General features: G+C 57.1%; 113 protein-coding genes and 1 pseudogene (1 of these 114 only partly in view). 62 read left to right on the top strand and 52 right to left on the bottom strand.

What is annotated here, in order from left to right; all coding sequences use genetic code 11:
• Together ACR0D6_RS15195 and lpxK are read left to right on the top strand one after the other, a co-directional pair.
• On the top strand, positions 1–480 hold the 3' portion of the coding sequence (locus ACR0D6_RS15195) for a 3-deoxy-D-manno-octulosonic acid transferase (RefSeq protein WP_480766096.1). 756 nt of this gene lie to the left of the window's left edge; 480 of the gene's 1,236 nt are visible here — the last part of the coding sequence; the start codon falls outside the window, past its left edge; the stop codon is at positions 478–480.
• The gene (lpxK, locus tag ACR0D6_RS15190) at positions 467–1,465 is read left to right on the top strand and encodes a tetraacyldisaccharide 4'-kinase (RefSeq protein ID WP_480766095.1); all 999 of its coding nucleotides are present in this window, start codon (positions 467–469) and stop codon (positions 1,463–1,465) included. The genes ACR0D6_RS15195 and lpxK overlap by 14 nt, the downstream gene beginning before the upstream one ends.
• Here the strand turns inward: lpxK and ACR0D6_RS15185 are convergent, their stop codons facing one another.
• Genes ACR0D6_RS15185 through ACR0D6_RS15175 form a run of 3 tightly spaced genes read right to left on the bottom strand, consistent with a single transcriptional unit; the run spans position 1,466 to position 3,763 of the window.
• Positions 1,466–2,578: a CaiB/BaiF CoA transferase family protein gene (locus tag ACR0D6_RS15185; RefSeq protein ID WP_480452303.1), complete on the bottom strand. Its 1,113-nt coding sequence runs from the start codon at positions 2,576–2,578 to the stop codon at positions 1,466–1,468.
• Positions 2,578–3,243, bottom strand: coding sequence for a DsbA family protein (locus ACR0D6_RS15180; protein WP_170656046.1), 666 nt, complete (start codon positions 3,241–3,243; stop codon positions 2,578–2,580). The genes ACR0D6_RS15185 and ACR0D6_RS15180 overlap by 1 nt, the downstream gene beginning before the upstream one ends.
• 13 nt (positions 3,244–3,256) lie before the next feature.
• Positions 3,257–3,763: a DUF721 domain-containing protein gene (locus ACR0D6_RS15175; RefSeq protein WP_480766094.1), complete on the bottom strand. Its 507-nt coding sequence runs from the start codon at positions 3,761–3,763 to the stop codon at positions 3,257–3,259.
• An 81-nt stretch (positions 3,764–3,844) separates the two neighbouring features.
• Between ACR0D6_RS15175 and mutY the strand changes: the two genes are divergently transcribed.
• Both mutY and ACR0D6_RS15165 read left to right on the top strand, forming a co-directional pair.
• On the top strand, positions 3,845–4,900 hold the full coding sequence (mutY, locus tag ACR0D6_RS15170; protein WP_480766093.1) for an A/G-specific adenine glycosylase: 1,056 nt from the start codon (positions 3,845–3,847) through the stop codon (positions 4,898–4,900).
• Between the two features lie 59 nt (positions 4,901–4,959).
• Complete coding sequence (locus ACR0D6_RS15165; protein WP_480766092.1) at positions 4,960–6,093, top strand: alkane 1-monooxygenase; 1,134 nt, start codon at positions 4,960–4,962, stop codon at positions 6,091–6,093.
• Between the two features lie 45 nt (positions 6,094–6,138).
• Here ACR0D6_RS15165 and ACR0D6_RS15160 read toward each other — a convergent pair whose 3' ends face one another.
• The 4 genes from ACR0D6_RS15160 to ACR0D6_RS15145 form a co-directional block, all read right to left on the bottom strand.
• Positions 6,139–7,521, bottom strand: coding sequence for an adenylate/guanylate cyclase domain-containing protein (locus ACR0D6_RS15160; RefSeq protein ID WP_480766091.1), 1,383 nt, complete (start codon positions 7,519–7,521; stop codon positions 6,139–6,141).
• Between the two features lie 147 nt (positions 7,522–7,668).
• The gene (locus tag ACR0D6_RS15155) at positions 7,669–8,772 is read right to left on the bottom strand and encodes a DNA methyltransferase (protein ID WP_480766090.1); all 1,104 of its coding nucleotides are present in this window, start codon (positions 8,770–8,772) and stop codon (positions 7,669–7,671) included.
• Between the two features lie 106 nt (positions 8,773–8,878).
• The gene (locus ACR0D6_RS15150) at positions 8,879–9,496 is read right to left on the bottom strand and encodes a ribonuclease HII (protein ID WP_480766089.1); all 618 of its coding nucleotides are present in this window, start codon (positions 9,494–9,496) and stop codon (positions 8,879–8,881) included.
• Between the two features lie 108 nt (positions 9,497–9,604).
• Positions 9,605–10,078: a hypothetical protein gene (locus ACR0D6_RS15145; protein WP_480766088.1), complete on the bottom strand. Its 474-nt coding sequence runs from the start codon at positions 10,076–10,078 to the stop codon at positions 9,605–9,607.
• Between the two features lie 176 nt (positions 10,079–10,254).
• Here ACR0D6_RS15145 and ACR0D6_RS15140 point away from each other — a divergent pair, with 176 nt between their 5' ends.
• The 3 genes from ACR0D6_RS15140 (at position 10,255) to ACR0D6_RS15130 (ending at position 13,175) form a co-directional block, all read left to right on the top strand.
• A complete protein-coding gene (locus tag ACR0D6_RS15140; protein WP_170656063.1) occupies positions 10,255–10,542 on the top strand; it encodes a hypothetical protein in 288 nt (95 codons plus the stop codon).
• Complete coding sequence (locus tag ACR0D6_RS15135; protein ID WP_170656065.1) at positions 10,514–11,215, top strand: helix-turn-helix domain-containing protein; 702 nt, start codon at positions 10,514–10,516, stop codon at positions 11,213–11,215. The genes ACR0D6_RS15140 and ACR0D6_RS15135 overlap by 29 nt, the downstream gene beginning before the upstream one ends.
• Before the next feature lie 385 nt (positions 11,216–11,600).
• Positions 11,601–13,175 (top strand): DUF427 domain-containing protein, encoded by a 1,575-nt coding sequence (locus tag ACR0D6_RS15130; RefSeq protein WP_480766087.1) that lies wholly within the window; start codon positions 11,601–11,603, stop codon positions 13,173–13,175.
• Positions 13,176–13,297: 122 nt separating this feature from the next.
• Here the strand turns inward: ACR0D6_RS15130 and ACR0D6_RS15125 are convergent, their stop codons facing one another.
• From ACR0D6_RS15125 to ACR0D6_RS15110, 4 genes are all read right to left on the bottom strand, one after another.
• Positions 13,298–14,095, bottom strand: coding sequence for a DUF1217 domain-containing protein (locus ACR0D6_RS15125; protein ID WP_480766086.1), 798 nt, complete (start codon positions 14,093–14,095; stop codon positions 13,298–13,300).
• On the bottom strand, positions 14,092–14,493 hold the full coding sequence (flbT, locus tag ACR0D6_RS15120; RefSeq protein ID WP_480452286.1) for a flagellar biosynthesis repressor FlbT: 402 nt from the start codon (positions 14,491–14,493) through the stop codon (positions 14,092–14,094). Before flbT ends, ACR0D6_RS15125 begins: the two co-directional genes overlap by 4 nt.
• A gap of 1 nt (position 14,494) precedes the next feature.
• A complete protein-coding gene (flaF, locus tag ACR0D6_RS15115) occupies positions 14,495–14,866 on the bottom strand; it encodes a flagellar biosynthesis regulator FlaF (RefSeq protein ID WP_480452284.1) in 372 nt (123 codons plus the stop codon).
• A gap of 69 nt (positions 14,867–14,935) precedes the next feature.
• Entirely contained in the window at positions 14,936–16,147 is a 1,212-nt protein-coding gene (locus ACR0D6_RS15110; protein ID WP_480766085.1) for a flagellin N-terminal helical domain-containing protein, read from the bottom strand.
• On the opposite strand from ACR0D6_RS15110, the gene ACR0D6_RS15105 reads away from it, so the two are divergent.
• Positions 16,146–16,316, top strand: coding sequence for a hypothetical protein (locus ACR0D6_RS15105; protein WP_480766084.1), 171 nt, complete (start codon positions 16,146–16,148; stop codon positions 16,314–16,316). The genes ACR0D6_RS15110 and ACR0D6_RS15105 overlap by 2 nt on opposite strands.
• Before the next feature lie 42 nt (positions 16,317–16,358).
• Here ACR0D6_RS15105 and ACR0D6_RS15100 read toward each other — a convergent pair whose 3' ends face one another.
• Positions 16,359–16,718: a flagellar biosynthesis protein FlgN gene (locus ACR0D6_RS15100; RefSeq protein ID WP_480766083.1), complete on the bottom strand. Its 360-nt coding sequence runs from the start codon at positions 16,716–16,718 to the stop codon at positions 16,359–16,361.
• The gene (locus ACR0D6_RS15095) at positions 16,708–16,983 is read right to left on the bottom strand and encodes a rod-binding protein (RefSeq protein WP_480766082.1); all 276 of its coding nucleotides are present in this window, start codon (positions 16,981–16,983) and stop codon (positions 16,708–16,710) included. The genes ACR0D6_RS15100 and ACR0D6_RS15095 overlap by 11 nt, the downstream gene beginning before the upstream one ends.
• 40 nt (positions 16,984–17,023) lie before the next feature.
• Here ACR0D6_RS15095 and ACR0D6_RS15090 point away from each other — a divergent pair, with 40 nt between their 5' ends.
• Genes ACR0D6_RS15090 through ACR0D6_RS15080 form a run of 3 tightly spaced genes read left to right on the top strand, consistent with a single transcriptional unit; the run spans position 17,024 to position 19,956 of the window.
• A complete protein-coding gene (locus ACR0D6_RS15090; RefSeq protein WP_480766081.1) occupies positions 17,024–18,358 on the top strand; it encodes a flagellar hook-length control protein FliK in 1,335 nt (444 codons plus the stop codon).
• A gap of 3 nt (positions 18,359–18,361) precedes the next feature.
• A complete protein-coding gene (locus tag ACR0D6_RS15085) occupies positions 18,362–19,030 on the top strand; it encodes a flagellar hook capping FlgD N-terminal domain-containing protein (RefSeq protein WP_480766080.1) in 669 nt (222 codons plus the stop codon).
• Positions 19,031–19,080: 50 nt separating this feature from the next.
• A complete protein-coding gene (locus ACR0D6_RS15080; RefSeq protein WP_480766079.1) occupies positions 19,081–19,956 on the top strand; it encodes a phosphotransferase family protein in 876 nt (291 codons plus the stop codon).
• Positions 19,957–19,961: 5 nt separating this feature from the next.
• Here the strand turns inward: ACR0D6_RS15080 and ACR0D6_RS15075 are convergent, their stop codons facing one another.
• Together ACR0D6_RS15075 and ACR0D6_RS15070 are read right to left on the bottom strand one after the other, a co-directional pair.
• Entirely contained in the window at positions 19,962–21,263 is a 1,302-nt protein-coding gene (locus ACR0D6_RS15075) for an NAD(P)/FAD-dependent oxidoreductase (protein WP_480766078.1), read from the bottom strand.
• Entirely contained in the window at positions 21,260–21,382 is a 123-nt protein-coding gene (locus ACR0D6_RS15070) for a hypothetical protein (RefSeq protein WP_480766077.1), read from the bottom strand. Before ACR0D6_RS15070 ends, ACR0D6_RS15075 begins: the two co-directional genes overlap by 4 nt.
• 139 nt (positions 21,383–21,521) lie before the next feature.
• On the opposite strand from ACR0D6_RS15070, the gene ACR0D6_RS15065 reads away from it, so the two are divergent.
• Both ACR0D6_RS15065 and ACR0D6_RS15060 read left to right on the top strand, forming a co-directional pair.
• A complete protein-coding gene (locus ACR0D6_RS15065) occupies positions 21,522–22,193 on the top strand; it encodes a GntR family transcriptional regulator (protein WP_480452454.1) in 672 nt (223 codons plus the stop codon).
• 68 nt (positions 22,194–22,261) lie between these two features.
• Positions 22,262–23,659: an aspartate aminotransferase family protein gene (locus ACR0D6_RS15060; RefSeq protein WP_480766076.1), complete on the top strand. Its 1,398-nt coding sequence runs from the start codon at positions 22,262–22,264 to the stop codon at positions 23,657–23,659.
• 65 nt (positions 23,660–23,724) lie between these two features.
• Here the strand turns inward: ACR0D6_RS15060 and ACR0D6_RS15055 are convergent, their stop codons facing one another.
• Together ACR0D6_RS15055 and ACR0D6_RS15050 are read right to left on the bottom strand one after the other, a co-directional pair.
• On the bottom strand, positions 23,725–25,020 hold the full coding sequence (locus tag ACR0D6_RS15055) for a lytic murein transglycosylase (protein ID WP_480766186.1): 1,296 nt from the start codon (positions 25,018–25,020) through the stop codon (positions 23,725–23,727).
• An 87-nt stretch (positions 25,021–25,107) separates the two neighbouring features.
• Positions 25,108–25,821 (bottom strand): helix-turn-helix transcriptional regulator, encoded by a 714-nt coding sequence (locus ACR0D6_RS15050; RefSeq protein ID WP_480766075.1) that lies wholly within the window; start codon positions 25,819–25,821, stop codon positions 25,108–25,110.
• Between the two features lie 82 nt (positions 25,822–25,903).
• Here ACR0D6_RS15050 and ACR0D6_RS15045 point away from each other — a divergent pair, with 82 nt between their 5' ends.
• Positions 25,904–26,602, top strand: coding sequence for a glutathione S-transferase family protein (locus ACR0D6_RS15045; RefSeq protein ID WP_170656096.1), 699 nt, complete (start codon positions 25,904–25,906; stop codon positions 26,600–26,602).
• Complete coding sequence (locus ACR0D6_RS15040) at positions 26,599–26,985, top strand: DUF1801 domain-containing protein (protein ID WP_480766074.1); 387 nt, start codon at positions 26,599–26,601, stop codon at positions 26,983–26,985. The genes ACR0D6_RS15045 and ACR0D6_RS15040 overlap by 4 nt, the downstream gene beginning before the upstream one ends.
• Here ACR0D6_RS15040 and rnr read toward each other — a convergent pair.
• From rnr to dapE, 3 genes are read right to left on the bottom strand one after another with little or no spacing between them, the layout of a single operon-like run.
• A complete protein-coding gene (gene rnr, locus ACR0D6_RS15035; protein WP_480766073.1) occupies positions 26,976–29,234 on the bottom strand; it encodes a ribonuclease R in 2,259 nt (752 codons plus the stop codon). The genes ACR0D6_RS15040 and rnr overlap by 10 nt on opposite strands.
• Before the next feature lie 56 nt (positions 29,235–29,290).
• A complete protein-coding gene (locus ACR0D6_RS15030) occupies positions 29,291–29,878 on the bottom strand; it encodes a TIGR04282 family arsenosugar biosynthesis glycosyltransferase (RefSeq protein ID WP_480766072.1) in 588 nt (195 codons plus the stop codon).
• A gap of 3 nt (positions 29,879–29,881) precedes the next feature.
• Positions 29,882–31,021 carry a succinyl-diaminopimelate desuccinylase gene (gene dapE / locus ACR0D6_RS15025; protein ID WP_480766071.1) on the bottom strand — a complete coding sequence of 380 codons (1,140 nt, stop codon included), beginning with the start codon at positions 31,019–31,021 and terminating at the stop codon, positions 29,882–29,884.
• A gap of 212 nt (positions 31,022–31,233) precedes the next feature.
• On the opposite strand from dapE, the gene ACR0D6_RS15020 reads away from it, so the two are divergent.
• Complete coding sequence (locus tag ACR0D6_RS15020) at positions 31,234–32,289, top strand: transporter substrate-binding domain-containing protein (protein WP_480766070.1); 1,056 nt, start codon at positions 31,234–31,236, stop codon at positions 32,287–32,289.
• A 3-nt stretch (positions 32,290–32,292) separates the two neighbouring features.
• On the opposite strand, the gene ACR0D6_RS15015 is transcribed toward ACR0D6_RS15020, so the two are convergent.
• Both ACR0D6_RS15015 and ACR0D6_RS15010 read right to left on the bottom strand, forming a co-directional pair.
• Entirely contained in the window at positions 32,293–32,634 is a 342-nt protein-coding gene (locus ACR0D6_RS15015) for a hypothetical protein (protein ID WP_480766185.1), read from the bottom strand.
• A gap of 116 nt (positions 32,635–32,750) precedes the next feature.
• Positions 32,751–32,891 carry a hypothetical protein gene (locus ACR0D6_RS15010; RefSeq protein WP_170656108.1) on the bottom strand — a complete coding sequence of 47 codons (141 nt, stop codon included), beginning with the start codon at positions 32,889–32,891 and terminating at the stop codon, positions 32,751–32,753.
• A gap of 94 nt (positions 32,892–32,985) precedes the next feature.
• Here ACR0D6_RS15010 and ACR0D6_RS15005 point away from each other — a divergent pair, with 94 nt between their 5' ends.
• Complete coding sequence (locus tag ACR0D6_RS15005; RefSeq protein ID WP_480766069.1) at positions 32,986–33,330, top strand: hypothetical protein; 345 nt, start codon at positions 32,986–32,988, stop codon at positions 33,328–33,330.
• 180 nt (positions 33,331–33,510) lie between these two features.
• Here the strand turns inward: ACR0D6_RS15005 and dapD are convergent, their stop codons facing one another.
• The 3 genes from dapD to ACR0D6_RS14990 all read right to left on the bottom strand — a co-directional run bounded on the left by dapD (position 33,511) and on the right by ACR0D6_RS14990 (position 36,019).
• The gene (gene dapD, locus ACR0D6_RS15000; RefSeq protein WP_170656796.1) at positions 33,511–34,338 is read right to left on the bottom strand and encodes a 2,3,4,5-tetrahydropyridine-2,6-dicarboxylate N-succinyltransferase; all 828 of its coding nucleotides are present in this window, start codon (positions 34,336–34,338) and stop codon (positions 33,511–33,513) included.
• A 118-nt stretch (positions 34,339–34,456) separates the two neighbouring features.
• Positions 34,457–35,056 carry a GntR family transcriptional regulator gene (locus ACR0D6_RS14995; protein WP_480766068.1) on the bottom strand — a complete coding sequence of 200 codons (600 nt, stop codon included), beginning with the start codon at positions 35,054–35,056 and terminating at the stop codon, positions 34,457–34,459.
• A 45-nt stretch (positions 35,057–35,101) separates the two neighbouring features.
• Positions 35,102–36,019: a threonine/serine dehydratase gene (locus ACR0D6_RS14990; protein ID WP_170656792.1), complete on the bottom strand. Its 918-nt coding sequence runs from the start codon at positions 36,017–36,019 to the stop codon at positions 35,102–35,104.
• Positions 36,020–36,098: 79 nt separating this feature from the next.
• Here ACR0D6_RS14990 and ACR0D6_RS14985 point away from each other — a divergent pair, with 79 nt between their 5' ends.
• From ACR0D6_RS14985 to ACR0D6_RS14975, 3 genes are all read left to right on the top strand, one after another.
• Positions 36,099–36,941: an LOG family protein gene (locus tag ACR0D6_RS14985; RefSeq protein ID WP_170656790.1), complete on the top strand. Its 843-nt coding sequence runs from the start codon at positions 36,099–36,101 to the stop codon at positions 36,939–36,941.
• Positions 36,942–36,988: 47 nt separating this feature from the next.
• Complete coding sequence (locus tag ACR0D6_RS14980) at positions 36,989–37,276, top strand: hypothetical protein (protein WP_170656788.1); 288 nt, start codon at positions 36,989–36,991, stop codon at positions 37,274–37,276.
• 84 nt (positions 37,277–37,360) lie between these two features.
• The gene (locus ACR0D6_RS14975) at positions 37,361–38,479 is read left to right on the top strand and encodes a cystathionine gamma-lyase (RefSeq protein WP_170656786.1); all 1,119 of its coding nucleotides are present in this window, start codon (positions 37,361–37,363) and stop codon (positions 38,477–38,479) included.
• Between the two features lie 3 nt (positions 38,480–38,482).
• Here the strand turns inward: ACR0D6_RS14975 and ACR0D6_RS14970 are convergent, their stop codons facing one another.
• The gene (locus ACR0D6_RS14970; RefSeq protein WP_170656784.1) at positions 38,483–38,866 is read right to left on the bottom strand and encodes a phage holin family protein; all 384 of its coding nucleotides are present in this window, start codon (positions 38,864–38,866) and stop codon (positions 38,483–38,485) included.
• 171 nt (positions 38,867–39,037) lie between these two features.
• Here ACR0D6_RS14970 and ACR0D6_RS14965 point away from each other — a divergent pair, with 171 nt between their 5' ends.
• On the top strand, positions 39,038–39,964 hold the full coding sequence (locus ACR0D6_RS14965; protein WP_480766067.1) for a DnaJ C-terminal domain-containing protein: 927 nt from the start codon (positions 39,038–39,040) through the stop codon (positions 39,962–39,964).
• Positions 39,961–40,302 carry a hypothetical protein gene (locus tag ACR0D6_RS14960; protein WP_170656780.1) on the top strand — a complete coding sequence of 114 codons (342 nt, stop codon included), beginning with the start codon at positions 39,961–39,963 and terminating at the stop codon, positions 40,300–40,302. The genes ACR0D6_RS14965 and ACR0D6_RS14960 overlap by 4 nt, the downstream gene beginning before the upstream one ends.
• Before the next feature lie 23 nt (positions 40,303–40,325).
• On the opposite strand, the gene ACR0D6_RS14955 is transcribed toward ACR0D6_RS14960, so the two are convergent.
• From ACR0D6_RS14955 to ACR0D6_RS14945, 3 genes are all read right to left on the bottom strand, one after another.
• On the bottom strand, positions 40,326–40,952 hold the full coding sequence (locus ACR0D6_RS14955) for a cytochrome P460 family protein (RefSeq protein WP_480766066.1): 627 nt from the start codon (positions 40,950–40,952) through the stop codon (positions 40,326–40,328).
• 331 nt (positions 40,953–41,283) lie between these two features.
• Positions 41,284–42,471 (bottom strand): dual-specificity RNA methyltransferase RlmN, encoded by a 1,188-nt coding sequence (gene rlmN / locus ACR0D6_RS14950; RefSeq protein ID WP_480766065.1) that lies wholly within the window; start codon positions 42,469–42,471, stop codon positions 41,284–41,286.
• Positions 42,472–42,545: 74 nt separating this feature from the next.
• Entirely contained in the window at positions 42,546–42,923 is a 378-nt protein-coding gene (locus tag ACR0D6_RS14945) for a lysozyme inhibitor LprI family protein (RefSeq protein WP_170656774.1), read from the bottom strand.
• A gap of 177 nt (positions 42,924–43,100) precedes the next feature.
• Here ACR0D6_RS14945 and ACR0D6_RS14940 point away from each other — a divergent pair, with 177 nt between their 5' ends.
• Complete coding sequence (locus ACR0D6_RS14940) at positions 43,101–43,895, top strand: alpha/beta fold hydrolase (protein WP_480766064.1); 795 nt, start codon at positions 43,101–43,103, stop codon at positions 43,893–43,895.
• 201 nt (positions 43,896–44,096) lie between these two features.
• Here ACR0D6_RS14940 and ACR0D6_RS14935 read toward each other — a convergent pair whose 3' ends face one another.
• Positions 44,097–44,630, bottom strand: coding sequence for an invasion associated locus B family protein (locus ACR0D6_RS14935; protein ID WP_170656768.1), 534 nt, complete (start codon positions 44,628–44,630; stop codon positions 44,097–44,099).
• A gap of 177 nt (positions 44,631–44,807) precedes the next feature.
• On the opposite strand from ACR0D6_RS14935, the gene ACR0D6_RS14930 reads away from it, so the two are divergent.
• Positions 44,808–45,803, top strand: coding sequence for an asparaginase (locus tag ACR0D6_RS14930; RefSeq protein WP_480452837.1), 996 nt, complete (start codon positions 44,808–44,810; stop codon positions 45,801–45,803).
• 15 nt (positions 45,804–45,818) lie between these two features.
• Here the strand turns inward: ACR0D6_RS14930 and ACR0D6_RS14925 are convergent, their stop codons facing one another.
• From ACR0D6_RS14925 to serB, 4 genes are all read right to left on the bottom strand, one after another.
• The gene (locus ACR0D6_RS14925) at positions 45,819–46,133 is read right to left on the bottom strand and encodes a YciI family protein (RefSeq protein ID WP_480452835.1); all 315 of its coding nucleotides are present in this window, start codon (positions 46,131–46,133) and stop codon (positions 45,819–45,821) included.
• A 24-nt stretch (positions 46,134–46,157) separates the two neighbouring features.
• On the bottom strand, positions 46,158–46,586 hold the full coding sequence (locus ACR0D6_RS14920; protein ID WP_480766063.1) for an SRPBCC family protein: 429 nt from the start codon (positions 46,584–46,586) through the stop codon (positions 46,158–46,160).
• The gene (locus ACR0D6_RS14915) at positions 46,574–46,903 is read right to left on the bottom strand and encodes a metalloregulator ArsR/SmtB family transcription factor (protein WP_170656760.1); all 330 of its coding nucleotides are present in this window, start codon (positions 46,901–46,903) and stop codon (positions 46,574–46,576) included. The genes ACR0D6_RS14920 and ACR0D6_RS14915 overlap by 13 nt, the downstream gene beginning before the upstream one ends.
• Positions 46,904–46,986: 83 nt before the next feature.
• On the bottom strand, positions 46,987–47,865 hold the full coding sequence (serB, locus tag ACR0D6_RS14910) for a phosphoserine phosphatase SerB (RefSeq protein ID WP_480766062.1): 879 nt from the start codon (positions 47,863–47,865) through the stop codon (positions 46,987–46,989).
• A 372-nt stretch (positions 47,866–48,237) separates the two neighbouring features.
• Between serB and ACR0D6_RS14905 the strand changes: the two genes are divergently transcribed.
• The 3 genes from ACR0D6_RS14905 to ACR0D6_RS14895 all read left to right on the top strand — a co-directional run bounded on the left by ACR0D6_RS14905 (position 48,238) and on the right by ACR0D6_RS14895 (position 51,918).
• Positions 48,238–49,392: a phosphoserine transaminase gene (locus ACR0D6_RS14905; protein ID WP_480766061.1), complete on the top strand. Its 1,155-nt coding sequence runs from the start codon at positions 48,238–48,240 to the stop codon at positions 49,390–49,392.
• Positions 49,393–49,464: 72 nt separating this feature from the next.
• Positions 49,465–51,060 carry a phosphoglycerate dehydrogenase gene (serA, locus tag ACR0D6_RS14900; protein WP_480766060.1) on the top strand — a complete coding sequence of 532 codons (1,596 nt, stop codon included), beginning with the start codon at positions 49,465–49,467 and terminating at the stop codon, positions 51,058–51,060.
• A 120-nt stretch (positions 51,061–51,180) separates the two neighbouring features.
• On the top strand, positions 51,181–51,918 hold the full coding sequence (locus ACR0D6_RS14895; RefSeq protein ID WP_480766059.1) for a metallophosphoesterase family protein: 738 nt from the start codon (positions 51,181–51,183) through the stop codon (positions 51,916–51,918).
• Here the strand turns inward: ACR0D6_RS14895 and ACR0D6_RS14890 are convergent.
• The 3 genes from ACR0D6_RS14890 to ACR0D6_RS14880 form a co-directional block, all read right to left on the bottom strand.
• Entirely contained in the window at positions 51,905–53,422 is a 1,518-nt protein-coding gene (locus ACR0D6_RS14890; RefSeq protein ID WP_480766058.1) for a malonate--CoA ligase, read from the bottom strand. The two genes, ACR0D6_RS14895 and ACR0D6_RS14890, sit on opposite strands and share 14 nt — an antisense overlap.
• 111 nt (positions 53,423–53,533) lie before the next feature.
• Positions 53,534–54,238 carry a UTRA domain-containing protein gene (locus ACR0D6_RS14885; protein ID WP_480766057.1) on the bottom strand — a complete coding sequence of 235 codons (705 nt, stop codon included), beginning with the start codon at positions 54,236–54,238 and terminating at the stop codon, positions 53,534–53,536.
• Between the two features lie 16 nt (positions 54,239–54,254).
• Entirely contained in the window at positions 54,255–55,616 is a 1,362-nt protein-coding gene (locus ACR0D6_RS14880; protein WP_480766056.1) for a formimidoylglutamate deiminase, read from the bottom strand.
• A gap of 81 nt (positions 55,617–55,697) precedes the next feature.
• Between ACR0D6_RS14880 and hutI the strand changes: the two genes are divergently transcribed.
• Genes hutI through hutU form a run of 4 tightly spaced genes read left to right on the top strand, consistent with a single transcriptional unit; the run spans position 55,698 to position 60,935 of the window.
• A complete protein-coding gene (gene hutI / locus ACR0D6_RS14875; protein ID WP_480766055.1) occupies positions 55,698–56,903 on the top strand; it encodes an imidazolonepropionase in 1,206 nt (401 codons plus the stop codon).
• A complete protein-coding gene (hutH, locus tag ACR0D6_RS14870; protein ID WP_480766054.1) occupies positions 56,903–58,438 on the top strand; it encodes a histidine ammonia-lyase in 1,536 nt (511 codons plus the stop codon). Before hutI ends, hutH begins: the two co-directional genes overlap by 1 nt.
• The gene (hutG, locus tag ACR0D6_RS14865; RefSeq protein ID WP_480766053.1) at positions 58,438–59,256 is read left to right on the top strand and encodes an N-formylglutamate deformylase; all 819 of its coding nucleotides are present in this window, start codon (positions 58,438–58,440) and stop codon (positions 59,254–59,256) included. The genes hutH and hutG overlap by 1 nt, the downstream gene beginning before the upstream one ends.
• A complete protein-coding gene (hutU, locus tag ACR0D6_RS14860) occupies positions 59,253–60,935 on the top strand; it encodes a urocanate hydratase (RefSeq protein WP_480452819.1) in 1,683 nt (560 codons plus the stop codon). The genes hutG and hutU overlap by 4 nt, the downstream gene beginning before the upstream one ends.
• A 75-nt stretch (positions 60,936–61,010) precedes the next feature.
• Here hutU and ACR0D6_RS14855 read toward each other — a convergent pair whose 3' ends face one another.
• The 4 genes from ACR0D6_RS14855 to ACR0D6_RS14840 form a co-directional block, all read right to left on the bottom strand.
• The gene (locus ACR0D6_RS14855; protein ID WP_170656737.1) at positions 61,011–61,547 is read right to left on the bottom strand and encodes a hypothetical protein; all 537 of its coding nucleotides are present in this window, start codon (positions 61,545–61,547) and stop codon (positions 61,011–61,013) included.
• 200 nt (positions 61,548–61,747) lie between these two features.
• Positions 61,748–62,776, bottom strand: coding sequence for an L-threonine 3-dehydrogenase (tdh, locus tag ACR0D6_RS14850; protein ID WP_480766184.1), 1,029 nt, complete (start codon positions 62,774–62,776; stop codon positions 61,748–61,750).
• Between the two features lie 14 nt (positions 62,777–62,790).
• Complete coding sequence (locus tag ACR0D6_RS14845) at positions 62,791–63,975, bottom strand: glycine C-acetyltransferase (protein ID WP_480766052.1); 1,185 nt, start codon at positions 63,973–63,975, stop codon at positions 62,791–62,793.
• A 226-nt stretch (positions 63,976–64,201) separates the two neighbouring features.
• Positions 64,202–64,768 (bottom strand): helix-turn-helix domain-containing protein, encoded by a 567-nt coding sequence (locus ACR0D6_RS14840; protein ID WP_480452813.1) that lies wholly within the window; start codon positions 64,766–64,768, stop codon positions 64,202–64,204.
• 116 nt (positions 64,769–64,884) lie between these two features.
• Here ACR0D6_RS14840 and ACR0D6_RS14835 point away from each other — a divergent pair, with 116 nt between their 5' ends.
• Positions 64,885–66,060 (top strand): acetyl-CoA C-acyltransferase family protein, encoded by a 1,176-nt coding sequence (locus ACR0D6_RS14835; protein WP_480766051.1) that lies wholly within the window; start codon positions 64,885–64,887, stop codon positions 66,058–66,060.
• A 92-nt stretch (positions 66,061–66,152) separates the two neighbouring features.
• On the opposite strand, the gene ubiB is transcribed toward ACR0D6_RS14835, so the two are convergent.
• Both ubiB and ubiE read right to left on the bottom strand, forming a co-directional pair.
• Positions 66,153–67,682, bottom strand: a complete 1,530-nt coding sequence (gene ubiB / locus ACR0D6_RS14830) for a 2-polyprenylphenol 6-hydroxylase (protein WP_480766050.1) — start codon at positions 67,680–67,682, stop codon at positions 66,153–66,155.
• Between the two features lie 3 nt (positions 67,683–67,685).
• A complete protein-coding gene (gene ubiE, locus ACR0D6_RS14825; RefSeq protein WP_170656727.1) occupies positions 67,686–68,438 on the bottom strand; it encodes a bifunctional demethylmenaquinone methyltransferase/2-methoxy-6-polyprenyl-1,4-benzoquinol methylase UbiE in 753 nt (250 codons plus the stop codon).
• A gap of 86 nt (positions 68,439–68,524) precedes the next feature.
• On the opposite strand from ubiE, the gene mutM reads away from it, so the two are divergent.
• The 12 genes from mutM (at position 68,525) to ACR0D6_RS14765 (ending at position 82,962) form a co-directional block, all read left to right on the top strand.
• Positions 68,525–69,376, top strand: coding sequence for a bifunctional DNA-formamidopyrimidine glycosylase/DNA-(apurinic or apyrimidinic site) lyase (gene mutM, locus ACR0D6_RS14820; RefSeq protein ID WP_480766049.1), 852 nt, complete (start codon positions 68,525–68,527; stop codon positions 69,374–69,376).
• Positions 69,377–69,442: 66 nt separating this feature from the next.
• Positions 69,443–70,219: an enoyl-CoA hydratase gene (locus ACR0D6_RS14815; protein WP_170656723.1), complete on the top strand. Its 777-nt coding sequence runs from the start codon at positions 69,443–69,445 to the stop codon at positions 70,217–70,219.
• Between the two features lie 237 nt (positions 70,220–70,456).
• A complete protein-coding gene (rpsT, locus tag ACR0D6_RS14810) occupies positions 70,457–70,720 on the top strand; it encodes a 30S ribosomal protein S20 (protein ID WP_170656721.1) in 264 nt (87 codons plus the stop codon).
• 546 nt (positions 70,721–71,266) lie between these two features.
• A complete protein-coding gene (gene dnaA / locus ACR0D6_RS14805; RefSeq protein ID WP_480766048.1) occupies positions 71,267–72,652 on the top strand; it encodes a chromosomal replication initiator protein DnaA in 1,386 nt (461 codons plus the stop codon).
• A gap of 224 nt (positions 72,653–72,876) precedes the next feature.
• Positions 72,877–73,998, top strand: coding sequence for a DNA polymerase III subunit beta (dnaN, locus tag ACR0D6_RS14800; protein ID WP_170656717.1), 1,122 nt, complete (start codon positions 72,877–72,879; stop codon positions 73,996–73,998).
• A 54-nt stretch (positions 73,999–74,052) separates the two neighbouring features.
• Positions 74,053–75,150: a DNA replication/repair protein RecF gene (gene recF, locus ACR0D6_RS14795; RefSeq protein ID WP_480766047.1), complete on the top strand. Its 1,098-nt coding sequence runs from the start codon at positions 74,053–74,055 to the stop codon at positions 75,148–75,150.
• Positions 75,151–75,256: 106 nt separating this feature from the next.
• Complete coding sequence (gyrB, locus tag ACR0D6_RS14790) at positions 75,257–77,674, top strand: DNA topoisomerase (ATP-hydrolyzing) subunit B (RefSeq protein ID WP_480766046.1); 2,418 nt, start codon at positions 75,257–75,259, stop codon at positions 77,672–77,674.
• A 374-nt stretch (positions 77,675–78,048) separates the two neighbouring features.
• Positions 78,049–79,203, top strand: a complete 1,155-nt coding sequence (locus ACR0D6_RS14785) for a flavin monoamine oxidase family protein (protein ID WP_480766045.1) — start codon at positions 78,049–78,051, stop codon at positions 79,201–79,203.
• Positions 79,204–79,460: 257 nt separating this feature from the next.
• Positions 79,461–81,086 (top strand): winged helix-turn-helix domain-containing tetratricopeptide repeat protein, encoded by a 1,626-nt coding sequence (locus tag ACR0D6_RS14780; protein WP_480766044.1) that lies wholly within the window; start codon positions 79,461–79,463, stop codon positions 81,084–81,086.
• A 201-nt stretch (positions 81,087–81,287) separates the two neighbouring features.
• Complete coding sequence (locus tag ACR0D6_RS14775) at positions 81,288–81,794, top strand: DUF6647 family protein (protein ID WP_480766043.1); 507 nt, start codon at positions 81,288–81,290, stop codon at positions 81,792–81,794.
• The gene (locus ACR0D6_RS14770) at positions 81,737–82,441 is read left to right on the top strand and encodes an amino acid synthesis family protein (protein WP_480766042.1); all 705 of its coding nucleotides are present in this window, start codon (positions 81,737–81,739) and stop codon (positions 82,439–82,441) included. The genes ACR0D6_RS14775 and ACR0D6_RS14770 overlap by 58 nt, the downstream gene beginning before the upstream one ends.
• 77 nt (positions 82,442–82,518) lie before the next feature.
• Complete coding sequence (locus ACR0D6_RS14765; RefSeq protein WP_480766041.1) at positions 82,519–82,962, top strand: ester cyclase; 444 nt, start codon at positions 82,519–82,521, stop codon at positions 82,960–82,962.
• 436 nt (positions 82,963–83,398) lie between these two features.
• Here ACR0D6_RS14765 and ACR0D6_RS14760 read toward each other — a convergent pair whose 3' ends face one another.
• From ACR0D6_RS14760 to ACR0D6_RS14740, 5 genes are all read right to left on the bottom strand, one after another.
• Complete coding sequence (locus tag ACR0D6_RS14760) at positions 83,399–84,448, bottom strand: adenylate/guanylate cyclase domain-containing protein (protein WP_480766040.1); 1,050 nt, start codon at positions 84,446–84,448, stop codon at positions 83,399–83,401.
• A 221-nt stretch (positions 84,449–84,669) separates the two neighbouring features.
• The gene (locus ACR0D6_RS14755; RefSeq protein ID WP_480766039.1) at positions 84,670–85,485 is read right to left on the bottom strand and encodes an SDR family oxidoreductase; all 816 of its coding nucleotides are present in this window, start codon (positions 85,483–85,485) and stop codon (positions 84,670–84,672) included.
• A gap of 16 nt (positions 85,486–85,501) precedes the next feature.
• Positions 85,502–85,693, bottom strand: coding sequence for a hypothetical protein (locus ACR0D6_RS14750; RefSeq protein ID WP_480766038.1), 192 nt, complete (start codon positions 85,691–85,693; stop codon positions 85,502–85,504).
• Positions 85,694–85,791: 98 nt separating this feature from the next.
• The gene (locus tag ACR0D6_RS14745) at positions 85,792–87,978 is read right to left on the bottom strand and encodes a xanthine dehydrogenase family protein molybdopterin-binding subunit (protein WP_480766037.1); all 2,187 of its coding nucleotides are present in this window, start codon (positions 87,976–87,978) and stop codon (positions 85,792–85,794) included.
• 3 nt (positions 87,979–87,981) lie between these two features.
• Positions 87,982–88,446, bottom strand: a complete 465-nt coding sequence (locus ACR0D6_RS14740) for a (2Fe-2S)-binding protein (protein WP_480452789.1) — start codon at positions 88,444–88,446, stop codon at positions 87,982–87,984.
• A 127-nt stretch (positions 88,447–88,573) separates the two neighbouring features.
• On the opposite strand from ACR0D6_RS14740, the gene ACR0D6_RS14735 reads away from it, so the two are divergent.
• The 3 genes from ACR0D6_RS14735 to ACR0D6_RS14725 all read left to right on the top strand — a co-directional run bounded on the left by ACR0D6_RS14735 (position 88,574) and on the right by ACR0D6_RS14725 (position 91,416).
• Positions 88,574–89,146, top strand: a complete 573-nt coding sequence (locus ACR0D6_RS14735; RefSeq protein WP_480452788.1) for a TetR/AcrR family transcriptional regulator — start codon at positions 88,574–88,576, stop codon at positions 89,144–89,146.
• Positions 89,147–89,591: 445 nt separating this feature from the next.
• Complete coding sequence (locus ACR0D6_RS14730) at positions 89,592–90,188, top strand: TetR/AcrR family transcriptional regulator (protein ID WP_480766036.1); 597 nt, start codon at positions 89,592–89,594, stop codon at positions 90,186–90,188.
• 121 nt (positions 90,189–90,309) lie between these two features.
• Positions 90,310–91,416 (top strand): alkene reductase, encoded by a 1,107-nt coding sequence (locus ACR0D6_RS14725; protein WP_480766035.1) that lies wholly within the window; start codon positions 90,310–90,312, stop codon positions 91,414–91,416.
• Between the two features lie 180 nt (positions 91,417–91,596).
• On the opposite strand, the gene ACR0D6_RS14720 is transcribed toward ACR0D6_RS14725, so the two are convergent.
• Positions 91,597–92,691: a BMP family ABC transporter substrate-binding protein gene (locus ACR0D6_RS14720; protein ID WP_480766034.1), complete on the bottom strand. Its 1,095-nt coding sequence runs from the start codon at positions 92,689–92,691 to the stop codon at positions 91,597–91,599.
• Between the two features lie 341 nt (positions 92,692–93,032).
• Positions 93,033–93,953, bottom strand: a complete 921-nt coding sequence (locus ACR0D6_RS14715; protein ID WP_480766033.1) for a LysR family transcriptional regulator — start codon at positions 93,951–93,953, stop codon at positions 93,033–93,035.
• A gap of 103 nt (positions 93,954–94,056) precedes the next feature.
• On the opposite strand from ACR0D6_RS14715, the gene ACR0D6_RS14710 reads away from it, so the two are divergent.
• The 3 genes from ACR0D6_RS14710 (at position 94,057) to ACR0D6_RS14700 (ending at position 96,540) form a co-directional block, all read left to right on the top strand.
• Positions 94,057–95,427 (top strand): amidohydrolase family protein, encoded by a 1,371-nt coding sequence (locus ACR0D6_RS14710; RefSeq protein ID WP_480766032.1) that lies wholly within the window; start codon positions 94,057–94,059, stop codon positions 95,425–95,427.
• 83 nt (positions 95,428–95,510) lie between these two features.
• Complete coding sequence (locus ACR0D6_RS14705; RefSeq protein ID WP_480766031.1) at positions 95,511–95,981, top strand: nucleoside deaminase; 471 nt, start codon at positions 95,511–95,513, stop codon at positions 95,979–95,981.
• 412 nt (positions 95,982–96,393) lie between these two features.
• On the top strand, positions 96,394–96,540 hold the full coding sequence (locus ACR0D6_RS14700; RefSeq protein WP_480766030.1) for a TauD/TfdA family dioxygenase: 147 nt from the start codon (positions 96,394–96,396) through the stop codon (positions 96,538–96,540).
• 361 nt (positions 96,541–96,901) lie between these two features.
• Here the strand turns inward: ACR0D6_RS14700 and ACR0D6_RS14695 are convergent, their stop codons facing one another.
• Positions 96,902–97,777, bottom strand: coding sequence for a LysR family transcriptional regulator (locus tag ACR0D6_RS14695; RefSeq protein ID WP_480766029.1), 876 nt, complete (start codon positions 97,775–97,777; stop codon positions 96,902–96,904).
• Positions 97,778–97,937: 160 nt separating this feature from the next.
• On the opposite strand from ACR0D6_RS14695, the gene ACR0D6_RS14690 reads away from it, so the two are divergent.
• From ACR0D6_RS14690 to ACR0D6_RS14680, 3 genes are read left to right on the top strand one after another with little or no spacing between them, the layout of a single operon-like run.
• On the top strand, positions 97,938–99,050 hold the full coding sequence (locus tag ACR0D6_RS14690; RefSeq protein ID WP_480766028.1) for a zinc-binding dehydrogenase: 1,113 nt from the start codon (positions 97,938–97,940) through the stop codon (positions 99,048–99,050).
• Complete coding sequence (locus ACR0D6_RS14685; protein WP_480766027.1) at positions 99,047–100,396, top strand: MmgE/PrpD family protein; 1,350 nt, start codon at positions 99,047–99,049, stop codon at positions 100,394–100,396. The genes ACR0D6_RS14690 and ACR0D6_RS14685 overlap by 4 nt, the downstream gene beginning before the upstream one ends.
• A complete protein-coding gene (locus ACR0D6_RS14680; RefSeq protein WP_480766026.1) occupies positions 100,396–101,931 on the top strand; it encodes a trimethylamine methyltransferase family protein in 1,536 nt (511 codons plus the stop codon). The genes ACR0D6_RS14685 and ACR0D6_RS14680 overlap by 1 nt, the downstream gene beginning before the upstream one ends.
• A 174-nt stretch (positions 101,932–102,105) precedes the next feature.
• On the opposite strand, the gene ACR0D6_RS14675 is transcribed toward ACR0D6_RS14680, so the two are convergent.
• A complete protein-coding gene (locus ACR0D6_RS14675) occupies positions 102,106–103,092 on the bottom strand; it encodes a DMT family transporter (RefSeq protein ID WP_480766025.1) in 987 nt (328 codons plus the stop codon).
• A 377-nt stretch (positions 103,093–103,469) separates the two neighbouring features.
• Between ACR0D6_RS14675 and ACR0D6_RS14670 the strand changes: the two genes are divergently transcribed.
• The 9 genes and pseudogenes from ACR0D6_RS14670 to ACR0D6_RS14630 all read left to right on the top strand — a co-directional run.
• The gene (locus tag ACR0D6_RS14670; RefSeq protein ID WP_480766024.1) at positions 103,470–104,780 is read left to right on the top strand and encodes a replication-associated recombination protein A; all 1,311 of its coding nucleotides are present in this window, start codon (positions 103,470–103,472) and stop codon (positions 104,778–104,780) included.
• 229 nt (positions 104,781–105,009) lie between these two features.
• A complete protein-coding gene (locus ACR0D6_RS14665; protein ID WP_480766023.1) occupies positions 105,010–105,816 on the top strand; it encodes a crotonase/enoyl-CoA hydratase family protein in 807 nt (268 codons plus the stop codon).
• A 145-nt stretch (positions 105,817–105,961) separates the two neighbouring features.
• The gene (locus ACR0D6_RS14660; protein WP_480766022.1) at positions 105,962–107,005 is read left to right on the top strand and encodes an RluA family pseudouridine synthase; all 1,044 of its coding nucleotides are present in this window, start codon (positions 105,962–105,964) and stop codon (positions 107,003–107,005) included.
• The gene (locus ACR0D6_RS14655) at positions 107,002–107,673 is read left to right on the top strand and encodes an HAD-IA family hydrolase (protein ID WP_480766021.1); all 672 of its coding nucleotides are present in this window, start codon (positions 107,002–107,004) and stop codon (positions 107,671–107,673) included. The genes ACR0D6_RS14660 and ACR0D6_RS14655 overlap by 4 nt, the downstream gene beginning before the upstream one ends.
• A gap of 4 nt (positions 107,674–107,677) precedes the next feature.
• Positions 107,678–108,385, top strand: coding sequence for an ATP12 family chaperone protein (locus ACR0D6_RS14650; RefSeq protein WP_480766020.1), 708 nt, complete (start codon positions 107,678–107,680; stop codon positions 108,383–108,385).
• A gap of 208 nt (positions 108,386–108,593) precedes the next feature.
• Positions 108,594–109,610 (top strand): amino acid ABC transporter substrate-binding protein, encoded by a 1,017-nt coding sequence (locus ACR0D6_RS14645; protein ID WP_170656656.1) that lies wholly within the window; start codon positions 108,594–108,596, stop codon positions 109,608–109,610.
• A gap of 128 nt (positions 109,611–109,738) precedes the next feature.
• Positions 109,739–111,007, top strand: coding sequence for an ABC transporter permease subunit (locus ACR0D6_RS14640; RefSeq protein ID WP_170656655.1), 1,269 nt, complete (start codon positions 109,739–109,741; stop codon positions 111,005–111,007).
• Position 111,008: 1 nt separating this feature from the next.
• Complete coding sequence (locus ACR0D6_RS14635) at positions 111,009–112,364, top strand: amino acid ABC transporter permease (RefSeq protein WP_480766019.1); 1,356 nt, start codon at positions 111,009–111,011, stop codon at positions 112,362–112,364.
• A 12-nt stretch (positions 112,365–112,376) separates the two neighbouring features.
• Positions 112,377–112,485, top strand: a pseudogene (locus tag ACR0D6_RS14630) (amino acid ABC transporter ATP-binding protein); the annotation flags it as partial.

The raw sequence follows: 112,485 nt of genomic DNA, 5'->3' as shown, positions 1-112,485 counted from the left end.
GCCGAGGCCGAACCGCTGCAAAAAAGGCTGGAATCGATGGATCTGCGGTGTGCCAATTGGGACGATGGAGACCCGATCGAGGACACGACTCAGGTCATCCTGTCGGCTGATCCCGAAGACCTAGGCCTGTGGTATCGTGTGTCGCCGGTTACGTTCATGGGCAGTTCACTGGAAGGCGGAGCAGGCGGTCGCGATCCGCTGGTCGCCACTTCATTGGGGTCAGCTGTCATTCATGGCCCCTTTGTTCAAAGACATGCAGAACTTTATAAGCGCCTGAAAGAAGCCGGTGCCGCCATCAATGTGAAATCAGCGGAAGAACTGGGCGACAGTATCGTCGAATTGCTGGCACCAGACCGGGCTGCGGGGATGGCCCTCGCGGGATGGCAGATTGTTACCGAAGGGGCGTCCCTGACGGACGACCTAATCGAACTGGTGCAGGAGGTTCTGGATCAGAGGAGGGTGAAGGGTGCGGGCGCCTGAGTTCTGGAATACCCCGCCTGACCGGCGTGACTTGCGCGCAAGGCTGCTGGCGCCGCTGGGCAGTATCTATGCCATGGCCACGGCGCGCCGTGTTGCGTCCGAAACAGGGACAAACCCGGGCGTTCCCGTGATCTGCATCGGCAATCTGAATGCGGGTGGAACCGGGAAAACCCCCACCGCCATCTGGGTTCTCGAACAGCTTCGGGATGCGTGGCACACCCCGCACATAGTAACCCGCGGGCATGGCGGATCGCTGGAAGGGCCCGTACAGGTCGATCCCGGCAAACACACCGCGGAACAGGTCGGGGACGAGCCGTTGTTGCTGGCGGCCTTTGCCGAAGTATGGGTCGCCAAGGATCGCGCGGCGGGTGCACAAGCCGCTGCGGCGGCAGGTGCAACGGTTATCGTTCTGGACGACGGGTTTCAAAATCCTTCGGTGGCCAAGGATTTCTCGATCATTGTGGTCGATGCGAAACGGGGATTTGGCAACGGGCTGTGCCTGCCAGCCGGACCGCTGCGTGAGCCTGTGGAGATCGGCCTGAAACGGGCCGATCTGGTTCTGTCGCTTGGAAAGCCAGAGGCGCAGGCGCAGTTTTCCGATCAGTGGGGCGCAAAAATCACCGTTCCTCACGCCACCGGAGAAGTGCAGCCGTTGCAAACCGGCATGGACTGGACCGGTAACCCGGTTCTGGCCTTTGCCGGTATCGGATACCCGGAAAAGTTCTTTCAGACGTTGCGGGCGCAGGGTGCACATCTTTTGCGGGCTGAGGCGCTGGACGACCACCAGCCCCTGACCCCAGCCCTGATGACGCGACTGGAAAATGAGGCGCGGCTGCTGGGCGCGCAGATGGTCACAACCGAAAAGGATGCGGTGCGGCTGCCTGCTGCGTTTCGCAGCAAGGTCATCACGTTGCCGGTACGATTGCAGGTGCCCGAAGGCCAACGCGTGAAAGAGATGCTGATGGCTGTTGCCCCCTCTCCCTGATCAGTCGTCCTCGCCCAGTTTGGGCGCGGGCCGCGTCAGGGAAAGATCGGCATCAGAAAAGACGAAAGGTGAGCGCACACCGGGCACCCCCTCCAGTTCGATCTGCATACCGCGTGCGATTACCTGCGGGTCTGCCATCACCTCATCCAGTGTATTGATCGGCCCGGCGGGAATGCCCTGCGCCTCGCAAGCTGTCAGCAGCTCGGCTTTGCCCCGTTGCGCAGTCGCCCCGTTCAGACGGGCGATCATCACCCGGCGATTGGCCAGCCGGTCCTTGTTGTGCAAAAACTCGGGCGCTTCGGCCATATCATCCAGACCAAGCACACGGCACAGCCGCTGGTATTGGCGATCATTGCCCGTGGCGATGATGATGTGCCCGTCAGCGCAGTCAAAAACCTGATAGGGTGCCAGATTGACATGGGCATTTCCCATCCGCTCGGGCGCATTGCCGGTTGTCAGATAGTTCAGCGCCTGATTGGCTGTCACAGCTACGGCAACATCCAGCAAGGCCATGTCCACATGCTGTCCGCGCCCAGTCTGTTCCCGCTGATACAAGGCGGCCAAAACGCCTGCAACAGCGTAGATGCCCGTGAAGACATCCGTAACCGCAACACCCGCCTTTTGCGGCTGGCCCTCGGGCTCACCAGTGACCGACATCAGCCCGGACATGCCCTGAATGATGAAATCATAGCCCGCGCGATGCGCGTAGGGCCCCGTTTGGCCAAATCCGGTGATCGAGCAGTAGACCAACTGGGGATTCAGTTCTTTCAGGCTGTCATAGTCCAGCCCGTATTTCTTCAGCCCGCCAACCTTGAAATTCTCGATCAGAACGTCTGCATCCGCGACAAGTTCGCGGACTTTTTCCTGACCCTCGGGCGTAGAAAAATCCGCTGTGACCGAGGCTTTGCCCCGGTTTGCGGAGTGGTAGTAAGCAGCAGAGACATCGTCGTCTCGGGTAACAAACGGCGGTCCCCAGGCACGCGTGTCATCGCCCGCAGGCGATTCCACCTTGATGACCTCTGCCCCCAGATCCGCAAATGTCTGGCCGGCCCATGGGCCAGCCAGAATGCGTGCCAGTTCGACAACTTTCAGACCGGCAAGCGGGGCAGTCATCAGCTGCCCAGCTCGTCTTCGATCAGTTTCTTGAAGTCGTCATAGGACTGGTTTTCCACCTTTTTGCCGTTCACGATGAAGGTCGGCGTCGCGTTGATCCCGTCCTTTTCGGCGTTTTCCTGATACCAGGCGACGAGTGTCTGGGCCTGGGTTCCGTCCTGAAGGCAGGCATCAAGCTGTTCGCTGTCGATCCCGGCCAGGCGGCCGATCTTGCTCAGCTCTCCGACAATCTCGGGCGGTCCGCCGGCTTTGGTCCATTCCGACTGGCCCGCAAAGATCAGATCGGTGATGCCAAAGAATTTTTCCGGCCCGGCGCAGCGCGCCACCATCGAGGCCCACAGGCCGTAGCGGTCAAAATAAACCTCGCGGTAGATGAATTTAACCTTGCCGGTGTCGATGAAGTCTTTCTTGAGCTGTTTGTACGGCCCCTCGTGGAACCGCGCGCAGTGCGGGCAGGTGTATGAGGCGTATTCGATAATTTCAACGGGCGCGTCTTCGGCACCCTGCACCATTTCGACCACGGTCGAGGTGTCAATATCGGCTTCCTGCGCCTCGGCGCTGCCGATCAGCGGATTAACCGGAGCATTCGATGGCGACGATGTTAGCCAATAGGCGCCAGCCGCCACGGCAACTGCCGCACAGATTACGGATGCAATACGGGTCATTCTCAGCCCTTTCTCAGCGTTTTTGTTTGGATAGAACGTTGCGGCCCAGACGTTCAAGGGCCGCACGCAGATCATTGTCGTGAACGTCGCGTGCAGTCCTGTCGGCCTCGGCGGTGATTTCGGGAGGGATGTTGGGTTTCACCTGCTTCGGGCGATGCTCGAAACTGGCCTGCCCCTCGGCAAATCCGGTAGGCGCGGTTTGAGTGATACGGATACGGCTGATGGCGTTATAGCCATAAACCGCGTTCACCTTACCCCTCAGTTGCTCTTTTTGCATTTCCAGCATCGGAGCCTGTGGCCCGGTTGTCAGAACGGTCAGCGTGGCGCCAAATCCGCCTTTGCCATATCCGACGTTTACGGGTCGGGCTATCGATGCGATGTCCTGACCAACGATATCGGCCCAATGGGTCAACAGACGTGATACAGCGAAACCACGGCTTTCGCCGGCGCGCCGGATCTGATCGTTCAGCAGGGTCGCGGTACGTTTGAACCCGCGAGTGGTGGTGCGTCTGGACGGCATCTGGTTTCCATTTACTGCGGCGCTATTGTAATGGGCAGGGCTACGGGCGCCAGCGAAACCCGACAGGGAGATCAATAAAACTTGCGTGACAACAGCGAATTCGACGTCAGCGCCTCCCTGCTGAACTGGTACGATCAAAACGCGCGCGAAATGCCGTGGCGGGTTGGGCCTGCGGAGCGCACAAATGGCATTTTGCCGGACCCGTACCAGGTCTGGCTTTCCGAGGTGATGTTACAGCAGACAACAGTGGCTGCCGTGCGCGACTATTTCCTGCGGTTCATCAGTCGATGGCCGAATGTAACGGCGCTGGCCAGTGCCGAAGATGATCACGTCATGGCGGAATGGGCCGGGCTTGGGTATTACGCACGCGCCAGAAATCTGCTGAAATGCGCGCGCGTCGTGGCCAATGACCGTGGTGGAAGGTTTCCCACCCACTATGACGACTTGCTGAAACTGCCCGGAATTGGCCCCTATACCGCAGCCGCCATTTCTGCGATTGCCTTTGACCGGCCCGAAACGGTTCTGGACGGCAATGTCGAACGCGTCATGGCGCGCATTTATGACATTCACGACCCACTGCCCGGCGCCAAGCCTGTGCTGAAAGGTAAGGCAACGGCTTTGACGCCGGAAACGCGTCCGGGGGATTATGCACAGGCAGTGATGGATCTGGGCGCGACGATCTGCACGCCGAAATCGCCGGCCTGCGGCATCTGCCCTCTGTTTGCCCCCTGTCAGGCTCGTCAGGCGGGAACTGCGGGCGAATTGCCGAAGAAATCCCCGAAAAAACCCAAGCCGACTCGACATGGGCATGTCTTTATCGCGCAGGGCTCAGATGGTTCGATGTTGCTGGAACGGCGACCGGACAAAGGCCTGTTGGGCGGCATGATGGGTTGGCCCGGCTCGGACTGGTCCGAAGCCCCGGATCACACGCCCCCGTTCGAAGCAAACTGGAAAATGCTGCCCGGCGAGGTCCGTCACACGTTCACTCATTTCCATTTGATTCTGAACATCTGGACCGCCCCCTTGCCCAAGGCTGTTCAACCTGACGGACTGTTGATCGTGGCCCGGCACGACTTTCGCCCCTCGGCATTGCCGACTGTCATGCGCAAGGCCCATGACCTCTGGCGCGGCCAATAGACCCGTGTGCATCGCCCACAGACCGGGATAACTTGCGGCGACAACAGCGGAGCACCGCAATGACGGCATCAACAACACTCATGCGAGGGCAGACCGCATTGCCCTTCTGGATATCCTACCTGCTGGTTCCCATGATCTGGATCTCTGCAATTGCAGGCGGCTGGTGGCTGGCCCTGGTGCCGCTTGCAACCTGGTGGATGTTTGCGATTCTGGATCGCATTACCGGCCTCAATCTGGACAATGTCGACCCCGAAACCCCTGATGCAGATCTGGAATGGCACATTCTGCTGACCAAGACCTGGGCACCGGTTCAGTTTGTCACACTGTTTGGATTGATCTGGTTTGCCACCCACAGCAGCCACCTGGATACGATCGAAAAGATCGCCCTGTTCTTTGGCATGGGTGTGATCTCGGGTACGATTGGCATTAATTACAGCCATGAACTTATGCATCAGAAAGGCCGCTATGAAAGATGGCTTGGCGATATCCTTCTGGCGATGGTGCTTTATTCACACTTCCGATCAGAACACCTGCTGGTTCATCACCGTTACGTCGGAACGCCCCGCGATCCCGTGACCGCGCGATATAACGAGGGGTTTCACAGGTTCTACCCGCGTGTCCTGCGGCAAAGCCTGATATCCGCGTTTCGGTCGGAACGTGAAAAACTTGCGCGCAAGAACCTGCCGTGGACCGAGCCCTCCAACCCTTTCTGGCGGTATTGGGGCTTGCAGAGCGCGATGCTGCTTTTGGCATTGCTGATCGGCGGGTGGTCGGGGTTGGGCCTGTTTCTGGTGCAGGCGGGGACCGCCATATGGCAGCTGGAGCTTGTCAACTATGTCGAACATTATGGCCTGACACGCAAATATCTGGGTGACGGTAAATATGAACACGTCCGGCCCAGACATTCGTGGAACGCCTCGCAAAGGGCATCGAACTGGCTGCTCATCAACCTGCAGCGTCACTCCGATCACCACTACAAACCCGACCGTCGGTTTCCGCTTTTGCAGCATCATTCCGCAGATGCCGCCCCTCAATTGCCCTATGGTTATCCGGTCATGACCGTTGCGGCGATGATCCCGCCGCTTTGGCGACGTGTGATGAACCCGCGCGTCCGGGCATGGCGGCGGCAGTATTATCCGGAAATTACGGACTGGAAGTCCTACAACAAGGGCCTCAATCCCCTGCCCCGTTGATTTTCGAACCCGCAGCGCGTGGGCTGGCCCATGCGCTGCCCGGCGCTACAGAACCCAGACGTCCATGCGCCCCTCGACGCCGCGGATATCCTGATCTTTGTGCAGCGTAAAACCCGACAGCAGATCATTGCCCGTCCTGACTTCGTTCAAGGCCTGAACTTTCAACTCGTCGCTAACGACGGCCCGCGCGCCAAATTCGCGGGTCAGCGCCTCAAGCTTGGCCGCCACGTTGACCGCGTTTCCGATCACCGCAAATTCCAGGCGGTTCGCGCCGATGTCGCCCAGAACAACCGGCCCGTAGTGCACACCAATGCCAACGTGAATTTCAGGCTCTCCTGACCTGCGGCGTTCAAGGTTCCACCGATCGATCACATCGACCATCGTGCGCGCGCAGGCCAGCGCATTGCTGGCGTCAAATTCCGTTGGCACCGGCGTGCCGAAAGTCGCCATCAAACCGTCACCCAGATATTTGTCGAGCGTCCCGTGATGCCGAAATACCTCGGTTTCCATCCGTGCGTGAAAGCCGCGAAGCACTTCGATCACGTCATATGGATCGCGACCAGCGGCGAACTTGGTGAACCCAACGATGTCAATGAACAGAACGGCAATGTTCTCTTTACGCACCTGTTTCAGCGGCTCGTCGTTCTGGCTTAGTTCATCCACCACATTAGGTGAGAAATACCGCGAGAGATTCGCACGTTCTCGTTCCAGTCCTGCATTGGACATCAACAGACGGTTCAACCGCCGCATCGAAATCCCCAGCGTCACCGCCACAAGAACAAAGACGACAACCTCCTGAACGCGCATGTGAACCATGAAACTGTTCGGATCCATCAGCTCGGCCACGTCCGGATACCCTGCAAAGGCTTGTGCAGCGCGCTCCGACAATTCGGGGATCGGCGTCGAAAACCACCAGGCGGCAATCCAGCCGATAGTCCACATCGCGGCGGTCCAGGATCCGATTGCGAATAACGTTCGCCAGGAATATGCCAGCGTTCCAGCAGCCAATATCAGAAAGAAATACTGAAAGTTGTCAAAGCGATATTGCATTGCAACAGGGCGCACATCATCGCTGAATGGGTTTGGCACAACCATGCCAAATGTCATGATCAACAAATCGACAAAGATCAGCAACAATTCGGTTCTGGATTGCCCCACGCGCCCGGCACGGCGAATGAACCAGCCGTTCAGGCACACCAGCGCGATTATGAACTGATAATACACAACCTCCCAATGCGGGTTCACGTAGATCAGAAAAACCGCAATGAACGCCATCGAAATCCAGCGGGCGCGCACCGCCAGTTCCAGCCCTTCGTGCTTGTGCCGCTCCAGCGCGGCTTCGGTGTATTTGTTATCCAGATCGAAATTGTCCGGTTGCGTGATAAAAAACCGCCGAAAACGGGATTGGCCTGCACTGGTTTCGGTCATGCCGTGAGCTCCCTCGCTGCAAGACAGGAGATAGGGATCGGAAACCCATCCAAACACCCTGTGCGACAAAACAAAAGACCCCGCCGATCCCGGCGGGGCAAGGTTTAGTGCCATGTGTCAGGCCACAGGCACCGGCGGTGTTCAAATTCAGTTATGCATTTCGGCTCTGATCTGCTGGCGCAACACATCGATCGGAACGGTTTTTCCTTCGCGCTTGAAGCACCAATAGGTCCAGCCGTTGCAGGAAGGCGCGTTTTCCAGATGCGCGCCAACCTGATGAATCGATCCTTTGATATTGTCGCCAATCAGGGTGCCGTCCGCGCGCACCTTGGCTTTGTGGCGCTGGTTCATCGAGTACAGTTCCTCGCCCGGGCGCAGCATCCCGCGTTCGACCAGCTGGCCAAAGGGAACGCGTGGTTCGGCCCTTTTGCTTGCGCTGACTTCCAGCGCCTCGCGATCGAATTTGCGCACTTTTGAGATTCGCTTGGTGGCGACCTTCCGATAACTTTCTTCGCGCTCGATGCCGATGAACTCGCGCCCCAGCATCTTGGCAACAGCACCCGTTGTGCCCGTGCCAAAGAACGGATCCAGCACCACGTCACCAGGATTTGTCGAACCGACCAGAACGCGGTGCAACAGTGATTCCGGTTTCTGTGTCGGATGCGCCTTGTCGCCGTTTTCGTCCTTGAGCCGCTCATGCCCGGTACAGATCGGCAGAACCCAGTCACTGCGCATCTGTACACCTTCGTTCAGCGCCTTCAGCGCCTCATAGTTGAACGTGTACTTGGCCCCTTCGGCCTTCGATGCCCAGATCATTGTCTCATGCGCGTTGGTGAACCGTTTGCCACGGAAATTCGGCATCGGGTTCGATTTCCGCCAGACGACGTCATTCAGAATCCAGTATCCCGCATCCTGCAAGGCCGAACCCACACGGAAAATGTTGTGGTAAGAGCCAATCACCCAGATCGCACCATTGGGTTTCAGCAGGCGATGGGCCGCTTTCAACCACTCGCGTGTGAACTGGTCGTAGGCACCAAAGCTGGAAAATTGATCCCAATGATCATCCACCGCATCCACCTGAGAGTTGTCCGGGCGATGCAACTGGCCTTTCAGTTGCAGATTATAAGGCGGATCGGCGAAAATCAGGTCCACGGACGCCTCTGGCAGACTGTTCATCACGTCGATGCAGTCACCGGAAAGAATCGTGTTTAATGGGAGCGCGGTTGCGCCCTTTGTCTTGGTCGTTGTCATATCACTGCCTCAGGTTCCACGGCGCTTTTGCGCTCATTTGGTTGAGACAAGGATGAGTCAAAGACGATTCGCCGTCAATTTCTTTTTTGAATCAGCAGCTTACGATTTACTCTTGATACAAGATATTGTGGACGGGTTTGAACGAACGCCTATGATGTGGGGTCACACCAAGATTTCGCAGCGCATCTTTGTGTTGTTTTGACGGATATCCGGCGTTTGTCTCCCAGCCGTAGCCCGGATGCTGTTGCGCCAAATCCACCATCAGCCGATCGCGCCATGTTTTGGCAATGATCGACGCCGCAGCTATCGACACGGAACGCGCGTCCCCTTTGACAACGGCTTGGCTGGGCAGACCAAGGCCCCGGGGTATCATATTGCCATCAATCAGAAGGAAATCCGGTTGAGGATTCAGCGCGGCGACCGCGCGCTCCATCGCCAGATGCGACGCACGCAGGATGTTGAGGTCGTCAATCTCTTCGACGCTTGCCTCGGCAACGGAAACTTCTGCCGTTTCCCTGATATGGTCATTCAGGGCGTCGCGCCGTTTTGCGGTCAGTTTTTTCGAGTCGTTCAGACCTTCGGGTATCGCCCTCAGGTCTAGAACAACCGCTGCAGCCACAACCGGACCCGCCAGCGGGCCGCGCCCCACCTCATCAACACCTGCTATTCTGAGATAGCCCTGCGCCTTCAGCGCCTGTTCCAGTTCATCATTCGGAAATGTCATGGCATCTGGAAAACCGGGATATGCACCGCAACGCAAGAAAAAAGAGAGGGCAGTTTGCACTGCCCTCTCCGGTGGCGCTTCTACGTCGCCACTTCTGCTCGGTACTCGTTACCAGTACACAACTCGGTATCCCCTTTGACGCAGGCATGCGGGTTCATAGGCGCGCTTGACTTTCTTTCCGTTCCAGAACCCGACCTCACACGCGCGCGGCAGATGGCTGGCATGTTTGTAATGTTTCTTCAGACAACTTTTCCCCAGCAGCGGGCGCTTTTTGGAGTATCTGTTGAAAGTCTTGAGACAGTGTTGAGGCAAGTCATAACGCGCCACGCGATTAGGTATCGGACGCACATGGCGCGGTTTGACCCGGGGCACGCTTGGGGCCGGGTAAGGATGACGGGTTACGGGTTGCACGTAATCGTGGCGCGACTTCTTGGAGTAGTGATTGATAGCCGCACCGAGGATTGCGACGGCTGCCAGCCCCCCAAGTATGTCATGGGCATCCGCAGCCCGTGCTTTCGAGGCTGATATCCCTGTTATTGCCACGGCGGTTGCAATGATAACGGCGATGAATTTCCGGTGCATTGGGCATGTCCTTTCCGGTGTTCCTGCGACCCTTTTGGGGATCGCGAATTCGATGAACCAACCCTGGGTCTTTCCGGTTCGGACAAGCAATAACGCACCCTTGTTATCCGATATCATCCTTCTCAAAGCCCTATGGTTATTGAATATCCGACAAACCCGTGCGCAGGATGCAGCCCATGAAACAGATGCTCTCTTCACTGGTTTGTGCGGCCCTGATATCGCTTGGTTCCAACGCTGCGGCGGCGGATTGCTATGCGGATTACAAGGCCAAGCAGGATAAACCCTTGCGCCTGCACTATGGCGTCATGCAAGTCTCCAGCTGTTCGCCCGGTCAGGCCAGAAACGAGGTTGCCGGGCGCCTCAAATCTTCAGGGTGGACCCTGCTGAACGTGATATCGGTGTTCGGACCCGAAGGGCTGGATCAAAGGAAGGCAAATGCCGGAAAATTCTATCTCCGTTACTGATGCCCGGCGTTCCGGGGTGCGGCTGGCCGGCGCCGGGATCGCGGTGATCATCGCAATACTCGTGACAGCCGCTGCCTTTCTGTTCTGGACCCTGCCCGACGCCAACGCCTTTAATGCGCGTGTCGAGCGCCTGTTCGTCGAAAGCGACCTGACATCGCAGGCCGAAATCAAACTGCTGGAAATTCTGGCCCAGTCCGGCACCGCCTTTGCCGACACATTGTCCAGCTATCGCATGGTGATTTTTGTGTTGCTGGTTTTTGCAAGCGCCATGCTGATCGCCGCACTGGTATTTCTGATCATGATCGTGATGCTGAACAGGCGCATGGCCCAGATCGAGCGTACGGGTATTCAGGTCACCTCGCTGCTGATTAGCCGCGAAGAGAATACGGTTTATCTGAACAACATGGGTTTCAAATTGACGCCGGCCGCGATGGAGACGCTTTCGGTTCTGGCCGAATCCCGTCTGGATGACGAGGTGCTTTCCGGGGTCGAGATAGAATCGACAATTTCGGGCAAAAACGCCTCTGACTGCGATGAAGCCGCCGGTGCGACCCGGATCAAGCGTCTGCGCGATGCCCTTGGCAATCAGATGGTCAGCGAACTGCTGGTCAAGAATATTGCCAAGAAGGGGTACATGCTTGCCATCGAAAAAGACGTGATACAGATGATCTGATCGCTAGTGATTGGGCGACTGTCGTTCTCTGGCCGGTTGCTGAGCGCCAGTCGGGCCCTGTGGACAGGCACACCGCGCGAGATTGTCATAGATCAACTCATCCCTCAGGCGCGGGCAGCCGTTGACGGTTGTGACCGGAACGCGGTTGGGGTTCGCAAGGGTCGCACAAACCGCCAGACAGATGCACTGACTGCGGTTTAACTGCTTTGGTGCCGTTTCTGCATGAACGCCAGCCGCAAGGTTCAGCATTGCAGCACACATCGACAGAACCCGACACCGATTTCCGAAACTAGACACTCTCATTTAGTAAAAACCTCGAATTCCCCCTTGGAAACCGGACGAGTTGCACCCATCCTTAAACGGATCAAGGCACAGGAGGTTGCAGATGAACGTCCACGCCAAACCGCAATCCACAGGTTACGGCATTTCCATCGAGCCGCTCAAGGGGCGCGTCGCGATCTATCGCGATGACATGATGCTGGCCGAAAGCTCCAATGCGAAAGTCATGTACGAAACCCGGCTTGCGCCAACGATCTATTTTCCCCGCGAAGACGTGAAGGCCGATCTGAGCGACCCCAGTGAGTTGCAGACGTTTTGCCCGTTCAAGGGTACGGCCACCTATCGGGATATCAAAATCGCTGGCAAGCGGTTACCCAATTCAGTCTGGGCGTATGAGAACGCTTTGCCCGAAAGCGAGGGTATCGAAGGTCATATCGGCTTCATGACCGACGCGTATACCCATATAGACCTGGGCGAAAACACCCTGCGCAAACCAGCGGATGGCAATATCAGTGGCCCACTGATTGACTGGCTGATGCGGGGCGCATCGGCCAATCTGACACCCGAAGATTTCACCAAGGCGCTGGCCGAAATGATGCTTGAGCACGGGATTTCCATTCAGCGCCTGGGCGTTTTGGTGTGGTCGTTGCACCCGCTGATCGCCGGAAAGCACTATATCTGGGAAAAGGGCGAGGATGAGATTTCGACCTTTGCACCAACCTACGAAATCCACGACCACCCGGCCTATACCAACAGCCCGCTTCGGCACGTATCAAACGGTTTGGGCGGCGTGCGGCAACGACTGAACGACGATCATCCCGAAAATAGTTTTCCCATTCTGGAAGACCTGCGCGCCAAAGGCGCGACCGACTATGTTGCCATGCCCCTGCCATTTTCGGACGGTCGCACCAATGTTCTGACACTGACCTGCGACCATCCCAATGGCTTTACAACAGAAAACCTTGGTCTGGTTTTCGAGTGTTCAGCGGTTATCGCGCGCTATTACGAAGTGTTCACCCAGCGCGAAAACGCGCAGGCTTTGCTGGAAACCTATGTGGGCAAAAGAACCGGCGCGCGGGTACTGGGCGGTGAGATCCGACGCGGGGACGGGGACGAGATCGACGCCGCAATCATGTTCTGCGACCTGCGAAACTCGACCTTGTTGGAGGAGCGTCTGGGCCGCTCGGCATATATCGCAATGCTGAACGAATTTTTCGAAACAGTGTCCGGTATAATTCACGATCACGGCGGCGAAGTACTAAAATTCATTGGCGACGCTGTGCTGGCCGTCTTTCCAGCAGGCGAAGACCCGGCGGCTGCGCGTGGTCACGCACAACGATCAGCCATCGAAATCGTCGACAGGCTGGCCGAATTGCGGAAAACCGGGTCAGATGAACATTGCGACTGCTCTATTGGCCTGGCATTTGGCCGGGTGACCTATGGCAATGTCGGCTCGCGCGAGCGTTTGGACTTTACCGTAATTGGGCAGGCCGCAAACATTGCCGCACGACTGGGTGAATATGGAAAAATCGGCGGGCATCGAATTGTCGTTTCAGAAGATATCGAACCCGCCTGCTCGAATGCCATATCTCTCGGACAGGTCCAGCTGCACAATGTAACCCAGCCCGTACATTGTTTCGCGCTACAAACAAATGCCGACAATCTGGAACCAACGCCTTAGCCGGGAGTGTCCGGCGCCCACCATCGTGCGCCAAAGTACGAGGCAAATCCGGCCCTAAACCGATGGCGGGGAGTGCCGGAGTTATAGAAGCTTCACCTAAATTACTCCGAGCTGATTATTGCTCAGCCTGCCCCACCCAGAAGTATCAGAGCAGTTCTGGCCGGAGACAGAGCAGAATTGATTGACGATATCTGGTCGCGTGCCAGATAGGTATCGGTCAGCTTTTCAATGGCCGAGCTTTCGGTGAATTGCGACAAATCGGACGAATTGGTCAGGCCTGATAGCTTTGTCTTGAACACATCCAGTTGCCTGTCGATATCCAGCTGCGCAAAGGCCGGTGGCAGGCCAAGTGCGGTCTCCATCATTCGGCGCAGCGGAGGAAGACCCATCAACTCAAACCATTTCTGGTCTTCGCTGCCGCCTTTTCCAGCCAGATCAGCCAGTGCATGCTGAGTGTACAGAGCGATCCGCATTGTTTCATCTGTTTCCCCGACAGATGACTCGAACCGGGCGGTCAGGCTGTCCCGGGCGACAACTTCCATTTCGGTCACCAATCCCGTTCTCAGAACATCTCCCGGTCCCAACCCAAATGCGGCCGAAAACTCGCGATACCTGCGGTCCGACAGTTTATTGGCCAATGCGTCGTCCGCATTTGTCCCGTCCTCCAGCACCTTGCGGATAAAGAAAGTGTTGTCGATATCCCCCTCCAGGCCGAAAGCGCTCAGTGCGACACGCAACAACCTTCGATCCGATACCAGATCCTCTGCAGATGTTACCGTTTGGATATTGTTCAGAAAGTACTTTGTCTCTCGCTCAACCGAAGCAGATGCAGCAAAGGTCTCCAACTGGGCGTCGTGCGTACGCTGCAGGAAACGCCAGCCGACTAAGCCGCTTGCCGGTATGACGGGCTGATAGCTCATTGCCGGTATGCCATCAGGCGCTCTTCACGCGGCAACAAAGTTCGCAGAGCCTTCAGGCACTTGTAGTGGTGGTCCGCTATCAACGCCTCGGTCGCTTCGGTTAGCGCATGGCGACTGTCGCGATCTCCAAAGATCTGGCTAAGTTCTTCGATATGCCGCAGCAGGGACAATCGCGTCGCCTCTGCGTCGCTGTCCCCCGACAAGACCAGTTGTGTTGCGTAGCAGACCCGTCGCACCGGAGTCGTCGCTTCGTCAGGGTGGATCGCATCACGCAAGCGCAAAATGTTCGCATTCGGCGTCATCACCGCTAATCGCCCACGCCGGTCGCCGTTTTCGATGACTGCGCCGTTGATCAGGACACGTTCTTTCGGTGCCAGCTTGAGGACCAGTCCGCTCATCTCATGCACCTCCGCTGCGCAGGCCACGCATGATGGCTGCATTGATTTCCAGCAACGGCAGAACATTGGCCTCGCGCCGAAGAACTTTGCTTGTGTGTTCGTGGGTAAACTCTGACAGGAAAAAAAGCTGCGCACGCAAATGGTCGGTCAACCCGTTTTGCGCGTCCGCAACGTTTTTTGCAAAGACGGTCCACATGCGGGTGTTGTCATAAAGTGCTTCGACAAGTTCACCATAAGCAGGTTTGCCTTTTTTCATCGCAGCATGGATGCGGTGCGTGACACGCGAGATCGCTTCATACTCCATATTTCTCGGGGTTCGGATCGGGGTGGATGCGGCGGAATATGCCCGCCGTGCCTGGGATAGCGCGTTCACGTCGTGTCCTCATGATTGAAATTTCAGGAGAGGGAAAAGACCAGGGCGTTACCGCCCTGGTCATATCGCTTAACGGAACAGCGACAGGATCGACTGCGGCGCCTGGTTGGCGATGGAGAGCGATTGGGTCGCAAGCTGCTGCTGTACCTGCAGGGCCTGCAAACGGGCAGAGGTCTCCTCCATGTCGGCATCGACCAGCGAACCGATCCCCGATTTGAACGAATCCGACAGGTTCGAGATAAACTCTTTCTGCGTTTCGATACGCCCTTGTGCGGAACCAAAGGCCGCCGACGCATCGATCGACGTGTCGATCAGTGCCTCGACGGTGGCCAGCGCTGCGGTTGCGCCCGGCCCGGTTGACACGTCAATCCCCGCCATCGCACCAAGGCCGCCGGAACCCGCATTCACAAATTGCGCGGAAAACGAGATATCCGCACCTGTGTTATTGGAGATTGCCAGAGTGCCTGCAGTACCGGAATCGTATCCGACGGTCAGGCCGGTAATCCCCATTTCCTCGATCTTGGCTTTCAGGCCGACAGCAACGATATCCCCGGTGGTGGTCGCGGCAGCGTCCGCTGCGGTCACCGTGTAGGACACGGTCTGATCGTCGATTGCAACAACCACCTTGTCCCCGGCGGCAAACGCGCCGCTGGATTCATCCGTCACCAATGCGGTCGCCGAAGTTGCAGTGTCGGCAATAGTTGCCCCCACCCTGTCATTGCCGGTCGAAGACCCGGTCGATCCATCAAATACAGCCTTGGTGACATAGCCGCCGGTAGACAGGTTCTGGCCCGCGACATTGATCGACGACGCCGTCACTGCGCCTGTGCTGTCCCGGTCCAGCGAAGCCAGAATTGATGCCGAACCGGTAGATCCGTCCACGAGGTTCAGGCCGTTGAACTGAGCGGCACCCACAACTGATGCGATTTGATCCTTCAGCGCGCTCACATCCGTGTTGATTTTCGCGCGATCAACGTTGTCTTCCTGGGCCGCAACGATCTTGCCTTTCATTTGCGTCAGCAGATCGGTCACTGTTTCCGCAGCGTTGCGCGCAACCGCAACCGTCGATTCACCCAGACCCAGACTGTCCTTAATCGCCGTGAACCCTTTGACGTCCGACTCCATCACTTTGGAAATGGCCCAGACTGCAGAGTTATCCTTGGCAGTAGCCACATCCTTGCCGGTTGAAATGGCATTTTGAGTTGCCGTCAGGTTCTTGTTGACCGATTTCAGGGTCTGCAACGCCACCATCGCGCCATTGTTTGTCAGAATACTGGACATGATTTTCATCCTTTACGTTAGGGTGTTTCAGGCACCCGTGTTCTACCCGTCCGGATGGACTGGAATTCGTGTCGTTCTGACCTTTGCGATCTACCTTGTCGGTTTTCGCGCCACCTGCGATTCCAGATGCGGGTTCATGTTTGGGCGCGATCTCCTAATGGAATGCTAAAGCTGGCTGTTTGGAAAACTAGGATTTGAATCAAACCGACACTTATGCGCGTTTTTCCAGCTTTGATTCGTGCCGCACGGCGTAGTTGCTGCGCTGCCCGGCAGCGTCGTACGTGCTTAGTCCCAGGCGAACCTGGCGAAGCTCGGCCATCCGGTTTGCAACGGCTTTGATCCCTTCGGATGCACTTTTCAACAGGGCCTGATTCCGGTCGACTTTGTGTTGGAGCCGGATCAGATCTTCGGTTTCATGCACCTGAAGGTCCTTGACCGATGCGATCAGTTCTTCTTTCCGGGGCAGCATGTGATCCAGCTGATCCAGCTGGCCTTGGATGAGCGCGGCGCGTTCCATATCCAGCAAATCCTCAAGTGCCCGGATCAGTTCAACAGACTGTTCACGCGACATTGGCATCCTCCGTAAGCGCCCTGAAAAAAACTTCTGACAGGCCTACGCCCCCGGAAAAGGCCATTTGACGAGCCTGTTGCTGTACTAAAAGCGAAGAAAACTGCTCCTCTCCTACACCGCCACCGAATCCGGATGGTGCAGTACCAAGGCCCGCAGACTTCAGAATTTCAGACAAAAATGTCGCCTCCAACTCAACTGCAGCTTTTCTGAGATTGGAAAAATCAACGCCTGTGGCGACTGGCGCGGGGGATACTGAAATCTTCATGACGCTCCTCGGAAGTTGCATAGAACTGTCCCGATAAATGATGAAAGCAGTTAAAAAATACGTAACTTCTACTGTGCAGGGTGGTGGCCAGATTTCTGGGATGTCCGATATGCCTGCATCAGTGAACACATTGCCTTCAACGCCGCTTCGAAGCCCGCAATCCGGATCCGATCCGGATGTCGGGCAGAGGTCAAAGGCTGAAAATCCCTTTGAAAATTTCGTGCGTGGTGGTTCTGAACCTTCGGCCCATCCCGGGCACAATGGGCCGGCCCCCAAGGTACCGCATTCTGAAGAAGGCAGCCCGAACCGGGAAGTCGATTCGGAGACTCCGATCAGCAGTGAGGAGCTCCTGGATCAACTTGACCCGATCGACCATCCGTTGACGGACAAAAACGAAACGGTAAGTCTGCGGCGGAGCGACATCGAACCTTTCACTGCAAACAACAACCAATTGCCGCCCGGCGCACTTACCATCGACAAATCCCAAAGCGCAGATGATACTTTGGAAGCTGTCAGCCCCCCACCAAAAGCAGCCAGTGCGCCAACTCAATTCGAGTTGGTTAAATACGCATCAGATTCCCGTTTCAACGCCGAGCCTCAGCAGGCAACCCGCCCGCTGATTGTCTATGGTGTCGAGCAGATCAATCCCGCCCATCTGAAAAACGTCGAAACGGCAATAATTCAGCATCGGTCAACGGCTGAGGCACCTGAAATGGATGGTGCAATTACTGCGTCCGGGATCCAGAAGCCAGATGCTGACATTCGGCTTCATCCACCGGCCAACACGCCCCCGGCCACTTTCACTGGACCGCCAGCCGGAAGTCCAAGGTTCGATACCGCGATGTCAACCGAACAAGATCAGGCTTTGGCCAACCCTGATTTCGCGATGGAACAAGAGGCCCCGGAAAGCGACATTGCCCTGCCCACTCACACCCGGGAAACCGGACAAGCCCCCTCCGGCCAAGCTGGGCCTGTTCGCACTCCGGATGTGGCGCGCGCGATAGCCGGACAACTGTCGACGGCCATTTCCGTTCGATCGGGATCAGACACAATTGAAGTCGCGTTAAATCCACAGGAACTGGGGCGTGTTTCGATAGCTCTGAGCGGACGTGACGATGGGATCATCCTGAGCATTTCGGCCGAACGTCCGGAAACGCTGGATCTGATGCGGCGGCATGTTCTGGAACTGTCGTCCGAATTTCGCGAACTAGGATACAAAAACATATCTCTGGATTTCGGAATGCAGTCACAACAGCACCACGAGCGCCATCAAGACCCGGCAGGTACTCTGGATCTCTCGGATAATCCGGATAATCCACAAGCAACTGACCTTCCAACCAAAATCGTCTCTCAGGGCGTTGACTTGAGGTATTGAACAATGATCACCCAAACCAGCACAGCGTTTTCGGTCGCTTCGGGTACTGCCAGTGCCGCAAAATCCGGCACGCCTTCAAAATTGACCTCGGATTTCGAGACCTTTCTGAAGATGTTGACTGCACAAGCTAGGTATCAGGACCCTCTGGAGCCATTGGATTCAGCGCAATACGCGTCGCAACTGGCTCAGTTTTCCATGGTGGAACAGCAGGTTCAAACGAACGAGTTCCTTGCTGGTCTGGCCGGTGCATTGGGTGGTGCTAACCTTAACGACCTGGCCGACTGGATCGGAATGGACGTACGGACAAACGCGCCTGTTCAATTTAACGGCACGCCCGTTACCTTGTTTCCGCAAACCGATGGCAAAGCGGACAAAGCAAACCTTGTCATACGAGATTCTGACGGGACGGTGGTGGATCGCGTTACGATGCCGGTTTCCGCAACATCTTTTGTCTGGGACGGGGCAGATGGATCAGGGGGGATTGTTCCAACAGGGCTTTACTCCCTTTCGGTCGAAAGTTTCTATCAAGGAGAGCTTTTGTCAGAAACGGTAGCCGCCACCTATGGCCGCGTAACCGAGGCGCAAATACTCGAGGGCAAAGTCACCCTGACGCTGGATGGCGGTCAGGTTGTATCGACCGAGGAAGTATCAGGCATTCGCACCGGGAGTTGATCTGGCTGGCAGGACAGGTCAAACCTTGGCGTGTTACGCCATCCCAATGATTGGAACGAATCCTGACCTCCGAAACACTGCCGCCAACTCATTTGATCGCGGAACTCAACACCAAGGGGCTTGTCAGCCCAAGTGAACGATTTGAAACGCTTTACGGTGGGCGTACCAATCGCGTCTGGAAAGTGCACGGTTCCGGTGGAGACAGGGTGTTGAAGCTTTATCGGACCAATTTTCAGAATCCGCTTTTTCAAAACAACGCCGATCTGGAGGCAACCTGTCTGGAGGCATTCTCGACCGCTGGGTTCACGCCGCGTCTGCGCGCTTCGGGACGCACCAACAACGACCGATGGGTTCTGTACGACCATGCACCCGGTGCGCCTTGGCAGGAAAATCCCGAGCCCGTTGCGCGCCTTTTGCGAAGGCTTCATTCCAGCCCGGTTCATCTAAAGGCGCCGCTGGGTTGCAACGGCAGCAAGGATCTGGATGCACATGCACGGCAGATTCTGACCTTGTGCAAATCACGGCAACGCGCGGATTTGGAACGGCTGCGCCCTGACACCCATGTCGAGCCTCTGCCACAACGATGCATTATTCACGGGGATCCGGTGGCGGGCAACATTCTGGTCTCGGGCAGTCGCCTTACGCTCATCGATTGGCAGTGCCCGGCCCTGGCGGACCCGTGCGAGGATGTGGCACTGTTTCTGTCGCCCTCCATGCAATGGCTTTACCGCGGAACCATATTGTCGGCAGAAGAAGAGAACCGTTTTCTTTCAGCCTACGATGATCCGGAAATCACGCATCGTTATGGGAATCTGCGACGGTGGTACGCATGGCGCATGGCGGCCTATTGCCTTTGGCGCAGCGAAAATGGCGCCCCCGACTATGCCACAGGCTGTGCGCTGGAGACCGAAACGCTGCGCAATTAACAGGGCTACAGATCAGCCAGCGCCATCAAAGCATACGCTGGTGGCATCAGGATACGACGTGCGCGACCGAACGGAATTCGGGACGGCAGACGGGTCAAAGGAACAGGCAGGTCAGCATCCTGTCCAAGCACCAATTGGGCCAGAGCACGACCGCAATAGGTTCCCATGGCCACTCCGTTACCGTGATAGGCCAGCCCCGCATATATGCCGGGTTGTCCTGGAACAGCTCCGACAAACGGCACCAGGTTGCGAGACAGGCAAACCAGACCAGACCACATATTCGTAACATCCACCCCAGCCCAGGCCGGAAACACGTGTGCAAAATCCTTGCGCACCTTACGTCGGATCGAAGCTTCGGCCCCGGGTGACGAGAACAGCCCCCCGCGCATTCCAAAAAGGAACCTGCGATCGGGCATCAAACGAAAATAGTGAAGCAGATGCCGACTGTCATACGCCATCTGGTCCGATGTCCAACCCTGCGCCGTCAGTTCACCTTCGGTCAGGGGGCGCGTCACCATAACGGTGGATTGCGCAGGCATGTATCGGCCAGCCAACCACGGCGGCATATCCTCGCTTGAATATCCGTTTGTACAGATCAGAACCTGATCCGCCACCACATGGCCAGCGGGCGTCGTGACCTCATGCCGTGCTCCCTTACGTCCGATTGTAAGGGCCGCGCTTTTCTGAAACACCTTTGCGCCCGCGTCTATCGCAGCTGCGGCAACGCCGAACAGGTATTTTCGTGGGTTCAGGCCAAACCCGACAGGAAAGCTGTAGCCGCCAAAAAATGTACCGCCAAATCCCAGTTTTGGCAGGTCGTCCGGCTCATGCAGCACCCCGAATTCGTCCGCATTTCGCCGGAGATGGGCCATCGCGCGCGGCGAATGCGCCAGAACCGTCTCGCCATTTGAGTGCGTATCCGCATCGATACGGTTCTTCGTCAAAAGGTCTGCGACCAGAGCAACCGCATCAATTTCCGCCTGCTCATATGCCTGAGTGGCAGCGTCGCCATAACGGCGACGCATCGTGGAAGAGGCCAGTTTCGAGCCACCAAGACAACAAAACCCGCCATTCCGCCCCGAGGCACCCCATCCCGGGGTTTCTGCTTCCAGAACAGCCACCGAGGCCCCGGCCTGCGCAAGATGAAGGGCCGCCGACATACCGGTGAAACCACCGCCGACAACGGCAACATCAACCTTCAAGTTGCCTTGTTGAACAGGCCAGTCTGGCGCCTCGACGGTTTCGTCCCACCAGCACCCCTGACGCGGACCAGACCCATAGGCGTAATCCGGATATATACGCCTCATGGCACAAGCACGGCGGCTTGGGTCTCGCGCCGCTGCCGCACCATTGCTTCCGTCAAATTCTGCTGGTTCTGCAGAAGCACGGTGATGGGGATCAAAGGTAGCACTAATGAGACGATCATGACGGCAAATCTATACAGGTCTTAGATTTGATCAAGTTTTGCGTTTTCCGGTAACTCAGTTTATGATTTCACGAGGTGCAGAAGCTGGCAAGTCAAGCTCAAGCAGATCAGGGTAAACCTTTTGAATACGATCAAAGACATGGTGCCAAAAACAGAAACCAGAGAGAGCAAGCAACCGGCGCATGAACAGGTTTATCTGACCCTCAGATCACAAATTTTGTTCGGGGAAATGATCCCGGGGCAACCTGTCACTATTCAGGGGTTAGCAGATTCTCTTGGAGTGGGCATGACCCCTGTGCGCGAGGCGATCCGCCGCCTGATTTCGGACGGCGCGCTGGTATTTCAGGGAAACCGACGGGTGAGTGTACCGGTTCTGTCGAGCGCCGATGTTGAACAGCTAGTTTATGCAAGAAAGTCAATAGAATCAGAACTTTCAAGACGCGCTACGCTGAATATGACTTCTGCCGATATCGACAAGCTTGAAGGCATGGATCAACAATTGGACCAAGCGATTGCAGCAGGAGATGTGGAAGGATACCTGCGCTGGAATTATGCTTTTCATGCAGCGCTTTATGCCTATGCCGAGGCTCCTGTTCTCAGCGATCTGGCCGAGCGTTTGTGGCTCAGGTTTGGTCCTTCCCTTCGCGTCGTCTGCGGTCGGTTCGGGACACACAGCCTGCCCGATCTGCACAAAGACATCATATCGGCGCTGCGCAACCGAAACTCCGAGAAAGTGGCGCAGGCAATGGCGCAGGACGTCGAACAGGGGATGATGCTAATGGCTGATGCGCACGCAAAATCATCTGCCTGACGCGATTCGATTGACAGCTTTCAATTTGATCATATTGTAATTTCCAACCGCTTTCGCAGGAGATTCAGATGTCGACCATCACCAATCACATGCCGACCGCAGAATTGCAGGCCCTGGATGCCGCACATCACATCCACCCCTTTTCCGCCAATGAGGCACTAGGCAAGGAAGGCGTGCGAGTCATCACCAGCGCCAGGGGCGTGTACCTAACAGACAGCGAAGGCGAGGAAATTCTGGACGCCATGGCGGGCCTGTGGTGCGTGAACATTGGTTATGGCCGGGACGAACTTGCGGATGCAGCCGCCCGGCAAATGCGCGAGCTTCCGTATTACAACACATTCTTCAAGACGACCCACGTGCCTGCCATCGCATTGGCCGACAAGATCGCCAGCCTTGCGCCGGATGACCTGAACCATGTCTTCTTTGCCGCCGGAGGGTCCGAAGCCAACGACACGAATATTCGTCTTGTCCGCACTTACTGGTCCATGAAGGGTCATCCCGAAAAATCGGTCATCATCAGCCGCAAGAACGCTTATCACGGATCGACTGTCGGCGCGGCTTCGCTGGGCGGAATGGTGCATATGCACGAACAGGGTGGCATGCCGATCCCGGATATTCACCACATCAACCAACCCAACTGGTGGGCCGAAGGCGGCGACATGTCACCTGAAGAGTTCGGCCTGGCCCGTGCACGGGAACTGGAGGAGGCAATTCTGCAGCTGGGTGAAGACAGGGTTGCCGCCTTCATCGCCGAGCCGGTGCAGGGTGCGGGCGGCGTGATCGTCGCTCCGGACAGCTATTGGCCGGAAATTCAGCGGATCTGTGACAAGTACGATATCCTTCTGATTGCGGATGAAGTGATCTGCGGCTTTGGCCGGACGGGCAACTGGTTCGGCTCGCAGACCGTCGGGATCAAGCCACATATCATGACCATCGCCAAAGGCTTGAGCTCGGGCTATGCGCCGATCGGCGGGTCGGTCGTATGTGATGAAGTGGCAGAGGTGATCGGCAAGGGGGAATTCAACCACGGTTACACCTATTCGGGTCATCCGGTTGCGGCAGCCGTCGCGCTAGAAAACCTGCGCATCCTCGAAGAGGAAAACATCATCGGTCATGTGCGTGATGTGGCGGCCCCATACTTAAAAGAGAAGTGGGAAGCTCTGACCGACCACCCGCTGGTTGGCGAGGCAAAGATCGCTGGCATGATGGCGTCGATTGCGCTGACACCCGACAAGGAAACCCGCGCCAAGTTCGCGTCCGACCCCGGCACTATCGGCAATATCTGCCGGGATCGCTGTTTCGCCAACAATCTGGTTATGCGCCATGTAGGCGACCGCATGATCATCTCACCACCGTTGATCCTGATGACCGATGACATAGACGAGATGATCCAGCGCATTCGCAAATCACTGGATGAGGCGCATGCAGAGATCATCGAAAAAGGGTTGATGAAAGCAGCGTCCTAAGATCGGCGCAGTGCGCTTACCCGAACAATAGATTTCCACGGCGGGGCATGCCAGCATCCCCGCCGTCAACGCATCCGATCCAGCAATTTCAGAGAGGCATAACCGTCTGGCAGCAACCCCTGCGCCAACTGATAGGCGCGCACAGCATTCGTTGTCAGCGGGCCGATACGGCCATCAACGCTTTGGGTATCGTAACCGGCTTGTGTTAGACGCTTCTGCAGCTCTTTCTTTTCGGAAAAGCTTAGGGCGCGGTCACCCCGAGGCCATTCAGCCCTGAACGCGCCCTTGCCAGACAGCCGATCGGACAAATGACCGACCCCAATGACATAGGCATCCGCGCCGTTATAGTGCTCAAGCACCTTGAAATTGTCGAAAATCATCAGCGCAACGCCCTGACCACCCGCGGGCAGCAGGATCGATCCGCGGCCATGATCCGGAACAGACCCTCCATCCGGTTCACGTACCCCCAACGCGGCCCATTCAGACGGCATCAGGGTGTAATCCCGCCGTGCCATGGCATAGTCGAAATCATCCGGCAAAACGACCTCGACACCCCAAGGCTGCCCTTTTGTCCAGCCGAATTGGGCCAGATATGACGCCGTCGAGGCCAAAGCGTCCGTTGGATCATCCGACCACACATTGCGATGGCCGTCTTCATCAAAATCCACCGCGTATTCCAGATACGAAGTTGGCATGAACTGAGTATGCCCCATCGCACCCGCCCAACTGCCGATCATATTGTCAGGTTGGACATCTCCGGCAGCCAGAATCTGCAACGCCGCCAAAAGCTGGGTTTCAAAAAACTGGGCACGGCGCCCTTCAAACGCCAGGGTTGCCAAAGACCGAATGGTCTCATTCCCGCCGCGATAGGTTCCGAACGAGGTTTCCAGACCCCAAATCGCTGTCACAACTTCTTTCTCGACGCCGTATTTCGCCTCAATCCGCTGCAGCGCATCCTTATGCCGGTTGAGAGCATCTGATCCGTTGTCGACGCGGTGCTTTGAAACAGCCGTGTCCAGATACTCCCAAATAGGTTTGGAAAACTCGGCCTGGTTCCTGTCGAGATCGATGACCTTGGAGTCGTATGTCACGTTCGATAAGGCACGGTCCAACACAGCCGGTGACAATCCCTGTTCGAGCGCGCGCTTTCTGAAGGCGCGTGTCCAAGCCTGAAATCTGGCATTCGATCCGCTGGCCGTCATCTTATGTACCTTATCCGATGGGCGCGGCACGGGTCGGACAGATACGAATAGATCAGCCGACGCCGTTCTGAAACTATCTGACGCGTGTTTAGTTTGTGCCCCGGTCGAGGCTCCTGAAATGTCCGCGTGCACAGTGGATGCCCACAATGCAGCGGCCATAAGGCCACTTACGCATATACGCATTCCGGTTTTCCTGATTACTGCTCAACCACAAGGATATCGCAGTTTGCGGATTTTACAAAGCGCTCAGGTCCCGGCCTCGCGATCTTTTGCTTCCTGTTCAGCCCGGACACGGGCCAGCGCCTGTCGCAACAGGGGTACACGGTTGGGCCGAAAGCTCTCATCAGTGACGGACATGCCCTGCATCCGGTCCAGTCTGAACACACGGAAATCCTTGCGCAAATGGCACCAGCTCAACAATACGCTGGCGCGATCCATGTAGACGATGCTGAGTGGATTGACGCGGCGGACCGTACCCACGCCCTTTGCATCGGTATAGGCAAATTCCACCGCGCGTTCGTCCCATGTTGCCTGCCGCAAGGCGGCCACTTCGATTGACGGAGATATCGGGCGGTCAAATCGGGTCGCGGTAAGAACCGCATGGCTGAGGCGATGGGATTGGCGCTGAGGCAACCGCCCCTGCAGCTTACGCAAGACGGCGCTGGCTGCGTCGGACAGGGCGGGGTCACCAATCAACTGCACCTCTCGCAACCCAAGCACAAGGGCCTCCAACTCGTCGTCTGTAAAGCCAAGGGGTGGCAGAGTCGCATCCTCGATCAGAGTAAATCCGAACCCGGCCTCTCCATCAATCACGGCGCCCAAGCCGCGCAGGGCGTCGATATCCCTGTGGATCGTGCGCGGGGACACCCCCAGATCCTGCGCAAGCTCTGCCGACGTTCTGGGCGAAGGGCCAGAGCGCAGGGCTTGCATAAGTTGGAACAGGCGGGCGGTGCGGGACATGACGTAACCTAACCTAAACCTGATGACAGAAACTGTCATCAGGCGAGATTACATTGGATGCATCCCCACGATGGAGCCCAAAATGCTGACCCTACTGACCTACCCTTCCGCCTTTGGCCTGTTCAGCGCCAGCCCGTTCTGCGTCAAGGCTGCTTACATGTTGCAACTCTCGGGCCAAAGGTGGCAACGATCCGATCTGCTGGACCCGCGTAAGATGCCACACCGGAAACTACCGGTACTGCGCACGCCGGAACGGCTGGTTCCGGACAGCGACACCATCCGCAATTGGCTGGAAGCGCAGGGGACCGAGTTCGACAAGGGCCTGAGCGACATGCAAAAGGGTCAGTCCCGCGCCCTTATCCGCATGGCCGAAGAGCACCTGTATTTCCAGATCGTTCTGGATCGTTGGGGCAATGACGAAGTATGGCCGATATTGCGCGATACATTCTTTAATGAGGTGCCCGGGCTGATCCGCAGGCCGGTGACCAATGCAATCCGCAAATCCGTTCTGAAGGGGCTGGAGGCGCAGGGGGTGTCCCGTTTTGCTGAGGCCGAGCGTATGGACCGTATCGAACGCGACCTTGAGGCGATATCGGCGTTCCTGTGGCACGCGCCATTTCTGATGGGCGAGCGGCCGACCTCGGCTGACCTCAGTGTTGGCCCCATGCTGGCGGCCATGCGGTCTACCCCGGCAAAAACACCGCTGACCGAACGGATCAAAAGCGATAGGCTCCTTAGTGATTACATCGACCGGATGGACAATGCGATATCCTTGCCATGAGACCTTTTGACGATCCGGCAGTCGAGGCAGTGTTCGACGGGTTTTCCCCCGACACCCGCACAGGCGTCATGGCCTTGCGCGACCTGATCCTCGATACGGCTGACACATTGCCCAGCGCACAGCCATTGCAGGAGGCGTTACGCTGGGGACAGCCGGCCTATCTGGCCCCGCGCGGGTCCACCATTCGGCTGGGCACTCACAAATCCGCGGCCTTTGCCCTGTTCGTGCACTGTCAAAGCCGTCTGATGGGGGACTTCACATCGGCTTTTCCGAATGAAGACCAGATCGACGGCAGCCGCGCAATCCTGTTCGACAGTCCGGGACAGATAGATGAAACGCGCCACGGCTGGCTGATTGCCCGTGCGCTGACCTATCACCTCTGACGGCGCTTACGCTCGATCTTGCGTTTGATCTTGTCCTTCTTGCGTCGGGACGACATGGCCTTGCGCTTGGGAGCACGGCCTGCAGGGCCACGGCTGCGCGGCAAGGTCTGATCGTCTATGGACAGCAATTCCAGTTCCAGCCCACCTGTTACAGGCACCGCTTCGGTCAGGCGCACAGTCACGCGCTGACCAATGCCGATGACCATACCGGTATCCGAGCCCATCAGCGTTCCGGCCTCACGGTCAAAATGGAAATACTCACGCCCCAAAGACCGGACCGGGACCAGACCGTCCGCGCCGGTTTCGTCCATTTTCACAAACACGCCAAACCGGGCGATGCCGCTGATCCGGCCCGTAAACTCATTACCGACCCGCTCACTCAGATAAGCTGCCAGATAGCGATCGGTTGTGTCCCGCTCGGCCATCATCGAGCGGCGCTCGGTATCCGAAATGTGGTTCGCGGTTTCTTCCATCCGGTCGATTTCGCCCCCGGTCAACCCGTCATCGCCCCACCCATGGGCGGTGATCAGTGCGCGGTGCACGATCAGGTCGGAATAGCGGCGGATGGGAGAGGTGAAATGCGCATAATTGCGCAGCGCCAACCCGAAATGACCAAAATTCTCGGGGCTGTAATAGGCCTGCGCCATCGACCGCAATGTACTGAGGTTGATCAGTTCCGCATCCTCAGTTCCCGCCGCCGCATTCAGCAGCGCATTCAGGTGGCGCGTTTGCAGGACCTGCCCCTTGGCCAGATTCAACCCGGCCGCCTGTGCCGTTTCCCGCAGGCTTTCCAGCTTCTCCGGCGCAGGTTCTTCGTGCACGCGGAACAGCAGCGGGCGCCGCTTGGCAATGAGCGTCTCAGCCGCAGCGACATTGGCAAGGATCATGAACTCTTCAATCAGGCGATGGGCATCCAGTCGCTCGCGAAAGGCCACACTTTCGACATGTCCTTTTTCACTCAGGACAATTTTGCGCTCGGGCAGGTCCAGATCCAGCGGCTGCCGCGCCTCACGCGCCATTTTCAGCGCGTTATATGCCGCATAGAGCGGTTTCAGAACGGTGTCCAACAGCGGCCCGGTTCTGTCGTTGGGATTGCCGTCGATAGCGTCTTGCACTTCGGCATAGTGCAGGGACGCGGCAGAACGCATCAGACCACGCACGAACCGATGGCCAATCTTGTTGCCCTCAGCATCGATCTGCATCCGAACGGCAATACAGGCGCGCGGCACGCCTTCGTGCAACGAGCACAAATCGCCAGACAGCCGGTCCGGCAACATCGGCACGACCCGATCCGGGAAATAGCTGGAATTTCCACGCTTGCGCGCCTCGCGGTCCAATGCCGTGCCGGGGCGCACATAGGCGGCCACATCCGCAATGGCCACCCAGATCACATGCCCTCCGGGGTTTTTCGGATCATCGTCGGAATGGGCAAAACAGGCGTCGTCATGATCGCGCGCATCAGAGGGGTCGATGGTCAGCAACGGCATGTCGCGCAAGTCCTCGCGCCCGGACAGGCCGACAGGTTTGGCCTTGTCCGCCTCGTCAATCACCTTGTCCGGGAAATCGTCGGGAATGCCGTGCTGGTGAATGGCAATGAGTGAGACAGCTTTGGGTGCAGAGGGGTCGCCCAGCCGCTCGACGATACGGGCGCGCGGCAGGCCCATGCGGTTTTTCGGCCCCGCCTGTTCGGCCTCGACCAACTCACCATCCTTTGCCCCGTGCACCGCCCCGTCATGGACCAGCCACTCGGTCGAACCGGCTTTGTCGATGGGTACGATCCGTCCACCTTCGGCTCCTTTGCGAAAGACACCGACAATGCGGCGGGGGTTGGCCCCGATGCGGCGGATCAGCCGGGCCTCGTAGTTGTAATCCTCTTCATGTACCAGCGTCAGCCGCGCAAGGATGCGATCGCCCTCACCCAGCGCCGGATCGCTGGCGCGCGGAATGATCAGCACGACCGGCTCGATCCCTTCGCCGTGCCATTCCAGCGGGCGCGCAAACAGGTCGCCATCAGCGTTGGGTGCCTTGACCTGCAACACGCTGACTGGCGGCAGTCGATCCGGGTCGCGATAGCTGCGCTTGCGCTTCTCAAGATGCCCCTCGGCCTCAAGTTCCTTGAGGATGCGCTTGAGGTCGATCCGGTCCGCGCCCTTGATACCAAAGGCTTTGGCGATATCGCGCTTGGAGGTCAGGGTTGGGTTCGCCGAGATCCAGTCAAGGACCTCCTGCTTGGTGGGGATGCGTGTCATGCTTCCGCCCTAGCACGGCGACAGGACGGCGTCATGACCAAAAACGGCGGCGGCGATCAGCGCCGGGACGAGGATTGCAAATCCGCGACTGTATCCACGTCCCGCAAATGGTCAATGAAAGCCACCCGTCTGCCCGGAACCGAGGCCAGCGTATCCGTCAGCGCATATTCCGTAGACCAGCGCACGTCGTGAAACAGATCTGTGGGCAAAGCGCGATAGCGTTGCGCGCCCACCAGCCAGTAACCCCCATCAGGGGCGGGGCCAAACACCATCTGTGACCGGCCAAGTTCCCTGAACGCCTGCCAGACATGCCGTCGACCAATTCCGGGAATGTCGGCCCCGATCAGACAAACAGGCCCCTTCGGCATTTGCCGCAACATCCGCCCCATTCTTTGCCCAAGGTCGCCGTTGCCTTGCGCCGCGCGCGGCAGGTCAACAGGCCAAACCCGGCTGCACAGGCCCTGACGGTCCGGCGACACCGCAAGCACAATCTGCCAGCGCGGGTCGCGCAACCGGCGGATCAACGAACGTGTTTGATGCCGGAACCACCATGCCGCACCGACCATGCCAATATCACGCCCTAGCCGCGTCTTGACCCGTCCCGGACGCGGTTCCTTGACCATGATGACCAGAGTTCGCCGCATGGATCAGGCGAAATAGTCCCGGAGAATGCGGGAATAAACCGCTTTGAGCTGGTGAACATGATCAGTTTCGACGCATTCATCGACCTGATGCATGGTGCGCCCAACCAAGCCGAACTCAACCACCGGGCAATGATCCTTGATGAATCGCGCATCGGAGGTGCCGCCGGTTGTTGACAGCTCCGGCGTCACGCCGGTTTCCGCTTGGACTGCGCGAGCAACCAGATCCGAAAGGGCCCCGGGGGGCGTCAAAAAGCTTTCACCGGATATCTTGATCCGCGTTTCAACTTCGACACCGAATTCTGTGACGACCCTGTCAGCTTCGGCTTGCAGCCACCGGCTGAGGCTGGCGCCCGAATGCAGGTCATTGAAACGTATATTCACGGCGCCCCGGCACTGCGCAGGAATGACGTTTGTTGCAAGATTGCCGGTGTCGATATTGACGACAGCAAGAGTCGACGCGTCGAAATGATCGGTTCCCTGATCCAGCTCATGACTCGCCAGCCGATCCATCAGTCGGGCCATTGGCGGCAAGGGGTTTTTGGCACGGTGAGGATAGGCCGAATGGCCTTGCACACCCGTAACGGTAAACCATGCGGTCATCGAGCCCCTGCGGCCGATCTTTATCATCTCACCCATTCGCTCGGGGCAGGTCGGCTCACCCACAAGGCAAACCGACATTCGCTCATCCGCGCGTTCCATGTAATCGAGCAAAGCGGTTGTGCCATCCAGCGCATCACCTTCTTCATCGCCGGTGATCGCCAGAATGATTGCTCCGTCTGGCGGGGTATTCCGAACAAACTCCATCGCGGCGGCGGCAAATGCAGCCACCCCGGATTTCATGTCTGTCGCGCCGCGTCCGAACAGGACACCGTCCTTTATCTCAGCGCCGAAAGGATCGACGCTCCACGCCGCTTCATCGCCAACCGGCACCACATCGGTATGACCATTGAACCCAAAGCTCCGGTCATGACCCTTTTTTCCCCAACGGGCGAAAAGATTGCAGACCTTTCCCCGATCCGCGCGGGTGCATTCAAAACCGGCTTCCGACAGAACGCGCTCTAAAAGAACCAACGCCCCGCCCTCTTCAGGTGTGACCGATGGGCAACGGATCAGGTCGGCGGTCAATTGCACAGGATCGGTCATGGCGGATGTCGCTTTCTTTGCTTTGGCCCGGTTCGCGCACAGATTCAACGAATTGCATCGATTGCCAACCCCATTTGCGCAATTTCATACATGCGACTTTGGCGCCTGGCCCACCATACCGCCCTTCAAAACATTCCACTTTCCCCTGCGGCGAGCTTGCCGTTTCGTACGAATCTGCGTTAGAGGGCCGCGAAACAGGTAAATCGACCACGATGCGTGCATTCATTGCCTCTCTCTGCCTGACTTTCGCCGTTCTTGCACAGCAAAGCCAGGCCCAGTCTCTGACGGTTACGACCGTCACACGCCCTCCGTTTTCTTATGTTGAAGACGGGGCTCAGTCCGGCTTTTCCATGGACTTGCTGGAGGCGCTCTCGGACTCTCTGGGATGGGACTATTCGGTCCGCAGGGTCGAAGGTTTCGCGGACATGCTTGATATGGTGCAGGATGGCACTGCTGATTTGGCAATCGCCAATATCTCGATCACCGCCATGCGCGAAACCCAGATGGATTTCAGCCAGCCGATCTTTGAATCGGGCTTGCAGATCATGGTCCCGTCCGATGCCGCACGCAGCCCGTCCCTGCTGAACGCGTTGCTGTCACGTGAATTGTTCATCGCAATCGGACTGGCCTTTGGCATCTTGTTCAGTGGCGGGATGCTGATGTGGTATTTCGAACGCCGCGCACAGCCCTATTTCGACCGGACCCTGAACGAGGCTTGGTTTCCGTCTTTCTGGTGGGCACTGAACCTAGTCGTGAACGGCGGTTTCGAGGAACGGGTGCCCCGGACAGCCTTCGGCAGATTGTTCGGAGTCGTTCTGGTGATTTCGTCCCTGTTCATCGTCTCGGTCTTCACGGCCAATATCACGTCGGTCATGACGGTCGATGCGATCACCAGCAACGTCAACTCTGTCAACGATCTGTATGGCAAGCGGGTCGGAACGATTTCGGGTTCAACGGCGGCAAATTTTCTGGATCGCCGTGAAGTTCAGTATAGCGGCTTTACGGGGCTGGAAGAGATGTTGGTCGCGTTCAGGGCCGAAGAACTGGACGCCGTCGTTTTTGATGCGCCAATCCTGTCCTATTTTGCGTCCCATGAAGGACGTAACATCGCCACCATGACCGGAGGTGTTTTCCTGCGCGAAAACTACGGGATTGCCTTCCCGACGGGTTCGCCCCTAGTCGAGGATGTCAATCAGGCGCTATTGGCGCTGCGCGAAAACGGCACCTATGACGAGATTTACCGAAAGTGGTTCGGCGTGCGCAACTGACCGTCAGTTCGGATCGCCTTCGTCAAAGAATGGCGTCATCTGAGCGACGATAACCGCGTTTTCATCTAGCGCGCGTTGCATCAGGGCGCGTTCTTCCTCACCAATGTCATGCCCGGCATCCTCGCGTTCCTGCAAGGTGCCGTAACCTGTCACATCCAACGGCGCTGTATCGGCCTGCTTGAGGATGGCCACGGTTTCGCGCACGGCTTCGGCCTCGTCCACGCCACTGGCGTAACACATCAATACAGCACCCGTCGCATCGCCGGGCAAGCCGTCACCGTCTTTGCGGCCGATCTGAACCAACAGGGTAAAAACCTGTTGCCGTGAAGGTTTCTTTTTTTCCATGGCGCTGCCATACGCGCGGGACCTGAACCGGTCAACCAAATCCCGCAAAATTGCAATCGGTCCGGCATTCTCGTGTGAAACCGGTCCAATCGCCAGGCCAAACCGGACAGCCCGAATCACATCTGGCACTCTGGTCCGGCAAAATTAATTTGCCACTTCTTTTCAAAATTGATGCCATTCCGGGCGTTTAGCCCAAAAGTTGAAATCGGCAGATATTGGCGCATCGCCTTGTTTGTCGTGAGCCAACTTTGGCGCATGAAGATGCCCCCTCAACGTTTCGTTGCAGCTCGCGCGGCGCAGAATGGACACTGACCGGATTAGATAACCATCATTAAACATAAAGGAAAGAAAATGAGCACCCTGTCAAAATTTCTTACAATTTGTGCGAGTTTAATGGCGCTGGCGCTTGCCCCTGTGACAACTGTCCTGGCCGTACTTTATGCCGATGCTGCCTATGCTGAAGACGTCGGTGAAGGCGGCGAAGGTGAAGGCGAAGGCGAAGGCGAAGGCGAAGGCGAAGGCGAAGGCGAAGGCGAAGGCGAAGGCGAAGGCGAAGGCGAAGGCGAAGGCGAAGGCGGCGAAACTGAAGGCGACGACGACGGCGATGACGGCGACGGTGAAGGTGACGACGGTGACGGCGGCGACCCGGACGGTGACGACAACTCGGGTGAAAGTGAAGGCGCCTATAACAGGTGATGTAACCCGAATGGGATCAAGTAATCCGGGATTGGAACGAAATTACGCCCGATCAAAAAAGAGGCGGCATTCAAAGACCCGGATTACATTCCCGAACAAACTTCGCTCTTTGGAGCTATATAAACAAGGAAAGGCCGGGGTAGGTTCCCCGGCCTTTTCATTCGCCTCGGAAGGTAAGGGTCAATCCCGCAACAACTCGTTGATACCAGTCTTGGAGCGGGTTTTTTCATCCACACGCTTCACGATAACTGCGCAATACAGGTTGATCCCGTTCTTGGAGGGCATCGAACCGGATACAACCACCGAATAGGGCGGCACTTCACCATACATGACCTCACCGGTTTCCCTGTCGACGATCTTGGTCGATTTGCCGATATAGACACCCATTCCCAGAACCGATCCTTCGCGGACGATACATCCTTCGACCACTTCGGAACGGGCACCGATAAAGCAGTTGTCCTCGATGATGGTCGGACCGGCCTGCATCGGTTCCAGCACACCGCCGATGCCAACACCGCCCGACAGGTGTACGTTCTTGCCGATCTGGGCGCACGAGCCGACGGTGGCCCAGGTATCAACCATGGTACCCTCGTCAACATAAGCGCCAAGGTTCACAAAAGACGGCATCAGAACTACGCCGGGCGCGATATAGGCCGACTTGCGGACCACACAATTTGGAACGGCGCGGAACCCGGCGGCGCGCCACTGGCTTTCATCCCAGCCCGCGAACTTGCTGTCGACCTTGTCCCACCAGCCACCGGCCTGGGGACCACCAGACTGAATTTCCATATCTTTGATGCGGAAACCCAGCAGAACCGCTTTCTTGGCCCACTGGTTTACATGCCAGTCACCGCTTTCCAGCTTTTCCGCCACACGCAGCGAGCCGCCGTCCAGAGCATTCAGCGTATCTTCGATCGCTTCGCGTTGCTCGCCGGTGGTGGCGGGGGTTATCGTGTCACGCGCCTCCCAGGCGGCTTCGATGGCGGCTTCAAGTTGCGCGTTGGACATGGGGCTACTCCCTGCAGAATCTCGTCATGTTGATCTGGCCTATACGCAAGCGGCAGCCAAGGTGCAATGCGACGCAATTCGGACACTTTGCGGCTCAGTTAGGTCGCGATGCCTGTTATCAGCTTGCCCGGCGGATATGGCGGGACAGAATCGAACAGGCGGTGGCCGTATCCTTGCGTTTCATCGCCTGGATGATTGCGGCGTGATCGGCATCGGCGCGCTGCACCCAGCGTTGCTGCCAGTGCATGAACAGGTGTCGCGCGCTGGCGATATGCAGGTCGTCGATGGCATGCAAAAGCCGGGGCCGTCCGCAAGGAGTTAGGATGGTGCGGTGAAAGGCGCGGTTCCGGGCCTCCCACATGGGCATGTTCTGCGCTGCGTCGCAGGCAATTCGCGCGTCATCCGCCGCCCTAAGCGCCGTCGGGGTCAGGTTCTGTATCGAATATTGCAGCGCAAGGGATTCAAGCGCCACCCGCATATCGATCACTTCGCGCACCTCGGCCGGGTCCAGCGCCGTCACACGCATTCCGCGCCGGGGTTCACTTTTGGCAAGGCCGCGCGCCTCAAGTCGCAATAGCGCTTCGCGGACAGTTACCTGACTGGTCTCGAACGCGCGCGCGATATGGTCCTGCCGCAGTTTTTCACCCGCCGGTAGGTCGCCAGTGATAATCCGCTGACTCAGCTTGTCATAGATGGTATCGGCGATGGTCGCAGTCATGCGGTCATGGATAAAATCGAATTCCGCAACCCTCAAGGCGATAGTTCATTCCGGCAACGGATCGGGCGCGATATTCCCGCCACAGACCAATACGGCCACACGCTCATCCGGTTCCGGAGTATATGCGCCGGACATCAACGCCGCCAGCGCGGTTGCCCCTGCGGGTTCGACAAGGATGCGGTGCGATTGCCACAATGCCTGCTGAGCATCTGTAATCGCAGTATCCGGCACAAGCACCGATTCAATGCCCTGTGCCAAATCGAAACAGATGCCCCCGATGCGCCGCGCGCCCAGCGCGTTAGCAGCGACCCCGGATACAGGCACATCAATGGGCTCACCCGCTTTCAGAGCGGCGTTCAGGGCGCAGGATGTTTCGGGTTCGACCGCGACGACCTTGCGCGCACCCTGAAACCAGGCCAACGCGCCCGCGATCAGACCGCCACCACCGACGGCGATCAGCACAGTATCGGCCTGCAGACCCTGCGCATCCCACTCGGCGAAACAGGTCCCCTGACCTGCGACGGTTGCAGGGGCGTCATACGCATGAATCTGCATCGCACCCGTGGTGGTCTCATGCTCGTGCGCCATCGTCAGCGCATTGGCGTATTCGCCGGGCACAACACTCAGGTCCGCACCGATCCGCCGGATCAGGGAAATCTTGGAAGGCCCGGCCAGTTCCGGCACGAATATCTTGGCAGGATATCCCAACGACCTGGCTGCATAAGCAGCAGCCGCACCGTGGTTCCCCCCGGATGCCGCGACAATGCCTGCATCGGGCACATCGCCGCCCAGCAATGTGTTGAAAGCCCCCCGCGCCTTGAAACTGCCGGTATGCTGCATGTGCTCAAGCTTCATCTCGATCGGGTAATCCAGCCCGAAGCCGTTGACCCTGATGACCGGCGTGACTTGCGCATGGCCGTTGATGCGCTCGGCTGCGGCTGAAATTTCGGCTTTCCAGTTCATTCTTGTATTCCCGTGACTGGCACTCTGCCCGCGAACCCTATAGCTGTTTTAAAAACACGCAAGCAGGGATCACCCAGCAATGAAAGAAGACCGCCTCAGCCCGTTCCGCGATGCGCAAACCGATCGTTCAACCGCGAGCGAAGTACCGGACACGCCGCAGACCCGCTCGCCCGCGTATCGGTTGGCATTTGCTGACGACGATTTCCTGTGCCGAGATGAGTTGCGCCCGGTGCGGTTGCAACTGGAACTGCTGAAGCCCGAAATGATCATGACCGAGCGCGAGATCACCTCGACCATTGTCATGTTTGGTGGCGCGCGCATCCCCGAACCGGCGCAGAAACACACTGCACGCACCGAAACACTTGCCGGATTGTCCAGATATTACGACGAGGCGCGCGAATTCGCCCGGCTGATGACCGAAAGATCAAAAGACAGCGGATGCCGCGAAAACGTGATCGTCACCGGCGGCGGACCCGGTGTGATGGAGGCTGGCAATCGCGGCGCGCAGGACGCAGGTGGACATTCCATTGGTTTGAACATCGTTCTGCCACACGAGCAGGCGCCGAACCTTTATGTCACGCCCGAACTCAGCTTCAACTTTCATTACTTTGCCATTCGCAAGATGCATTTCCTGATGCGCGCCCGTGCGATCACGATCTTTCCGGGCGGGTTCGGTACGATGGACGAGTTGTTCGAGTCACTGACACTTATCCAGACCGGTCGCATGGAACGGGTTCCCTTCCTGCTGTTTGGCCGCGAATTCTGGGAAAAGGTCATCAACTGGGAAGCGCTGGCAGATGCCGGTACGATTTCTGACGAGGATCTGGATCTGTTCCGTTTTGTCGATACCGCGCAGGAAGCGGCAGAGATCATCGACAACTGGGAACCAGCGCCCCCGCGTGACCACATTCCGGGGCGCTGAGGCGATTCGTGCTACACTTGCTATCGATGAGATCTCAGGAGGCGTCGATGGCTTATGTAACGGTGTCCAGATGGACTTATGACGAATCTCTGGACGAGGCGGCGCTGATTGAAACAGCGCAGGAAAACCTTGCCCAGCTCAAGGCGATGGGGGCCAGCAGCGGCCACCTTGTACGCCTTGGCCCGACCGAAGGGATGGTCGTGCTCATCTATCCCGACGAAGGGGCGTGGAACAGGGTGCGCGAAACCGTCGAACATATGCGGCGCGACACGTCGGTCCGCAAAGGCGGCACCCTGACCGAGGCCGTCAGCGGTCCGGCTATCGTATCCACCTGACAGAGTGCTTTTCGCACGCCAGTTCCGATGCTAGACGGGCTAAAAGCGCGCCGCGACAGCGGCACCATCTGACCGGAGCTGCTGATGACCACACCACCGACCAAACTGCCGCAGACAGGCGAAATGCTTCACCTGCGTGGCAATTCGTTGGCCAAGGGCGAACCGGTCGCCTTGCCACTGACACAAAGCAGTATGTTCCATCTGCCCGGCGCTCCGGACGGCCATGCGAATTACGGGCGCGTCAACAATCCCACATGGGAACATCTGGAACATGTCCTGTCCCACCTCGAGGCTGCGCCCTGTTTGACCTTTCCATCCGGGATGGGCGCCATCGCCGCCGCACTTTTTGCCACGCTGAAATCGGGCTCGCGCATTCTGATCCCCTCGGACGGGTATTATGTCACCCGATTGCTAGCGGACCGTTTCCTTGCAGGTCTTGGTGTCGTCGTAGAAGAACGCCCGACAACCGGATTCAGCGACGGCGGATTTGACGGGTTTGACGTTGTTTTCGTCGAAAGCCCTTCGAACCCCGGCCTCGACATGATCGACCTTGCACAAGTTGCAAGGGACGTCCGCGCGGGCGGCGGTATAACAATCGCCGACAATACCACTCTGACACCATTGGGGCAGCGTCCGCTGGACTTGGGCATCGACGTTGTTGTCGCATCCGACACCAAGGCGATGGGCGGCCATTCCGATATGCTGATGGGCCACGTCGCCAGCCACCGTTCAGACATCATGGAACGGGTTGAGGAATGGCGGAAAGTGTCCGGCGCCATCCCCGGCCCACACGAAGCCTGGTTGCTGCATCGTGGCCTTGAAACACTGGATGTCCGGTTCGATCGAATGTGTACCTCGGCAGAAGCTCTGGCGACACGCCTTGCGGAACACCCTGCCGTAAGACAGGTTCGTTTCCCTGGTTTGCCAGGCGACCCGGCCCACAATCTGGCCCGGGCGCAAACCCTGCGCTTTGGGTTCCTTCTGTCCCTCACGCTGGAAAGCGAGGCGAAGGCCGAACAGTTCATAAACGACTGCCGGCTGATCCGGCCCGCCACATCCTTTGGCGGCGTTCATACGTCGGCCGAGCGGCGCGCCCGATGGGGGGATGCGGTCGACCCCGCGTTCATTCGCCTGTCTGTAGGCTGCGAACCTGTGGAAGAGCTGTGGCAGGCCATCGAGGCTGGCCTGAGCAAGCTTGGCTAGCGCTTACTTTTTGTTCTCGCGCAATTCCTTGAACACGTAGATCGGCAGAACAATCCCGGCAATCAGCGCCCCCAGCCAGACCAGCAGTGTCGCGGCCAGCAGGTTCGAGATGCCGCCAACCGTCAGCCCCGATGTGATAAGATCGGTGATCAGTAATCCCACAAATGTCACAACCAGCGCGACCCCACCCTTGAGGGCTGGAACGTTCTTTTCTCCAATCCGGGTGATCAGGGGTTCTGCGACAACCTGAACGAGCGTGAAAACCACGACGACAATAATCAGCGACAACGGCCTGATCGAGAACCCGCTGAGCAGCGCCGTCGCAAGCAGCAGGCCAACAGCATTTCCGGCCAGCAGCGCCAGAATGGACATAATTCTGCGGGACATTTCGAAAGAACTCCTTCAAACCTCAATTGCAATCATGCAGATATTACTCATTCTGCGGAAAATGGCGATAGACATTGCCGTCAAACTGCATTTTGACCCGTTGAAATCACGTGATAAAACAATCCCATAAGTTCCGACTGCTATTAGACCTCTGACAACAGCGAGGCTGGGATGAGCGACGACCCCTATTCGGTTCTGGGCGTTTCAAAGGATGCCACCGACGCCGAAATCAAGAAAGCCTATCGGCGCATTGCCAAGGAATGCCATCCGGATCTGAAGCCCGGTGACGCCGAGGCCGAAGCACGTTTCAAGGCTTCGGCAGCCGCTTATGATCTGCTGAAGGATGCCGAAACCCGCGCGCGATATGATCGGGGTGAGATTGACGCCTCGGGTCAGGAACGCCCGCAACAGCACTATTACCGCGACTATGCAGAAGCGGCGGGCAACCCCTATCGCTCTGGTCCCGGACCGGGTGATCAGGATGACATGTCCGACATTTTTGCCGAATTTATGCGTGGCCGGTCCGGACATGGGCAACGCGAAAGTTATGGATTTCATGCACCCGGCCACAACCGCCAGTATGCGCTGCAGATCAGTTTTCTGGATTCCGTCTTTGGCGCCAGCCAGAAGCTGACCCTGCCAGACGGAAACCGCATCGAGGTGAAAATTCCGGCGGGCATAACCGAGGGTCAGACCATCCGCCTGAAGGGCAAGGGCGATCCCGGATTCGGCGATGGTCCGCCGGGGGATGCTCTGGTCACGATCTCTGTCACCGACCACCCGGTTTTTCGCCGTGACGGAAATGACATTCACATCACTTTGCCGATAACAGTTGACGAGGCCATTCTGGGTGGAAAGGTTCCTGCGCCTACCATCGACGGAAAGGTCGGCGTGACCGTTCCTGCGGGAACCAGCAGCGGAAAGACGCTGCGCCTGCGCGGTAAAGGCGTGAAAAAGCGTGGCTCGTCCGAGCGTGGAGACCAGTTGATTGAACTGACTGTAACCATGCCTCCGGATATCGACACTGACCTGAAAGAATTCATGGAAACCTGGCGCGAAACGCACTCCTACGATCCCCGGAAAGGACTGTCGTCATGATCCGCTATTTCACCGAAGAGGAACTCGTCGCGACGGTTGTACGCCTGACCCCGGAACGTCTGACCGAATACCTTGCGGCGGAAATCGTGATACCCCAGCAATCAGAGCAGGGTATGGTCTATCAAAGTCTGGATGTAGCTCGGCTGGAGCTGGCCTGCGAGTTGCACGATCAGTACGAGATGGAGGCAGACGCGCTGTCGATGATGATCTCGCTGATCGACCAGATGCACTGCCTGCGCGCAGAGTTGCGAGAGGTCCTGAATGCTGTTGAGGCACAGCCAAACACGGTGCAGGAAAACCTAGCCAAGGCCATCGGGGCCGCGCGCTTCAGGCGATAGCGGCAATTACGAAAAGCAACTTCCTAGTTGCCAACCAGATATTCTTCGGGAACGAAGAAGGTATAATCCCGGTCGGCCACCGCCTCGTGACAATCGTGGCAGTAAGTTACTGCAGCGCTGCGGTTTCCGAGTGTATCGCCAAAAAGCGACCCGTCCGGCATAACCATGATGTAGCGCCAGTCAGCGGTATCCGGGCTTTCACCTTCGGGCAGTTTTTCCATGACAAACAACGCCCCGGGATGAACATGCCCTTCATCGGTAACAGTGATGCTGTCCTTGGCCAGAACTGTGCCCACCGGCAGCTTTTCACCCTCTTTCAGGGTTCCATAGTTGTGCGCGACCCGGTTTGCATAGCTGTTGACATAGCGTTGCCCGTGAGTGGCTGAGATGTAGGGTGCATCGTTGAACAGTGGCCAATTCTGATAGTTCGAAAGGATATCCAACCGGGCCGCCGCATACCCCCGGCCCATGCGCCCCATCAACTCATCATAGATTTTGAGGGCTTCGTCCTTTGACAACTCCGCCGGGTTCTCGATAGCGATATGGGCCTCGGGGACCTGTGATTGCGCGTTTGCGGTCGACCCAAGGGGTAACACAGCCAATAGAGTTGCAATGATCAGCCCGACAGAGTTCTTTCCGTTTACAATCATGTTTTGGCCCACCTGACCTTAGGTTCGCCCAATACTTTATGGCGCGCCATGACAGAACAATAGCGGCCACCACACACCTGACCATACGTCAGCCGAACGTCTCACCGCCTTGTGTGCACGAGTGATCCCCAGCGGCCGCAGGCCCTATACAAAATCAGATATACCAAAATGAGAGCTCAAAAGACACCTGTCTTCCCTCAGACAGAAAAATCTTAATGTTTTGCGCTCTCAAGCGTTTCGGATTTAACTTGAGACATGAATACCCTGCCACGCCTATGACGTTCTCGGGCCATTCGTGTCGCAGAATGATTCAGGTAAAACCCGAAACGCTCTAGTTGCTCAGCCCTGTCTCTGCCTCGATCTGCTTGCGGGACTTTCGCGCGCGCTCGGTGGCCGACTTCAACTGACCGCAGGCGGCCATGATATCCTCGCCCCGCGTTTTGCGGATGGGTGAGGCATAACCCGCCTGATAGATGATGTTCGCAAATGCCCGAATACGATTATTCGAGCTGCGCCTGTAAGGCGCGCCCGGCCACTCGTTGAACGGGATCAGGTTTATCTTGGCCGGGATGTTGTGCCGCTTGATATGTTCGATCAGGCGGTGGGCGTCCTCATCGCTGTCATTTACGCCATCCAGCATCACGTATTCAAAGGTGATCCTCTCGGAATTCGACGCGTTGGGATAGCTGGCCAGCGCCTGCAGCAGTTCTTCGATATTCCAGCGCTTGTTGATCGGTACCAGCACATCGCGAGTTTCATCCGTGGTCGCGTGAAACGAGATCGCCAGCAGGCAGCCGATCTCCTCAGCCGTGCGCGCAATCTCGGGCACGACGCCCGAGGTCGATAGTGTAATCCGACGGCGCGACAGGGAAATCCCCTCGGGGTCCATGGCGATCTTCATCGCGTCGCGCACATTTTCGAAATTGTACAGCGGCTCGCCCATGCCCATCAGGACGATGTTGGACAAAAGGCGGGTTTCGTTCTTGGGCGCGCCCGGTACGGGCCATTCCTCAAGATCGTCACGCGCCATCATGATCTGCCCCACAATTTCCGCAGATGTCAGGTTTCGTACAAGTTTCTGAGTGCCTGTATGACAGAACGAACAGGTCAGTGTGCACCCGACCTGCGACGAAATACATAGCGTACCGCGGCCGTCCTCGGGAATATAGACAACCTCGACCTCATGCCCGCCTGCGATGCGGACCAGATATTTGCGTGTACCGTCCTCAGAGACCTGACGGGTGATCACCTCGGGGATTTCGACCACAAACTGTTCGGCCAGCTGCGCGCGATACGCCTTGGCAAGGTTGGTCATTTCCGCAAAGTCGCGCACGCCCCATTGATAAATCCACTGCCAGATCTGACCCGTCCGCATTTTGGCCTGCTTCTCGGGCGTGCCATGTTCGATCAGCACCTCGCGCAGACGGTCCCGGGTCAGGCCGACGAGGTTGATTTTCCCCTCGGGCAATTTGCGGGGGATGGTCATGACATCTTGTGTGATCGGCGCTTTGGCAGACATGGCGAGACTCGAGGATTCTGGCTTGGGATGCGCCTCTATATAGGATCGCGCGCAAAGATCAAAAGAATTCGCACCTATTGCGCCAATTGCATCAGCTCTTTGACCCGCAACCGCCCCAGTTCGATCCTACAGGACGTTATGGCGATGCCCGTGCCCGACCCACCACCGTAAGATGCGCCCACGGCATCACATTGCGCATCTCGATACGCGGACCATGTGTTTTGGGCGGCATCCAGAGCAGGTAAGGCGGTTACACGTCCTGTCACCTCATCCAGTTCTTTCGCCGCAGCGACGGCGATTTCCAGCGCGATGCCCAAAGCGGCCTCCACACGTTCTTCTGCACGGCTCACACATTCACCAATCTCGACCTGAGAACCCGCATCGCTGCATTCAAGTGACGGATCGGCCTGCGCGGCCAATGGGAAAAAAACAAGCGGCAAAATGAAACGCATATCTGTAATCCTTTTGAATCTGAGGAGATCTAGTTCACGGCGACCAACAGCAAATATAACCTTTTTGGCACCAGGATGTATCTTATTAACCGGATCGAGACTTTGTTCACTGTGCGGTGTACGTAGGGTTTGAGCCCAAAGTGCTCCTTGATTAGACCACAGCGGGGGGACACCAATGTGCTGCATCATGTGATCATAGGAGACGGTAGGCCAGTTTTAATCCTGCACGGTTCCACTCTGGACCATCGCCACATGATGGAGAGCTTGGAGCCAGTCTTCGATGAACTCGACGGGTGGAAGCGAATATACGTGGACATGCCTGGTCATGGACTTAGCCCTCCCCAAGATAACATCGCCTCGCAGGACGATCTTCTCGATGCAATAATGGGCTTTGTGGAAGAAATCCTACCGGGAAAGAAATTTGCGATCGTAGGTGAGTCCCGCGGGAGCTACATCGCCCACGGAATGATCCACCTTAACCCCGCCCCGATATGCGGTGCAGCGCTGATTGCTCCGGGTGGAAGCCCAACGTCCGATATGGCCCGCTTGCCATCACATGAGATTTTGGTCGCAGACCCAGCCATTTACGATGACATGACCGAAGATGAAAAGACGCGTTTCGACAATTTTTATGTTGTGCAACGCCGCGACGCCTTGGAAAAAGCGCGCCGAAGCAAAAACCCGGCAAGAGAGCTTTGGGATGCAAAGCAGGCTTCCCGGGTCAACAGCGCGTTCGACTTCTCATTCCATACCAAGGGCGAGCTGAGGGACTTCGACGGCCCAAGCCTAATAGCGGCCGGTCGCCAAGACAGCATGTCTGGGTATCTGGATGCCGTTGATCTGCTTCCTCAATTTACCCGCGCCACTATCGCGGTACTGGACACGGCAGGGCACGGTTTGGCTTGGGAACGACCCGAAGTCTTTAACGCCCTTTTTCGGGACTGGTTAGATCGCGTCGCCAATCGATTTTGAAACCAAGGGATCGTCTAAAGTTATGTATTCAGCAGATAACTCGCCGTTATTCCACAAGCATCCCAGCGATCATTTCGCCAAAATTTCCAAGCCACGGACATAATCACCTTTTGACGAATTTGGTCACGCCACTCTTCGCACAACTCAACAAAATGCCCCGCCTCATTGGACGGGGCTTGCAACCTCAACCCGGTAAATACCTCAGTTGCTACAGCGCTTTTCGGCGTCCTCGATCGCGGCGGTGAAACCCAGCAGCGAGAAGGTGTCTTTGGTTTGCGTGCCACGCGCAGAGCGGGCGGTCAGGACGGCCTCGGTGCCGCGTTTCAGCGCTGTGACGATCTTGGCATCGTCGGCCGCCGTCGCAGGCCAGGCCCACTCGCCTTCGGTGAACAACTCGAATTCGCTGCCGTCAACGGCCAGATTGACGGTGGAACCCGGCGCAAAAGGGTAACCGCCGGTAAAGGTCACCTGCCCCTTCACTTCGGCCTTGGGCCGGTAAAAGACGAACAGCAGAATGTCACTGCGGCGCACCGAAACAACACGGCCGCCGCGCGTGTTCACGGTTTCCTTGGGGGCCGACACGCTCCAGCATTCGGTTGGGTCGTCTTCGACAAAGACGCTCCAGTCGGTTTTGGCCGCGACCCGATTGGTGCTTGTCGCCTGCTGTGCGATTGCAGTTGTGGCCATTCCGGCCATGCAAAGACCCGCGATCACACGGACTAGGTTCGATCCCATCTGTCCAGCCTCCTAGCTCGACCCATACCTCAAGATGCCAAGGTGCGCTTGCAGGCTCTGACTGACCCGTCTCATGTTGCGCATCCCATCGTTTGCCGACATACACACACTATCGCAGTTTTCGCCACCGGTGAAAGGGCGATTGGCAGAAATTCGCGCAACAAATGGGGGGACGACATGACGCAGCCGGTACCAATGACCGAGGTGTGGCGAGGACCACTGCTGGAGAGTCTGCATTTGGGTCATGCGGTGATATGCGATGACACCGGACAAGTCGTGCAAAGCTGGGGCGATCCGAACGCGACAATCTATCCCCGCTCGTCCGCCAAGATGATTCAGGCGCTGCCCCTGATCACCTCTGGTGCCGCCGCCAAATACGGATTGGGGACTGAGCATCTGGCGTTGGCCTGCGCCTCGCACAGCGGGGCTGCCATTCACACCGACCGTGTAACAGCCTGGCTGGATCATCTGGGTCTGCATGATGAAGATCTACGCTGCGGCCCGCAGGAGCCTTCGGACATGGCCGCGCGCGACGGGTTGATCCTGGCCGATGATACCCCCTGCCAGCTGCACAACAATTGCTCGGGCAAGCATTCGGGCTTTCTGACGGTGGCACAACATATGGGGGCTGGGCCGGAATATCTGGGGATCGATCATCCGGTCCAACAGGCCTGTCTGTCCGCTTTTGAAGAAACCACCGACGAGACCAGCCCCTGTTACGGGATCGACGGGTGTTCCGCGCCGAACTTTGCTACGTCTCTGACTGGGCTTGCGCGGTCGATGGCGTGGTTCGCCTCTGCCGCCAGTCGGTCGGATCGCCAGAGTGCCGCCGCAGAACAGCTGACAGCCGCGATGATGAAACACCCCGAACTGGTGGCTGGTGAAGGGCGCGCGTGCACAGAACTGATGCGCGCCATGAATGGCCGTGCGGCAATCAAAACCGGGGCCGAGGCGGTGTTCGTGGCCATCGTGCCTGAAAAACGGCTGGGCGTGGCGCTCAAAGTCACAGATGGAACAACCCGCGCCAGTGAGTGCGCGATAGCTGCGATACTTGTGAGTTTGGGTGTTCTGGACGCCGAACACCCCGCGACGCGGAAATTCATGAATGCACCGCTATACAGTCGGCGCGGCATTGAATGCGGGATGATCAAACCGGCTGCCGGGTTCTTGTAGCAGCCGGTCCAGGTCTTACATTTCCATGATTTCGGCCACTTCGACCGAACCGTTGCCCGACACGACCATCGGGCAACCTTTGGCCATTTCAGTCGCCGCTCCGATATCAGCGGCCTTGACCACCGAATAGCCCGAGATCGGATTGGCACCGCCATCATCGGCAACGCCGGTGGCACTGACAGTTTTTGACATGCCAACCGGGGCACCGGGGATCACCACCGCTTCGCCCATATTCTTGAACCATGCCTCCCAGGCGGCCATGACCTCTTTGCCCTCTTCCGGGCTCTCGGGCGCTTTGCCCCCGTGATATGCAAAAACGAATTCCGGCATTGTCTTACCTCCCTTGATGAAAATTTATGTGATTGCGGCCTCAAGTTTGCGCAGCGACGAGGTCCAGCCCATTTCATGATTTCTGCTGATCTCATCATCGCCCAGCTCGCGGTGATCCAGAACCAGTCGCGCGCCGTTGTCGGTTGCCTCAACTGTGAATGTCACGTGGCTTTCATCGCCGCGACTGTCGTTCTCGTCATGCCAGGCCCAGGTGAAACCGATCGATCTGGGCGCGTTCACATGCGTGACATGGCCAGACACCTTGAAACGCTGGCCTTCACCGTTTTCCATTACCGAATACCACGGCCCGGTACGCGAGAAATCCAGATCATGCTCGGGCACGTGCATCCCTTCGGGCCCCCACCATTGCAAAAGTTTCGGGCCATCGCTGACCCATGCAAACAGATGTTCGGGACTTACGGGAAACTCCCGCTCCATTCTCAGGTCGGCCACGTATTTTCCCCCTTAAGTATCGCACCCAAACGATCGAGGCTTGTTTCCCAAAACTCACGTTTGGAAATCGCCCAGTCAGCAATCGCGCGCAGCCCCTCGGGCTGGATTGAATACAGCCGCTGGGGCCCTTTGGCGCGCTGACGGACCAACCCCGCCTCACGCAGAACTTTCAGATGGCGCGAAACGGCAGCACCTGACATGCCTTTGCCTTCGATCAGATCACCCGCAGGCAGTTCACCATCAGCCATCAATTGTTCGACGATAGCCAGCCGCGTGGGGTCGGAGAGTGCCGAAAAGGCGGAAACAAGTTGAGTCATACCCATTATTTAACATCTACGTTAAATAATGGGAACCCTAAATTCCGCTATACCTACCGAAAAGAGCTTTTGCGGAAGAGGAGCTATCGCCCGACAAATTCGTCGCGAGTGTAGCCCTGCAAATACAAGAGAGCGGTCAGATCTCCATGATTGACCCGAACCTCACACTGCTCGGCAACCGAAGGCTTGGCATGCAGGGCGACCCCGGTACCTGCGCGGCCCAGCATGCCCAGATCGTTTGCCCCATCTCCGACTGCGATAACGTCTGATACCGAAATGCCGAGTCGGGCAGTAATCTGCTCCAACGCTTCGATCTTGGCTTGCCGCCCTAAAATCGGGCGCAGAACATCACCGTTCAGCTTTCCGTGTTCGACAAGCAGCGTGTTGGCCCTGTTTTCATCAAAACCCAAAGTACCCGCCACACTGGCCGTAAAGGCGGTGAACCCACCCGAAACCAAAGCCGCATACCCACCCTTGGTACGCATGGTCGCGACCAATTCTCGACCGCCGGGCATCAATGTGATTCTGTCGGAAATCACCCGGGCGATGACCGTCTCATCAAGCCCCTTGAGCAGACCAACCCGTTCGATCAAGGCACCTTCGAAATCCAGTTCTCCGTTCATCGCGCGCGCGGTGATGTCTTTCACATGATCGCCGACGCCCGCCTCGTCCGCCAGTTCGTCGATGCATTCCTGTTGAATCATGGTGCTGTCCATATCCGCCAGCAGCATTTGTTTGCGCCGGCCCCCTGCGGGCTGCACGATCAGATCAACCCCCAACTCCTGAAGGTCGGACCAAACATCCCATTGATTGGCTGGTGGGGCGTCCAGCGGGAATTCTGCCGCCTCATTGGCACTCAACCAAAGCACGTCACCACCACCCCATGCGTTACGGAGAGAGTCGACCAAAGCCGGGTCCAAAGAGGGTGCAGCGGGATCGGTCAGCAGGGTGGCGACATACATCGGGATTCTCCTGTTTCTTTGCCTGCGCATACCGCAGACGCAGAAAAACCGCCAGTATTTGAAATACAACCGCCTAGTAACTGAAAGACCGCCGGGAGTGGCCCAGCACCCCCTTTTCAGCAGAAGGGCAAATATTTGAACAAGAACGGTTTTATCCCGCGCAGAGGCTCAAAGAGCATCGAAACCGAAACCATTCACGGTCAGCCGGCACCCGGAACACAAGTTTCCGATGATAGTCACCCGCGTCGGATTTGAACGCCAAAGCGGCGAATTCTGTCCATTTCCGACTTGCGCGCCGCAACGCAGCGGCCTAGCTCTGGACGTGGGACACCCCTCCCCAACGAGGGGCGTGTATCTGGAAGGGTAATACAGATGACTATCGAACAACCGGCAACGCGGCCGGCCAATCCGCGTTTTTCTTCTGGCCCCTGTGCCAAACCCCCCACATTCGATTTGAGCAAACTGGCTGATGCCGCGCTGGGTCGTTCGCACCGCGCCGCTGTCGGCAAAGACAAGCTGAAGGCCGCCATCGAAGGCACGCGTGAGGTGCTGGGTATTCCGGCGGACTACAAGATCGGCATCGTTCCCGCCTCGGACACAGGAGCCGTCGAGATGGCGCTGTGGTCGATGCTGGGCGCGCGCAAGGTCGAGATGCTGGCCTGGGAAAGCTTTGGTGCGGGCTGGGTAACCGATGTGGTCAAGCAGTTGCAAATCGAAGCCGAGGTCAAAACCGCGGACTATGGGCAGATTATCGATCTTGCATCCGTCGATTTCACCAATGATGTGGTCTTTACCTGGAACGGCACCACGTCGGGCGTTCGCGTACCGAATGGCGACTGGATCGACGATGACCGTCAGGGGCTGACAATCTGCGATGCAACCAGCGCCGCATTTGCCATGGACCTGCCATGGGACAAACTGGATGTTACAACATTCAGCTGGCAAAAAGTACTGGGCGGAGAGGCCGCGCACGGCATGCTGATCCTCAGCCCGCGCGCAGTTGAACGACTGGAAAATTACACGCCCCCGTGGCCACTGCCCAAGATTTTCCGACTGACCAAAGGCGGCAAACTGATCGACGGTATCTTTACCGGCGCCACAATCAACACGCCTTCGATGCTGGCGGTCGAGGACTACCTGTTCGCATTGGATTGGGCGCGTTCAGTAGGCGGCCTGCAAGGATTGATCGCCCGCGCCGAAGCCAACGCAAATGCGATTCATTTGTTTTGTGAACGCCACGGCTGGATCGCCAATCTGGCCGAAGATGCCGCCACGCGCTCGAACACCTCCGTCTGTCTGAAATTCATCGATGATCGCATTCAGGACGGTGCCGCCTTTGCCAAGGCCGTCGCCAAACGGCTTGAGGCGGAAAATATCGCGCTTGATATCGGTGCCTATCGGGATGCACCTGCCGGATTGCGGGTCTGGTGTGGCGGTACGGTTGAGACCTCGGATATCGAGGCAATGCTGCCCTGGCTCGAATGGGCCTTCGAAGCCGAAATCGCAGCTCAGGCGGCGGCCGCCTGATCAAGAATTTTCGACGAAAATTCCGGGCCACATCAGGCCCGGATATCTCTCATTCATCAAGGACCAAATGAAATGGCCCCGAAAGTACTCGTATCCGACAAGCTCAGCGAAACCGCCGTTCAGATCTTTCGAGATCGCGGAATCGACGTGGATTTTCTGCCCGATGTCGGTAAGGACAAGGAAAAACTGGCCGAAATCATCGGCCAGTATGACGGCCTCGCCATCCGGTCGGCCACCAAGGTGACACCAACCATTCTGGACAAGGCGGACAACCTCAAGGTCATTGGCCGCGCGGGCATCGGCACAGACAATGTGGACAAGGACGCAGCCAGCAAGAAGGGCGTGATCGTCATGAACACGCCTTTCGGCAACATGATCACTACTGCCGAGCATGCCATTGCAATGATGTTCGCGGTTGCGCGGCAAATTCCCGAGGCCAGCACCTCGACCCAGGCGGGCAAGTGGGAAAAGTCCAAATTCATGGGGATCGAACTGACCAACAAGACCCTTGGCGTGATCGGCGCGGGCAATATCGGCGGTATCGTCTGTGAACGCGCGCAGGGGCTGAAGATGAAGGTCATCGCCTATGATCCCTATCTGGGCGAGGAGAAGGCGCAGCAGATGGGCGTCGAGAAAGTGGAACTGGATGAGTTGTTGGCACGCGCCGACTTCATCAGCCTGCACGTGCCACTGACCGACCAGACCCGCGACATTCTGAGCCGGGAAAATCTGGCAAAGACTAAAAAGGGCGTTCGGATCATAAATTGCGCCCGTGGCGGTCTGGTCGACGAAGCGGCACTGTCTGAGATGTTGAAATCGGGTCATGTGGCCGGTGCCGCCTTTGACGTCTTCAGCGAAGAACCGGCGCGGGAAAATCCGTTGTTCAATCTGCCGAATGTCGTCTGCACCCCACATCTGGGCGCCGCGACCACCGAGGCGCAGGAGAACGTTGCCCTGCAGGTAGCAGAGCAGATTTCCAACTATCTGCTCACCGGCGCGGTCGAAAATGCACTGAACATGCCGAGCGTCACCGCAGAAGAGGCCAAGATCATGGGGCCGTGGATCAAGCTGGCCGGCCACCTTGGCAGCTTTATCGGCCAAATGACCGATGAACCGATTCAGGCAATCAACATTCTGTACGATGGCGTTGCCGCCGAGATGAACCTTGCCGCGCTGAATTGCGCCGTGGTTGCCGGGATCATGAAAAAATCAAACCCCGAAGTGAACATGGTCTCGGCCCCGGTCGTGGCCAAGGAACGCGGGATAAAGATCTCGACGACCAATCAGGACAAATCCGGCGCGTTCGAAGGCTATGTCAAAGTCACCGTTGTGACCGACAAGCGCGAGAGGTCGATCGGTGGAACGGTGTTCAGCGACGGCAAGCCTCGCTTTATCCAGATCAAGGGTATCAATATCGATGCCGAGGTCGGAGCACACATGCTTTACACCACCAACGAGGATGTGCCCGGCATCATCGGTACGCTGGGTCAGACCATGGGCACACATGGAGTAAACATCGCGAACTTTACCCTTGGCCGCGCCGAAGCCGGTGGGGAGGCGATTGCGCTACTCTATGTGGACGAACCGGTTCCTGCGGAAGCTCGGGCAAAACTGGCCGAAACCGGCCTGTTCACACAAATCAAGCCGCTGGAGTTCGACGTGATTTGAACTGTGTGTTGAAAATCCGGAACACAACTTTGCCCGCGCTGCATTTGGTGCGGGCAAAGTCTTTTTTGGCCGGTGTTTTTCCGACACAAAGGCTGCATCCACAAAGGCCATGGTGACCTCATGACATCCCCCATCTACGCAGTCGGCGATATTCACGGACAAAAGGACATGCTGGAGGAGGCGTTGCGCCGGATCGAAGCCGATGGCGGCCCGGATGCACGGGTGGTTTTTCTGGGTGATTATACGGATCGGGGTCCGGACAGCCGCGGTGTTCTGGATTTACTGATCGAAGGCCAGCAGGCCAAAAGAAACTGGATCACCCTGTTGGGCAATCATGACCGGATGTTTTCCATGTTCATGCGCGACTATCCCGTCAACGACGCCTGCTTGCTGGTTGGATACCACTGGCTTCACGAACGTATCGGCGGGATCGAAACTCTGGCCTCATACGGCGTCCATGTGACAGATAAGGACCGCATATTTCAAATCCACCAACAGGCACGTGAGGCTGTGCCCGCGAACCATGTCGAATTCCTGAACGGGCTGCGGACCTTTCATCAGGAAGGTGATTTGCTGTTCGTACATGCAGGCATTCGCCCTGGAGTACCGTTGGAGGCGCAGACTGAAAACGATCTGGTCTGGATCAGACATGAATTTCTAGATCACATCCGTCCGCACCCCTGGCTGGTCGTTCACGGGCATACCCCTGCAAGGCATGCGGAACACTGCGGAAACCGCGTGAACCTGGATGCCGGTGCGGGCTATGGTCGACCCCTGGCGACAGCCGTGTTCGAGGGGCGGGATTGCTGGCTATTAACCCCAAAAGGGCGTGTACCCTTGGGGTTCAGCCGTTCCTGAACAGATCCTTGTAGGTTTCGCGCAGGACATTTTTCTGCACTTTTCCCATGGTGTTTCGGGGCAGTTCATCAAGCAGGATCAGCTTGCGCGGATGTTTGAACCGGGCAAGGCGTTGTTGAACGGCCGCCATGACAGTATCAACATCCGGCGACTGTCCTTTTGCAGGCACCAGAATACCCAGAACAGTCTCGCCAAAATCGGCATGCGGAACGCCGATCACGGCGCTTTCTAACACGCCGGGCTGTTCGTCCAGCAGCAACTCGATCTCTTTGGGATAGATGTTGTATCCGCCCGAAATGATCAGGTCTTTGCCGCGCCCGACAATGTGGACATAGCCGTCCTCGTCCACGCGGCCCAGATCGCCGGTGATAAAGAATCCGTCCTCGCGCAACTCATCCGCTGTCTTTTCCGGCATTTGCCAATAGCCTTTGAAAACGTTCGGGCCGCGCACCTCGATCATACCAATCTCGCCCGGCGGAAGAGTTTCGCCGGTCTCGGGATTGGTGACTTTCAGTTCGACGTCTGGCAGGGGGAAACCCACCGTCCCTGCCCTGCGCTCGCCCTCATACGGGTTTGACGTGTTCATGTTGGTTTCGGTCATGCCATATCGCTCAAGGATACGATGCCCGGTACGTTCTTCAAACTGGATGTGCGTCTCGGCCAAAAGTGGCGCGGAACCGGAAATGAACAAACGCATGTGTGCCGACAATTCCTTGTCGAAACGATCATCCCCCAACAGGCGGGTATAGAAAGTCGGCACGCCCATCATGGACGTAGCCTTTGGCAACAGGCGCAGAACATCCTCCTGATCGAATTTCGGCAGAAAGATCATCGAACCGCCCGAGGCCAGAACCACGTTGGTTGCAACGAACAAACCGTGGGTGTGAAAGATCGGCAAGGCGTGCAGCAGCACGTCGTCTTTGGTAAAGCGCCATTCTTTGACCAGAGTGTCCGCATTCGACAACAGGTTGGCCTGTGTCAGCATCGCCCCCTTGGACCGGCCCGTGGTTCCCGAGGTATAAAGGAAGGCGGCCAGATCATCCTCATCGCGTTTGACCGGGGCAAAAGCGGGCAACATGCCCAGCGCGCGACGCATCAGGCTGCCCGATCCATCGGCGTTCAGCGTGACAATCTGGGCTCCAAGCGTTTTGGCGACGGGTGACAGCCCTGCTTCTTGTGCCTCATCACAGACCACCAGAGATGCACCGCTGTTTTCTATGAAATAAGTCAGTTCATCGACGGTATAAGCTGTATTCAGCGGCAGAAAGATCAGGCCCGACAGGGCGCAGGCCGCATAGAGCGCCAGTGCTTCTGGTGATTTTTCGACCTGCACCGCAACCCTGTCCCCGGCATCCAGTTCCAAACCCGACAGGGCATTGGCAATGCGGGCCACAGTATCCAGAAACTGGGCATGAGTGATGACCTGACCATCGGGCAGATGCAGAAACGGTGTTTCCCTGCCGGAGTGAACTCCGAAGAGACGGTCGTAAAGCGGGTTGCTCATCCCGTTTTCCTTTCTCAAAGCCCGGCCGATTATACCGGTTCAATTTGCTTTGAAAGTGTCGCGGTTTTTCGGGGTGGTAAAGACCCTGCGCCAATAAAACCCGGGGCGAACTCAGATTTGAGTCGTCATCCGGTATCCGGCGGCAAAATAGAATTTGGCAAACGTGACCGGCTGGTCTTGCAGCCAGGTGATACGTTCGGCCGTAAAAACCGGCTCACCTTCGGGAACGTCAAGGAAACCGGCCAGATTGGCGTCAGCACGGCTGGCCAGAAAAGCCAGTTCGACATTGGTAAATGGCACTGTCTGCACCAGCCAGTCGTTGGGTCCTGTTTCGGTGAAATCCGCCGCGGCCACTTCGGGAACGCTGTCTACCACGATCCAGCGGTCTTCGTACTGGAATGGCGTGTTTCCCGAATAATGCATACAGCGCACGTGCATAACCTGCTGCCCTGCACTCAGCACTAGTCGTGCGCTCAGCCACTCGGGCGCATCCTGCGTTTCCGCCGCCACGAGGGCATATCGGTAGGTGCCGCCTGCGGCTTCGACCTCATCGCGGACCAATGGGATAGTGAACCGGGCCTGACGCTGCGGAGAGCTGAGAACGCGAGTCCCCGCTTTTCGGCGCCGCTCAAGATACCCTTCCTCAGCTAGTTCACGCAGGGCCCGATTGACCGTTGTGCGAGTGCAGGAGAACTCGACCGCAAGCTCCTGTTCGTTGGGCAGAAGGGAGTCCGGGCGCCATTCCCCCGAACGGATACGATCAAGAGCGATCCGCTTGATGTCGCGATAGCTTGTGGTTTCGTTCGCCTGTGTCATGGGGTCCGCCTTTGCCCTAGATGTCTCGCAGCAGGTCAGCAACTGCCGAGCGATAGGCAGGGATGATCGTATCCCGCGCGATATGCCGGCCTTCCCGCACCATGTGACGGCCTGCGGCCCAGACGTCGGTGACAACAGTATCAGGCGCGGCAAAGGAAATCCCATCCAGAATCTGGTGATCAGCCAAAGCGCAAAGCGATGGGTGATCCCGGTCTATGGCCACAAGATCAGCCAGATTGCCCACCGATATCTCGCCTGCCCGCCGCCCCAACGCCTGCGCCCCACCCTTTGCGGAACCAGTGTAAAGCGTGTGACCGACCGACCCTTCACCGGGCACCAGAACGTTGCGCGCCTTGTCCCGAAGACGTTGCGAGTATTCCAGTGTTCGCAGCTCTTCGGTCAGCGATATTCGCACATTCGAGTCTGAGCCGACACCAAACGCACCATTGCTTTCGACATATACCGAACCGTTGAAGATGCCGTCACCCAGATTGGCCTCGGTAATCGGACACAGGCCTGCAACGGCGCCCGAGCGGGCCATCGCAATTGTCTCATCATCGGTCATGTGGGTTGCATGAATCAGACACCATCTGGCGTTCACATCCGCATTGTCCAACAGCCACGCCACCGGGCGCTGCCCGAGCTTGGCTTTTACATCGGAAACTTCTTTTACCTGTTCCGAAATGTGGATGTGAACCGGCCCGTCTGGAACCTGTGCCAGTACCTGCCTCAGATCGTCCGGAGATGTGGCGCGCAGGGAATGGGGCGCAATGCCGACAGCCGTATCCGTGTTCGCAGTGGACAGCGCAGAGCGGCATTCATCAACCAGCCGCAGGAACCGATCCACATCGTTGCTGAACCGTAGTTGCCCACCTGCAAGCGGCTCCTGATTCACGCCACCATAGGTATAGAGCACCGGCAAATGGGTCAGGCCAATTCCGGTTGTTTCCGCCGCGCCAAAGATACGCTGGCTCAGTTCCGACAGATGCGTGTAAGGCGCGCCACCCGGTTGATGGTGGACATAGTGAAATTCACCAACCGAGGCATATCCGGCCTCAAGCATCTCCATATAGACCAGCGCAGCTATGGCCTGAATCTGGTCAGGGGTAAGGCGATCAAGAAACCGATACATCAACGTTCGCCAGGTCCAGAAGCTTTCCTTACCTGCTGCACGAACCTCGGTCATTCCGGCCATGGCGCGCTGAAAGGCGTGACTGTGCAGGTTCGCCAGCGCTGGCAACAACACGTCAACGCAGGTGTCATCGGGCTGGGCCGTCACTCCGGTTTCAAGATCAGCGATGTGCCCGTCCACAACACTGACGCACAGGTCCTTAACCCAAGCAGATCCTATCAGGCCGGTTTTTGCATAGATCGCCATCGCATTTCCATTTTGTGTAGACTTTAAATTTATACCCGTATACGAAAAAACCACACGCAGGGGGAGCCCAAAAGAATCGCCATGACAAAAAAATCTGTTCTTTGCGGTGCCCGCATCGCGACATTTGCCAGCACATCTCTGCCTTACGGGATGATCGAGGACGCAGCGATTGCGATAAACGACGGGCGAATCGTCTGGGTCGGTGCGCAGAGCGAACTGCCTGAAGAGTATGACCAGTGGGATCGCGAGGATGTGGGCGGGCGGCTGGTAACGCCGGCGCTTATTGATGCACATACGCATGTCGTTTTCGGCGGTAATCGCGCGGTAGAATTTGAAATGCGTCTGAACGGCGCATCTTACGAGGAAATCGCCCGGGCAGGCGGCGGCATCCTGTCCACCGTCAATGGCACCCGCGCCGCCAGCGAAGATGAGTTGCTTGAAGACGCCCTGAGAAGGGTCGACGCCCTGCTGGCCGAAGGGGTGAGCTGTATCGAGGTCAAGTCGGGCTACGGGCTGGATCAGGAAACCGAACTGCGCATGCTGCGTGCCGCCCGGCGCATTCCCGCGGTTCGGCCCGTGCGTGTAAAAACCAGCTTTTTGGGCGCCCACGCTGTACCACCGGAATACAAGGGGCAGGCGGACGCCTATATCGATGCGGTTTGTATCCCCACCCTGCGCGCCGCCCATGCCGAAGGGCTGGTCGATGCGGTGGACGGGTTCTGCGAAGGGATCGCTTTTGATCCGACACAGATTGCGCGCGTTTTTGACGTGGCGAAAGAGCTCGGCCTGCCCGTCAAGCTTCATGCCGAACAGCTTTCGAACCTCGGCGGAGCAAAACTGGCGGCATCGTATGGTGCATTGTCTGCCGATCACATCGAATATCTGGACGAGGACGGCGTGCGGGCGATGGCCGATGCGGGCACCGTTGCGGTAATCCTGCCGGGCGCGTTCTACACGTTGCGCGAAACGCAGGTGCCACCCGTTGATCTGCTGCGCCGCCACAAGGTAGCGATGGCGCTTGCAACCGATTGCAATCCGGGTTCGTCGCCTATGACCTCGCTTTTGCTGACGATGAACATGGCCTGCACCCTGTTCCGCATGACACCCGAAGAAGCGCTGGCCGGGGTAACCCGCGAAGCCGCCCAGGCGCTGGGCCTGACCGATACCGGGGTCATCGCCGCAGGCAAACGGGCCGATTTGGCGGTCTGGGATATCGAACACCCGGCCGAGCTGTCCTATCGCATCGGCTTTAACCCTCTGCACAAACGTATTTTTGGAGGCATGTAATGAGCCCTCTTTCGCTCACTCCGGGCAATGTCACTCTGCCTCAGCTTGCCGGGATTTATTGGGACGAAACGCCGATCATTCTGGACGGCAGCTGCAAACCGCGCGTTCAGGCAGCAGCGGACCGGATTGCCGAGGCCGCTGCAGGCGAAACAGCGGTTTATGGCGTGAACACCGGGTTCGGCAAACTTGCCAGCCACAAGATCGCGCCCGAAGATACCTCGACCCTGCAACGCAACCTGATCCTCAGCCATTGTTGTGGCGTGGGCGAAGCCGTGCCCCGGAGGCTGGCCCGGTTGATGATGTCGCTGAAACTGCTGTCGTTCGGACGGGGTGCATCCGGCGTGCGCTGGGAGCTGATCGAACTGCTTCAGGACATGCTGGCACGTGGCGTGACTCCGGTGATCCCGGCACAGGGCTCCGTGGGCGCATCGGGCGATCTTGCCCCGCTTGCCCATATGACCGCTGTGGTCATCGGCGCTGGAGAGGCTGAAGTTGACGGCAAAGTCCTGCCCGGGGCAGAGGCATTGAAATCAGTTGGGTTAGAGCCGATTCCGCTGGGTCCGAAAGAAGGCCTGGCCTTTATCAACGGCACCCAGTTTTCGACCGCGTTTGCACTGGCCGGGTTGTTCGAAGCATGGCGCGCCGCCCAGAACGCGCTGGTCATTTCTGCAACGTCGACCGATGCCATCATGGGATCGACCGCGCCCCTGCAGCCCGAAATTCACTCTCTGCGCGGCCATCGCGGGCAGATCGAAGCCGCCGGCACCATGCGGGCGACACTGGACGGCTCGGTGATCCGTGAAAGCCACCGTGATGGCGATACACGGGTACAGGACCCTTATTGCATTCGCTGCCAGCCGCAGGTCACTGGCGCGGCAATGGATGTCATACGGCAGGCCGCAGCCACTTTGACGGTCGAGGCCAATGCCGCCACCGACAACCCCTTGGTTCTGACCGATCCCGAAGCCATTGTTTCGGGAGGCAATTTCCACGCAGAACCCGTTGGTTTTGCCGCCGACATGATCGCCCTTGCGGTGTCCGAGATCGGCGCCATCGCCCAGCGCCGCATCGCCTTAATGGTGGACCCGGCGCTGAGCTTTGATCTGCCACCCTTCCTGACCCCCGATCCCGGATTGAATTCGGGGCTGATGATCGCTGAAGTGACCACTGCAGCCCTGATGAGCGAGAACAAGCATCTGGCCAATCCCTGTGTCACAGACAGCACGCCGACCTCAGCCAATCAGGAAGATCACGTTTCCATGGCCGCCCATGGTGCGCGCCGGTTGTCGAGGATGGTAAATAATCTGAACTACATTCTTGGCATCGAACTGATGTGCGCCGCGCAAGGCGTAGAATTCCGTGCGCCACTGACCACCAGCGCACCTCTGCAACGGGTCATCGCCCGGTTGAGGGCCGATATCCCGGCACTGGCCGAAGACCGCTATCTGGCCCCAGAACTGGAAACCGCACGGCGTCTGGTTGGTGAAGGCGCAATCCTGCAGGCCGCCGGAATTCCCATGCCGGAGCTCGCGTGATGCAGCTGTTCAATGTTCTTCGCGGTGATAGCCCCATCGTGCTGGGGCAACCGCATGGCGGCACCTATGTGCCCGATGCAATCGCCGCGCGCCTGAACGAAAACGGGCGCGGTCTGGCGGATACGGACTGGCACATAAACAGGCTCTATCAAGGGCTTTTACCTGATGTGACCGTAGTGCAGTCGCATATCCATCGCTACGTGATCGACGCCAACCGCGACCCGGCGGGCGTGTCGCTTTATCCCGGCCAAAATACCACGACACTGGTTCCGATCACCGATTTCGATGGAACGCCGATCTGGACCGAAGGTCAGGAGCCATCGGAAGATGAGATCGAGGAACGCCGCGCGGCTTATCACGCACCCTATCACACTGCGCTGGAACAGGAGCTGGAGCGGGTGCGATCAAGGCATGGAGTGGCGATCCTGTTCGATTGTCACTCGATCCGCTCGCTGATCCCTTTTCTCTTCGATGGCGAGTTGCCGGTCTTCAACACCGGTACCAACAATGGCACAACTTGCAACCCGGCCATCGAACAGGCTGTGCACGGCGTAGCCGGTAAAGCGGCAGACATGCCTTCAGTTCTCAATGGCCGTTTCAAGGGTGGCTGGACCACCCGTCACTATGGCCGCCCTGATCAAGGTGTACACGCGATCCAGATGGAGATCGCGCAACGCGCCTATATGGACGAAACCCCACCCTGGAATTGGCGGGAGGACTGCGCAACAGCCCTCCGCCCGCATTTGCAGACGATGCTTGAACGCCTTCGCGACCTGGCCCTGTCGGGCGCATTGACCGAAAAAGGAGCCCCGAAATGAGCGACCCGCGCAAAAACACCCGTGATGTCTTTCCGCCCACCGGCCCAGAGCTGAATGCCAAAAGCTGGGTGACCGAGGCGCCCTTGCGGATGATGATGAACAACCTGCACCCCGATGTGGCCGAGAACCCGCACGAGCTGGTGGTTTACGGCGGCATTGGCCGCGCAGCGCGCACGTGGAACGATTTTGACACCATCGTCGCCAGCCTGAAGGATCTGGAAGAAGACGAAACCCTGATCGTGCAGTCTGGTAAGCCAGTGGCGATCATTCGCACTCACAAAGATGCGCCGCGCGTGCTTATAGCCAATTCCAACATCGTGCCGCATTGGGCCAACTGGGATCACTTCAACGAGCTCGATAAAAAGGGTTTGATGATGTACGGCCAGATGACGGCCGGTTCTTGGATCTATATCGGGACGCAGGGCATCGTTCAGGGTACCTACGAGACCTTCGCCGAAGCCGGGCGCCAGCATTATGACGGCAACCTGACCGGCAAATGGATTCTGACGGGTGGTCTGGGCGGCATGGGCGGGGCTCAGCCACTGGCCGCTGTGTTTGCCGGGGCGTGCTGTCTGGCCGTGGAATGTAACCCGGAGTCGATTGATTTCCGCCTGCGCACCAAGTACCTCGACGAAAAGGCCGAGACACTGGACGAAGCGCTTGAGATGATCGACCGCTGGACCAAGGCAGGCGAGGCCAAATCGGTTGGTCTGCTGGGTAACGCCGCCGAAATCTTCCCTGAAATCTACCGTCGCATGCAGGCCGGAGGTATGCGCCCGGATATCGTCACCGACCAGACCTCGGCCCATGATCCGGTCAATGGCTATCTGCCACTGGGATGGACCATGGGGGAATGGCGCGAGAAACGGGAAACAGACCCCAAGGCGGTGGAAAAGGCCGCGCGCGCTTCGATGAAACAGCACGTCGCGTCGATGGTCGATTTTTGGAATGCGGGCGTGCCCACGCTGGATTACGGTAACAATATTCGTCAGGTTGCGCTTGACGAAGGGTTGGAGAACGCGTTCGACTTTCCCGGTTTTGTGCCCGCATATATCCGCCCGCTGTTCTGCCAGGGCATCGGACCGTTCCGTTGGTGCGCCCTATCGGGCGATCCCGAGGATATCTACAAGACTGATGCCAAGATGAAGGAATTGTTCCCAGAGAATGAACACCTGCATCGCTGGCTCGACATGGCACAGGAGCGTATCGCGTTCCAGGGCCTGCCTGCGCGCATTTGCTGGATCGGACTGGGCGACCGGCACCGTGCCGGTCTGGCCTTCAACGAAATGGTTGCCAATGGCGAGTTGAAAGCCCCTGTGGTGATCGGCCGCGACCATCTGGATTCGGGTTCGGTCGCAAGCCCCAACCGCGAGACCGAGGCGATGCTGGATGGCTCGGACGCTGTGTCGGACTGGCCGCTGCTGAACGCGCTGATCAACACCGCGTCGGGTGCGACATGGGTATCGCTGCATCACGGCGGCGGCGTCGGCATGGGCTTCAGCCAGCACGCGGGCGTCGTGATCTGCGCCGATGGCACCGAAGATGCCGCACGACGGCTGGAGCGCGTTCTGTGGAATGACCCGGCCTCGGGCGTATGGCGTCACGCGGATGCGGGATACGACATCGCCAAGGACTGTGCCCGTGCGAATGGCCTGCGCTTGCCAGGTATCTTGGGATAACGAAAAGGGGCAGAGTTCAGACTCTGCCCGCCCCATACGTGACCGCTTTTTCCATCTTGGATGGAATGTTCTGCTTTAACCGGACGAGCGCGATCTGATCCGCGTAAACGACGCCAGCATGAAGATCGCAGAAAGGCCGCCAAGCAAAGACCAGAGGCCCGCCGGTAGCGGAACCGGAGCGATCGTGTTCACGACGATATTGTCCACGTCGAAATGCAGGTCTGGCCCAAATCCCGTCGCCAGCGTCGCCGGAATGTTTGTGTTGATCAACAGACGATCGATCGCCGAAAACGCCGCCCCGAAATTCAGAGTCCCCGGCAATCCCGAACCACCGGTCAGAGAGGCAACGACAGAATTGTTGCGATAGCCGGTGAACGAGATGAAATGTTCATCCTGCGGGATAAAGCTTGCGCCCGAATAAAACAGCAGGTCCAGCGACGACAGGGAAAACAGACTTCCGGCGATATTGCTCAGGTTAATCCCGCTTGAAAAAGGGCCACAACAAACATCCATGTGCACCCCGTTCCCTACGAAGCTTCCGAAACTTGCCGACGTTGTCGGCGTCACTTCGTACCCGGATTCCTGATAGACCAGTGGTTGGCCGACTACCATATAAGGAAGGCTGTCAAAGGTAATCGTTGTTGCGGTCGCTTTAGAAGGTGCGGAAAAGACAAAAAGCGCCAAGGCAATAAGCGCGAAAGAAGCAGAACGAATTAATCTCATTTCACTACCTTTTTTTCAGGGTGAAAACTCACATCTTTCGATTGTACCACAAATCCTGAATTCCCCAAGCTTGATTTCCGCCACACCCGTCAGTTCCAGTCCAGCACGACCTTTCCTGACAGTCCGGACTTCATTGCCTTGAAGCCTTCCGCAAACTCGTCCACGCCGAAACGATGCGTTATCACCCGGCTCACATCCAGACCGTTTTGCAGCATGGCAATCATCTTGTACCACGTCTCGAACATCTCGCGGCCATAGACGCCCTTGATGGTGATCGCCTTGAACACGATGCGGGACCAGTCCACCGGAGATTTGCCCGGTGGGATACCGAGCAAGGCGATCTTGCCGCCCATCACCAGTGCCTCGACCATCTGATCAAGCGCGGCCTGCGAACCTGACATTTCCAGCCCGACGTCAAAGCCCTGCGTCATTTCGAGCTCGGTTATCACATCCTGCAGATCTTCTCGGGTCACGTCGACCGTACGCGCCGTCGGCACCACGTGTTCAGCCAGTTTCAGGCGGTCTGCGTTGATATCGGTGATTACGACATGGCGGGCACCCGCATGTCGAACGACCGCAGCAGCCATGATACCGATAGGGCCTGCGCCCGTGATCAGAACATCCTCACCCAGCAGATCAAAGCTGAGCGCAGTGTGAACGGCATTGCCCAACGGGTCGAGAATGGCGCCGATCTCGTCCGGGATATCATCCGGCAGGGGCACCACATTGAAGGCAGGCAGTTTCAGGTATTCAGCAAAAGCACCCTGTTCATTCACACCGATCCCGCGCGTGCCGGGGTCAAGATGGAACTTGCCCGCACGGCTCTGACGGCTGTCGGTGGTGATCAGATGCCCTTCGCCCGAACACCGCTGGCCGATGCCCAGACCGGTCACGTTGCGCCCGATCTCGACGATTTCACCGGCGAATTCATGGCCAGTAATCATCGGGACAGGAACGGTTGAGGCAGCCCAGTCATCCCAGTTCCAGATGTGGATGTCCGTGCCGCAAATACCGGTCTTGTTGATACGGATCAGAACTTCATCCGGCCCGATTTCGGGGACCGGAGCCTGCACCATCCACAGGCCTTCCTGAGGTTTGGACTTTTCCAGCGCCTTCATCGTGTTCGCACGCATCAGATCACTCCCAATTCCTTGCCGACCTTGCCAAAGGCTGCCAGCGCGCGGTCCAGTTCATCCTTTGTCAGGGCCGCATTCATCTGCGTTCTGATCCGCGCCTGACCGCGCGGGACAACGGGGAAGAAAAAGCCCGAGACATAGACGCCTTCGTCAAACAGGCGGCTAGCCATGTCTTGCGCCAGCGTGGCCTCGCCCAGCATGACCGGGATGATCGGATGCTCACCCGGCAGCAGGTCAAAACCAAGCTTCTCCAATCCGGCCCGCCAGTATTTTGCGTTACCGAACAGCTGGTTGCGCAGCATGTCACCTTCTTCGACCAGACGTATGGCCTCGAGACCTGCAGCGACGATTGAAGGCGGCAGCGAGTTCGAGAACAGATAGGGCCGCGCCCGCTGCCGCAGCAGGTCGATCACTGGCTGCGGCCCGGCGATGTAACCGCCGATTGCCCCCCCAAGTGCCTTGCCCAAGGTTCCCGTCAGAATGTCTACATCGACACCGAAGTGATCCGGTGTGCCCGCGCCATTTGGTCCCATGAAGCCAGTGGCGTGGCAGTCGTCGACCATGACAATGGCATCGTACTTGTCCGCAAGTTCCCGGATTTTCGGCAGGTTGGCCAGATAGCCGTCCATCGAAAACACGCCATCCGTTGCGATCATGATATGCCGCGCGCCATCCTCGCGTGCCTGTTTCAACCAGGCTTCTAGGTCGTTCATGTCGTTGTTCAGATAGCGATAGCGTTTTGCCTTGCACAGCCGCACCCCGTCGATGATCGAAGCGTGGTTCAGACTGTCAGAGATAATAGCGTCTTCCGGCCCCAGCAGAGGCTCAAACAAACCGCCATTGGCATCGAAACAGGCAGCGAACAGGATCGCGTCATCCTTGTTCAGGAAATTTGCCAATCGCTGCTCCAGTTCGCGGTGAATGTCCTGCGTGCCGCAGATGAACCGGACCGAAGCCATTCCAAACCCCTTGGGCTCCATCGCGCCTTTGGCGGCGTCGATCAGCGCCGGGTGATCCGCAAGTCCAAGATAGTTGTTGGCGCACAGATTGATGACCTGCCTGCCGCCCACCGTGATCTCACCGCCCTGAGGCGAGGTGATCATTCGCTCACGCTTATAAAGACCTTCCGCTTCGATCTGCGCGAGGGTGTCCGTGATGTGGGACAGGAATGCATCTGCCATGGCGATCTCCTTTGCTGAGTCGCATGTCTAACATAACGGACAAGAATCCGAAATAGGAGATTTTCACTATATTGGAAAACCGTCCGTGGTGGCGGAAAATTGCTGACTTCGACTGTGCGTGCTTAATGACAGATCGGTTGGCAACCTCGGTCCATACTGACCTGCTGAGGCCACGGCAGATGGTTCTGCGTCGGGCCACTCCCGAAAACTGAAATTCACGAGGTGGTCAGGCGTTTTTGACAATCAAAAATACGCGCGCAGGACCATCCGTGGCCTGAATTGCGTGGGGAATGTCCGCGGCATAGCGTGCCGTGTCACCGACGTTCAGATTGCTGACGGCAGAGCCCGATCTGACCTGCACGGCACCCTCCAGAACAGTAAGCTGCTCGCGTGCACCACGGGCATGGGGCTGGCTGTTCAGCGCACCGTCTTTTTCAAAGCTGATGTCGTAAACCTCGTGTCCCCCGGCCTCTTCCGGAGGAGAAAGGATAAGGATTCGACACCCCTGCCCCATATTGTCGATGCCCGGCGCCTCGGAACTCCGCAAAACTTCGATCCGGTCAACCGCATCGCCATCTTCAAGTAGACCCGCAAAATCCACTTGCAACGCTCGGGTGAGGTTCCACAGGGTTGCGATGGTGGGGCTGCTTTCGCCCCTCTCGATCTGGCTGACCATCGATCGGGAAACGCCGCTGAGGTTTGCCACCGCTTCCAGCGAAAGCCCCTGCGAACGGCGCGCCTCTTTCAGGCGGGCGGGCAGACGCGTCAGGATTTCATCAGAGCTTTCCGTCATGACGGATTCTCTGCCTTTTAAACGGAGGTTTGTCAATTCCGGGTGTGACGGTACGTCCCGAGAGACAGGTTTATGCCGCAGGTGCATAATGCACCCAACCTCAGGAGGAGTGTATTATGAACGATATCGTAATTCTGGACGGGGCACGTACCGCAATCGGTACCTTTGGCGGTGCTCTGGCATCCACCGCACCCATTGATCTGGCAACTGTGGCGACCGAAGCGGCCCTAGAACGTTCGGGCGTTGAAGGTGGTCAGATCGGCAATGTGGTCTTTGGGCACGTCATTAATACGGAACCGAGGGACATGTATCTGTCGCGCGTCGCTGCGATGCAGGCAGGCATCCCGAACGGAACCCCGGCGATGAATGTGAACCGTCTTTGCGGTTCCGGCGCGCAGGCCATTGTATCGGCGGTCCAGTCGCTGATGCTGGGCGACGCCGAGTTTGCCGTGGCTGGTGGTGCCGAAAGCATGTCGCGCAGCCCGTACATCATGACGCAGTCGCGCTGGGGCGCGAAGATGGGTGATGTGACGTCGCTGGACATGATGCTTGGTGCGCTGAATTGTCCGTTCGGGACCGGACACATGGGGGTCACGGCCGAAAACGTTGCCGACGAACACCAGATCAGCCGCGAGCAGATGGATGAGTTTGCCCTGACCAGCCAGACCCGCGCGGCAGCAGCGACCGAGGCAGGTTACTTTGACAGTCAGATCACGCCGGTTCAGGTCAAGGTCAAACGGGATATGGTTGATTTCAAGGTCGACGAACACCCCAAGGCAACGACTGCTCAGGCATTGGCTGGTCTGAGGCCGGTTTTCAAGAAAGACGGTCGGGTGACGGCAGGAAATGCGTCGGGCATCAACGATGGTGCCGCCGCTATGGTTCTGGCGACAGCAGAAGCGGCGGAAAAGGCCGGTCTGAAACCCAAAGCGCGCGTTTTGGGATATGCCCATGCGGGCGTTCGACCCGAGGTCATGGGCATCGGACCGGTTCCGGCCGTGCAGAATCTGCTAGCCAAAACAGGAATGACCGTTGGCGATTTCGACGTGATTGAAAGCAACGAGGCCTTTGCTTCTCAGGCTCTGGCCGTAAATCAGGAGCTTGGGCTTGATCCGTCCAAGGTGAACCCGAATGGCGGCGCCATCGCACTGGGTCATCCGGTGGGGGCGACAGGCGCGATCATCACACTCAAAGCCCTGTACGAACTGGAACGCATCGGTGGTTCAAAGGGCCTGATCACGATGTGCATAGGCGGCGGTCAGGGTATCGCGATTGCCATCGAACGGCTGTGACCCTGAAGTCGCAAAGGGGGGCTGTCTGCCCCCCCTACGCGCGGTTCGCGCAATTCCCCCCGAGAGTATATCTGGCCAGATGAAGGGGCGGATCAGAACGCCATTCCGGCCAGCAGAACAATCCCCCCGCCAAACACTGCGCCCGCCAGAGCGGTCCAGACGCCCACCGGAATTTTGGAGGGGGTCTCTTCGGTTTTGTGCGTTTGCGCGATCAGGGCGTTCTCCACCAGACTGGGAAGGCGCGGACCAAAGCGGGCCAGAACCAGTGCCGTCTTGCTGAAATCCCGGATGGCGGCGCGAGGACCGATGGATTGCTTGATATAATCCTCGACCACGGGCCGGGCCACTTCCCAGATATTGATATGTGAATCCAAGGATCTCGCCACGCCTTCGACGACAACCATTGTGCGTTGCAGCAGAATCAGCTCGGTCCGGGTTTCCATACCGAAGCGTTCGGTCACTTCGAACAGATAGTTCAACAGGCGGCCCATCGAGATGTGTGAGGCATCCATGCCAAAGATCGGTTCGCCCACGGCGCGCAGGGCACGGGCGAATTCATCCACATCTCTGTCGGCGGGTACGTATCCTGCCTCAAAATGCACCTCGGCCACGCGTTTGTAGTCGCGCCGGATGAAACCGAACAGGATTTCCGCATAGACCCGGCGCGTGTATTCGTCGATATGCCCCATGATGCCAAAGTCGTAGGCGATGATGTCGCCGTTGGCCGCAACCTTGAGGTTGCCCTGGTGCATGTCAGCGTGGAAATACCCGTCGCGCAGGGCGTGCAGCAGGAACAGGCGCAGCACGCGCTCTCCCAGATCGCGGCGGTCATGGTTTGCTGCATCCAGGGCGGCGTTGTCGCCCAGCGCAATTCCGTCAGCCCAGCTAAGCGTCATGACCCGGCGGGCGCAGAGCGGCCAGATCACCGGTGGCAGCCAGAACCCACTGTCATCCTTGGTGTTGGCGGCATATTCGGATGCTGCCGCACTTTCCAGACGCAGATCCAACTCGCCCCGTACAACGCCGTCGAAATGCTCGATCACGTCCATGGGACGCAGGCGGCGCGCGCCCGGAGCAAAGAGATCGACAATGCGGGCCGCGAAGTAGAAGGCGTCGACATCCTTGCGAAAGGCGCGCTCAATCCCCGGGCGGAGAACCTTGACCGCAACGTATTCACCGGTGCCTGACAGTTTTGCGCGGTGCACCTGAGCTATCGAGGCTGCTGCTATCGGCTCGCTGAATTCTTCGAACATGTCATCGACGGGCTGGCCGAGTTCCTTTTCGACCTCGGCCATGGCTTCCGCTTTGGAAAACGGCGGAAGCTTGTCCTGCAGCACGCGCAACTGCTCGGCCAGTTCGTCACCAACCACATCGGGACGGGTGGACAGCACTTGCCCGAACTTGATGTATGCCGGGCCAAGGGCGGTCAGGGCGCGGGTTGCGGGCGGCATCTCCGGATCGCCCTTGTAGCCCAGCCACTGGAAAGGCTTGCCCAGCGCGTGGGCAAGGATGCGAATGGCGCGTGGGGCTTCGAAAGCGTCGAGCACTACGTTCATGGCGCCCGTACGCTCCAGCGTGGCGCCCGTCCGGATCAGACGGATGATGTTGTGGGGTCCGCGCATCCGTCAGATCTTCCAACCGGAATGCAGGGCCGCGATGCCCATACTGAGGTTGCGGTATTTGGCGTTTTCGAAACCCGCCTGCCGGACCATGCCCAGGAACGTATCCTGATCCGGGAAATTGCGGATGGATTCCACAAGGTACTGATAACTGTCGCGATCCCCGGCAATCATCTGACCCATGCGCGGGATCACGTTGAAGCTGTAAAGGTCATAAAGTTTTTGCAGCCCGTCATTCGGTAGCTGGCTGAACTCAAGCACCATCAGGCGACCGCCGGGTTTGAGTACACGGAACGCCTCGTTCAAAGCCTCTTGCGGGCGGGTCACGTTCCGGATGCCAAACGAGATCGTGTAGACGTCAAAGGTATTGTCTTCGAACGGCAGCGCCATCGCGTCGCCCACCACCCAGTCTAGACTGTCGGCGCGCTGTTCGGCATCGGCGCGTTTTCGGCCTTCGATCAGCATCGGCTCGGTCAGGTCCAGAACGGTGGCGTGGCCATGGCCCGCACGTTTCAGAAACCGGAACGAGATATCCCCGGTGCCGCCCGCGACGTCCAGCAGGCGCTGACCGGGGCGTGGGGCCAGCCAGTCCATCATCGCGTCTTTCCAGACCCGGTGGATGCCCATCGACATGACATCGTTCATCACATCGTATTTCGAGGCCACGGAATTGAAAACGCCCTGAACCCGGCCCGCCTTTTCGGCCTCGCGCACGGTTTCGAAACCGAAATGTGTGGTCTTGTCGTTGTTGTCGGACATTGGCCTTGCCGTTTCTTGAATTTCGCCTCTGTTATAGGGCGCTGGAACCGGGGCACAATGCGGCCCATTGGAATAGGAGCCGTGTAATGCCGGAATTGCCCGAGGTCGAGACAGTAAGACGCGGCCTGACCCCTGCCATGGAGGGCGTCTTGATCGAGCGGGCCGAAGTGAATCGCCCCGATCTGCGCTGGCCGTTTCCCGAACGGATGGCGGAGCGGCTGACCGGGCAGCGGGTAGAAAGGTTGCGCAGGCGGTCGAAATACATTCTGGCGGATCTGAGCAGCGGTGAGACGTTGCTGATCCATCTGGGCATGTCCGGACGCATGACCGTGTCCGGAGACCCGCTGGGGCAATTCGTTCATGACCATCCGCAACCCGCCAAACACGACCACGTTGTGTTTCATATGGCCAACGGTTCTCGCGTGACCTTTAACGACCCGCGCCGCTTTGGGGCGATGGATCTGCTGCAGACGGCGACAGCCGAGGCGCACCGGCTGCTGGCCGTTCTGGGGCCAGAGCCTCTGGGAAACGAATTTGACGAAAACCACCTGATTGATGCGTTCCGGGGCAGAAATACTCCGGTCAAGTCTGCGCTTCTGGATCAGGGAATCGTTGCCGGTCTGGGCAATATCTACGTTTGCGAGGCCCTTTATCGTGCCGGAGTGTCGCCACGTCGCAAGGCCGGACAGATTTCCGAACACCGTGTCGCCAATATGGTTCCGATCATCCGGCAGGTGTTGCAGGACGCCATTAATGCGGGGGGCTCGTCTCTGCGTGATTTCCGGCAAGCGGATGGAGAACTTGGATATTTTCAGCACAGCTTTGATGTTTATGGCCGCGAGGGAGAGCCCTGCCGAACCGCCGGGTGCACCGGAACGGTGAAGAGAATCACTCAGTCCGGTCGCTCATCCTTCTATTGCGCGCAATGCCAAAGATAGCTTGATCCAACTTTTTCCCGTGATAAGGAATCGTACCTGAACGGAACAACCGAAAGCTAAGACCCCATGGCCTTTGAGACGATCATCGTCAACATTGAAGACCACGTAGCCCTAATCAAACTGAACCGGCCGGATGCGTTGAACGCACTCAACACTCAGCTTCTGGGTGAACTGTGCACCGCACTGGAAGAGGCTGACCAAAACGACAAAGTGCGCTGCATCGTCATCACCGGATCGGACAAGGCTTTTGCTGCGGGCGCTGACATCAAGGAGATGTCCGAAAAAAGCTTTGTTGAGGTGTTCAACGAAAACCTCTTTGCGGACGTCAACGACCGGATTGCGGCGATCCGCAAGCCGATCATTGCTGCGGTAGGTGGCTATGCACTGGGTGGCGGATGCGAACTGGCGATGATGTGTGATTTCATCATTGCTGCCGACACTGCCAAATTCGGTCAGCCCGAAATCAATCTTGGCGTCATTGCCGGAATGGGCGGCAGTCAGCGATTGACCCGCTTTGTCGGCAAATCCAAGTCGATGGATATGAACCTGACCGGGCGCCACATGGACGCGGAAGAAGCAGAACGCTCGGGTCTGGTCAGCCGCGTCGTACCTGCCAAGAAACTGGTGGACGAGGCAGTTGGTGAAGCTCAGAAGATTGCCGAGAAATCTCTGATCACCGCTATGGCCGCAAAAGAAGCCGTAAATCGCAGCTTTGAGCTGCCGCTGAGCGAAGGCATGCTTTTTGAGCGCCGCGTGTTCCATTCGATGTTCGCAACCGAGGACCAGAAAGAAGGTATGGCAGCCTTTCTGGAAAAACGGGCGGCCCAGTTCCGCGACAAGTAATCCGGATCGGATGGCTGGAAACAGGGCGGGCATTGGCCCGCCTTTTTCATGCCGTATCCGGGTTAGAAAAGAATCAGCTTGGCAATCTTCCCAAACTTGGCTAATCAGCGCCGCTATACATGCGCGTGCGGCCCGCTTTGGCCAGAATCACACCCGTGATCCCTGATCCGGTGCGGCCTTGTCCGTCACGCGAACCGAAGACAACCGAACCGAACACAAACAAAGGTCAGAGACACAATGGCAAATTCGCCCCAGGCAAAGAAGCGCGCCCGTCAGAACGAGAAGCGTTTCGCCGTCAACAAAGCACGTCGTTCGCGCATCCGTACCTTCCTGCGCAAAGTTGAAGAAGCAATCGAATCCGGCGACAAGGAAGCAGCAACCGCTGCCCTGCGTGCGGCACAGCCCGAACTGATGCGCGGCGTAACCAAAGGTGTGTTCCACAAGAACACGGCATCTCGCAAGGTGTCGCGTCTGGCAGCCCGCGTGAAAGCACTGGGTTGACCTAGGGTCAATTGACTCAAAACCGATTCTGAATAAAAAAGGCGTTGCATCAGGCAGCGCCTTTTTTGCTGTTGCCAGAATGCCGCGCCTTCACAAAGGCGAGAGATTCTTTCCCGGAAAGACCCGAGTCAACATCAGAGTTTCGTTGCCGCGCCGTGCCGGGTCTTGCTACCACTGTCTCAGCGATTCACTCGCTTGGGGGGACAGGCTGTCCTTGGATCATCCTGACGGGCATCGGGTAGTTCAGGGACGAATGTCGTCAGCCGGTACAAACCGGTTTGCCGATCTGCTGCGGGTTTCGGGATATCCCGATTACCTTGGCCCTGTCGAAAATTGAGATTGTCGTGTGCAACTCGGATTCCGGGTGCGCCCTGATTTATTTCGGGGAATGCTATGGATTTCGGAATGCAGCACGAAACCAGAGATGACACCGCCAAAACCGCGTTTTGGTGAACCGTTATCTATGTGTGAGTGAATCCCAACCGGGTAACCGGAAGCCAGTAATAAGGCCAAAGGCCAAAATGAATGGGATGCGTGAGGCGCTAGATGACACAAGAGAAATGGGGACAGCTTCGTAACAAGTTGCTCAAGACCGTTGGTCGCAACAATTACACCACCTGGATTGAACCACTCGAATTTCAGGAACTTCAGGATGGTGTGGCCGTATTTTCGGTTCCGACCAATTTTATGGGCAACTATGTAAGTCAGAACTTTGCGGACCTGATTCTCTATGAACTGAATACAGCTGGCGAGACGGTACAGCGTCTGGCGTTTCGGGTCGCGGCCAATTCTCCGGTGCGTCCAGCCAAATCTGCAAACCCCACACCAGTGGAAGAACCGGCAAATTCCGTTGCCGCGCCTGCTGAGGTTGCGAATGGAGCCCTTGAGTCGCTACAGGCTGCGCCTCTGGATTCGCGTTTTACGTTCGAATCATTCGTCGTAGGTAAGCCCAACGAACTGGCACATGCAGCTGCGCGGCGCGTCTCCGAAGGCGGACCGGTCACTTTCAATCCGCTGGTTCTCTATGGTGGCGTAGGTCTGGGTAAAACCCACCTGATGCATGCGATTGCGTGGGAGCTGAAGACGAAGCGACCGGAGCTGAACGTCCTGTACCTGTCGGCGGAACAGTTCATGTACCGCTTTGTTCAGGCCCTGCGTGAACGCCGAATGATGGATTTCAAGCATCTGTTCCGTTCGGTCGACGTTCTGATGGTTGATGACGTTCAGTTCATCGCAGGCAAGGATTCGACGCAGGAAGAGTTCTTTCACACGTTCAATGCGCTGGTTGACCAGAACAAGCAGATCATCATTTCGGCTGACCGCGCCCCGGGCGAGATCAAGGATCTGGAAGACCGCGTTAAGTCCCGCCTGCAATGCGGTCTGGTCGTGGATCTGCATCCGACGGACTACGAATTGCGGCTCGGCATTCTGCAAAACAAGGTGCAACAATATGGCAGCACCTATCCGGACCTGAAAATCGCCGATGGCGTACTGGAGTTTCTGGCCCACCGCATCTCAACCAATGTCCGCGTTCTGGAAGGTGCCCTGACCCGCCTGTTCGCTTTTGCGTCGCTGGTTGGCCGCGAGATCGACATGGAACTGACGCAGGATTGTCTGGCGGACGTGTTGCGCGCATCTGAGCGCAAGATCACCGTCGAGGAGATTCAGCGCAAGGTATCAGAATATTATAACATCCGTCTTTCCGATATCATTGGCCCCAAACGCCTGCGGTCCTACGCGCGTCCCCGGCAGGTCGCGATGTATCTGTGCAAGCAACTGACAAGCCGGTCCCTGCCGGAAATCGGTCGCCGATTTGGTGGACGCGACCACACCACGGTCATGCATGGCGTCAAACGCATTGAGGAACTCAAGCTGACCGACGGCCAGATCGCCGAAGACGTAGAGATGCTGCGTCGCGCGCTGGAAGCCTGACGGCACCGCATCAAACCCCAATCGCCCCGAGCACTGCGTTCGGGGCTTTTTCATGTGCGCTAATGCCCACGGTTACCTCAGAACTGTGCCCCATGGGCCACGTGCCCCTTGACGGTTTGCGCATTCCGACCCAGAAATCCGTAAAAAATCCTTGTGCCTCAGGGCTGAACCGCTAACTTGCCAGTCCCGCCCATGTAAGCACTCATGTCAGAGGAATTGAGGGTATGAAGATCAGCATCGAACGCGGCACCCTTCTCAAGGCCGTGTCGCAGGCCCAATCCGTTGTGGAGCGCCGCAACACGATCCCGATACTGGCCAATGTGCTTATTGAAGCCGAAGGCGATCAGGTGCAGTTCCGGGCGACCGATCTGGATATCGAAGTCGTCGACAAGGCACCGGCCCAAGTCGAACGCGCCGGTGCCACGACGGTGGCGGCGACCACGCTGCATGAAATTGTGCGCAAACTGCCGGATGGCGCTTTGGTCACACTGAATGCCGACACCGCCGCGGGCCGGGTGACTGTTGAAGCAGGACGGTCGAATTTCTCTCTGGCGACTTTGCCGAAAGAGGATTTCCCGGTCATGGCGTCCTCGGAATATCAGTCGAACTTCACCGCTTCCGCAGCCCTGCTGCGGCGCCTGTTCGACAAATCGAAATTCGCCATCTCGACCGAAGAGACCCGGTATTACCTGAACGGCGTCTATATGCATGTGGCTGACGGTTCTGAAGGCGGCAAGGTTCTGCGCTGTGTGGCGACGGATGGACACCGGCTGGCCCGGATTGACGCCGATCTTCCGGATGGTGCGGCAGATATGCCAGGTGTGATCGTTCCCCGCAAAACCGTGGGAGAGCTGCGCAAGCTGCTGGATGACGATGAAATGGACATCGCCGTTTCGGTCAGCGAAACAAAAGTACGCTTTGCTACCCCAGACATTACACTGACATCCAAGGTGATCGACGGAACCTTCCCCGACTACACACGCGTTATCCCGCAGGGCAATACCCGTAAACTCGAGGTAGATGCGGCTGAATTCGCTCAGGCCGTGGATCGCGTTGCGACCGTTTCGTCCGAGCGGTCGCGGGCGGTCAAGCTGCAGCTGGAAGGTGACAAGTTGGTGCTGTCGGTAAATGCGCCCGACAGCGGTGCAGCTGAGGAAGAGTTGGCCGTGGCCTATGGGGATGAGCGGCTGGAAATCGGTTTCAACGCCAAGTATCTGCTCGAGATCGCCTCGCAGGTGGACCGTGAGAACGCGGTATTCCTGTTCAATTCGGCGGGTGATCCGACCCTGATGCGTGAAGGTAACGACCAGAGCGCCGTCTATGTGGTCATGCCGATGCGCGTTTGATCGCCTGACGGCGATGCCTCCGGCGGGGATATTTCTGGCAAGAGGAAAAGAGGTATGTTGGCGCTTACCTCTTTGACCATCTCTCACTTTCGCTCGCATAAGATGGCGCGGCTTTCTCTGGATCACCGTCCGGTGGCCATCCATGGCCCGAACGGGGCCGGAAAGACCAACATTCTGGAAGCGGTTTCCCTGTTTTCACCAGGTCGGGGTATGCGGCGGGCAAGTGCTGCCGAAATGACCCGGCGACCGGAAACTGTGGGCTGGAAGCTAACCGGGTTGCTGAATGCGCAAGGCCAGCAATACGAAATCGAAACCTGGTCCGAAGGCGGTGCTGCGCGGCAGGTTCGGATCGACGGCAAAGCAGCAAGCCAGATTGATTTGGGAAGACTGGCCCGCGTTGTCTGGTTGATCCCGTCAATGGACAGACTTTGGATCGAAGGGGCGGAAGGACGTCGACGGTTTCTGGACAGAATTGCGCTGAGCTTTGATCCGGCACATGCCGAGGCATCGCTGACTTATGAAAAGGCCATGCGTGAACGTAACCGTTTGCTGAAGGAACAGGTGCGCGATGCGCATTGGTACAGCGCGCTGGAAACTCAGATGGCTGAAGCGGGCAATCGAATCCACACATCCCGCGTTGCGGCGCTGACCCACCTGAGGGCCGCGCAGGATCAGGCCGAAACAGCGTTTCCCTCGGCTGAACTGGAATTGATGCAGACCGAAGGTACGATGCCCGAAACCGCGGACGATCTGCGGGAAGCGCTGGCAGAGAGCCGGTTTCGCGATCTTGCTGCCGGGCGGAGTCTGGTCGGGCCTCATCGTTCGGACCTTTATGGTGTGTTTGCCGCGAAGGGAATTCCTGCAAAGGACTGTTCGACCGGCGAGCAAAAAGCGCTGTTAGTCTCGCTGATCCTGTCCAATGCTCGGGCTTTGGCGCAGATGCAGGGCGCGCCGCCGATCGTGTTGCTGGATGAGGTCGCTGCCCATCTGGACGCAGGGCGACGGGCGGCGCTGTATGACGAAATCTGCGCATTGGGTGCGCAGGCCTGGATGACGGGAACCGGGCCTGAACTGTTTTCAGAATTGGCTGATCGGGCTCAGGTTCTAGAGGTTACGGAAGCCTCTGGCACGTCGCAGGTTTCGCCTATCTGATTTCCGTCTGAAATTGCACGCCTGAACACACAAAATCTGGGGGGATCGCGTGACAATCCCCACCAGAGAACGTATAAGTTACCAAAATAATATAGGTACTGACGGCATGTCCGACGACACACAGGCACACCAGGAATACGGTGCTGATTCCATCAAGGTTCTCAAAGGGTTGGAGGCGGTTCGCAAACGCCCCGGCATGTACATCGGAGATACCGACGATGGCTCGGGCCTGCACCACATGGTCTATGAGGTGGTCGATAACGGCATTGACGAGGCTCTGGCCGGCCATGCCGATCATGTGACCGTCAAAATTCACGCCGATTCCAGCGTATCCGTCAGCGACAACGGACGCGGGATTCCAGTGGATATCCATGCCGAAGAGGGTGTCAGCGCCGCCGAAGTCATCATGACCCAGCTGCATGCCGGCGGGAAATTCGACAGCAACTCGTACAAGGTCTCGGGCGGCCTGCACGGTGTGGGTGTCTCGGTCGTCAACGCGCTTTCCGACTGGCTGGAATTGCGCATCTGGCGCAACGGCAATGAACATGTCGCACGGTTTGAAGGCGGCGAGACCGCGGAACACCTCAAGATCGTCGGAGAATGCGGCACACGAACCGGCACCGAAGTGCGGTTTCTGGCATCGACCGATACGTTCTCGAATCTGGAATATTCGTTCGAAACGCTCGAAAAACGTTTGCGGGAGCTGGCCTTCCTGAACTCGGGCGTCCGGATCATCCTGATTGACGAGCGCCCTGCCGAACGGCTTGAGACCGAGCTGTTCTATGAGGGCGGGGTCAAGGAATTCGTCAAATATCTCGATCGTTCCAAAACCGCAGCGATGCCCGAGCCGATCTATATCAAGGGTGAGCGCGACGACATCGGCGTTGAAATCGCCATGTGGTGGAATGACAGCTATCATGAGACGGTTCTGCCCTTTACCAACAACATCCCTCAGCGCGATGGCGGGACACATGTGGCCGGATTCCGGGGCGCATTGACCCGAACGATCAACAATTATGCGCAATCAAGCGGCATCGCCAAGAAGGAAAAGGTGAATTTCACCGGCGACGACGCGCGCGAAGGCCTGACCTGCGTGCTGTCCGTCAAGGTACCTGATCCAAAATTCTCGTCCCAGACCAAGGACAAGTTGGTCTCGTCCGAAGTACGCCCGGCGGTCGAGGGGTTGATGAACGAAAAGCTGGCTGAATGGTTCGAGGAAAATCCCAACGAAGCTAAGACCATCGTCGGCAAGATCATCGAAGCCGCACTGGCGCGCGAGGCCGCGCGCAAAGCCCGGGAGCTGACACGCCGCAAAACGGCAATGGATGTGAATTATCTGGCGGGCAAGCTTAAGGATTGTTCGGAAAAGGACCCCTCCAAAACCGAAGTCTTTCTGGTCGAGGGGGATTCGGCGGGCGGTTCGGCGCAAACGGGCCGTGACCGGCGGACGCAGGCCGTTCTGCCGTTGCGGGGTAAAATCCTGAACGTGGAACGCGCCCGGTTTGACCGGATGCTGTCGAGTCAGGAGATTGGCAACCTGGTTATGGCGCTGGGCACCGGGATCGGGCGCGACGAATTCAACATCGAAAAACTGCGCTACCACAAGATCGTCATCATGACCGATGCAGACGTGGATGGCGCGCATATTCGTACGCTGTTGTTGACGTTCTTCTACCGACAGATGCCCGAGCTTATCGAAGGCGGATACCTTTATATCGCGCAGCCGCCCCTGTACAAAGTTTCGCGCGGCAAGTCCGAAGTTTATCTGAAGGACCAGATGGCACTGGATGACTACCTGATTCATCAGGGGGTCGAGGGTGCAGTGTTAAAGCTCGGTTCAGGCGAAGAGATCGTTGGTCAGGATCTGACACGTGTCGTAGAGGAAGCGCGGCAGCTCAAGCGTGTGCTGGACGCCTTCCCGACCCACTATCCGCGTCATATTCTGGAACAGGCGGCTGTTGCAGGTGCATTCGTGCCTGGCGCCGTGGATGCGGACCTGCAGGGTGTGGCGGACAAGGTTGCCGCACGGCTGGATTTGATTGCGCTGGAATATGAACGCGGATGGCAAGGCCGGATCACTCAGGATCACGGTATTCGGCTGGCGCGTATTCTGCGAGGCGTGGAAGAAGTCCGCACATTGGATGGACCGATGTTGCGGTCCGGTGAGGCCCGCAAGACAGGCAGCTTCACCCAAAGCCTGCAAGAGGTTTATAACAACCCGGCAACTCTGATCCGCCGTGACCGCACCCAGATCATCCATGGCCCTCTGTCCTTGCTCAAATCGATCCTGGACGAAGGCGAAAAAGGCTTGTCCCTGCAGCGCTACAAGGGCCTGGGCGAAATGAACCCCGACCAGCTGTGGGAAACTACACTGGACCCGGATGCGCGGACACTGCTTCAGGTGCGCGTGGACGATATGGTCGATGCCGATGACCTGTTCACCAAACTGATGGGCGATGTGGTCGAACCGCGCCGTGAGTTTATCCAGAAAAACGCTCTAAGTGTGGAAAATCTGGATTTTTAAGCAGGTGTAGGTGTGCGCATATCCCGTCGCACACCCCATAAGTTTGCGTAGTGCACCCATAGTTTGCGCTATGCGATTGTCTGCCGTACCGATGAATTGGATCAGTTTATGGCGTAGTCGTTGCGGTTAGCGAACGCGTTCATAATTCAGTGGTTCCTTGGATTTGGTTGAAGCACTGTATTTTGCGTCCGAGTTACAGAACTGCCTCGGCAGATCTATGTCGGCTTAGCCCGCGTTTTGGAACCTGCAAAGTCTAGTTTTGAATGTCCGCTTGGGACTGCTCCGGGTTTCCTGACATAGTCAATAGACTGTGGAACGTTGGGCATAGCTGGCGATGATTGACCAAAGCTTTGCTGAGGTGTGATGGTCCCAAAATGATTGACCGAAGAAAATTCGCAACCGCGTCTCTGGCGTTTGTGGCAACAAGCCCAACTGTCTTGCGAGCTCGCCAACCCAAACGCGTAATTGTTGTAGGGGCTGGTGCCGCTGGGATGACGGCGGCATATCATCTGAAGAGCGCTGGTATCGATGTGCAGCTTCTTGAAGCCTCAAACCGCTGGGGAGGTAGAATCCGACGCCTCTCGAATTTTGCTGATGTCCCGTTGGACCTTGGTGCAGAATGGATCCACGATGAACCTACGGTCTTAGGTGAAATCATTGGCCGAGGCCCAGACACGCTTGGTGTTGGTACACTTGAGTATCGGCCCGAAACCTACCAATTCTGGCACAATGGGCGGTTGCGCGATTTTAACTTGCTTCGGCATGCCTACGCCGAGGTCAAGTTCTACGATACGACTTGGTACGGGTTCTTTGAACGCTTTGTTTTAGCGAGGGTCAAAAACAATATTCGATTGAACACGCCAGTTAGCTATGTCGATTTGAATGGCGACGGCATCACAGTTCGAACACATCGCGGGCAGACATTCCAAGCAGATAAAGTGCTTGTCACAGCGCCAATCTCCATGTTGCGACAGGGGCAAATCGTGACCTCCTCAGCCGAGGTCAACGCAAGGATCGAGAAGTTGCGTGATTTTCAATTTGGCGTCGGGTTCAAGGTCTTCATGAAGTTCCGCGAGCGGTTTTACCCCGACATACTGTTTGAAGGATCCCGAAGGAGCGTGCTTTCCAATGGATGGTCCGAAAAGACCTACTACGACGCTGCTTTTGGAAAACCGACGGATGAGAACCTGCTGGGGTTGTTTACGGCTTGGGACACAGCAATTCCGCGCTCTGAAATGAACCACTCGGAATTGGTGCAAGACGTCCTGCGAGAATTGACTGAGATCTTCGGTAAAGTCGTACGCGACAGCTTCGTTTCGGCACAAGCGCTCAACTGGTCCAAAGAGCCGTTCATTGGAGGTAGCTATTCTATGTCCAATCAAAGTGCTTCGGACATAGATGAAATTCTCCGGCCTGTTTTGAACAAACTCTTCTTTGCAGGAGAGGCACTTGGCGGCGATGCTCAGTCAACAGTTCACGGTGCAGCATTCTCCGCGATCAACGCCGTGTCGCTCCTTCTTCAGACATAGTTAATTCTTCGGCCTTAATTAAGTTTCCGTTTCATAACGCGACTTGAAATCTGGAATGTCGGGTTTAGGCTGGGATGCCAGCCAATCGAGTTGAACACCAAGAACGGTCACACCGAACGCTAAGCGCGCAGTTTGTCACACTCGCAAAGCGTCAACACGGAACATCATACCCAGAATTTTTGCAAAGCTGGCGCAGTGGCATGCGGAATGCGGTATAGTCTTATTACGTTATTCCAAGATGCTTGCCGGTGGCTCCCATGAGCGAGAATGATATCGCGGTTAAACCCTCCACAGTTCAAATTGGTGATCTACGTTTCGATGTGCAATCTCACGATCTGTTGGACGCGTCTGGCAATCGGGTCAAACTACGGAACAAGAGCTTGGAAGTTCTCGCATGTCTTGCCAAAAGACGCGGCCAAGTCCTGACCAAGTCGGAAATTCTCGAATCCGTGTGGCCGGATGTGACTGTGTCGGATGAGAACCTGACACAGTGTATTGCAGAAATCCGGCGCGCCATTCGGGACCGTGAGCAAACTCTCCTGACAACACATATTGGAAGGGGATACTGCCTAGAAGCAGACCAGCCAACCTTTCGGCAGCACCACTATCGGATACAGGTCGCAGCGGCGGGCACGGTGATTGCAGCCGTTTTTGCGGTTGTAGTTTGGCTTATGTGGCCAACATCTCAGGCTGATGGACCACCGAGGATCGCAGTGCTGGCATTTGATGATTTGAGTGCCAGTGAAGACAGCGGATATCTTGGAGATGGTGTTGCAGAAGGTCTCTTGACGGAGTTGTCGCGATACCGCGAGCTCGCGATCATTGCCAGAAACTCCAGTTTCAGCTTCCGCGACAGCGGGCTTGGCATTTCGGAAATAGCTGACAAGCTGCGCGCCGACTACGTGATCGAAGGCAGCAAGCAAAAGGCAGGCAATCGGCTCAAGATTACAGTCCAACTCATAAACGGGCACGATGGGACGCATGTCTGGGCTGAAGATTATGAATCGGACATCGGCGATCTGTTTGATGTGCAAAATCGGATTGTACGCGAAGTCACCAACAAAGTCGGACGCGAAGTTACCCGCAAGCCCCCTTTGAGAGGTGGGCGCGAAGCGGTCGGGGCACTTCACAGCTACATCAAGGGCATGCAGCACTTTCAACAGGACACGATTGCCGGAACACTGGCAGCGCGTGATCTGTTCGACGAAGCCGTCAAAAATGACCCAACTGCGCCTTTTGGATATATTGGCCTGACTTGGGTACACTGGCGCGACCTCTGGTCAAATGAGGTTGATCCAGATTTGCCGAGGAGCGAAAAATTAGCGCGAGCCGAGGACCTTGCCGAAAAGGCTCTGTCGCTCGACCCAGAATATCATTTGGCCCATGTTGCGCGGGCAGATGTGCATATCGCCGCAGGGGAACTGGAAGAAGCGGTTGTACGATATTCGGTCGCGGGTGAATTGAACCCAAACGACGTTCTGGTCATGGTTGGCGCGACGGATGCATTGGTGTTCTTGGGTCGGGAAGAAGAAGCTATCGCGCTTCTTGAGAAAGCAATCGATCTCGATCCGGTTACCCCTGGTTGGTATTTCCACCAGCTCGGCTGGGCTCAGTGGAGTGCCGGGCAGTGTGATGATGGCCTGGAAACGATGACGCGGATGCCGAGCATACCAAATAACGCCCTCAGAGTCCTGGCAGCGCTTCAGATTTGCAGTGGGGATACCGAGGCTGCGAAAAAAACGATGCAACGTTTCAGGAAAGCAAATCCCGGACGGACGGTTACCGAAGAGATTGAATTTTTTGGTGAGAGTTGGCGGGACCCGGCCAAGATGGAGCGGTGGGCTGACGCTATGCGTTTGGCTGGCATGCCCTACGGCTCTTGATCACCTTTGAGAAACTAACCCGAAAGCGGTACTTCCCCCATTTCTCATACAAATTTCAGACCAATTTCACTCTGATCTCACGACACTCTCGATCGTCGAACCTATTGGTTGCGGGTATCCGCGATCATAAACGCGACGTTGCTTAAGCATGGCGCAGCTTCATTGCAGGTCGCGAAAGCAGATGATCTGCGGGGGACTGTCATGGGTAGGTTTGGAAAGAAAGTTGTATTTCTGGCAGCTATTTTGGTCATGGTTTCGATTATGCCTCATGGTGGCAAAGGTCAGTCAATATTGCCGTCCGATCTTGTTGAAGCACTGGAATCGTGGATTGACCGTGAGACAGATTTGCCACGGCGTAATATCGCGCCGAACATAAAATTTGCTGACAGCCATTCGGCAGTAGACGCTAGTGAGCCAGCAATGGCTATAGGGCGCAGAACTCGTGGGCTCTATGATCCCGCCACTGCAACGATCACTCTGATAAATCCCTGGAGCGTCGAAAATCTAAACGACCAGTCTGTTCTTCTGCATGAGTTAGTACACCACCGACAGTCGGCAGCGAACTGGACGTGCTTAGGTGCAATGGAACATCCAGCATACAAGCTACAGGAAAAGTGGCTGAACCAGTTCAATCTAGCGCTGGATGTGAATTGGATCGCTATCGTGCTTGCGGCAAACTGCGCACCACGCGACTTCCATCCCGACTGACTTCGCGAAACATTTTCTGCATTAAACAGGGAAATTTGGAAGTCGACGAGCAGCCGATTTGTCAGCACTATGCCTCATCTAGGAAAATGGGGGCATCCATGGTCAAGACGCGCAAAATAGTCATAGTGCGAGAGCACATAATGTCTGATGCCTTCGGTGAGCCATGTGAGGCGGTGTGCCGTGTTGCGGCTGCGGCAGTTTTTCCGAATCCGATGGCAGGTCGTTTCGACGCTGACCTCACTCCGCTTTTTGAAATCGGGGTCGAGCTTGGTCAACAACTCGCTGAACAAGCAGTGTCGCAGCTTAACGGTCCACCAGTATCTTATGGAAAGGCTGCGATTGTTGGAGTTTCCGGAGATATGGAGCACGGCGGCGCAGTCATACATCCCAGGCTCGGCGCTCCGATGCGTGCTGCAGCGGGTGGTGGCGAAGCAGTCATTCCATCCAACGTCAAAATTGGGGCGGCTGGGACTTCAATCGATTTGCCACTAGGTCACAAGGACAACCCCTGGTCCTTCGATCATTTCGATACAATGACACTTTGTGTGCCGGATGGGCCTCGTCCCGATGAAATAGTCATGTTTTTGGCGTATGCTGATCGCGGCCGTCCTATCCCGAGATGCGGAAGCGGACCCGTCAAGTCATAGTAATTTTGTGGTCATTCGCTTCCGATGAGTGGCCTTCGAAGTATCGGCGCGCGCGTGTGCACACTTTCCGGACTTAGATGAGAGGTATCAAAGTTTTGCACCCCACAGAGAAAGTAGTTCGGCAATTTCATGAGTCCTGGGATTTGCGTGACCCCGACCGAGGCGCAGCTGTAATTGCCGAGGATTGTGACTTTGAGGACATCGCGCGTGGCGAGAAACTTCTGGGAAAGGAAGCATACAAAGCAGATTACCACCGCTGGCGTGAGGCATTCCCCGATGGGCTGTGCAAGGTTGAGAATGTCGTGGTTAGCCAATGCGGCGAGTGGGCTACTGTCGAGTTCCGAAACACGGGCACCCACACCGGGACGCTGCATTCAAGCCTCGGAGATTTCCCGCCAACAGGAAGGCGGGCCGAAGTCCGCTATTGCTCGGTGATGCGCGTTAAGGACGGGATGGTGGTGGAGGGACGAGATTACTATGACAGCGCCACGATTGCGCGACAACTTGGTCTGGTTGAATAGCGCATTGGATCAAGCTGCGGTTAAATCCACACTCAAATGTCGCTCCGCTCAGATAACTACTTTGTCCGAATATCGGCATCTGCAAAGCTGTTATTATAATGTCCGCTAAGGGCTGACCTCGTTCACCTGGCAAAGGCATCCGCTTCGGTTATTGACGGCTCGCGGGAAGCATCCAGTGAAACACGTAGGGGATCACAGGAGTGGGTTCGGCACTTCGCCGATTCCCTGAACGTCGCGCAGCCTCAGTTTGTTGCGCTTGCAGTAGTAGCAGATGTGCACCGCGAGCCGCGCAAGCTTATGCGCAAATGCTGCGTACGATTTCTAGCGAGCACACTGTGAAATTACTTAGGCAGAGACAACTCTGTCTGTTGTATGAGGATAGCCGATAGGCATTGCCCGCACGTTTCGAGGCAGGCGTGATTTTGAATCTAAGACGCTACTCAAACCGGTATATGCACGCATCGATATCGGTACTGGCAACGGTGACACTTCGCCGTTCCTTAAATTCGAAAGTTCTGGTCAAACGTGACGCAAAATCCTCCGAAACCTGAACTGTACCGGGAACGCCGGTACTTTCCATCCTCACCGCTACATTTACCGTTTCGCCCCAAATATCATAAGCAAACTTTGCTTTTCCGATAACGCCAGCGACGGCAGGTCCGGAATGCAACCCGATCCGGACGACAAGAGGGTTACCGGTGTCAGGTCGACCAAAGTTCTTTGCAGCGGCCAGTATGTCGCGCGCAAGATCCATGGCCCCGTCTTCCGGGTTGGGATGAGGTTTCGGCGCACCGACTGTGATCATAATCGCGTCACCGATAGTCTTAATCTTTTCAGCGTTGTGTTGTTCGATGAGATCATCAACCGCCACGAAGAACTTGTTCAGAAAATCGACGATCTTTGCCGGTGCCTGTCCTCGGCTCATTTCAGTAAAGCCAACGATGTCGACAAACATAACGGCAACACGCGAATGTTCGTCTGCAATCTGATCTTCTCCGGCCTTTAACCTGTCAGCGACAGTCACGGGCAGAATGTTGTGTAATAGGCGCTCGCTTTCGCCATGCGCAATCTCAAGCTCTTTTTCCGCCTTTGAGGCCGCTCGAATGAATGGCACCACCATCGCCAGCATCAACATCGGCCATGTCACGACCCGCATAGCGAGATCCCCGGGCGTGACCTGAAAATGGGGATAAAGGGGCGCATGGGTCAGCATGTACTCCTGTGTGAACACGGCCGCCGTCAAAACGAGAGCAGAAAGAACCAGGGATAATATCAACGGATAAAAAGGCTGCACATAAAGCAGAACCAGAATCAGCAAAATTGCATCCAGAGCACCGAACTCGGTGCCGACAGAAATCGTCGCAGCTATCGCGTGGGATACAAGCTCGGCCAGTGCGAACCAATAGGCCGAACGGAACCACCCCCGATACAAAAGCAGCATGCATGTTGTGAACACGATGACGCTGCCAACGTTGAACCAGGCCATGAGCCAAACTTCCCGGTCCAGGAAAAACAGTATCGACAGGCCATGAGTGACACCCGCAAGGAAATAAAAAATGCGCCATTAAACGAAATATCTGGCGACTTCCCTGGAAACCCAAACAGGAGCTGTGGTTACAGCGTTAAGTCCGCGCTGGATTTTGGGAGTGCCCCGGCCAGCAAAGCTGGGGACACTCCTTCTTAGCAGATTCAATTGACCGCTTTCTTTCACAAACCGATCTGCTCTTTGATACCACCGATGAAGGTAGCATCGTCAGCAGCCTTCCGATTGGTCAGCAGGAAATCGGCATCCTGCCCTGCGCGATATCGTAGAGTTTTGGTGCCATCGGTCACTGCCGCCCAGATCACTTCTGCCACTACTTCAGGAGGGGACGGCGGGAACGCCTGATTTGCGAAAGACCCCATAACGGCGGTTACGACACCTTGATACTCCTCAATGGCTGGCTCATTGGCAAAATCAAAGCTACGCCCGGAGAAGTCCGTTGCAATCATGCCCGGTTCCACGATCTTCACTTTTACGCCGATGGCCTCCAGCTCGTAATGCAGAGCCTCAGAGATGCCTTCAACGGCAAACTTGGTACCGTGATAGAGCGTGCCAAGCGGAAAGGTCATTTGCCCACCGATGGAGCTGATATTGACGATGGTGCCGGATTTCCGGGCGCGCATATGAGGCAGAACCGCTTTGGTCACTTCCAGTAGACCGATGACGTTTGTATCGAACTGGCGGCGGATACGGTCCATGTCGAAGTTTTCCAGCGGACCGTAAGCTCCGTAGCCCGCATTGTTCAGAAGAACATCAACTCCGCCAAACTTGTCGAGCGTGACTGCAACCGCGGCTTCGATGGACGCCGGATCGGTTACGTCAAGACGCGTCACCAGAACGTTGTCCAGAGCGGCCAGTTCTGCACCATCGTCGGGTTTCCGCATGGTGGCGACGACATTCCAGCCCTGAGCTTGGAAGTGCTTTGCGGTTGCCTTGCCAATGCCGGTTGAAGCACCGGTAATCAAAATTGTCTGGGCCATTTTCGTTTCCGTTTGTTCACGTGAGTTGAGTTCTGCGCGTATGGGTGGTGCTTGGATTATGCGGGGAAGTGGGCGTTTGCGCCGCCGCGATGGCGGTTTTGCCTTCATAGCCTCGTAGTTGAGAACCGGCTTCCTCCGCTTGTTCCTGGGTCGCGCCGGTCATAAAGGCGCGACGTTGCAGATTTGTGTTTTCAGTTTCGTCGGACACAACTTTCTCCTTCAGGCGCGAAGCCTGTTGTTTGGTTGGTCAGTTTAGAGGGGAGTGGCTGGCGGGCTACAGGAGCCCGCTAGCTGGAGGAGGCAATATCAGACGAAGGATACTCCATTGGCTGACATGGGAAGGTGCGTTACGCGCGTTCCGGAAGCCGCCGCAATCGCATTGGCGAGCGCAGGAGCAGCGGGCGGGGTGCCGGGTTCACCGACGCCTGTTGGGGCTTCGGCGGAGGGAACGATATGCACCTCGATTGCTCCGATATCGCTGATGCGAAGCGGCTCGTAATCCGGGAAGTTGGACTGATCCACCGCGCCACCGGTCAGGGTGATTTGGTCGCGCATCACGTGACCGATGCCATAGCCAGCGCCGCCCTGAATCTGAGCTTTTACGACGTCCGGGTTTACCGCAATGCCGCAGTCTACGGCACAGGTGACCTTTTCGATCTTGATGCCACTGTCTGCATCGCCAGACACTTCAACCACTTCAGCTACGTACGAGCCAAAGGACTTGTGTACCGCGATACCCTGAGCGCGACCGGCGGGCGCATTTCCCCATTTGGCCTTCTCCATCGCCAGTTTCAGAACGCCCGCTTTACGCTTTTGATCAGCGTTGCTGTCATCGGCCAGATGGGCCAGACGAAACTCGACCGGATCGCGGCCAGCAGCTTCGGCGGCTTTGCTCATCATGGTTTCCATCACGTAGGCCGTGTGGGTGTGACCCACCGAACGCCACCACAGAACTGTCGTTGCCTTGGGCGTATCCGTCAAACCCAGCGCCATGCCGGGGATCGAATAGGGGCTGTCTGCAATACCTTCGACCGAGCTGTGGTCGACGCCATCGTGTACAGAGAACGCTTCGAATGCGGTGCCCTTCATGATCGACTGACCGGCCACCTGATGCTGCCATCCAACGATGTTGCCCTGACCATCCAGGCCTACACGGACCTTGTGGCCAAAGGCTGGGCGGTAATAACCACTGCGGATGTCGTCTTCGCGAGTCCATACCAGTTTCACCGGGCGGCTCCGGTCGGTGATGACAAAGGCCAGCGCGGCCTCGACCTGATAGTCGGCTTCCGGAGTTGCACGGCGCCCAAACGACCCACCGGCCAGCAACGTGTTGATCTCGATCTGCTCGGCTGGAAGTTGGAATATCTGTTGCAGGGCGTAATGAACGCCAGTCGGTATCTGGCAGGCGTCGTGCATTACGATTTTGCCATCTGCCGTCTGCTCGATGGTGCAGTTCATCGGCTCCATCGGGGCGTGAGCCAACAGAGGGAAGTAGAAGTTCTCTTCCAATATCGTGTCCGCACCGTCAATCTTCGCCGCGACCGCTGCTGCATCCGCTTTGTTCACATTGTACTGAGGCTCGGTGTCCAGAGCGGCGCGAATTTCAGCCTCGATCTGATCCGAGTCACGTGTCTCGGCCGCAGACAGATCCCATTGGACTTCCAACGCCTCACGCGCCTGAATGGCTGCCCATGTGTTTTCAGCATAAACTGCAACACCGGCCTGATTGGGTAGAGTGGCTGCGTTGATGAAGCCCTTGATCTCCTTCGAGGCGCTGTCGTCGAATCCTACGACGACGCCGCCACGCGATTCCGGACGTTTGATCATGACGACCATCTGGTTCGGCAGGTGCATGTCCATACCGTATTTCGCCTGACCATTGCCCTTGATCGGAGAATCCTTGCGGCGCACAGATTCGTTGCCGATCAGGCGGAACTCAGACGGATCTTTCAGACGCGGCTCGGTAGGGGCATCAAGTTGGGCAGCCGCTGCAACGAACTCGGCGATCGGAGCCGACTGTTCGCCTGCTTTGACGACCCCTTCCTCAATGGTGATACCCGACGCGCCCACACCCCAGGTCTGAGCCGCCGCAGCGATCAGCATCTCGCGTGCAGCAGCGCCAGCCTGACGGTATTGCTGCCACGAGTTTGCCATGGCGGTTGACCCACCAGAGCCTTGGACCTGACCGAAGAGCAGGTTGTTGTAGAGCTGTGGGTTCGATGGGGCGAATTCGTATTCAATCTGATCCATGTTTGCGCCGATTTCTTCGGCGACCAGAGTCGGCAAGCCGGTTGCGGGCCCCTGACCCATCTCAAAGTGCTTGACGATCACGGTCACGGTACCGTCGGCATCGATCTTCACAAACGGGTTGAATTGAGCGCTTTCCAAAGGCGCGGCAGCGAGTGCGCCATCAGGGCGTGCACCGACCAGAAGAACGGCACCAGCGGCGGCTGCGCCTTTCAGGAAACCACGGCGGGAGGTGTTGACGGTCATGAATCAGGCCTCCAGAATTTCAGATGCGCGTTGGATACCGGCGCGGATGCGTTGATAGGTGGCGCAGCGGCAGGCATTGCCCCACATGTATTCGTCGATCTCTTCGACGTTCGGCTTGGGGTTTCCCGACAACAGGCCGACAGCAGACATGATCTGCCCTGACTGGCAATAGCCGCACTGGACCACGTCCAGTTCAACCCACGCTTGCTGAACAGCCGCACCGATTTTGTCTTCGTTCATCGCCTCGATTGTAGTGATCTCGGCACCTTCGACGTCTTCGATATAGGTTTGGCAGGACCGTACCGGCTCACCGTCCAGATGCACGGTGCAGGCGCCACAAGACGCGACACCACACCCAAATTTGGTTCCGGTCAGCTTCAACTCGTCTCGGATCACCCACAGAAGTGGTGTGCCCTCCGGCGCTTGAATATCGCGCATTTGACCATTGATCTTCAAGCTAGTTGGCATGTCGGCTGTCTCCCTTTTGGATTCGCAAAGCATCGGCATTTCTTGACTGGAATGGACAGGTAGACTCAAATACTACTTTTGTCAACTTGTGCTTTACAAGTAGACGTCTCGGGTCTAGATCGGTCACATGACGATGAACGAGAAGAACCTGAAAATCGTAGAGGCTGCGTTTGGTCTATTCGCCCATTATGGCGTGGCGAAAACGTCTATGACTGAGATCGCTGCCGCATCGAAAGTGTCGCGCCAAACGCTGTACAAAGCATATGAAAGCAAAGAAGATTTGATCTTCGCAGCCCTTCTTCACTACGCTGAGAAAACAAAGGCTGAAATCGAAAGTGACTGCGCAACAGCAACTGATCTTGAAGATCGGCTCGACATACTCTTCAGGCATATGTGCGCCGCCCCTTTCGACGCCATGCAAAGGTTACCGCACCTCGACGAGATAATGGAAATTGGCGCCAACCTCTCACCAGAGCGTGTGAAACAGATCAAGGGCAACTACCTTGGAGCAATCGGCGTTGTGTTGGCGCCCTTCGAAAAGGATTTGAACAGCGCGGGTGTCGACCTGTCGCAACTTCAGAACATGATCAAGAGCATGTTTACACAGATCAAGCGTGACGCAAGCGACGCTGAACATCTCAAAGACCTTTTTGATCCTTTACAAGCAATGATAGCTTTCTGTGTTCGGGGCAGGCCTTAACGGCGCACTTGGGGTGCCAGGCGAACCAAATTGGTGTGGGTAGTATCAACTGCGTCAGCCCACGCGATCAATCTCTGTAAAAGCGATCACAAGCTTAAAATTGGCCAATGGTCATTTTTAGTGAAATTAGGCTGAGGTGCCGCTGCCTCACACATCCGGCAGGGTCGGGAAGATGAATACATCACCGATCGGCACAAATCCCGACTATCGATACGTCGGGCGGCATCCCCGATACAAGCAGCCGCTCTGATTGCACTCATTACCATGCCGGGCGAAATACAGACTTTCTCTGCGGCGGCAAGATTATTGCCCACCAGATGACAAAGCGGATTTTTCAGCTAACCGACCGAAAAAATCCTGTTGTCGGCCACATTCCGGACCGACCATTCCAAAAAAGCCTTACCGGTGTCTTGAATTTCTGGACCAACCATTCCACATCTTGCTCATGAGCAATGAAACCCTCTCAGTTGGCGACATCAGATCACCTGCAGGCCCAGGTCGGCCTCGTGCCTTTGACGAAGCGGAGGCTTTGGAAAAAGCCTTGTGCGTTTTTTGGCACAAGGGCTACGAGACTGCGTCTGTCGACGATCTGACCAAGGCCATGAGTTTGAGCCGGTCCAGCTTCTATGGAGCGTTCGGCAACAAGCAGGCTTTGTTTCACAAAGCCCTCAGCCACTATTCAAGGCGGGCCTTGAAAAATCTGCGTGCTGTTGCAGACGCTGGCGGGAATGATCCTGTTGGAGCGATGATGGAAGCATTGGCGAACCCGCAGGGCGGTCGTGACGGCTGCATGCTGATCAACTGCCTTACGGAGCTTGCCCCTCATGATGATGAGGTGGCGGCTCTTGGGCGGCATCACTTGGAGAGCATTGACGAAATTATTGCGGGAGCGCTTGAGCCTTCAGATCCGGATCAGGCCCTCGACAAGGCGCGCGCCTATGCCTCCCTTGCAATTGGCACGCTGGCCCTGCGTAAGGCGGGCGTTCCTGCTGAGCAGATATCGCAAACCCTGAAACAAGCCCGGTTGGTGATTTCGCCTTAACGCCCTCCCCGACCATAAGGATTTGAAACCCAACACAAACTCCAGCAAGAAACGTGGCCCCAATATTGGACTATTTAGTCCAAAACTTTCTGAACGAAGTTGACCAAAAAAGGAAACAGCAATGGCTGATGAAAAACTATTCTCAGGCACCAAAGCCGGTGCAATCGAGCTGAAAAACCGCGTTGTCATGGCGCCACTGACCCGCAACCGGGCAAGGGCAGAAGATGACAGCGTTCATGAATTGCAGGCCGAATACTACGCCCAGCGGGCGGGCGCTGGACTGATCATCACAGAAGCTTCGCAAATCTCGCCCCAAGGCAAAGGCTATGCCTGGACGCCCGGCATTTATTCCGAAACACAGATCGAAGGCTGGAAAAAAGTGACCGAGGCCGTCCATGCAAAGGGTGGCAAGATCGTGATCCAGCTTTGGCATGTAGGTCGGATTTCACATACCAGCTTGCAGCAGGACGGCCGCGCCCCGGTTGCACCATCTGCAATTGGTGCCAAGGCGATGACTTTTGATGGCGAACAGTTTGTCGAAACATCGGAGCCGCGAGCGCTGGGCATCGAAGAAATTGCAGGCATTGTAGCCGACTACCGGCAGGCCGCAGAAAACGCCAAAAAGGCGGGGTTCGATGGTATCGAGGTCCATGCGGCCAATGGATATCTGATCGATCAGTTCCTGCGGGACGAGTCCAACAAGCGTGAAGACGAATACGGCGGGTCTGTTGAGAACAGGGCGCGATTCCTGAAAGAGGTCATGGACGCGGTTGTCGACGTGTGGGGCGCCGCCCGCGTTGGTGTCCGCCTCAGCCCATTCTCGAGCGCCAATAACATCTCCGACAGCGACCCACAGGGGACATTCTCCCATGCGGTCAAGTTGCTGAATGGTTATGGTCTGGCCTATCTCCATCTCGTTGAAGGACAAACCGGTGGCCCGCGCGAAATTCCGGAAGGGGGCGATCTGAAGGCGCTCTATGACCTGTTTGACGGCGCGAAAATGGGCAACAACGCTTATGACCGAGAAATGGCGATTGAAGCGGTCAAAATCGGATCCCTGGATCTGGTGGCCTTCGGTCGACCGTTCATTTCCAACCCGGACCTGGTCAATCGGTTGGAGAAAGACACGACACTGAATGAGTTGGATTCAACCACCCTCTATGGTGGTAATGAAAAGGGATACACCGATTATCCGGCACTGGAAGAGGAAACGGTTGCAGCGGAGTAAAACCACTGCTCTACCAGCTAGATTAACTCGGTTTTGACACACAAAATCAAAATAGTGAGCGCGCCTGTTTAGACGCGCTCACCTTGCGGTTACAACAATCTCGATCGTTGAAGCGGGGAGAAAAATGGCTCCTGGAGACGTTCAGAACCGCGTTTTTCTATTGCAAGAGCATGACTTACTTTAGGATGGTAACTCGCCGTCGACACCTTGCACAAACCAGTTCATTTCATGAACTTGCTTGTCGGTCAGCGCTTCTCCTTCGCCGATTATAAGTTCGCCACTTGCATTCGTGATAGGTCCGGCAAACGGGTTCAGTGTTCCATCTTGCAGCGCTTGCTCGACATCAGTTGCGGCTGATTTTACCTCATTCGGTAGCGCTTCGTTGTACGGAGCCAGCATGACCAATCCACCACTGATTCCGTCCCAGGTGTGATCGGTTTCCCAAGAGCCGTCCAAGACATCTTGAACGCGGCGTATATAATACGGCCCCCAATTGTTCACGATTCCTGTGAGGTGCGCCTTTTTAGCGAATTGAGACATGTCCGCATCCTGACCGAAGCAGTATACACCTGCCTCCTCGGCTCTTTGGCAGGGCGCCGGGCTGTTTGTGTGCTGGGTAATGAAGTCAGCACCTTGATCGAGCAACACCTGTGCGGCGTCTGCTTCCAGTGCAGGGTTATACCAAGTATTGACCCAGACCACTTTCACTTCAACATCCGGGTTTACCTTTTGTGCCGCCAGCGTGAAGGCGTTTATGCCCATGATGACTTCGGGGATTGGGAAGGAGGCGATATATCCCACTGTATTTGTTTCAGTCATCATCCCGGCGATTGTTCCAAAGACAACCCGACCTTCGTGGAAACGCGCATTGTACACACTGACATTGGGTGCGGTCTTGAAGCCTGTATTGTTTTCGAAGTGGACGTCCGGAAACTTTCCGGCAACTTGCAGCGTCGGCTCCATAAAACCAAATGAAGCCGTAAAAATCAGCTCATGGCCAGTCAAGGCAAGCTGGGTGATGACGCGGGTGGCGTCAGGACCTTCGGCTACACTTTCAACGAATGTTGTTTCGATCTGATCGCCAAAATGAGCAATGACGTCCTGTCGTCCGACCTCATGTCGATAGGACCAGCCGTTGTCACCAATCGGAGTCGGATATACAAATCCAACTTTTAGTTTTTCTTCAGCAAAACTTGGTCCTGAACCCAAGACCATTGACGCAGCCGCGCAAATCCCGCTTGCAACAAGCGTTTTGAACTTGAGCTTGTTTTCCATCGAATATCCTCCCTGTTCATCCACTGGATGCAACGGACCGAGTTTGGCGTGGCACCGTTCTCGCGATTTGCTGCAAGGAGCGGGTGACAACACGCATTGCGACGTTGCACGAAGCCTCACACCGTTTCGGCTTCCTTTTCGGATTTGGTGAGGAAAATTATTGATCAGCCACCGATACATTCAAGCGCATACATTCGCTTATTGTGTGCGCAAAATAAGTACACTTTAGTGGGCTTTTCTGTCTTCGATCATATATCAAAAACTACCTTCAGGCAGTGTTTCACTGAAGCACAAAGCTTGTCACTTGCGCGGCAAGCAGTCAGAAGCCGAGCAAATTCCTGTCACGCATCCGTGGTTTTTGCCCCGGCATCAATTTTCTCCAAGGTCTGCACCAATATTTGCGCCAGAGCTTGAGTTGTCTCAGACATTTGCGCGGGGTTGCGACCACTGAGCGTCAGAATTTCGTACATATTTTGGCCTTCGATCTGGCAGAACACCAAGTCGCCTCTGGTCACTTCATCGCGCACATCCGCCCAGGTCAAAAAGCTGACCCCAGCCCCCTGAATGACAAGCTGTTTTATCGCGCTAACCGAGTTGGATTTTGCTATGGCCTGCGAATTCAAGCCCATACGCTGGATCATGGATTTCACGGTTGCATTTAATGACAAGGAACGATCTGGAAGCACCAATTGCTGCCCTTGTAGTTCCTCTTTTCCAATCACACCCTTTGACCGAAGCTCTGGTGTAGGTTTCATTACAGCACCGATATCCAGCCTTGTTTCATAATGACAACGGAAACCGAGATCTCCTGGCATGTTAAATGCAACAACCAGATCAAGTTCGCCTGCAAGCATCTGCTGAACCAGTTGAGATGTCCCGGCCACGACAACATCAATGGCCACGGACCCGTGTTTTTGTCTCACCTCGTCATAAACTGTCGCCAGAAAGCCTTCGGCAAAGCATTCCATGATCCCCAGGCGCACATGACCAACACGCCCCTTCAGGACTTCGATTTCGCTTCTGAGAGTCTGATCCCGGATTTGAAAGTCCCGGATGTATTCGACGACCAGCTTTCCAGCTTCGGTCAAATTCATTCCTTTGGCATGGCGCAGGAACAACGGGGTCCCTAACTCCCGCTCCAGATTTAGAACATGTCGATTTATGGCAGACGGGGCCAGATTGACTCTTTCCGAGGCCTTCCGGATCGAGCCTGAGCTAGCAACAATTTCGAGAACGTGGGCAGCCTGAGTGAGCAGTGGCATCATTGCGTCCTAATTTTTAGTCCTGATTGTCCAATTTATTATCATAGATTGGAACACCACTTCCTCCTAGCCTTAACAAAAATTCTTAAAGGGTAGAGAAGAAATGACACGTGATGTCCTGCTTTGCGCACCGCACGTACTGACAATGGATACGCAGAATACTGTCTTAATCGACGCCGCGGTTCTCGTGCGTGGAAATGAAATCGTTGCCGTCGGGTCGCGCGAGCAGCTGGTACGCGAAAACCCGCAAGCAAAGATTCAGGAATTTCGTGATAGCTTGCTCATGCCCGGCCTCGTCAACGCACATTGCCATTCGGGCATTCTGCGTGGAACGGCCGAGGGATTGCCCGTCTGGGATTGGTTGCGCATGTATATCGATCCCATGCACCGAGTGCTCAATGCGCGTGAAGCAGAAGCAGCATCATGGCTTTGCTATGCGGAATCGGCTTTGTCCGGGACGACGACAATTGTTGACATGTGGCGGTACATGCATGGCAGCGCGAAGGCCGCGGATACAATCGGCACACGGGCTGTGCTTGTGCCATATGTCGGTGAACACCCGGACTACAACTATTTTGAAACTCTGGCATCCAACGAACAGCTTCTGGATGACTGGCATCGCAAGTCGGAGGGTCGGATCAATGTTTGGGTGGGGCTTGAGCACTTGTTTTATGCGTCGCCCGAAAAGCACCGGGACTTCATTGATCTCGCGCTGAAATATGACACTGGATTCCATACGCACAGCAACGAAGCCGAGATTGAATTGCGGGAAATGGACCGCCGCTATGGCAAGCGTTCGGTTCATGTTCTCAAGGACCTGGGTTTCTTCGAACCTCGAAATACTCTGCTGGCACATTGTGTCTGGTTGGACGATTCCGAGATCGAGATCATCGCCGAAAATGGTGTTGGCGTCGCCCACAACCCGGTCAGCAATATGAAGCTGGCAAGTGGCATCGCGCCGGTGGAAAAACTGCTCACGGCAGGAGTGGCAGTCGGTATCGGCACAGATGGCGAAAAAGAGAACAACAATCTCGATATGTTCGATGACATGAAGTGCACGTCTCTTCTTGGAAAGTTGAACAATCTGGACGCTAGCGCATTGGATGCGTGGGAGGTCCTGCGAATGGGCACAATCGACGGCGCAAGAAGCATCGGTCTGGAGAATGAGATCGGTTCTCTGGAGGTCGGCAAGAAGGCCGACATCATTGCGGTACGCACTGACACGCCGCGCATGACGCCATTGATCAGCGAAGGTGAATTCTTCAACCTACACTATAATCTGGTGCATTCGGCGCGGGGCTCGGACGTTGTCATGACAATGGTGGACGGAAACCAGATCGCGAGTGATGGACGGCTTTTAACCGCTGCCATGTCTGACCTGATCGGTGAGGTTCACGACGTGCTTCCAGGGCTGTTTGAGCGCCGTGCAGCCTTTCTTGCTGAAAACACCGATGGTGCGGTGAGCCCTGTTTGAAGGTTGGCACCGCTTCTGAAAAGCTACGTAAGTCATAAGGAAAACCTTTTGGCGGGCTCCAAATGGCAAAATAGGAAAATCTGATGTGCGATGATCTGAAATATCTGCGGCAAACCATCAAGATCGCCAAAGAGTGCCGAGAATCCGGCAATCATCCTTTCGGGGCCATTCTGGTCGGCCCACAAGGTGATATTTTGCTTAGTGCTGGAAACTCCTACTCGTATGAAAAAGGCGTTGGACACGCCGAGTTGAATGTTGCCCGAGCGGCAAGCCGAAAATACCAACCGGAGTACTTGGAGAAGTGTACACTGTACACATCGGTGGAGCCGTGCTGCATGTGCGCCGGGGCCTGCTACTGGGCAGGGATTGGAACGGTTGTATACGGGATGACTGAAAAGCGATTGGCTGTACTAACCGGCGACAACGAGGAAAACCTCACACTGGACCTGCCGTGTGAAACCGTATTTGCAGCCGGCCAGCGGACTGTAGAAACCCGCGGGCCATTTGCCGAAATCGAAGAAGAAGTTGCCGAGGGTCATATGGGTTTTTGGTAGTTTGATGCAAGCCACGAGAGACTTTTGAAAAGCCGATCTTCCAAATTTCAACTGAAATAACAGGTTGGTAACGCTCTCTGGTTGTTAAGACATCACGCCCAGAACACGAACTTCCTTGGCTGTCCTCTTGAGGTGGCACAAGATTCATAGCTCCAGTCCACGACATGTTGGCCAATTAGCTCCGCGCCCTCGAGCGAAATACTGAGATTCCTCTGAATTCACGACTGCAGTAGCTCAATTCTGCGCCTGCTCGATTGAGAAAATGGCATCACCGTTTGATGTCGTTTCGTGGCGCAGCTTACGATCCTTACCAGGAACGGGTCGGAAGGGCCGTTGGAAGAGTGCTTGATGGTGGCTACTCGAGTGCGCGCGGGTAAAACCAGTCCGCGCTTAACGCTGAACCCCGGAGTATGTGATCCAATTCCGGCTGGAGCCCGGTGATCTGATCGCCTTCGACAATCGCCTGATGCTGCATGCCCGGTCGAAGTTCGATCTGCAGGGCGGCATGCGGCGTCTACGAAATGCAGGGGCTGAAGACGGCCACGGACTATTGTCTTGAACAGGTCGCTATCATGGGTGCCAATCCGGTGCCGGAATACGAGGCGTTATCGAACTCAACCGTCTAATAAGGGCTGAAAGCAACTTTGAAAGAGGCAAATGCCCGCTACGAAGGGTTGGATTGACCCTGCGATCTGCCGGTTTCCTTTCGATCGACTGGCTACTGCATTTGATACGCCCTGCGCAGCCCGGAAGCCGATGAAAAAGCCGCAAAGCATGGCGATTTCTTCAATGCTCAGTCTGGTGCGCGCGTTCAGATTGCGCGCACACGTCAGGCGCAGATATCAGATGCACACGCCCCCTTCGTGTTGCCTGAACGGGTTGCTTTCCGTAATTTATCAGTCGCAAAAACGCCTGCTGATCTAGCCCTGACCAGCAATCCAATCGAGGAATTTGCCAGCTGAATTGCGGTCCGCTGCGCGAGGCATCAGGCAACCAAAATAGCCACGATGTGTCTTGATGCGCCGGTCGGTGATCGGCGTTAGCAACCCAAGATCGAAATGATCCTGGAGCAGTGTCTCCCAACCAAGGATGACGCCATCACCGTTCAAGGCAGCCTGAAGATAGACCATGAAACTGGTAAATTTCCGCTCGGAGGCCGGGGCGGATGGAACAAGCTCTGTCCCGTCGAAGAACGTGGTCCAATCGTCGGTGTGAAGGCCCATTGTCAGATAGAGCAGCGCGTGCTCTGAAAGCGCTTTTAGGTCGTCTCCAATCGATGCGGCCACGTCCGGCCGGGCCACTGCGACCATACTCTCTTCAAACACCAAAACCTTTCGCATTCCCGGCAAACGGTCAGGATTGTCGAAAGCGACCACGATATCGCTCTCAAAATCGTAGGCGTCATTCTGGTCTCGCGAGATCAACTCAATCGAAATTTCGGGATGCATTGCCCGAAATTCGGGCAGGCGCTTCATCAGATAGCAACTGGCAAAGCCGATGGTGGTGTTGACGGTCAAGCGCGCTCGGTTCGGGTGCTGGCGTACCAATTCCAGCGCACTGCGGACCTGCGTGATGCCACCCGAGATTGCCCGATAAAGCACTTCGCCTTCCCGCGTGAGTGTCGCAAAGGGCCGTGTCCTGTTCAAAAGCTTCACGCCCAGCTCCGCCTCCAACTCGGCCACACGGCGGCTGGCCGCCGGTTGCTGTACGTTCAATTCTTGCGCCGCTCGGGTGAAATTACGATGCCGAGCCACGGCCTCGAACGCGGTCAGACGTTTCCAGTTCAGTGCCGCCATCCCATTCCTCCACGGAATGAAAGGTATAAGCGTTTCGGGCCTTCTAACAATGGATAAGGCGAATTAGGGTTCCGTTGAAAGCAAATGCATTCAGAAAGGTGCACGCCATGCCGCCTCGCAAATCGAGCCGGTCCGACGGATTTAACGGAACCTTCCTGTCATGAAGACACAAGCCGCTGTGATGTACAGCACGAAAGAACCGCTTGTGGTGGAAGAGCTGGACCTCGATACGCCGCGTGCTGGCGAGGTTTTGATCCGCATGGGGGCAGCTGGCGTCTGTCATTCCGACTATCATGTGATCTCGGGTCAGGCGGATCATGATCTGCCCGTCGTGCTGGGCCATGAAGGCGCGGGCGAGGTGATCGGATTGGGCAAAGGCGTCACCGATCTGTCCATCGGGGATCATGTCGTCCTGAGCTGGATTCCCTTTTGCGGCGACTGTTTCTTTTGCGCTCACGAGCAAACCCATTTGTGCCAGACATACAAAACCCCACTCTGGGATGGAACCATGCTGGACGGGACGTGCCGGTTGACCAACGCCAAGGGCCCTGTACGGCACCTGTCCATGCTGGCGTGCTGGGCCGATCACGCTGTGGTCCCGCAGGAAAGCTGCATTAAGATCAGCAAGGCCTTACCGTTCGATGTCGCCGCGCTTTTAGGTTGCGCCGTAACCACAGGCGTTGGCGCAGTTCTGAACCGCGCCAAAGTAGCGCCAGGGTCAACCATTGTGGTGATCGGTGCGGGTGGTGTGGGTTTGTCTATCATCATGGGGGCAAAGCTGGCGGGTGCGCACAGGATCATCGCCATTGATGCGGCGCCGGGAACGGAGGCCAAGGCGCGTGAATTGGGAGCCACGGATTTTATTCCGGCGAGCGAGGATGTCAGGACTCGAATCCATGAGATGACTGAGCACGGCGCCGACCATGTGTTCGAAGCCGTCGGAAAACGCGCCTTGCAGCGGGCGGCGATCGAGTACTGCCGCCCCGGGGGGCAGGTGACTTTTGTCGGGATGGACGGAAATGACGCTACGATAGACCTGCCCTCAACAGGAATTACGCGCGCCGAGATTATTGTTACTGGATCGATCTTTGGATCAGCCTGCACATCGCGCGACTTTGTGGCCTATGCGCAGCACTACATCGAGGGTAACCTGCCCATCGACCAGCTGATAGGACGGCGCTACAGGCTTGACCAGATCAACGAAGCTCTGGATGACATGCTCGCTGGAAAACCTGGGCGCGGCGTGATCCTGTTTGACGAGCCGGCCCTTTGACCCAATCGGCGCTGATCCGTCTGGCCCGCTTTGTTGCCGAAGACCCGCTGAATGCGGATGCCGCTGCACTGTCGGTTCTGCGCGACGGCGTGATCGACACACTTGGTTGTATTCACGCTGGCGCATGCACTGATGTCGCGATCAGGTCGCGAGACGGCGTGCTGGCAATGGGTTCGGATGGCCCTGCACAGGTGATCGGCACTGAGATGAAAACCTCGCGTCCGCAAGCTGCATTCCTGAACGCTGTCGCGGGTCATGCCCTGGACTTCGACGATTGGGAAATCCCAGGCAACACGCACCCGACCGTGGTGCTCTTGCCTGCCGTGCTGGCCGTTTCGGGGCCACAAACCCACGGCGCCGACGTCGCCTGCGCCTATCTCGCCGGATTTGAAGTGATCGCCCGATTGGGGGAGGCGATGAATTTCGAGCATTACGATGCAGGCTGGCATTCCACCGCCACGCTCGGTGCATCCGCAGCCGCCGCGGCCTGCTCGCGGGTTATGGGGTTGTCCGCTGAAGAAACAGCGAATGCGATGTCCTTAGCGATCAGTACGGCAAGTGGGTATACCTGTCAGTTCGGGTCTCATGCCAAACCGATCCAAGCGGGATTTGCTGCGCGGGCCGGTGTCGAATCCGCCTGCTTGGCGCAAGCTGGACTGACAGGCCAGGAGCATGTTCTCGACCATCCGCGAGGCATGTCCGAGTTGATGGGCGGGCCGGGCGCTCAACGTTTTGACGTGGCCTTGGGCAAGTTGGGCTTGGGGTATGCCTTGACGCAGCACGGGCTTGTTTTCAAACCATGGCCAAGCTGTGGATACACGCATCGGATCATGACCTGCGCGTTGCGCCTGCGTGATCGCCTACCTCTGGGTGAAATTGCACGCATCGATCTGCATCTTCCCGATTTCCACGCCGCCGTGCTGCCCTTTTGTCAGCCAACGAACCGGCCCGAGGCCCTCTTCAGCCTGCCTTTCGTGGCCGCGATTGGGTTGATCCGAGGTGGATTGACGCTGTGCGACCTTGAGGCCGAGCAATGGAATTCGCCAGAGGTGATGAACCTGATCACCAAGATACACGTACATCCATTCCCTCCAGCACGACCGGACCTGAACTATGCAAAAGAAGATCCCGACCGCATGGTTATCACTCGGACTGACGGGACGATCCTTGAGGAAAGCTGCACCTATCCCTTGGGTGCGCCTCAACAGCCCATGAGCGATGACCGGCTCTGGCAAAAGTTCAATGCAAATGTCGGGCTTGTCCCCGACGCATGGGCGGCGAAGCTTCGTAACTGGCCTGAACAATCAGGCATTCTCGCCCTTTTGACACAGCAGGTATCCCACTAATGAGCAGAATACGATCAGGCCGCGCCGCACGGCGAGCGGGACGTCAGGGTGGTGCTGGATCTGGCCCCAGCGCAGCAATCTGGCCCGGCATTGAGGGCGGTCAATACCAGGTGATCTCTCCCGAAGGCGTCCTTGGTATTCATCGGACGGTCCTGCGTATCCTTGCCGAAATCGGGCTCGTCGGTGCAACACCACGCTGTATCGAGACGATCACGGCTGCGGGCGGGTCTGTCTCTGACGCTGGCAGGTTGCTCTTTCCGCCTCAGATGGTGGAACGTGTACTTCAAACAGCGGGCCGTGGGTTCATGCTTCATGGCCAGAAGCCTGAGTACGACCTTAACCCAAGCGGCACACGCATCCACCTTGGTACCTCTGGTGCGGCTGTACACATTGTGGACAGCGAGACCGGCAAGGTACGTGACAGCACCCTGTCTGATCTCCACGACATGGCCCGTCTTGCCCAGGCGCTACCGAATATCCACATGTTCCAGCGCACGGTCGTGGCGCGCGACATCAAAGACACCCATGCAATGGAGTTAAACACTGCCTATGCCTGCGCAGCGGGCACGGCAAAGCCTATCGGCACGTCATTTACCTCCGCAGACACGATGCGGGATGCAGTCGAGATGTTCCACATGATCGCGGGCAGTGAAGAAGCCTGGCGCGCACGCCCGTTTTGTTGTGTCTCGACGTGTTTCGTCGTGCCGCCCCTGACGTTCGCCGAAGAAGCGCTTAGCATCATCGAATGCGCTGCAGAGACCGGCACGCCCCTAAAGCTCGTCTCTGCCGGGCAAGCCGGGGCCACCAGCCCAGCGCCGCTAGCCGGTGCAGTCGCACAGCAAACGGCCGAAGTGGTGGCGGGATTGGTCTATGTGAATCTTCTAAATCCCGGCCATCCGGCGCTGTTCGGTGCCCTGCCCTTTGTCAGCGATCTGCGCACCGGCGCGATGTCGGGCGGCAGCGCCGAGCAAGGCGTGCTTATGGCGGCCTGCGCCCAGATGGCACAGCACTACGGCATCCCCTGCGCCGTCAGTGCCGGTATGACAGACAGTAAAATGCCCGACTTTCAGGCGGGTTACGAGAAGGGCATAACCGAGCTTCTCAGTGCTCTGGCAGGCGCGAACCTGATCTATGAAGCTGCGGGCATGTATGGATCGCTTTTGGCCGCCAGCAAAGAAAGCTTCGTTCTGGACAACGACCTGATCGGATCGGTCCTGCGCGCCACGCGCGGTTTTCAGATCAACGAGGACGCTTTGGCTTTCGACGTGATCCGCGAGGTTTGCCTTGCCGGGCCGGGACATTTCCTTGGCAGTGGGCAGACGCTGCAACGAATGCAAAGCGACTATTACTATCCTGACCTCGCCGACCGCACCACACCGCAGGCCTGGGCAGATGCCGGGGCGCCATCGACCCTTCAAGCAGCACGCACACGAGCCAAAGAGATCCTTGCGAGAGATGATGCTGCGGTCTTCGGGGCCGAGACCGCCGCCGCCATCTACCAACGCTTTCCCGAGATAGCGGCAAACTGGAAATGACCTGTTTCAGAGAAGCCAGCGTTATTTGGGACGTTAATCGGTCGCGCAGCATTGGCTGCATTGGGTTGTCTCCGGCAATCGCTGAGGTCCTCAACAACGGCGGCTGCGATGCCGAAATATATCCGGTCTCGCATATGGTTCGGCGGCTAGCCAATTTTTGTCCAACTTTGGCATCTAGTATCGACGATGCACCCTCTTTTCAGTGATCACGTTCCGCTTCTTTTGACGCTCACGTAAAAAGACAAACATTCCCGACCCCAAAATCAATGCGATACCAATTGCGACAGGCAGGTTGGGCAATTCTCCCCAGATTACCCAGCCCCAGAAAATTGCCATCGGAAGGCCAACATATTCAAACGGTGCCACCGTAGCGGCATCCGCCATACGGTATGCCTGACCAAGACAATAACCGATGATTGCAGAATTGAACCCGAGCCCAACAAACAGCCAGCGGTCAGTCCCTTCGGGCCAAACCCAAGCGCGTAGTAAGAAAATCAGACTCTCGTTTTCAAACTCATTCGCAAAGCGCCCGTCCCCGGCTATCGACCAGAACACCAGACTGACGACGATAAAGCACGCCTGAATGTAAACGGCCATCGCCGATGCCTTGGACTTTGCGCCAAGAAAGCGGGTGAGCACGTTGTTAAGGGCATAGGTGAAGGCCGCAAGAACCGGCAGAGCATACATCAGCAGACCAACTTCACGCTCACCGCCGGCTTCCCACGGACGAGTCATGATCACCACGCCCAAGAAACCCACAAGCACTGCGCCAATCCGCATGGGGCCAACCTTTTCACCTAGCAATGGGATGCTCAGCAAAGTGATCATCAAGGGTGCAACGAAGAACACCGCGGTGGCTTCCGCCAGGGGCATTACTGCAAGAGCGGTAAAGAACGTCAGATTGGCAACGACAATAAGCAAACCGCGCAGGAGGTGAAGTCCCGGCTGATCTGTCTTCAGGATACGCCAACCCCCTTCCATTTGTACCAAGGCAAAGCTGAACCCGATCCCGATCAACGATCTCGTAAAGACCATCTGATGCAAGGGATAACCGCCAGACAGGAATTTGATCAGCATATCATTGACAGAAATCGCCAATATTCCGATCAGTACGAACGCGATACCAGCTGTCGGGTTTTGCAGTTTTTGTTCCGCTGTCATGGAGTACCCTTTCCAAATGGCCACTAACACGGACCATTGAGCAGGTCACCTCACTTGCGATGCCTTTTTGGAACAAGGCAATCGACCCCAAGCCGGTGTCGGGCTGAGTTTGAGAGCAAGGTTGTTGTGTTGATCTGGCAGCAAGAGCAAAACTGCCGGTCTATTAAGATCCAAGGCCAATAACTCTTGGCGTATCGGCTGCAATTACACGGTAGTTTTACCTCTAACATCTGGATAGGCGGATGCCTGGCTTAGACGCGCTGGTATAGTTTATGGGTTGCAAAAAAGATCACCCGCTATCACCAGGTCTATTCCGATCACTCATTGTTCAAGGTATCTCCTGAAAGCCAATCCAAGTCGGAAGCGAGGTTAACCAGATGTCAGATCTCTTCGATCTCAGCAAAGAACAAGGCAAACAGCCGCTTGCCGCAGCTTTGCGACCACGCTCACTTGACGAAGTTATCGGACAGGATGCTCTCACGGCGAAAGGGTCGATCCTGCAGCGCAGGATTGCCGCGGATCAACTCGGCAGCATTGTTCTTTACGGTCCGCCGGGTATCGGAAAGACGTCCATCGCGCGGGCCGTGGGCAACATGCTCAATAAGGATTTCCGCCCGCTTCATGCAACGCGCGCCGGTGTGAAGGAAATCCGCCAACTTGCGGACGAAGCGCGGATGCGCCCCCTTCTTATTTTTGTCGATGAAGTTCACCGGTTCTCCGCCACACAAGCAGACGATCTTCTTGCGATCTGCGAAGACGGCACCGCTGATTTCATGGGGGCGACAACTCAGAATCCCTACACTGCGTTACCCAAAGCTCTTATTTCACGCTCAACGATCCTGAAACTTGAACCCATTTCTCTCCAGGACATGGAAAAGGTCGTTGCACGAGGCCTCGATCATCTGGCGAGCACCGGTATCAAGGTAGCCTTATCCGCCGAACAAATGCGGCTCATCGCGGGGCGTTCTGGCGGTGATGCACGCCGGGCTTTGACGACCCTTGAAAGTCTTGCTGTTGGTCATATGCCGGGCGAACCCGTTACCGTTACAGAGGAAATGATCGAAGAAGCCTATATGGCCTCGCCGGTTAACCATGATCGTTCCGGTGACCAGCATTACGACATTATTTCCGCGTTTATCAAATCGATGCGCGGAGGAGCAGCAGCGGACGCCGTGCTTTACTGGCTTGCGCGGCTTATCCATGCAGGTGAAGACCCGCGTTTCATCGCCCGCCGCATCATGATTCAGGCGTCCGAAGACGTGGGGCTTGCCGACAACAGTGCCCTGCAGACTGCTGTTGCCGCTGCTCAGGCAGTGGAATTGGTCGGATATCCCGAGGCAAGAATTATCCTTGCCCATGCCGCCCTTCATGTTGCCCGTGCGCCCAAGTCCGGATCCGCCAATCATGGTATTTCGGCAGCCCTTGCGGCAGTTGCGAGCGAGCCGCCTTTGCCGGTTCCGTTGCATTTGCGCGATACGCACTATCAAGGCAGCGAAAAGCTTGGCCATGGCGGCTACCGGAGCCCACACAAGGATCCGCGAGGCTGGGTTGATCAACAATACGCACCTGGCATCGAGCCGGGACGCTTCTACAAAAGCGAAGCTCGGGACGCACCTACATTTGAAAAGCGCGCTGACGAATACTGGGAGAGGATCACCGGCCGACCGTCACCCAGACGGTTCGATTAGGGTGCTTTCGTCCGTAGGAACTTCCACTCTCTAGACCGGCGCAACATCAGAAACTCGGGAAACTTTGACAACTATAGTAGCTCAAAGTTGCCAGGGCGCTTCTCCAAACTCCTGCTTCAGCGAATCCCTCAGGTCGTTACGTCAGAATGCCATGTGCCGTGACGTTGCAGGTGACACTTTACCTACAGCAGCATTCCCTTAGGGCAAGAACATGCCGGGAGGGAAGTTTATGACCGTTGAAATCGAAAAAACCGAAGACGTTTGGACCATATTGCATGACAGGCCAGAGGCGCGGAACGCCGTGGATACCGATCACGCGCGGGCGCTGGTAGATGCTTTTCTGGAATTTGAGCAAGGACCGGCCAAGGTCGCGGTCTTCTGGGGAATGGGCGACAATTTTTGCGCAGGCTGGGATCTGAAGCTGGCGGCGTCGTTGTCTGACCCTGAACTGCGTGAAGCCTATTTTGATATGCTTGCATTTCCGGTCGGGTCGGCCCCTTCGCTGACTGGTCCTCTGGGCCCCTCGCGGCTGGAATTATCGAAACCGGTCATCGGCGCGATAGAAGGCGCCGCCGTCGCCGGTGGAATGGAGCTTGCGCTGTGGTGCGACATCCGGGTGATGGCCGAGACGGCATACCTTGGCGTTTACTGCCGTCGCTGGGGGATAACTCTGATGGATGGGGGCTCGGTCCGTTTGCCAAGGCTGGTCGGTCAGGGCAAAGCGCTTGAGATTGCCCTGACCGGCCGCAAGGTCGAAGCAGAGGAATGCTATCGCATCGGCCTTGCGGAAAAGGTGGTACCACATGGCACGGCCCGGACTGCAGCCGAGGCTATGGCCCGGGAAATTGCTCGGTTCCCGCAGGAAGCCGTGCGGGCGGATCGCCGGTCGATCATCGAAACCCGTGGCATGCCCGTGCGCGAGGCGCTCAAGGTAGAATGGGCCAACGGCCTTGAGGCAATCCGCCGGGAAGGAACAGCCGGGGCTGGACGATTTCGGGATGGCGCTGGCCGGCATGGCGACTTTTCGAATATCTGAGCCATCGATCCGGATGTAGCCACGTGAAACGACTGTCGCGCCTTGACTCTGCTGGCGCTGCGCGCGACAGACGCCTCATGCTTTCTTGGAGTGGTGTGGATATGTGGCTCACGCGGGCGCGTCGTGAATGGATGGGGGTTTTCCCATGACTGGCGTGCAGATGATCACGGTTGAAAACGGCGACGGAGATCAGCGCCTGGACCGCTGGTTGCGGCGCCTGTTTCCGCATGTCAGTCAGGGTCGCATCGAAAAGATGTGCCGCAAGGGAGAGTTGCGTGTGGACGGTGGTCGGGTAAAGGCCTCGACCCGGCTCGAACCCGGTCAGGTCGTGCGTGTGCCACCGCTGCCCGACGCAGATCACAAACCGGCCGAGGTTAAACGCCGCGTGTCCGACGCGGATGCAAAGATGATCCAGTCCTGCGTGATCTACCGGGATGATCATGTTCTTGCCCTGAACAAGCCCGCAGGACTGCCGGTTCAGGGGGGAAGCGGTCAAACCCGCCATGTGGACGGCCTGTCCGAAGCTCTGCGCTTTGGCTTTGATGAAAATCCGCGCCTTGTGCACCGATTGGACAAGGATACCTCGGGTGTATTGCTGCTGGCGCGGACCCGTGAAGCGGCCAAAGGATTGACGGCTGCCTTCCGACACCGCAACACCCGCAAGATTTATTGGGCGCTGGTTGCCGGTGTGCCGACACCCTATCTGGGCGAGATCAAGACCGGGCTGGTCAAGGCGCCCGGCCATGGCAAGCACGGCGAAGGCGAAAAAATGATCCCTGTCCATCTGAACGAGGTGGACATTACGCCGGGCGCCAAGCGGGCGCACACCCAATACGCGACCCTTTACCGGGTGGCGGGACGGGCCTCGTGGGTTGCGATGGAGCCGATTACTGGCCGCACGCATCAATTGCGTGCGCATATGGCCGCCATCGGGCACCCCATTATTGGCGACGGTAAATATGGCGGATCAGGGCAGGAGAATCTGGGCGATGGCTGGGGCGCGCAACTGGGCGGCATCATCAGCAAAAAGCTGCATCTGCATGCCCGGCGATTGTCGTTCGAACACCCGCTGACACGAAAAACCGTGACCGTTACCGCAGCGTTGCCGGATCATATGAAAGAGAGTTGGGACACTCTTGGCTGGACCGAAGACCTGGCCGCCGACGATCCCTTTGAGGACCTGCAATGAGCGCGCCCCTGCGGCTGGTTCTGTTCGACGTCGATGGCACTCTGGTTGATAGTCAGAGAAGCATCGTCTCGGCCATGACCGCATCGTTTCAGGCTGCATCGCTGCCGGTGCCCGATCGGTCGGCGATTTTGTCCATTGTGGGCTTGTCCCTGCCTCACGCAATGGCGCGTCTGGCGCCCGAACAAAGCGACACCGTTCAGCATGATCTGGTCGAAGGATACAAGGCGGCCTATCACGCCCAGCGGCTGGAACAGGGGGCGGCAAGCTCTCCGCTCTACCCCGGCGCATTTGAGATATTGCAGGCATTGCATGCAATTCCCGAAGTACTGCTTGGGGTCGCTACCGGAAAGTCGCAGCGCGGTCTGGATGCGCTGCTTGAGGCCCACGCGCTGGAGCGGTTTTTCGTAACCCGGCAGGTTGCGGATCATCACCCGTCCAAACCGCATCCTTCGATGATTGATACCGCGCGATCCGATACCGGTGTTGCGGCTTCGGATACGGTGATGGTCGGGGATACCAGCTTTGACATGGAAATGGCCAAGGCCGCCGGTGTTGCGGGGATTGGGGTTTCATGGGGATATCATCACAGGAACGCCCTGAAGGATGCACATTGCGTGGTGGAGACCTTCGACCAGCTTCCGGGCGTGCTGACCAAAATCTGGGACTAAACGTATGAGCGATTGGAAACCGAAACGGTTCTGGACATCTAGCGCTGTGGTGCCAGTTGATGGGGCATACACGGTCGAATTGGATGGCCGTCGGGTGAAAACCCCGGCCAAAGCCACCCTTATCCTGCCAACGCAGGCCATGGCGCAGGCCGTTGCAGCCGAATGGGACGCGCAGGAAAAAGAGGTCGATCCGGCCACGATGCCCTTCACCCGGTCTGCCAATGCAGCCATCGACAAGGTGCGTCATCAACATGCCGAAGTGGCCGACATGCTGGCCGCATATGGTGATTCGGATTTGCTGTGCTATCGGGCAGCGCACCCCGAAGCACTTGTTCGGCGGCAGTCGGAACAATGGGATCCAGTGCTTGATTGGGCGGCAGAAACACTCGGCACCCGGTTGTTGCCGGTCACCGGCGTTGTTCACCAGCCACAGTCAGCATCGGTTCTGGAACTGCTGAAACAACAGGTGCGGGAACTGGACGAATTCCGTCTGGCAGCGTTTCACGATCTGGTCGGTCTGTCGGGATCTCTGATTCTTGGCTTTGCCGCAGCGCAGGATTGGCGGAAAGCAGACCAGATCTGGCGGATTTCGCGTTTGGATGAAATCTGGCAGGAAGAGCAGTGGGGCATCGACGAAGAAGCGCAGCGGGAAACCGAGTTGAAAAAGATCGCCTTCTTGCACGCTAAACGGTTCTACGATCTATCGGTTTGAGCCTTTGTTTTAGGCGGCTGCGGGTGACCCAGGGTCACCCTGCACATGCCGTCCATCTATTTCCCTGATACGACCCTTGACGTTTTCTAATGAATGCGACCAAACTTGTGCCCACTAAAGGGGAGACACCTTTGGGGTAACCTTTCCGGTATCTTGATGCCGGACAAAACCGTTTCGTCTGGGGACGGAAAATCAGGAAGAGGTAAAAATGAAAAAATCCGTAATCTTGGGCGCGGCCACCGTTGCCGCTCTGGCAGCAGGTGCTGCTGCAGCGGGTACCGCGGACGACGTCAAGGCGCGCGGCAAGCTGAACTGTGGTGTTGCAACCGGCGTACCCGGCTTTGCGAGCCCGGATGCCAATGGCGAATGGCAGGGCTTTGACGTAGCCGTCTGCCGCGCAGTTGCAGCCGCCGTACTGGATGATCCGACCGCTGTTGAGTTCATTCCCACCACCGGCAAGACACGCTTCACTGCGCTGGCTTCGGGTGAGATTGACATGCTGGCCCGTAACACCACATGGACCTTCAGCCGCGACGTCGACCTGAAGTTCGAATTCGTCGGCATCAACTACTATGACGGTCAGGGCTTCATGGTGCCAAAGGCGCTGGGCGTAAGCTCGGCAAAGGAACTGGATGGCGCAACCGTCTGCATCCAGACCGGCACCACCACCGAACTGAACCTGGCGGATTTCTTCCGTGTCAACAACATGAGCTACGAGCCGGTTCCGATCGAAACCAACGCCGAAGCGCAGCAGCAGTATCTGGCTGGCGCCTGTGACGTCTACACCACCGACGCTTCCGGCCTGGCCGCAACCCGCGCCACCTTCGAGAACGCTGCAGATCACGTGATCCTGCCCGAAATCATCTCGAAAGAGCCGCTAGGTCCGCTGGTCCGTCACGGCGACAACGAGTGGGGCGACATCGTCCGCTGGACTCTGAACGCGCTGATCGCGGCCGAAGAGCTGGGCATCACCTCGGCGAACATCGACGAGATGTCGGCCGGTACTGACAACCCCGAAGTGAACCGCCTGCTGGGTTCCGAAGGCACCCTGGGCGAGATGCTGGGTCTGGACGCAACCTGGGCACAGCGCGCGATCAAAGTGGGTGGCAACTATGGTGAAGTGTTTGCCAAGAACATCGGTGAAGAAACGCCGATTGGTCTGGCACGCGGCCTGAACGCACAGTGGACCGATGGCGGCCTGCTGTACGCACCGCCGTTCCGCTAAAAGCCACGGAAAAGGGCGCAGGGCAACCTGCGCCCTTTTTCCATCCACAAGAAACACGCCCGGACAGTTCCGAGCAGAGATCAACTCTGCCGACAGAAAACCGGGATTCACGGGGATATACATAGGTCATGACGACTCTCACTGACCCGCCGAAGGAGCAGTTCCGGCTGTCCATGCTCCTTTACGATACGCGGTACCGATCTGCGACCATTCAGGTCATTGCAATGATCGGTTTCATGCTTCTGGCAGCCTGGCTTATCAACAATACTATTCAGAACCTTGAGGCATTGGGCAAAACGGTCGAGTTCTCGTTTTTCGGTGAACCGGCCAGTTATGATATCAACCAACGTCTGCTGGAATACGACTCGCGCGATACCCATCTGCGCGCCGCGCTGATCGGGCTGCTGAACACGCTGGTTGTCGCGGTGCTGGGCTGTATCACTGCCACGATCGTTGGCGTTATGGTCGGCGTCCTGCGCCTGTCCAACAACTGGTTGGTCGCCCGGATCATGACCGTTTACGTCGAGATGTTCCGCAACGTGCCGGTGCTGCTGTGGATCGTATTGGCCATGGCTATCCTGATCGAGGGTCTGCCTGCACCGCGTGCATTCCGGGGCGAAGATCCCGAAGCAACGATGAAGCTGTTTGACTCGGTCGCCATTACCAACCGCGGGGTCTATATCCCCGAGTTCCTGTTCTCACGCAGTTTGGGCGATATCCACCTGTTTGGAACATCAAGCCTGCGCTTTGATGTTTCGCTGGACCTGATCGCGTTCCTGATCGTGCTTGGCGGCAGCATCTTTGCAATGCGCAAAGTGTCGGCCTGGGCCAATGCCACACAGGAAAAGACCGGCGACCGCCCGACCATCTGGCACATCCAGCTGGGTCTGCTGGTCGTTCCGTCGGCCATCCTGCTGGGCGCGCTAGGCTTCCATTTGGGTTTCCCTGAGCTGAAGGGGTTCAACTTCAGCGGCGGCACCCATCTGCGGAACTCATTGATCGCCCTGTGGCTGGCGCTGTCACTTTATACAGCGGCCTTCATCGCCGAGATCGTCCGTGCTGGTATTCTGGCGATTTCGAAAGGTCAGACCGAGGCCGCATCCGCGCTGGGTATGCGCCCGGGCCGCACGATGCGTCTGGTGATCCTGCCGCAGGCGCTGCGGGTGATTATCCCGCCGATGATCTCGAACTATCTGAACCTGACCAAGAACTCGTCACTGGCGATTGCGGTCGGATATATGGACATCACGGGTACCCTTGGTGGCATCACCATGAACCAGACCGGGCGTGAGCTGGAATGTGTTCTGCTGCTGATGCTGATCTACCTGTCCATCTCGCTGAGCATCTCGGCGGTGATGAACTGGTACAACAACCGTGTCAAACTGGTGGAGCGGTAATATGACTGATGTTTCATTTGTCCGCACGGAAATGTTGCCGGAACAGACACCACCCGCTTCAGAGGTGGGGGTGCTGGGCTGGATCAGACATAACCTGTTCTCAAGCTGGCTCAACGCTATCCTGACCGTAATCTCGCTGGTCTTCATCTACTACGTGCTGTCCAACGTTCTGACATGGACGTTCGAATCCGTCTGGAACGCGAATTCACTGTCAGAATGTCGTGAGATCATGATGGCAACGTGGGGCGATACCCATGGTCATGCCTGCTGGGGCGTGATCAAGGATCGCTGGTTGCAGCTACTTTACGGCTTCTACCCGCCGTATCCTGAGTACCCGAATGCAACATGGTCAAACCCACCAGAAGCTGGGGCATGGCCGGCCTATTTCCGACCAAACCTGGCCTTCATCCTGTTGCTCGTCGCGATTGCGCCTGTGTTGTTCACCAAAGTACCGCGCAAGCTTCTGATCGTCACGGCGGCCTACCCGTTCCTACTGCCCTGGTTGATGTGGGGCGGTAGCATCTGGGGGCCACTGATGGTCGCCGCCGGATTTGCCATCGGGTATATCGCCTACAGGCTTGTGCTACCTGCCGCGGGTTCACTGACGGCCCTGATCCTTGCGATCGTGCTGCCCATTCTGTGGTGGTTGTTTGCAGCCGGCCCGGTTGCCGATACCATCGATGCAGCACTTCCAATCGGCATCGCCGCTGTGGAAAGTCGTGACTTTGGCGGCTTCATGCTGGCGATCCTTCTGGGCGTTGTGGCCATCGGTGTATCGCTGCCTATCGGCATCCTTCTGGCACTGGGTCGCCAGTCCGACCTGCTGATCGTCAAATACATGTGCGTGGGCTTTATCGAGTTCATTCGCGGTGTGCCGCTGATCACCCTGCTGTTCGTGGCCTCACTGCTGCTGAACCTGTTCCTGCCGCCGGGCACCAATTTTGACATCATCCTGCGGGTGATGATCATGATGACCCTGTTCTCTGCCGCTTATATGGCCGAGGTGATCCGGGGTGGTCTGGCAGCCCTGCCAAGGGGCCAGTACGAAGGTGCCGACAGTCTGGGCCTGAACTACTGGCAGGCTCAGCGGCTGATCATCATGCCACAAGCCCTGAAAATCTCGATCCCGGGCATCGTGAGCACTTTCATCGGTATCTTCAAGGACACGGTTCTGGTGTCGATCATCGGCCTGTTCGATGTAATCGGCCTGACCAACGCGATCCGTGCCGATACCGCTTGGAATGGCATCTACTGGGAACTGTTCGCCTTTATCGGCGCGCTGTTCTTTGTCGTCTGCTTCTCCATGTCCCGTTATTCCATGTATCTGGAGCGCAAGCTTCAGACTGGCCACCGTTAAGGAGTTCAACACATGTCTGAACTTGCAATTGAACGCGAAATCGACCGCTCGAAGATGCAGGTGAGCGACGAGGTCGCCATCGAAATCACCAACATGAACAAGTGGTACGGGGCATTCCACG

Source organism: Ruegeria sp. BJ6, from assembly GCF_056537885.1.
Note: the sequence above shows the minus strand (reverse complement) of the source record. Positions and strands in the feature narration are given on the sequence as shown.

Coding starts and splice junctions, on each gene's coding strand:
- ACR0D6_RS15185 (WP_480452303.1), bottom strand. CDS start 2,578: ATGACTGCCCCGCTTGCCGGTCTGAAAGTTGTCGAACTGGCACGCATT.
- ACR0D6_RS15180 (WP_170656046.1), bottom strand. CDS start 3,243: ATGACCCGTATTGCATCCGTAATCTGTGCGGCAGTTGCCGTGGCGGCT.
- ACR0D6_RS15175 (WP_480766094.1), bottom strand. CDS start 3,763: ATGCCGTCCAGACGCACCACCACTCGCGGGTTCAAACGTACCGCGACC.
- ACR0D6_RS15165 (WP_480766092.1), top strand. CDS start 4,960: ATGACGGCATCAACAACACTCATGCGAGGGCAGACCGCATTGCCCTTC.
- ACR0D6_RS15160 (WP_480766091.1), bottom strand. CDS start 7,521: ATGACCGAAACCAGTGCAGGCCAATCCCGTTTTCGGCGGTTTTTTATC.
- ACR0D6_RS15155 (WP_480766090.1), bottom strand. CDS start 8,772: ATGACAACGACCAAGACAAAGGGCGCAACCGCGCTCCCATTAAACACG.
- ACR0D6_RS15150 (WP_480766089.1), bottom strand. CDS start 9,496: ATGACATTTCCGAATGATGAACTGGAACAGGCGCTGAAGGCGCAGGGC.
- ACR0D6_RS15145 (WP_480766088.1), bottom strand. CDS start 10,078: ATGCACCGGAAATTCATCGCCGTTATCATTGCAACCGCCGTGGCAATA.
- ACR0D6_RS15140 (WP_170656063.1), top strand. CDS start 10,255: ATGAAACAGATGCTCTCTTCACTGGTTTGTGCGGCCCTGATATCGCTT.
- ACR0D6_RS15135 (WP_170656065.1), top strand. CDS start 10,514: ATGCCGGAAAATTCTATCTCCGTTACTGATGCCCGGCGTTCCGGGGTG.
- ACR0D6_RS15130 (WP_480766087.1), top strand. CDS start 11,601: ATGAACGTCCACGCCAAACCGCAATCCACAGGTTACGGCATTTCCATC.
- ACR0D6_RS15125 (WP_480766086.1), bottom strand. CDS start 14,095: ATGAGCTATCAGCCCGTCATACCGGCAAGCGGCTTAGTCGGCTGGCGT.
- flbT (WP_480452286.1), bottom strand. CDS start 14,493: ATGAGCGGACTGGTCCTCAAGCTGGCACCGAAAGAACGTGTCCTGATC.
- ACR0D6_RS15105 (WP_480766084.1), top strand. CDS start 16,146: ATGATTTTCATCCTTTACGTTAGGGTGTTTCAGGCACCCGTGTTCTAC.
- ACR0D6_RS15110 (WP_480766085.1), bottom strand. CDS start 16,147: ATGTCCAGTATTCTGACAAACAATGGCGCGATGGTGGCGTTGCAGACC.
- ACR0D6_RS15100 (WP_480766083.1), bottom strand. CDS start 16,718: ATGTCGCGTGAACAGTCTGTTGAACTGATCCGGGCACTTGAGGATTTG.
- ACR0D6_RS15095 (WP_480766082.1), bottom strand. CDS start 16,983: ATGAAGATTTCAGTATCCCCCGCGCCAGTCGCCACAGGCGTTGATTTT.
- ACR0D6_RS15090 (WP_480766081.1), top strand. CDS start 17,024: ATGAAAGCAGTTAAAAAATACGTAACTTCTACTGTGCAGGGTGGTGGC.
- ACR0D6_RS15085 (WP_480766080.1), top strand. CDS start 18,362: ATGATCACCCAAACCAGCACAGCGTTTTCGGTCGCTTCGGGTACTGCC.
- ACR0D6_RS15075 (WP_480766078.1), bottom strand. CDS start 21,263: ATGAGGCGTATATATCCGGATTACGCCTATGGGTCTGGTCCGCGTCAG.
- ACR0D6_RS15070 (WP_480766077.1), bottom strand. CDS start 21,382: ATGATCGTCTCATTAGTGCTACCTTTGATCCCCATCACCGTGCTTCTG.
- ACR0D6_RS15065 (WP_480452454.1), top strand. CDS start 21,522: ATGGTGCCAAAAACAGAAACCAGAGAGAGCAAGCAACCGGCGCATGAA.
- ACR0D6_RS15060 (WP_480766076.1), top strand. CDS start 22,262: ATGTCGACCATCACCAATCACATGCCGACCGCAGAATTGCAGGCCCTG.
- ACR0D6_RS15055 (WP_480766186.1), bottom strand. CDS start 25,020: ATGGCCGCTGCATTGTGGGCATCCACTGTGCACGCGGACATTTCAGGA.
- ACR0D6_RS15050 (WP_480766075.1), bottom strand. CDS start 25,821: ATGTCCCGCACCGCCCGCCTGTTCCAACTTATGCAAGCCCTGCGCTCT.
- ACR0D6_RS15045 (WP_170656096.1), top strand. CDS start 25,904: ATGCTGACCCTACTGACCTACCCTTCCGCCTTTGGCCTGTTCAGCGCC.
- ACR0D6_RS15040 (WP_480766074.1), top strand. CDS start 26,599: ATGAGACCTTTTGACGATCCGGCAGTCGAGGCAGTGTTCGACGGGTTT.
- rnr (WP_480766073.1), bottom strand. CDS start 29,234: ATGACACGCATCCCCACCAAGCAGGAGGTCCTTGACTGGATCTCGGCG.
- ACR0D6_RS15030 (WP_480766072.1), bottom strand. CDS start 29,878: ATGCGGCGAACTCTGGTCATCATGGTCAAGGAACCGCGTCCGGGACGG.
- dapE (WP_480766071.1), bottom strand. CDS start 31,021: ATGACCGATCCTGTGCAATTGACCGCCGACCTGATCCGTTGCCCATCG.
- ACR0D6_RS15020 (WP_480766070.1), top strand. CDS start 31,234: ATGCGTGCATTCATTGCCTCTCTCTGCCTGACTTTCGCCGTTCTTGCA.
- ACR0D6_RS15015 (WP_480766185.1), bottom strand. CDS start 32,634: ATGGAAAAAAAGAAACCTTCACGGCAACAGGTTTTTACCCTGTTGGTT.
- ACR0D6_RS15010 (WP_170656108.1), bottom strand. CDS start 32,891: ATGCGCCAAAGTTGGCTCACGACAAACAAGGCGATGCGCCAATATCTG.
- ACR0D6_RS15005 (WP_480766069.1), top strand. CDS start 32,986: ATGAGCACCCTGTCAAAATTTCTTACAATTTGTGCGAGTTTAATGGCG.
- dapD (WP_170656796.1), bottom strand. CDS start 34,338: ATGTCCAACGCGCAACTTGAAGCCGCCATCGAAGCCGCCTGGGAGGCG.
- ACR0D6_RS14995 (WP_480766068.1), bottom strand. CDS start 35,056: ATGACTGCGACCATCGCCGATACCATCTATGACAAGCTGAGTCAGCGG.
- ACR0D6_RS14990 (WP_170656792.1), bottom strand. CDS start 36,019: ATGAACTGGAAAGCCGAAATTTCAGCCGCAGCCGAGCGCATCAACGGC.
- ACR0D6_RS14985 (WP_170656790.1), top strand. CDS start 36,099: ATGAAAGAAGACCGCCTCAGCCCGTTCCGCGATGCGCAAACCGATCGT.
- ACR0D6_RS14980 (WP_170656788.1), top strand. CDS start 36,989: ATGGCTTATGTAACGGTGTCCAGATGGACTTATGACGAATCTCTGGAC.
- ACR0D6_RS14975 (WP_170656786.1), top strand. CDS start 37,361: ATGACCACACCACCGACCAAACTGCCGCAGACAGGCGAAATGCTTCAC.
- ACR0D6_RS14970 (WP_170656784.1), bottom strand. CDS start 38,866: ATGTCCCGCAGAATTATGTCCATTCTGGCGCTGCTGGCCGGAAATGCT.
- ACR0D6_RS14965 (WP_480766067.1), top strand. CDS start 39,038: ATGAGCGACGACCCCTATTCGGTTCTGGGCGTTTCAAAGGATGCCACC.
- ACR0D6_RS14960 (WP_170656780.1), top strand. CDS start 39,961: ATGATCCGCTATTTCACCGAAGAGGAACTCGTCGCGACGGTTGTACGC.
- ACR0D6_RS14955 (WP_480766066.1), bottom strand. CDS start 40,952: ATGATTGTAAACGGAAAGAACTCTGTCGGGCTGATCATTGCAACTCTA.
- rlmN (WP_480766065.1), bottom strand. CDS start 42,471: ATGTCTGCCAAAGCGCCGATCACACAAGATGTCATGACCATCCCCCGC.
- ACR0D6_RS14945 (WP_170656774.1), bottom strand. CDS start 42,923: ATGCGTTTCATTTTGCCGCTTGTTTTTTTCCCATTGGCCGCGCAGGCC.
- ACR0D6_RS14935 (WP_170656768.1), bottom strand. CDS start 44,630: ATGGGATCGAACCTAGTCCGTGTGATCGCGGGTCTTTGCATGGCCGGA.
- ACR0D6_RS14930 (WP_480452837.1), top strand. CDS start 44,808: ATGACGCAGCCGGTACCAATGACCGAGGTGTGGCGAGGACCACTGCTG.
- ACR0D6_RS14925 (WP_480452835.1), bottom strand. CDS start 46,133: ATGCCGGAATTCGTTTTTGCATATCACGGGGGCAAAGCGCCCGAGAGC.
- ACR0D6_RS14915 (WP_170656760.1), bottom strand. CDS start 46,903: ATGACTCAACTTGTTTCCGCCTTTTCGGCACTCTCCGACCCCACGCGG.
- serB (WP_480766062.1), bottom strand. CDS start 47,865: ATGTATGTCGCCACCCTGCTGACCGATCCCGCTGCACCCTCTTTGGAC.
- ACR0D6_RS14905 (WP_480766061.1), top strand. CDS start 48,238: ATGACTATCGAACAACCGGCAACGCGGCCGGCCAATCCGCGTTTTTCT.
- serA (WP_480766060.1), top strand. CDS start 49,465: ATGGCCCCGAAAGTACTCGTATCCGACAAGCTCAGCGAAACCGCCGTT.
- ACR0D6_RS14895 (WP_480766059.1), top strand. CDS start 51,181: ATGACATCCCCCATCTACGCAGTCGGCGATATTCACGGACAAAAGGAC.
- ACR0D6_RS14890 (WP_480766058.1), bottom strand. CDS start 53,422: ATGAGCAACCCGCTTTACGACCGTCTCTTCGGAGTTCACTCCGGCAGG.
- ACR0D6_RS14885 (WP_480766057.1), bottom strand. CDS start 54,238: ATGACACAGGCGAACGAAACCACAAGCTATCGCGACATCAAGCGGATC.
- ACR0D6_RS14880 (WP_480766056.1), bottom strand. CDS start 55,616: ATGGCGATCTATGCAAAAACCGGCCTGATAGGATCTGCTTGGGTTAAG.
- hutI (WP_480766055.1), top strand. CDS start 55,698: ATGACAAAAAAATCTGTTCTTTGCGGTGCCCGCATCGCGACATTTGCC.
- hutH (WP_480766054.1), top strand. CDS start 56,903: ATGAGCCCTCTTTCGCTCACTCCGGGCAATGTCACTCTGCCTCAGCTT.
- hutG (WP_480766053.1), top strand. CDS start 58,438: ATGCAGCTGTTCAATGTTCTTCGCGGTGATAGCCCCATCGTGCTGGGG.
- hutU (WP_480452819.1), top strand. CDS start 59,253: ATGAGCGACCCGCGCAAAAACACCCGTGATGTCTTTCCGCCCACCGGC.
- ACR0D6_RS14855 (WP_170656737.1), bottom strand. CDS start 61,547: ATGGTAGTCGGCCAACCACTGGTCTATCAGGAATCCGGGTACGAAGTG.
- tdh (WP_480766184.1), bottom strand. CDS start 62,776: ATGAAGGCGCTGGAAAAGTCCAAACCTCAGGAAGGCCTGTGGATGGTG.
- ACR0D6_RS14845 (WP_480766052.1), bottom strand. CDS start 63,975: ATGGCAGATGCATTCCTGTCCCACATCACGGACACCCTCGCGCAGATC.
- ACR0D6_RS14840 (WP_480452813.1), bottom strand. CDS start 64,768: ATGACGGAAAGCTCTGATGAAATCCTGACGCGTCTGCCCGCCCGCCTG.
- ACR0D6_RS14835 (WP_480766051.1), top strand. CDS start 64,885: ATGAACGATATCGTAATTCTGGACGGGGCACGTACCGCAATCGGTACC.
- ubiB (WP_480766050.1), bottom strand. CDS start 67,682: ATGCGCGGACCCCACAACATCATCCGTCTGATCCGGACGGGCGCCACG.
- ubiE (WP_170656727.1), bottom strand. CDS start 68,438: ATGTCCGACAACAACGACAAGACCACACATTTCGGTTTCGAAACCGTG.
- mutM (WP_480766049.1), top strand. CDS start 68,525: ATGCCGGAATTGCCCGAGGTCGAGACAGTAAGACGCGGCCTGACCCCT.
- ACR0D6_RS14815 (WP_170656723.1), top strand. CDS start 69,443: ATGGCCTTTGAGACGATCATCGTCAACATTGAAGACCACGTAGCCCTA.
- rpsT (WP_170656721.1), top strand. CDS start 70,457: ATGGCAAATTCGCCCCAGGCAAAGAAGCGCGCCCGTCAGAACGAGAAG.
- dnaA (WP_480766048.1), top strand. CDS start 71,267: ATGACACAAGAGAAATGGGGACAGCTTCGTAACAAGTTGCTCAAGACC.
- dnaN (WP_170656717.1), top strand. CDS start 72,877: ATGAAGATCAGCATCGAACGCGGCACCCTTCTCAAGGCCGTGTCGCAG.
- recF (WP_480766047.1), top strand. CDS start 74,053: ATGTTGGCGCTTACCTCTTTGACCATCTCTCACTTTCGCTCGCATAAG.
- gyrB (WP_480766046.1), top strand. CDS start 75,257: ATGTCCGACGACACACAGGCACACCAGGAATACGGTGCTGATTCCATC.
- ACR0D6_RS14785 (WP_480766045.1), top strand. CDS start 78,049: ATGATTGACCGAAGAAAATTCGCAACCGCGTCTCTGGCGTTTGTGGCA.
- ACR0D6_RS14780 (WP_480766044.1), top strand. CDS start 79,461: ATGAGCGAGAATGATATCGCGGTTAAACCCTCCACAGTTCAAATTGGT.
- ACR0D6_RS14775 (WP_480766043.1), top strand. CDS start 81,288: ATGGGTAGGTTTGGAAAGAAAGTTGTATTTCTGGCAGCTATTTTGGTC.
- ACR0D6_RS14765 (WP_480766041.1), top strand. CDS start 82,519: ATGAGAGGTATCAAAGTTTTGCACCCCACAGAGAAAGTAGTTCGGCAA.
- ACR0D6_RS14760 (WP_480766040.1), bottom strand. CDS start 84,448: ATGGCCTGGTTCAACGTTGGCAGCGTCATCGTGTTCACAACATGCATG.
- ACR0D6_RS14755 (WP_480766039.1), bottom strand. CDS start 85,485: ATGGCCCAGACAATTTTGATTACCGGTGCTTCAACCGGCATTGGCAAG.
- ACR0D6_RS14745 (WP_480766037.1), bottom strand. CDS start 87,978: ATGACCGTCAACACCTCCCGCCGTGGTTTCCTGAAAGGCGCAGCCGCC.
- ACR0D6_RS14740 (WP_480452789.1), bottom strand. CDS start 88,446: ATGCCAACTAGCTTGAAGATCAATGGTCAAATGCGCGATATTCAAGCG.
- ACR0D6_RS14735 (WP_480452788.1), top strand. CDS start 88,574: ATGACGATGAACGAGAAGAACCTGAAAATCGTAGAGGCTGCGTTTGGT.
- ACR0D6_RS14730 (WP_480766036.1), top strand. CDS start 89,592: ATGAGCAATGAAACCCTCTCAGTTGGCGACATCAGATCACCTGCAGGC.
- ACR0D6_RS14725 (WP_480766035.1), top strand. CDS start 90,310: ATGGCTGATGAAAAACTATTCTCAGGCACCAAAGCCGGTGCAATCGAG.
- ACR0D6_RS14720 (WP_480766034.1), bottom strand. CDS start 92,691: ATGGAAAACAAGCTCAAGTTCAAAACGCTTGTTGCAAGCGGGATTTGC.
- ACR0D6_RS14715 (WP_480766033.1), bottom strand. CDS start 93,953: ATGCCACTGCTCACTCAGGCTGCCCACGTTCTCGAAATTGTTGCTAGC.
- ACR0D6_RS14710 (WP_480766032.1), top strand. CDS start 94,057: ATGACACGTGATGTCCTGCTTTGCGCACCGCACGTACTGACAATGGAT.
- ACR0D6_RS14705 (WP_480766031.1), top strand. CDS start 95,511: ATGTGCGATGATCTGAAATATCTGCGGCAAACCATCAAGATCGCCAAA.
- ACR0D6_RS14695 (WP_480766029.1), bottom strand. CDS start 97,777: ATGGCGGCACTGAACTGGAAACGTCTGACCGCGTTCGAGGCCGTGGCT.
- ACR0D6_RS14690 (WP_480766028.1), top strand. CDS start 97,938: ATGAAGACACAAGCCGCTGTGATGTACAGCACGAAAGAACCGCTTGTG.
- ACR0D6_RS14680 (WP_480766026.1), top strand. CDS start 100,396: ATGAGCAGAATACGATCAGGCCGCGCCGCACGGCGAGCGGGACGTCAG.
- ACR0D6_RS14675 (WP_480766025.1), bottom strand. CDS start 103,092: ATGACAGCGGAACAAAAACTGCAAAACCCGACAGCTGGTATCGCGTTC.
- ACR0D6_RS14670 (WP_480766024.1), top strand. CDS start 103,470: ATGTCAGATCTCTTCGATCTCAGCAAAGAACAAGGCAAACAGCCGCTT.
- ACR0D6_RS14665 (WP_480766023.1), top strand. CDS start 105,010: ATGACCGTTGAAATCGAAAAAACCGAAGACGTTTGGACCATATTGCAT.
- ACR0D6_RS14660 (WP_480766022.1), top strand. CDS start 105,962: ATGACTGGCGTGCAGATGATCACGGTTGAAAACGGCGACGGAGATCAG.
- ACR0D6_RS14655 (WP_480766021.1), top strand. CDS start 107,002: ATGAGCGCGCCCCTGCGGCTGGTTCTGTTCGACGTCGATGGCACTCTG.
- ACR0D6_RS14650 (WP_480766020.1), top strand. CDS start 107,678: ATGAGCGATTGGAAACCGAAACGGTTCTGGACATCTAGCGCTGTGGTG.
- ACR0D6_RS14645 (WP_170656656.1), top strand. CDS start 108,594: ATGAAAAAATCCGTAATCTTGGGCGCGGCCACCGTTGCCGCTCTGGCA.
- ACR0D6_RS14640 (WP_170656655.1), top strand. CDS start 109,739: ATGACGACTCTCACTGACCCGCCGAAGGAGCAGTTCCGGCTGTCCATG.
- ACR0D6_RS14635 (WP_480766019.1), top strand. CDS start 111,009: ATGACTGATGTTTCATTTGTCCGCACGGAAATGTTGCCGGAACAGACA.